This is a genomic window from Streptomyces sp. NPDC050997 (assembly GCF_040660135.1).
Lineage (GTDB): Bacteria > Actinomycetota > Actinomycetes > Streptomycetales > Streptomycetaceae > Streptomyces.
Genome location: NZ_JBFAGK010000006.1, coordinates 323,617 through 423,516, shown reverse-complemented (window position 1 = coordinate 423,516; position 99,900 = coordinate 323,617). Strand labels below are relative to the sequence as shown.

At 70.9% G+C, this 99,900-nt stretch carries 89 protein-coding genes, 1 tRNA gene and 1 pseudogene; 29 read left to right on the top strand and 62 right to left on the bottom strand.

Annotation, left to right across the window (positions count from 1 at the left end; translation table 11 throughout):
* Window positions 1-233 precede the first annotated feature (233 nt).
* The 3 genes from AB0H86_RS17155 to AB0H86_RS17145 form a co-directional block, all read right to left on the bottom strand.
* A complete protein-coding gene (locus tag AB0H86_RS17155) occupies window positions 234-2,045 on the bottom strand; it encodes a tetratricopeptide repeat protein (protein WP_362438291.1) in 1,812 nt (603 codons plus the stop codon).
* Between the two features lie 229 nt (window positions 2,046-2,274).
* Window positions 2,275-2,348 (bottom strand) — tRNA-Met (locus AB0H86_RS17150).
* Window positions 2,349-2,389: 41 nt separating this feature from the next.
* A complete protein-coding gene (locus tag AB0H86_RS17145; protein ID WP_362438578.1) occupies window positions 2,390-5,332 on the bottom strand; it encodes a UPF0182 family protein in 2,943 nt (980 codons plus the stop codon).
* Window positions 5,333-5,495: 163 nt separating this feature from the next.
* Between AB0H86_RS17145 and AB0H86_RS17140 the strand changes: the two genes are divergently transcribed.
* On the top strand, window positions 5,496-6,038 hold the full coding sequence (locus tag AB0H86_RS17140) for a PPA1309 family protein (protein WP_362438288.1): 543 nt from the start codon (window positions 5,496-5,498) through the stop codon (window positions 6,036-6,038).
* Between the two features lie 8 nt (window positions 6,039-6,046).
* On the opposite strand, the gene AB0H86_RS17135 is transcribed toward AB0H86_RS17140, so the two are convergent.
* The 4 genes from AB0H86_RS17135 to AB0H86_RS17120 form a co-directional block, all read right to left on the bottom strand.
* On the bottom strand, window positions 6,047-7,141 hold the full coding sequence (locus AB0H86_RS17135; protein WP_362438286.1) for a PDZ domain-containing protein: 1,095 nt from the start codon (window positions 7,139-7,141) through the stop codon (window positions 6,047-6,049).
* A 52-nt stretch (window positions 7,142-7,193) separates the two neighbouring features.
* Window positions 7,194-7,376, bottom strand: a complete 183-nt coding sequence (locus AB0H86_RS17130) for a hypothetical protein (RefSeq protein ID WP_362438596.1) — start codon at window positions 7,374-7,376, stop codon at window positions 7,194-7,196.
* A gap of 148 nt (window positions 7,377-7,524) precedes the next feature.
* Entirely contained in the window at window positions 7,525-7,986 is a 462-nt protein-coding gene (locus tag AB0H86_RS17125) for a molybdenum cofactor biosynthesis protein MoaE (protein WP_362438283.1), read from the bottom strand.
* Window positions 7,987-8,189: 203 nt separating this feature from the next.
* On the bottom strand, window positions 8,190-9,302 hold the full coding sequence (locus AB0H86_RS17120; RefSeq protein ID WP_362438281.1) for an SDR family oxidoreductase: 1,113 nt from the start codon (window positions 9,300-9,302) through the stop codon (window positions 8,190-8,192).
* A 192-nt stretch (window positions 9,303-9,494) separates the two neighbouring features.
* Between AB0H86_RS17120 and AB0H86_RS17115 the strand changes: the two genes are divergently transcribed.
* Both AB0H86_RS17115 and AB0H86_RS17110 read left to right on the top strand, forming a co-directional pair.
* A complete protein-coding gene (locus AB0H86_RS17115) occupies window positions 9,495-10,964 on the top strand; it encodes a zinc-dependent metalloprotease (protein ID WP_362438278.1) in 1,470 nt (489 codons plus the stop codon).
* Window positions 10,961-11,476: an NUDIX domain-containing protein gene (locus tag AB0H86_RS17110; RefSeq protein ID WP_362438275.1), complete on the top strand. Its 516-nt coding sequence runs from the start codon at window positions 10,961-10,963 to the stop codon at window positions 11,474-11,476. The genes AB0H86_RS17115 and AB0H86_RS17110 overlap by 4 nt, the downstream gene beginning before the upstream one ends.
* A gap of 104 nt (window positions 11,477-11,580) precedes the next feature.
* Here AB0H86_RS17110 and AB0H86_RS17105 read toward each other — a convergent pair whose 3' ends face one another.
* The 4 genes from AB0H86_RS17105 to AB0H86_RS17090 form a co-directional block, all read right to left on the bottom strand.
* The gene (locus AB0H86_RS17105; RefSeq protein WP_362438273.1) at window positions 11,581-12,333 is read right to left on the bottom strand and encodes an AIM24 family protein; all 753 of its coding nucleotides are present in this window, start codon (window positions 12,331-12,333) and stop codon (window positions 11,581-11,583) included.
* Window positions 12,334-12,352: 19 nt separating this feature from the next.
* Window positions 12,353-13,030: an AIM24 family protein gene (locus tag AB0H86_RS17100; protein WP_362438270.1), complete on the bottom strand. Its 678-nt coding sequence runs from the start codon at window positions 13,028-13,030 to the stop codon at window positions 12,353-12,355.
* A 5-nt stretch (window positions 13,031-13,035) separates the two neighbouring features.
* Entirely contained in the window at window positions 13,036-14,616 is a 1,581-nt protein-coding gene (locus tag AB0H86_RS17095) for a TerD family protein (protein ID WP_362438267.1), read from the bottom strand.
* Window positions 14,617-14,767: 151 nt separating this feature from the next.
* Window positions 14,768-15,364 (bottom strand): M48 family metallopeptidase, encoded by a 597-nt coding sequence (locus AB0H86_RS17090; protein ID WP_362438264.1) that lies wholly within the window; start codon window positions 15,362-15,364, stop codon window positions 14,768-14,770.
* Between the two features lie 302 nt (window positions 15,365-15,666).
* On the opposite strand from AB0H86_RS17090, the gene AB0H86_RS17085 reads away from it, so the two are divergent.
* A complete protein-coding gene (locus AB0H86_RS17085) occupies window positions 15,667-16,905 on the top strand; it encodes a TOMM precursor leader peptide-binding protein (RefSeq protein WP_362438574.1) in 1,239 nt (412 codons plus the stop codon).
* Complete coding sequence (locus tag AB0H86_RS17080) at window positions 16,898-18,310, top strand: AarF/ABC1/UbiB kinase family protein (protein ID WP_362438261.1); 1,413 nt, start codon at window positions 16,898-16,900, stop codon at window positions 18,308-18,310. The genes AB0H86_RS17085 and AB0H86_RS17080 overlap by 8 nt, the downstream gene beginning before the upstream one ends.
* Window positions 18,311-18,325: 15 nt before the next feature.
* Here AB0H86_RS17080 and AB0H86_RS17075 read toward each other — a convergent pair whose 3' ends face one another.
* The 5 genes from AB0H86_RS17075 to AB0H86_RS17055 form a co-directional block, all read right to left on the bottom strand.
* Window positions 18,326-18,538, bottom strand: a complete 213-nt coding sequence (locus AB0H86_RS17075; protein ID WP_362438258.1) for a hypothetical protein — start codon at window positions 18,536-18,538, stop codon at window positions 18,326-18,328.
* A 138-nt stretch (window positions 18,539-18,676) separates the two neighbouring features.
* Window positions 18,677-19,000: a hypothetical protein gene (locus AB0H86_RS17070; RefSeq protein WP_362438255.1), complete on the bottom strand. Its 324-nt coding sequence runs from the start codon at window positions 18,998-19,000 to the stop codon at window positions 18,677-18,679.
* A complete protein-coding gene (locus AB0H86_RS17065; protein ID WP_356763496.1) occupies window positions 18,997-19,368 on the bottom strand; it encodes a WhiB family transcriptional regulator in 372 nt (123 codons plus the stop codon). The genes AB0H86_RS17070 and AB0H86_RS17065 overlap by 4 nt, the downstream gene beginning before the upstream one ends.
* 176 nt (window positions 19,369-19,544) lie before the next feature.
* On the bottom strand, window positions 19,545-19,862 hold the full coding sequence (locus tag AB0H86_RS17060) for a hypothetical protein (RefSeq protein WP_362438252.1): 318 nt from the start codon (window positions 19,860-19,862) through the stop codon (window positions 19,545-19,547).
* A gap of 165 nt (window positions 19,863-20,027) precedes the next feature.
* Window positions 20,028-22,283, bottom strand: coding sequence for an ATP-dependent DNA helicase UvrD2 (locus AB0H86_RS17055; protein ID WP_362438250.1), 2,256 nt, complete (start codon window positions 22,281-22,283; stop codon window positions 20,028-20,030).
* Between the two features lie 151 nt (window positions 22,284-22,434).
* Between AB0H86_RS17055 and AB0H86_RS17050 the strand changes: the two genes are divergently transcribed.
* The gene (locus tag AB0H86_RS17050; protein ID WP_362438247.1) at window positions 22,435-22,677 is read left to right on the top strand and encodes a mycoredoxin; all 243 of its coding nucleotides are present in this window, start codon (window positions 22,435-22,437) and stop codon (window positions 22,675-22,677) included.
* 91 nt (window positions 22,678-22,768) lie between these two features.
* Here the strand turns inward: AB0H86_RS17050 and nudC are convergent, their stop codons facing one another.
* From nudC to AB0H86_RS17025, 5 genes are all read right to left on the bottom strand, one after another.
* Window positions 22,769-23,713 carry an NAD(+) diphosphatase gene (nudC, locus tag AB0H86_RS17045; protein WP_362438244.1) on the bottom strand — a complete coding sequence of 315 codons (945 nt, stop codon included), beginning with the start codon at window positions 23,711-23,713 and terminating at the stop codon, window positions 22,769-22,771.
* A gap of 154 nt (window positions 23,714-23,867) precedes the next feature.
* Entirely contained in the window at window positions 23,868-25,280 is a 1,413-nt protein-coding gene (locus tag AB0H86_RS17040; protein WP_362438241.1) for a dipeptidase, read from the bottom strand.
* A gap of 10 nt (window positions 25,281-25,290) precedes the next feature.
* On the bottom strand, window positions 25,291-28,908 hold the full coding sequence (locus AB0H86_RS17035) for a UvrD-helicase domain-containing protein (protein ID WP_362438238.1): 3,618 nt from the start codon (window positions 28,906-28,908) through the stop codon (window positions 25,291-25,293).
* Window positions 28,909-29,027: 119 nt separating this feature from the next.
* Entirely contained in the window at window positions 29,028-32,384 is a 3,357-nt protein-coding gene (locus AB0H86_RS17030) for an ATP-dependent DNA helicase (RefSeq protein WP_362438236.1), read from the bottom strand.
* A 276-nt stretch (window positions 32,385-32,660) separates the two neighbouring features.
* The gene (locus AB0H86_RS17025) at window positions 32,661-33,047 is read right to left on the bottom strand and encodes an MGMT family protein (protein WP_362438233.1); all 387 of its coding nucleotides are present in this window, start codon (window positions 33,045-33,047) and stop codon (window positions 32,661-32,663) included.
* Window positions 33,048-33,233: 186 nt separating this feature from the next.
* Between AB0H86_RS17025 and AB0H86_RS17020 the strand changes: the two genes are divergently transcribed.
* The 3 genes from AB0H86_RS17020 to AB0H86_RS17010 all read left to right on the top strand — a co-directional run bounded on the left by AB0H86_RS17020 (window position 33,234) and on the right by AB0H86_RS17010 (window position 39,274).
* Window positions 33,234-35,975 (top strand): lysylphosphatidylglycerol synthase transmembrane domain-containing protein, encoded by a 2,742-nt coding sequence (locus AB0H86_RS17020; protein ID WP_362438230.1) that lies wholly within the window; start codon window positions 33,234-33,236, stop codon window positions 35,973-35,975.
* 69 nt (window positions 35,976-36,044) lie between these two features.
* Window positions 36,045-37,589 carry an alpha/beta hydrolase gene (locus tag AB0H86_RS17015; protein ID WP_362438227.1) on the top strand — a complete coding sequence of 515 codons (1,545 nt, stop codon included), beginning with the start codon at window positions 36,045-36,047 and terminating at the stop codon, window positions 37,587-37,589.
* A gap of 140 nt (window positions 37,590-37,729) precedes the next feature.
* Window positions 37,730-39,274, top strand: coding sequence for an alpha/beta hydrolase (locus tag AB0H86_RS17010; protein WP_362438224.1), 1,545 nt, complete (start codon window positions 37,730-37,732; stop codon window positions 39,272-39,274).
* A 71-nt stretch (window positions 39,275-39,345) separates the two neighbouring features.
* Here AB0H86_RS17010 and moeZ read toward each other — a convergent pair whose 3' ends face one another.
* The 12 genes from moeZ to AB0H86_RS16950 all read right to left on the bottom strand — a co-directional run bounded on the left by moeZ (window position 39,346) and on the right by AB0H86_RS16950 (window position 54,033).
* Window positions 39,346-40,524, bottom strand: coding sequence for an adenylyltransferase/sulfurtransferase MoeZ (gene moeZ / locus AB0H86_RS17005; RefSeq protein ID WP_362438221.1), 1,179 nt, complete (start codon window positions 40,522-40,524; stop codon window positions 39,346-39,348).
* A gap of 63 nt (window positions 40,525-40,587) precedes the next feature.
* The gene (locus tag AB0H86_RS17000; protein WP_362438218.1) at window positions 40,588-41,340 is read right to left on the bottom strand and encodes a spherulation-specific family 4 protein; all 753 of its coding nucleotides are present in this window, start codon (window positions 41,338-41,340) and stop codon (window positions 40,588-40,590) included.
* On the bottom strand, window positions 41,328-42,290 hold the full coding sequence (locus AB0H86_RS16995; RefSeq protein ID WP_362438215.1) for an NAD-dependent epimerase/dehydratase family protein: 963 nt from the start codon (window positions 42,288-42,290) through the stop codon (window positions 41,328-41,330). The genes AB0H86_RS17000 and AB0H86_RS16995 overlap by 13 nt, the downstream gene beginning before the upstream one ends.
* A 259-nt stretch (window positions 42,291-42,549) precedes the next feature.
* Window positions 42,550-43,884, bottom strand: a complete 1,335-nt coding sequence (locus tag AB0H86_RS16990) for a hypothetical protein (RefSeq protein ID WP_362438212.1) — start codon at window positions 43,882-43,884, stop codon at window positions 42,550-42,552.
* Window positions 43,884-45,584 carry a DUF3492 domain-containing protein gene (locus tag AB0H86_RS16985; protein WP_362438209.1) on the bottom strand — a complete coding sequence of 567 codons (1,701 nt, stop codon included), beginning with the start codon at window positions 45,582-45,584 and terminating at the stop codon, window positions 43,884-43,886. The genes AB0H86_RS16990 and AB0H86_RS16985 overlap by 1 nt, the downstream gene beginning before the upstream one ends.
* A gap of 234 nt (window positions 45,585-45,818) precedes the next feature.
* On the bottom strand, window positions 45,819-47,474 hold the full coding sequence (locus AB0H86_RS16980; protein ID WP_362438206.1) for an ABC transporter ATP-binding protein: 1,656 nt from the start codon (window positions 47,472-47,474) through the stop codon (window positions 45,819-45,821).
* On the bottom strand, window positions 47,471-48,469 hold the full coding sequence (locus AB0H86_RS16975) for an ABC transporter permease (RefSeq protein WP_362438203.1): 999 nt from the start codon (window positions 48,467-48,469) through the stop codon (window positions 47,471-47,473). Before AB0H86_RS16975 ends, AB0H86_RS16980 begins: the two co-directional genes overlap by 4 nt.
* A complete protein-coding gene (locus tag AB0H86_RS16970; RefSeq protein ID WP_362438200.1) occupies window positions 48,466-49,476 on the bottom strand; it encodes an ABC transporter permease in 1,011 nt (336 codons plus the stop codon). The genes AB0H86_RS16975 and AB0H86_RS16970 overlap by 4 nt, the downstream gene beginning before the upstream one ends.
* 4 nt (window positions 49,477-49,480) lie before the next feature.
* Complete coding sequence (locus AB0H86_RS16965) at window positions 49,481-51,199, bottom strand: ABC transporter substrate-binding protein (protein ID WP_362438197.1); 1,719 nt, start codon at window positions 51,197-51,199, stop codon at window positions 49,481-49,483.
* A 163-nt stretch (window positions 51,200-51,362) separates the two neighbouring features.
* Window positions 51,363-51,455: an Ms4533A family Cys-rich leader peptide gene (locus tag AB0H86_RS16960; RefSeq protein ID WP_362438194.1), complete on the bottom strand. Its 93-nt coding sequence runs from the start codon at window positions 51,453-51,455 to the stop codon at window positions 51,363-51,365.
* Window positions 51,456-51,511: 56 nt separating this feature from the next.
* Window positions 51,512-52,882 carry a DUF3152 domain-containing protein gene (locus AB0H86_RS16955; protein ID WP_362438192.1) on the bottom strand — a complete coding sequence of 457 codons (1,371 nt, stop codon included), beginning with the start codon at window positions 52,880-52,882 and terminating at the stop codon, window positions 51,512-51,514.
* A gap of 119 nt (window positions 52,883-53,001) precedes the next feature.
* Complete coding sequence (locus tag AB0H86_RS16950; protein ID WP_362438189.1) at window positions 53,002-54,033, bottom strand: alpha/beta hydrolase; 1,032 nt, start codon at window positions 54,031-54,033, stop codon at window positions 53,002-53,004.
* A 213-nt stretch (window positions 54,034-54,246) separates the two neighbouring features.
* Here AB0H86_RS16950 and AB0H86_RS16945 point away from each other — a divergent pair, with 213 nt between their 5' ends.
* From AB0H86_RS16945 to AB0H86_RS16930, 4 genes are all read left to right on the top strand, one after another.
* Window positions 54,247-54,480: a hypothetical protein gene (locus tag AB0H86_RS16945; RefSeq protein WP_362438186.1), complete on the top strand. Its 234-nt coding sequence runs from the start codon at window positions 54,247-54,249 to the stop codon at window positions 54,478-54,480.
* Window positions 54,481-54,674: 194 nt separating this feature from the next.
* Window positions 54,675-55,316: a TetR/AcrR family transcriptional regulator gene (locus AB0H86_RS16940; protein ID WP_362438183.1), complete on the top strand. Its 642-nt coding sequence runs from the start codon at window positions 54,675-54,677 to the stop codon at window positions 55,314-55,316.
* 164 nt (window positions 55,317-55,480) lie between these two features.
* On the top strand, window positions 55,481-55,708 hold the full coding sequence (locus AB0H86_RS16935) for a DUF3107 domain-containing protein (protein WP_266559804.1): 228 nt from the start codon (window positions 55,481-55,483) through the stop codon (window positions 55,706-55,708).
* Between the two features lie 191 nt (window positions 55,709-55,899).
* Window positions 55,900-56,169 (top strand): hypothetical protein, encoded by a 270-nt coding sequence (locus tag AB0H86_RS16930; protein WP_362438571.1) that lies wholly within the window; start codon window positions 55,900-55,902, stop codon window positions 56,167-56,169.
* A 91-nt stretch (window positions 56,170-56,260) separates the two neighbouring features.
* Here the strand turns inward: AB0H86_RS16930 and AB0H86_RS16925 are convergent, their stop codons facing one another.
* Window positions 56,261-57,010: a ferritin-like fold-containing protein gene (locus AB0H86_RS16925; RefSeq protein ID WP_362438180.1), complete on the bottom strand. Its 750-nt coding sequence runs from the start codon at window positions 57,008-57,010 to the stop codon at window positions 56,261-56,263.
* Window positions 57,011-57,490: 480 nt separating this feature from the next.
* Here AB0H86_RS16925 and AB0H86_RS16920 point away from each other — a divergent pair, with 480 nt between their 5' ends.
* A complete protein-coding gene (locus AB0H86_RS16920; RefSeq protein ID WP_362438177.1) occupies window positions 57,491-60,106 on the top strand; it encodes a DEAD/DEAH box helicase in 2,616 nt (871 codons plus the stop codon).
* Between the two features lie 128 nt (window positions 60,107-60,234).
* The gene (locus tag AB0H86_RS16915; protein ID WP_362438174.1) at window positions 60,235-61,122 is read left to right on the top strand and encodes an alpha/beta hydrolase; all 888 of its coding nucleotides are present in this window, start codon (window positions 60,235-60,237) and stop codon (window positions 61,120-61,122) included.
* A 48-nt stretch (window positions 61,123-61,170) separates the two neighbouring features.
* Here the strand turns inward: AB0H86_RS16915 and AB0H86_RS16910 are convergent, their stop codons facing one another.
* Window positions 61,171-62,064, bottom strand: coding sequence for an NYN domain-containing protein (locus tag AB0H86_RS16910; protein WP_362438171.1), 894 nt, complete (start codon window positions 62,062-62,064; stop codon window positions 61,171-61,173).
* Window positions 62,065-62,300: 236 nt separating this feature from the next.
* Between AB0H86_RS16910 and AB0H86_RS16905 the strand changes: the two genes are divergently transcribed.
* Complete coding sequence (locus AB0H86_RS16905) at window positions 62,301-62,453, top strand: hypothetical protein (RefSeq protein ID WP_362438168.1); 153 nt, start codon at window positions 62,301-62,303, stop codon at window positions 62,451-62,453.
* Window positions 62,454-62,542: 89 nt separating this feature from the next.
* On the opposite strand, the gene AB0H86_RS16900 is transcribed toward AB0H86_RS16905, so the two are convergent.
* The 3 genes from AB0H86_RS16900 to AB0H86_RS16890 all read right to left on the bottom strand — a co-directional run bounded on the left by AB0H86_RS16900 (window position 62,543) and on the right by AB0H86_RS16890 (window position 64,966).
* Window positions 62,543-63,148 (bottom strand): MarC family protein, encoded by a 606-nt coding sequence (locus tag AB0H86_RS16900; protein WP_362438165.1) that lies wholly within the window; start codon window positions 63,146-63,148, stop codon window positions 62,543-62,545.
* Between the two features lie 68 nt (window positions 63,149-63,216).
* Complete coding sequence (locus AB0H86_RS16895) at window positions 63,217-64,074, bottom strand: PHP domain-containing protein (protein WP_362438162.1); 858 nt, start codon at window positions 64,072-64,074, stop codon at window positions 63,217-63,219.
* Window positions 64,075-64,324: 250 nt separating this feature from the next.
* Window positions 64,325-64,966, bottom strand: coding sequence for a DUF6758 family protein (locus AB0H86_RS16890; protein ID WP_362438159.1), 642 nt, complete (start codon window positions 64,964-64,966; stop codon window positions 64,325-64,327).
* Window positions 64,967-65,128: 162 nt separating this feature from the next.
* Here AB0H86_RS16890 and AB0H86_RS16885 point away from each other — a divergent pair, with 162 nt between their 5' ends.
* Window positions 65,129-66,415, top strand: a complete 1,287-nt coding sequence (locus AB0H86_RS16885) for an MFS transporter (RefSeq protein ID WP_362438156.1) — start codon at window positions 65,129-65,131, stop codon at window positions 66,413-66,415.
* Window positions 66,416-66,457: 42 nt separating this feature from the next.
* Here AB0H86_RS16885 and AB0H86_RS16880 read toward each other — a convergent pair whose 3' ends face one another.
* Window positions 66,458-67,054: a suppressor of fused domain protein gene (locus AB0H86_RS16880; RefSeq protein WP_362438153.1), complete on the bottom strand. Its 597-nt coding sequence runs from the start codon at window positions 67,052-67,054 to the stop codon at window positions 66,458-66,460.
* Between the two features lie 499 nt (window positions 67,055-67,553).
* On the opposite strand from AB0H86_RS16880, the gene AB0H86_RS16875 reads away from it, so the two are divergent.
* Both AB0H86_RS16875 and AB0H86_RS16870 read left to right on the top strand, forming a co-directional pair.
* Window positions 67,554-68,672, top strand: coding sequence for a magnesium and cobalt transport protein CorA (locus AB0H86_RS16875; RefSeq protein ID WP_362438150.1), 1,119 nt, complete (start codon window positions 67,554-67,556; stop codon window positions 68,670-68,672).
* 23 nt (window positions 68,673-68,695) lie between these two features.
* Window positions 68,696-69,208: a hypothetical protein gene (locus AB0H86_RS16870; RefSeq protein ID WP_362438147.1), complete on the top strand. Its 513-nt coding sequence runs from the start codon at window positions 68,696-68,698 to the stop codon at window positions 69,206-69,208.
* Window positions 69,209-69,357: 149 nt separating this feature from the next.
* Here the strand turns inward: AB0H86_RS16870 and AB0H86_RS16865 are convergent, their stop codons facing one another.
* Entirely contained in the window at window positions 69,358-70,062 is a 705-nt protein-coding gene (locus tag AB0H86_RS16865) for a hypothetical protein (RefSeq protein ID WP_362438144.1), read from the bottom strand.
* A 274-nt stretch (window positions 70,063-70,336) separates the two neighbouring features.
* On the opposite strand from AB0H86_RS16865, the gene AB0H86_RS16860 reads away from it, so the two are divergent.
* Genes AB0H86_RS16860 through AB0H86_RS16850 form a run of 3 tightly spaced genes read left to right on the top strand, consistent with a single transcriptional unit; the run spans window position 70,337 to window position 73,461 of the window.
* A complete protein-coding gene (locus AB0H86_RS16860; RefSeq protein ID WP_362438141.1) occupies window positions 70,337-71,686 on the top strand; it encodes a CBS domain-containing protein in 1,350 nt (449 codons plus the stop codon).
* Window positions 71,676-72,284, top strand: coding sequence for a DUF1003 domain-containing protein (locus AB0H86_RS16855; protein WP_362438138.1), 609 nt, complete (start codon window positions 71,676-71,678; stop codon window positions 72,282-72,284). Before AB0H86_RS16860 ends, AB0H86_RS16855 begins: the two co-directional genes overlap by 11 nt.
* 43 nt (window positions 72,285-72,327) lie before the next feature.
* On the top strand, window positions 72,328-73,461 hold the full coding sequence (locus tag AB0H86_RS16850; protein ID WP_362438135.1) for an Mrp/NBP35 family ATP-binding protein: 1,134 nt from the start codon (window positions 72,328-72,330) through the stop codon (window positions 73,459-73,461).
* Between the two features lie 80 nt (window positions 73,462-73,541).
* Here AB0H86_RS16850 and AB0H86_RS16845 read toward each other — a convergent pair whose 3' ends face one another.
* The 5 genes from AB0H86_RS16845 to sigE all read right to left on the bottom strand — a co-directional run bounded on the left by AB0H86_RS16845 (window position 73,542) and on the right by sigE (window position 78,837).
* Complete coding sequence (locus AB0H86_RS16845) at window positions 73,542-74,198, bottom strand: hypothetical protein (protein WP_362438131.1); 657 nt, start codon at window positions 74,196-74,198, stop codon at window positions 73,542-73,544.
* Between the two features lie 230 nt (window positions 74,199-74,428).
* Window positions 74,429-74,881 carry a sec-independent translocase gene (locus tag AB0H86_RS16840; protein WP_362438128.1) on the bottom strand — a complete coding sequence of 151 codons (453 nt, stop codon included), beginning with the start codon at window positions 74,879-74,881 and terminating at the stop codon, window positions 74,429-74,431.
* A gap of 199 nt (window positions 74,882-75,080) precedes the next feature.
* On the bottom strand, window positions 75,081-76,868 hold the full coding sequence (locus tag AB0H86_RS16835; RefSeq protein ID WP_362438125.1) for a trypsin-like peptidase domain-containing protein: 1,788 nt from the start codon (window positions 76,866-76,868) through the stop codon (window positions 75,081-75,083).
* A gap of 209 nt (window positions 76,869-77,077) precedes the next feature.
* Complete coding sequence (locus tag AB0H86_RS16830; protein ID WP_362438122.1) at window positions 77,078-78,067, bottom strand: zf-HC2 domain-containing protein; 990 nt, start codon at window positions 78,065-78,067, stop codon at window positions 77,078-77,080.
* On the bottom strand, window positions 78,064-78,837 hold the full coding sequence (gene sigE, locus AB0H86_RS16825; RefSeq protein WP_362438568.1) for an RNA polymerase sigma factor SigE: 774 nt from the start codon (window positions 78,835-78,837) through the stop codon (window positions 78,064-78,066). Before sigE ends, AB0H86_RS16830 begins: the two co-directional genes overlap by 4 nt.
* Window positions 78,838-79,000: 163 nt before the next feature.
* On the opposite strand from sigE, the gene AB0H86_RS16820 reads away from it, so the two are divergent.
* Window positions 79,001-79,699 (top strand): O-methyltransferase, encoded by a 699-nt coding sequence (locus tag AB0H86_RS16820; protein ID WP_362438565.1) that lies wholly within the window; start codon window positions 79,001-79,003, stop codon window positions 79,697-79,699.
* 120 nt (window positions 79,700-79,819) lie between these two features.
* Here the strand turns inward: AB0H86_RS16820 and AB0H86_RS16815 are convergent, their stop codons facing one another.
* Window positions 79,820-79,987 (bottom strand): DUF3117 domain-containing protein, encoded by a 168-nt coding sequence (locus AB0H86_RS16815; RefSeq protein WP_069086806.1) that lies wholly within the window; start codon window positions 79,985-79,987, stop codon window positions 79,820-79,822.
* A gap of 377 nt (window positions 79,988-80,364) precedes the next feature.
* Between AB0H86_RS16815 and AB0H86_RS16810 the strand changes: the two genes are divergently transcribed.
* Window positions 80,365-81,168 (top strand): enoyl-CoA hydratase-related protein, encoded by an 804-nt coding sequence (locus AB0H86_RS16810; protein ID WP_362438119.1) that lies wholly within the window; start codon window positions 80,365-80,367, stop codon window positions 81,166-81,168.
* Window positions 81,169-81,235: 67 nt separating this feature from the next.
* Here the strand turns inward: AB0H86_RS16810 and AB0H86_RS16805 are convergent, their stop codons facing one another.
* Both AB0H86_RS16805 and AB0H86_RS16800 read right to left on the bottom strand, forming a co-directional pair.
* Window positions 81,236-81,823 carry a DNA-3-methyladenine glycosylase I gene (locus AB0H86_RS16805; RefSeq protein ID WP_362438116.1) on the bottom strand — a complete coding sequence of 196 codons (588 nt, stop codon included), beginning with the start codon at window positions 81,821-81,823 and terminating at the stop codon, window positions 81,236-81,238.
* The gene (locus tag AB0H86_RS16800; protein ID WP_362438562.1) at window positions 81,820-82,173 is read right to left on the bottom strand and encodes a DivIVA domain-containing protein; all 354 of its coding nucleotides are present in this window, start codon (window positions 82,171-82,173) and stop codon (window positions 81,820-81,822) included. The genes AB0H86_RS16805 and AB0H86_RS16800 overlap by 4 nt, the downstream gene beginning before the upstream one ends.
* A gap of 130 nt (window positions 82,174-82,303) precedes the next feature.
* Here AB0H86_RS16800 and folP point away from each other — a divergent pair, with 130 nt between their 5' ends.
* Window positions 82,304-83,164: a dihydropteroate synthase gene (folP, locus tag AB0H86_RS16795; protein WP_362438113.1), complete on the top strand. Its 861-nt coding sequence runs from the start codon at window positions 82,304-82,306 to the stop codon at window positions 83,162-83,164.
* A gap of 77 nt (window positions 83,165-83,241) precedes the next feature.
* Here folP and AB0H86_RS16790 read toward each other — a convergent pair whose 3' ends face one another.
* Together AB0H86_RS16790 and dapE are read right to left on the bottom strand one after the other, a co-directional pair.
* Window positions 83,242-84,000: a TIGR00730 family Rossman fold protein gene (locus AB0H86_RS16790; protein ID WP_362438110.1), complete on the bottom strand. Its 759-nt coding sequence runs from the start codon at window positions 83,998-84,000 to the stop codon at window positions 83,242-83,244.
* A 110-nt stretch (window positions 84,001-84,110) separates the two neighbouring features.
* Window positions 84,111-85,190: a succinyl-diaminopimelate desuccinylase gene (gene dapE, locus AB0H86_RS16785; RefSeq protein ID WP_362438107.1), complete on the bottom strand. Its 1,080-nt coding sequence runs from the start codon at window positions 85,188-85,190 to the stop codon at window positions 84,111-84,113.
* An 84-nt stretch (window positions 85,191-85,274) separates the two neighbouring features.
* On the opposite strand from dapE, the gene AB0H86_RS16780 reads away from it, so the two are divergent.
* Both AB0H86_RS16780 and AB0H86_RS16775 read left to right on the top strand, forming a co-directional pair.
* Window positions 85,275-86,255, top strand: a complete 981-nt coding sequence (locus AB0H86_RS16780) for a heavy metal transporter (RefSeq protein ID WP_362438104.1) — start codon at window positions 85,275-85,277, stop codon at window positions 86,253-86,255.
* Window positions 86,256-86,528: 273 nt separating this feature from the next.
* Window positions 86,529-86,909 carry an ATP-binding protein gene (locus tag AB0H86_RS16775; protein WP_362438101.1) on the top strand — a complete coding sequence of 127 codons (381 nt, stop codon included), beginning with the start codon at window positions 86,529-86,531 and terminating at the stop codon, window positions 86,907-86,909.
* Between the two features lie 123 nt (window positions 86,910-87,032).
* Here AB0H86_RS16775 and AB0H86_RS16770 read toward each other — a convergent pair whose 3' ends face one another.
* On the bottom strand, window positions 87,033-88,127 hold the full coding sequence (locus AB0H86_RS16770; RefSeq protein ID WP_362438098.1) for a bifunctional succinyldiaminopimelate transaminase/glutamate-prephenate aminotransferase: 1,095 nt from the start codon (window positions 88,125-88,127) through the stop codon (window positions 87,033-87,035).
* Window positions 88,128-88,229: 102 nt separating this feature from the next.
* Window positions 88,230-88,550, bottom strand: coding sequence for a ferredoxin (fdxA, locus tag AB0H86_RS16765; protein WP_019058397.1), 321 nt, complete (start codon window positions 88,548-88,550; stop codon window positions 88,230-88,232).
* 141 nt (window positions 88,551-88,691) lie between these two features.
* Here fdxA and AB0H86_RS16760 point away from each other — a divergent pair, with 141 nt between their 5' ends.
* Entirely contained in the window at window positions 88,692-89,747 is a 1,056-nt protein-coding gene (locus AB0H86_RS16760; protein WP_362438095.1) for a GNAT family N-acetyltransferase, read from the top strand.
* A gap of 26 nt (window positions 89,748-89,773) precedes the next feature.
* Window positions 89,774-90,676: a transglutaminase-like domain-containing protein gene (locus AB0H86_RS16755; RefSeq protein ID WP_362438092.1), complete on the top strand. Its 903-nt coding sequence runs from the start codon at window positions 89,774-89,776 to the stop codon at window positions 90,674-90,676.
* Window positions 90,677-90,713: 37 nt separating this feature from the next.
* Here AB0H86_RS16755 and AB0H86_RS16750 read toward each other — a convergent pair whose 3' ends face one another.
* The 10 genes and pseudogenes from AB0H86_RS16750 to AB0H86_RS16705 form a co-directional block, all read right to left on the bottom strand.
* Window positions 90,714-91,328, bottom strand: a complete 615-nt coding sequence (locus tag AB0H86_RS16750; RefSeq protein WP_362438089.1) for a response regulator transcription factor — start codon at window positions 91,326-91,328, stop codon at window positions 90,714-90,716.
* A complete protein-coding gene (locus AB0H86_RS16745; protein ID WP_362438559.1) occupies window positions 91,325-92,518 on the bottom strand; it encodes a sensor histidine kinase in 1,194 nt (397 codons plus the stop codon). The genes AB0H86_RS16750 and AB0H86_RS16745 overlap by 4 nt, the downstream gene beginning before the upstream one ends.
* A 5-nt stretch (window positions 92,519-92,523) precedes the next feature.
* Window positions 92,524-93,264 carry an ABC transporter permease gene (locus tag AB0H86_RS16740; protein ID WP_362438086.1) on the bottom strand — a complete coding sequence of 247 codons (741 nt, stop codon included), beginning with the start codon at window positions 93,262-93,264 and terminating at the stop codon, window positions 92,524-92,526.
* Entirely contained in the window at window positions 93,261-94,172 is a 912-nt protein-coding gene (locus AB0H86_RS16735) for an ABC transporter ATP-binding protein (protein WP_362438083.1), read from the bottom strand. Before AB0H86_RS16735 ends, AB0H86_RS16740 begins: the two co-directional genes overlap by 4 nt.
* A gap of 160 nt (window positions 94,173-94,332) precedes the next feature.
* Window positions 94,333-96,807 (bottom strand): hypothetical protein, encoded by a 2,475-nt coding sequence (locus tag AB0H86_RS16730; protein ID WP_362438080.1) that lies wholly within the window; start codon window positions 96,805-96,807, stop codon window positions 94,333-94,335.
* Between the two features lie 168 nt (window positions 96,808-96,975).
* On the bottom strand, window positions 96,976-97,392 hold the full coding sequence (locus tag AB0H86_RS16725; RefSeq protein WP_362438077.1) for a DUF6113 family protein: 417 nt from the start codon (window positions 97,390-97,392) through the stop codon (window positions 96,976-96,978).
* A complete protein-coding gene (gene mshB, locus AB0H86_RS16720; RefSeq protein WP_362438074.1) occupies window positions 97,389-98,291 on the bottom strand; it encodes an N-acetyl-1-D-myo-inositol-2-amino-2-deoxy-alpha-D-glucopyranoside deacetylase in 903 nt (300 codons plus the stop codon). Before mshB ends, AB0H86_RS16725 begins: the two co-directional genes overlap by 4 nt.
* 53 nt (window positions 98,292-98,344) lie before the next feature.
* Complete coding sequence (locus tag AB0H86_RS16715; protein ID WP_362438071.1) at window positions 98,345-98,506, bottom strand: hypothetical protein; 162 nt, start codon at window positions 98,504-98,506, stop codon at window positions 98,345-98,347.
* A gap of 389 nt (window positions 98,507-98,895) precedes the next feature.
* Window positions 98,896-99,243, bottom strand: coding sequence for a hypothetical protein (locus AB0H86_RS16710; protein WP_362438068.1), 348 nt, complete (start codon window positions 99,241-99,243; stop codon window positions 98,896-98,898).
* A 115-nt stretch (window positions 99,244-99,358) separates the two neighbouring features.
* Window positions 99,359-99,745: pseudogene (locus tag AB0H86_RS16705) on the bottom strand (helix-turn-helix domain-containing protein); the annotation flags it as partial.
* Window positions 99,746-99,900: the final 155 nt, after the last annotated feature.

Below are 99,900 nucleotides of genomic sequence, written 5' to 3'. Positions count from 1 at the left end.
AGTCCCCGCCAGGGGTGCAGGGGACGCAGTCCCCGCCAGGGGTGCAGGGGACGCAGTCCCCGCCAGGGGTGCAGGGGACGCAGTCCCCGCCAGGGGTGCAGGGGACGCAGTCCCCGCCAGGGGTCCAGGGGCCGTGCCCCTGGGATGGGACGGGTAAGGGCGGCGGGGGCGAAACAACCCGGCGGCAACGACAGCACATGCCGAACCAGACCCCGCCCCAGCTCAACGCAGCGTCACGCCGACAGCTCCTGCCGCAACGCGTCCCGCAACCGAGCCGCCCGCTCCGCGACCTCCCCCGGCCCGAGCGACACCGCCCGATCGGCCCACCGCTGCCCCTCCGCCAGCTCCCCCCGACGCGCGTAGACAAGCGCGAGCCGCAAAGCCGCCCGCCCATGCCCGGCGTCAGCCGCCCGAGTCCACCACACCGCCGCCTCCGGCTCACTCCCCTCCCGAGCAAGCAGCAGCCCCAGATTGAACGCCCCGTTGCGCGACCCGGCCTCCGCCGCCTCCCGGTACCACCGCGCCGCCTCGACCACGTCCCCCCGAGCCGCCGCCAGCATCCCGACCCGCACCTGCGCCCGCCGATGCCCCTGCGACGCCGCCCGCTCGTACCACTCCTCGCACTCGCTCTTCTCGTGCACCGACTCACCCAGCTCATGCGCGGGCTCCGGCGGGCGCCGCGCGTCCAGCACGGTGGCCAGCCGATACGCGGCCTCCGCACTCCCCCGCCCCGCCGCACACCGCAGATGCCGTTCGGCCTCCCGCTCGTCCCCGTCCCGCAGTCGCGCGATCCCGACCTGCAGCGCCGCCTCGGTGTGCCCGGCCGCCGCCGCCCGCTCGTACCACCGCAGCGCGACCGACTCCTCGGCCCGCCCGGCGAACAGGATCCCCAGGTTGAACGCGGCGTCCACGCTCCCCGCCTCCGCGGCCTTGGAGAACCACGGCTCCGCCCCGGCCGTGTCCCCGCCCTGCAACAGGAGGATCGCCAGCGCGTTGGCCGCCTCCCGGTGCCCGGCGTACGCGGCCCGCCGGTACCACTGCTCGGCCTGCGCGGTCCGCCCCTGCTCGGCACAGAGCAGCCCCAGGTTGTACGCCCCGTTGTCGTCCCCGGCATCCATCGCGGCCCGGTACCACCGCTCGGCGGTCTGCGGCTCACCTCGCTCGGCGTGCAGCGCGCCCAGCGCGTTCGCCGCGTTCCCGTCGCCGTCCTGCGCGGCCCGCAGCCACCACACGGCGGCGCTCTCGGTGTCCCCGGCGTCCCGCAACAGGAACCCGAGCGCGCAGGCGGCCCGCGCCTCACCGTCCTTTGCGGACGTCAGATACCAGCGCCCGGCCTCCTTGAGCTCGCCCCGCTTCTCCAGGATCGCCCCGAGGTGGAGCGCGGCCCGCCGGTGTCCGCGCGCGGCGGACTGCCGGTACCACTGCTCGGCCTCCTCCGTCGCGACGACACCGTCGTCGGCCCCGGTTCCCCCCTCGGGCATGGCCTTGCGATCGAGCGCGCGAGCCAGCCGGTACGCCGCCTCCCGGTGTCCCCGCTCGGCCGCCGCCCGCATCCACCGCTCGGCGCCTGCCTCCCCGCGATGCTCCAGCAGATCGGCGAGGGCGTACGCGCCGAGCGCGTGGCCCTGCTCGGCGGCCTGGCGCAGCCAGTACTCCGCGGCGGGCTCGTCGCCCCGCTCGCGGTGGTGCCGGCCCAGCGCGTGCGCGGCCGCCGCGGATCCGGCGACGGCGGCGATCCGCCACCACCCGGCGGCCTCGTCGGCGTACCCGCGCTGATGAAGAAGGACTCCCAGGTTGTTGGCGGCGGCCCGGTCACCGGCCGCGGTGGCGGCACGCAGATGGGGTTCGGCAGCGTCGAGATCACCGCGGCGCAGCAACATGGCGCCGAGGACACTCATCGCCTCGGCGTCGCCGGATTCGGCGGCGAGTCGCTGACGGACCTCCTCGGCAGCATCGTCAGCCGCCTCCCCGGCCTCGTCCGGCCCGGAAGGTTGCACAAAACGCCCTGTCTCGAACAGAGTTGCCTTGTCCCCCATAACGTCCATCGTCGCACCACCTGCAACCTGGGTACACCTGGTATACCGCAGCCATTGAGGTCACTACAGCGTTTTGTCGACTTGCCCACAGAGAGACAAGTCAAACACAAAATCCCCAACTCCCCTCCACGGCATGGCCGTGCTCCTTCCCGGCACATGCGTTCGCACACGACGAAGGCCCGGATCCTCTTCAGGATCCGGGCCTTCGTCGGCATACGACTCACGTCGTCTACTTCAGTAGCGGGGACAGGATTTGAACCTGCGACCTCTGGGTTATGAGCCCAGCGAGCTACCGAGCTGCTCCACCCCGCGCCGTTGTTCTGTAACCGTACCACGGCGCGGGGTGGCTTTGATCAACCGCTGGGACTGCTGCTCGGACTCGGGCTGCTACTGGCCTTGTCGCCGCTGCCACTGCCCTTGTCGGCCGCCGCCTGCGCCTCCTCGGCCCGCTTCAGCGCGGCCTCAAGGTCCTTCTGCGCCTTGCCGTACGCCTCCCAGTCGATCGGCTGCTTGTTCAGCGCCTCCTGGCCGGCGTCGAAGGCCTTCTGGGCGTCGTTCAACGCCGCCTGGACCGTGGGGTTGGTGGAGGACGGTGGTGGCTTTGTCGTGTCGCCCTGGTCCGGTGGTGGCTGGGTGGTCGAACCGTCCGCTCCGAAGATCTTGTTGAGGGCCTCGCCGAGGGTGTCCTCGAAGGCGGTGTTGCCTCCGTAGGTCACCAACACCTTTCGCAGCAGCGGGTACTTCAGGCCGCCACCACGAACGTAGACCGGTTCCACGTACAGGAGTTCGCCGTCGAGTGGCACCGCGAGCAGATTGCCGTACTCCACGGTGGAATCACCGCGGTTGAGCAGGCTGATGGTCTCGGCGATGTCCTGTTCGGAGTTGAACTGGCTCTGCACCTGTTTAGGCCCGTTGACCGTGGTGTTCGTCGGCAGTTTCAACACTCTGATCTTGCCGTAGTCGCCGGTGCCCGCCTCCGCGTCGACCGTCATGAACGCACTGAGGTTGTCCCGGCCGTTGGGTGTGAACGTCGTCGTCAGCGAGAACACCTGCGACGACTGGTCGGGCATCTTCATACTCAGGTAGTACGGCGGCACCGCGTTGCCCGACTTGTTGGTCGGGTCGTCCGGCACCTGCCACACCTCGCTGCCACTGAGGAACGTCTGCGCGTCCTCGACGTGGTAGCGGCTGAGCAGCTCGCGCTGGACCTTGAACAGGTCCTGCGGGTACCGCAGATGGGCCATCAGCGCGTCGGAGATGTCCTTCTTGGACTCGACCGTGCCCGGGAACGCCTTCATCCAGGTCTTCAGGACCGGGTCCTTGGTGTCCCACTGGTAGAGCTTGACCTCGCCGGTGTACGCGTCGACGGTCGCCTTCACCGAGTTGCGGATGTAGTTGACCTGGTTCTGCTGGGCCACCACCGCACGCGAGTTGTTGGTCGCGGTCAGCGAGTCGGCCGTCGTGTCACCCAGGGTCGTACGGGAGGCGTACGGATAGCCGTTCGTGGTCGTGTACGCGTCGACGATCCACTGGATCTTGCCGCCCACAACCGCCGGATAGGCGTCACCGTCGATGGTCAGCCACGGGGCGACCGCCTCGACGCGCTCCTTCGGAGTGCGGTTGTACAGGATCCGCGAACCCTCGCCGATGGCACCCGAGTAGAGGATCTGCGGCTCGTTGAACGCCACCGCGTACGCGGCCCGGTTGATCGGGTTGGAGAGGTTGACCCCGCTCTTGCCCGTGTAGCTGAAGGTCTTCTCGCCGGTGTCGTCGGAGTAGTCGATCTCCTTCTGGGGACCACCGACGATCGAGTACGAGTTGGTCTTCTCGCCGTAGTAGATCCGCTGCTGGTACGTCCCCAGGTCACCCTTGGACGGCAGGTCGTACTCGGTGAAGACCGGACGGCCCTGCGAGTCGGCCTCGGTACCCTTCGCGGCGACCGCGCCGTACCCGTGGGTGTAGCGGAAGTGGTCGTTGATCCAGTTGTTCTTCGGAATGCCGTTGAGGTTCAGCTCACGCAGTCCGATGACCGTGTCTTGATCCCCCGCGTTCTTGCCGTCCTTGCTGTAACGGTCTACGTCCAGGTTGGTCGGGAACGCGTAGTAGTTCCGCATCTGCTGGAGCTGCTGGAACGTCGGCGAGACGATGTTCGGGTCCATGATGCGGATGCTGGCCGCGTCGGCGGCGTCGTCACGCAGCTTCGTCTTGTCCGTGGTGCTGGACTTGCCCTCGTACTCGGTGACCTTGGCGTCGTCGATGCCGTACGCCTCACGTGTCGCCTTGAGGTTCTTCTCGACGTACGGCGCTTCCTTGGCCTGCTCGTTCGGCTGCACCTGGAACTTCTGGACGATCGCGGGGTACAGCCCGCCGATGAGGATCGCCGAGAGCACCATCAGCCCGAAGCCGATGACGGGCAGCTGCCAGGTGCGCCGCCACAAGGTGGCGAAGAACAGCAACGCGCAGATGACGGCGATGCAGAACAGGATCGTCTTGGCCGGCAGATAGGCGTTGGCGTCGACGTACCTGAGGCCCGTCCAGTTGCCGGTGGCCTTGAAGTCGCTGGACTTCACCGCCAGGCCGTACCGGTCGAGCCAGTACGCGACCGCCTTCAGGGCGACGAAGATGCCCAGCAGCACCGACAGGTGTCCGGTCGCGGCGGCCGTGGCACGCGCGCCCGGAGAGGTGACCCTCAGCCCGCCGTACAGATAGTGGGTGAGCGCGGCTGCGATCACGGAGAGGATCGCGGCCGCGAAGCCGAAGCCGAGCAGGAACCGGTACCAGGGCAGGTCGAAGGCGTAGAAGGAGACGTCCAGGTGGAACTGCGGGTCCTTCTGGTGGAAGGGCACGCCGTTGACCCACATCAGCCAGGTCCGCCACTGGCCGGAGGCGGAGGCACCCGCGATCAGACCCACCAGGGAAGTGATCCCGAGCAGCAGCCACTTCTTGTACGGCGCGATACCCATCCGGTAGCGGTCGAGGCTCTGCTGCTCCATCGACATGGCGCTCAGCGGCGGACGCAGCCGGTGCGCCAGCCAGATGTTGAAGCCGACCGCGAGAGCCATCAGCAGGCCGAAGACGAAGAACAGCCCGATCTTGGTCCACAGGGTTGTCGTGAACACGGACGAGTAGTTCACCGACCGATACCAGAGCCAGTCCGTCCAGAACCCCGCGAACATGGTGAACGCCATACCGAGAACGGCAAGGACGCCCAGCGTCATGAGCAGGGTCCGGACGCGCCGGGACGGGCGTCCCACTCTGATCCGTGGCCCCGTCGGGCCTCCGCCGCGGTCCGGCATCTGGAAAGCCAAGGTGCGCACCTCGAAGTTCGCTGTTGGTCCGTCAGACCCGCGTCATCACGGGCCGTCCATGGGCCACGTGATCGTAGGCCCTCATCTATGCAACTTACTCACGCTTTACTCGGTTCCCGATTCGGGCCGGGAACGAGGCAGGATTGTGACCATGTCCAACACTCCCATGGCGGCGAGCCCGCTTACCCGGGCGGTACTCGAGATCGACGAGTACGCCTCCGGCCTCGGCTGGGACCAGCCCGCCCGCCTCTTCGCCCTCGTAGACACCGCCCGGCTGCGGACCCAGGAACCCGCACTCGCGGCCCAGCTCGGCCTTGAGGCGGAGCAGAAGATCACCGGCCTCACCCCGATCGAGCAGGACGAAATTCCAACGGGCAAGCCGCTCGACGAGTTCCTCGGCACCATCGCCTGGCCCGACGCCGTGGTCGGCTGCGCGCTGACCGTGGAACGTCTGATGCTGCCGCCCTCCGCCGAGGCGTCCGTCCCGGAGGGGCTCGGCGAGAAGAAGCTCGCTCAGTGGGTGGCCGAGCACCCGGACCGCCAGGAGGTCCGTATGACCGTCGCCGTCCTGCGGGACGGCGCCCGCGAGTCCGCCCTGCGGCTGCGCGAGAAGGACTCCCCGACGGAGGTCCTCACGGGCTCCGAACTGGTACCGGGGCTGGCGGAGGCACTGAAGGCGACGTTCGAGGAGTAGCCCCCGGGCTACTTCGTCGTGCACTTCGGCAGGTCGGCGGTGTCGCCGGAGCGAATGTCCTTGAGGGCGCCCAGGGCGTCGTCGATGGTGTTCACCTTGACGAGCGTGAGGCCCTTGGGGGTGTCGCTCGCGGCGGCCGCGCAGTTGTCGGCGGGCGTGAGGAAGTACTGGGCGCCCTTCTCGCGCGCGCCGACGGTCTTCATCTCGATGCCGCCGATCGGGCCGACCTTGCCTGCGTCGTCGATGGTCCCGGTGCCGGCGACGAACTTCCCGCCGGTGAGGTCGCCGGGCGTGAGCTTGTCGTAGATGCCGAGCGCGAACATCAGACCGGCGCTCGGACCGCCGACGTCGGCGAGCTTGATGTCGATGGTGAAGGGGAACGTGTGGTCGGTTCCGGCGGAGATCCCGACGATCGCGCGCTTCTTACCGCTGTCGGCGGAGGCCCTGGTCGTGATGGTCACGTCCTGCGTCTTCGTCGGCGTCCGGTTCTCCTTCTCGGCGGCGGCCTGCTCCTTGGCGGGCACGATCGTGAAGACGACCTTGTCGCCCGGCTTGTGCTTGGTCACCAGTTCGGCGACGTCGTTCGGCGCCTTCACCGCCGTACCGTCGACGGCCTTGATCACGTCACCGGCGTGCAGCCTGCCCTCGGCCGGGGAGTCCTTGACGACGGTCGAGACGATCACCCAGGACCGCACCGGAACGTCCAGTTCCTTCAGGGCGGCGACCTTGGCGCTCTCCTGGGACTGGCTGAATTCCTCGGCGTTCTCCTGGGTGGACTGCTCCTCGGTCTTGCCGTCGGGGTAGAGGGTGTCGTGCGGCACGACCCTGTTGTCGTGCGCGAGCCATCCGTAGACGGCCTCGACCAGGTTCATCTTGTAGTCGGCGCTGGTGACCCGCACGGTGGTCATGTTCAGATGCCCGCTCGTCGCGTATGTCTTGCGCCCCGAGATCTGCAGCACCGGCTCGCCGTCGTGGTCCCCGAGCGTGTTCACCGTCGGCCCGGGTGACATCTCCGAATACGGCACGTTGATGAAGACTCCAGCGCACAAAAGCGTGATCAGCATCAGGGTGGAGGCGAGCATCGTCGCGGTGCGGCGTGGCATGGCATGACAGTACGGGACGGTCCTGTCAGCGCACCGTCAGGGCCGCATCCGGTCACGTGCCGGAGTGGGGCTTCTCCATGGCCGCGCGGAACCGGGCATATCCGTCAAGTTCGGGACCGTCACCACGGGACTTGCGGGTCCGGTTGGCCCAACTGCCCCACAGGCCGGCGCCGATCGCGGCCAACAGCGGAATCAGCAACCAGACGAGCGCCCCCATGCCGACCTCCAACCCCACCTGAACGATCACAACTGACTGATCAACAGATTAACCATCCGCGCTGACAACGCTCACGTCAGGGGTGGGGTTACGCGACCGGACGGGTGAATGAAGGGTTCACCAGCTCCCCAGGCCCCTGAGGGGCGGGGTTGCCGAATCGTCGGGGTCAACAGGCCCCGACCCACTCCTCGGTCCCGTCGGAGAACGTCTGGTGCTTCCAGATGGGCACTTCGTGCTTGAGATCGTCGATCAGCTTCCGACAGGCCTCGAAGGCCTCGCCCCGGTGCGGACAGGAAACGGCGACGACTACGGCGAGGTCCCCGACCCGGAGGTCCCCCACCCGGTGCACGGCGGCAAGCGCCCGCACCGGATACTCCGCGACCACCTTCTCGGCGATCCGCCGCATCTCGGCCTCGGCACTGGGATGACACGAATACCCGAGCGCCTCGACATCGGCGCCCCCGTCATGGTTCCGCACGGTCCCCACGAACAAGGCGGTGCCCCCGGCTGCGTCGTCCCCGACGGCCCGGAACACCTCGTCCAGGGAGAGGTCCGTCTCCCGCACGGCAAGCAGCCTGATCGGATCCTGGGCCGTCTGCTCACCGGGGTGGTCGTGTGTGGGTGCCATAGCCCCTATCGTGCCGCACGCTCGGGACCACGGGGAACAGCGTCATCGCCCGGCACTCGCGCGTGGTCGCTCGGAGCCCCACAGACCCGGTTCGGGGCTGATCAGCACCGGTCGCCGTTCCCATCCCGTTGGGCACGGCCCACTGCCCACGGCGCCAAGCGAGGACACGCCCTCTCTGCGCCCGCGAGGACGTCTCCTTCGGATCAGATCCGCCGACGCGCCTTGCGAGCCCGCCGCACCACCGCCGCCGCTCCCAACAGCGCCACCGTCGCCCCCGCGGCCCCCGCGGCCGTCGCGTCCTTCCGCCCAAGCCGCCGCCCGGCCACCGTATGTCTCCCGGAAACCTCCTCGAGAAGCTCCGCGAGCACCTCCTCGTTGGTCCACTGCGGCCGCCACCCCGCGTCATGCAGCCGGCTCCCGCTCACCACCCAGGGGTACATCGTGTACGCCAGATCCCCCGCCGGAGACGGCGTGAGCCCGATCCGATGCAGCCGAGCCGCCGCCCCCAGCGCGACAGCCGAGGGCAGCTCCATCCGCCGGATCCCGCTCAGCTCCTCGACCTCCTCCTGCTCCAGCCACCCGTCGCACCCGACGGCCAGCTCCCCCTCGACCTTCTCCAGGACGGCGTACTCCAGAGCACTGCACAGATCCTCGACGTGACAGAACTGCCAGGCAGGCCGGGACCCTGCCACAACGAGCAGTCGAGGCGACTCGAAATACCTGGTCAGCGCGGTGTCGGTACCGCCGACGAGCACAGCCGGCCGCACTACGGTGACATTGAGTCCCGGATGCGCCCGAGGTGCCCTGCGAGCCAGTCGCTCGATCTCCAGCAGGTCCCCGACCCCGGTCGCCTCCGCCGTGGCCCGCAGCTCCGCGTCCTCCGACAAGGGCAGCTCGTTGTCCGGCAGGGCCCCGTAGACCATGGAGGACGTGCACAGCACGGCCCGATGGACCCCGGCCGCGGCGGCCGCGGTCAGTACGGTCTGCGTCCCCCGCACGTTGTACGCCGTCCGGGCGGCGGCATCGGTCTCCAGGTCGAGGTCGAGAGCCAGATGCACCACGACATCCGCCCCGCGCAGCTTCTCCGCGATGGCCGGATCCCGCACGTCCAGGATGTGCCACTGCGCGCCGACGCACTCGCCCCGACGCTCGTCGAGGCCGATGACCTGCTTGATCTCCTCAGAAGCGGCGAGCCGCTCGGTGAGCAGCGCCCCGATTCCGGACGCTGCGCCGGTGACCGCGACGACGGGCCCGCGCTTGGCGGAACTGGTTGACTGGTTTCGCGCTGCGCGAACCTGTGGATCTGGGGAACTCACCGGGCGTCTCCAGCGGTTGTCTTCAGTACGAGCGCGCGTGAAGCGCACGTACCAGGTGGCATCCATCCTGCCGCAGGCCGCGAGTCGGCGAAGCACCGAGGCCCGAACCGCCCATGGTGTCTACGCTGGGTGGTGTTGTCGGGCAGCCGCGCCGCCGGAAAGAACCGGTGGCCTTACCAGCCGAGGAATCCCGTGAGTGACACCCCATTCGGATTCGGCCTTCCGCCGGAGGAGCCGGACGACGGCGACGAGGGCAAGAAGAAGGACCCGCAGAGCGGCGGTGGTCAGGGACCGGCCAACCCGTTCGGTTTCGGCGAGATGCCCGGAGGCTTTGGCGGCCCGGGCGCGGACAATCCGCTCGCTGCCATGTTCGGTTCACTGAACCCCACCGACCTGGGCGCCGCCTTCCAGCAGCTGGGCCAGATGCTCTCGTACGAGGGCGGCCCGGTGAACTGGGACATGGCCAAACAGATCGCCCGCCAGACGGTCTCGCAGGGCACGGCGGACGGCACCAAGGACACGAGCGTCGGCCCCGCCGACCGCACCGCCGTGCAGGAGGCCGTCCGCCTGGCGGACCTGTGGCTGGACGACGCCACGTCCCTGCCGTCCGGCGCGGCCTCCGCGGTGGCGTGGAGCCGAGCGGAGTGGGTGGAGGCGACCCTGCCCGCGTGGAAGGAGTTGGTGGACCCGGTCGCCGAGCGTGTCGGCGCCGCCATGGGTGACGTCCTGCCGGAGGAGATGCAGGCCATGGCCGGCCCGCTGATCGGCATGATGCGCTCGATGGGCGGCGCCATGTTCGGCACGCAGATCGGTCAGGCCGTCGGTGTGCTCGCGGGCGAGGTCGTCGGTTCCACCGACATCGGCCTGCCGCTCGGCCCGGCCGGCAAGGCAGCGCTGCTGCCCGTGAACATGGACGCGTTCGGCAGGGACCTCGGCGTGTCGAAGGAGGAGGTGCGGCTGTACCTCGCCCTGCGCGAGGCCGCCCACCAGCGCCTCTTCGCGCATGTGCCGTGGCTGCGCTCGCATCTGTTCGGCGCGGTCGAGGGCTACGCGCGCGGGATCAAGGTCGACACCGCGAAGCTGGAGGACGTGGTCGGCCAGTTCGATCCGCAGAATCCGGAACAGCTGCAGGACGCCCTTCAGCAGGGCATGTTCCAGCCGGAGGACACGCCGGAGCAGAAGGCGGCCCTGGCTCGTCTGGAGACGGCTCTGGCGCTCGTCGAGGGTTGGGTCGACGCGGTGGTGCACGCGGCCGCGAAGCCCCGTCTGGCGGCCGCTGACGCGCTGCGCGAGACCCTGCGCCGCCGTCGCGCCTCCGGCGGCCCGGCCGAGCAGACGTTCGCCACGCTGATCGGCCTGGAGCTGCGCCCGCGCCGCCTGCGGGACGCCTCCCGTCTGTGGGCCTCGCTCACGGACGCGCGCGGTGTCGACGGCCGGGACGCCCTGTGGGCCCACCCTGACATGCTGCCGACCGCCTCCGACCTGGACGACCCGGACGGCTTCGTGCACCGCGAGCAGCTGGACTTCTCCGAGCTGGACAAGATGCTCGGCGAGGCGGCGGACAAGCCCGACCTCAAGAAGAAGGACAAGGGCTCCGGGCACGACGGCTCCACGGACGAGGGGAGCCCTCAGGACGAGGCCAAGGGCGACGACACCGAGTGAGCCTGTACGACGACGCGGTCCTCGTCCTGAAGAACTACGAGGACCAGGCAGAGCTCCGCCAGGCCTACCTGGACCACCTCGCGGAGCATCCGGACGGCATGTGGAAAGCCTGCGAGGACGGGCACATCACGGCGAGCGCCATGGTGATCGACCCGGAACACGGACGGGTGCTGCTGACCCTGCACAGGAAGCTCCGCATATGGCTGCAGATGGGCGGCCACTGCGAACCGGCCGACGACACCCTGGCGGCGGCCGCCCTGCGCGAGGGCACCGAGGAGTCGGGCATCGCGGGGCTGCGCCTGCTGCCCGGCGGCCCGGTGCGCCTGGACCGCCATCACACGCCCTGCGCCTGGCACCTCGACGTCCAGTACGCGGCGCTCGCTCCGTCCGGTGCCGTCGAAGCGATCAGCGACGAGTCCCTGGACCTGCGCTGGTTCGCGTACGACGAGGTCACCGATGTCGCCGACGAGTCGGTCGTACGTCTGGTGGAGGCGGCCCGCGCGAGGCTCTGAGGCATACGAGGCTCGCAGGCACGGGGGCACGGAGGGCAGAGGTAAGGGGCGCACACCCTGGCGGTCGCCCCTTACGTCTGGTTTCCGGACGATGCCGGACGGCGTCAGCTGTTGCTGCCCCCGAGGTTGTTCCCGCGCAGGCCGCCGCTGCCCATGCCGAACTGGCCGAGCACGCCCGATGTCCGCAGATGCTGCGGTGGCAGCAGCTCACTGGGCTGCACCAGGACATGGCCCGTCCCCGAGAACTGCATCTCCCAGCCCTCACCGGAGGAGCCACGGCGGCGCCACACTGCGGACGTGGAGGTGGGAGCCTGGAGCTGGGTCCGCAGCGACGTCGACCAGGCGACCACGGCGTCCGCGTCGCAGCAGACGTTCTTCTCCGGAGTGACCTCCAGCACCAGTGGCTCGCCCGAGGTCATGAGGACGATCTGCCCCGATCCGGACAACTCCAGGTTGTAGGCACCCGCCGAGGCCACCTCCACGGCACTGTCCACCGCGACGATGCCGACCCCCAGGGAGCCGTCGAAGGCGAGCACGTAGGAGCTGTCGACGGTGAGACCGCGGCCGACCTCCATGATGTGCAGATGCTGAGCCAGATTGGCGAGATAGACGACGCCGTTGCCCTTGCAGCGCATGAGCTCCAGACGCTCGCCGGTCATCCGCTCGACGTTGCGCCAGCTGCGGTTGCGGTACTGGCTGTCGAACTCCACCTGCCCCTCGAAGGCCACCATGGCCCCCTGGCGCGCGAGTACGGGGCTGCTGCCCTGGGTGACGTCGGTCTTGAGGAGCTGTGGGTTCTGCAGGGTGTAACGGCCGGTGGACTCCACCGGAATGTGTGCGAAGAGTGTGCTGTGCATGATGTGCCTGGTGCTCCCCTCAGCCCCGGACCTTGAATCGGTCGCCGGTGTCCTCGCTCGGCTGGACCACCACGAAGCCCTGGCCCTTGAAACCGATCTGGAATGCCTCGCCACTGCCCCGGCCGATCAGGGCGCTCGCCTTGACGGTGCGGCGGGCCTTCATGTCCATCCCGGCCGTCCACGCGATGAGCGCGTCCGGGTCGACGTACGTCTCACGCTCGGCGCAGTCCAGGGCCATCGGGATGCCCCGGCTGACCAGCGACACCCAGCCCGTGCCGCGTACGACGAGGTTGGTCAGTCCGGAGCCGGACAGCTTGGCGAGACCCTTGACCGGTTCGATCGTCAGCTCCAGCGAGGCGTCGCACGCGAGCAGCGTGGCACCGTTGACCGACAGGGCCTCGTTGTCGAGGTGCAGGACGAGGACGTCGCCGCCGTAGTCGGCGAGGTACAGGTCGCCGTCACCCCGGCAGAGCATCAGCTTGCCGCCCTCGCCGGTGACCATCTCCTCCGCCGAACGACGCAGGTTGGCGGGCGCCCCGTCGAACTGCACATAGCCCTCGTACGCGATCATGGAGCCGGCCTTGGCCAGCAGGTCGTGCCCGGTGGCCATGGTGACCTTGAGCGTCTTGGAGCTGTGCACAGTCATCCGGACGCCGGTCGAAGCGGCGCGGTGCGCGCTGAGAGTCTGGGTGTCCATGGGCCTCACACCTCGAAGGGCTGTACGACGACGAAGTTGCCGGGGGCGCCGCGGAACTGGAGGTTCACGGCCTCGGAGGTCTGCCGGGCGTATCCGGACCGGCGCAGCCTGAGCGCGGTCGTGGTGACGGCCTGCGCGCCGGCGGACCAGGCGATGACGGCGTTCCCGTCGACGTAGGTGGCCGGGCCGACCGGGATGACGACCGGTACACCGCGCGTCTTCACCGCGACCGCACCCGTACCCGAGAACAGCATGCTGAACAGGCCCCCGCCGGGCAGTCCCGCGCCCTCGATCCGGCGGACCTCGGTGTCCAGTGCCTCGTCGAACGCGAGCACACCCTGTGCGCTGGTGTAGAGCTGCTCGCCCTGGAGACGGATGACGAACACGCGGCTCGCCTCGTCGGCGAGGAAGACCTCCCCGTCGCCGGAACAGCGCATCAGGGACATGCCCTGCCCGGTGAGCGCTCCGGTGAGCTTGCCGAGCAGGCCGGAGCCCTTGTGGGCGAAGTCGATGTCGCCCTGGTAGGCGACCATGCTGCCCTGCTTGGCGAGGATCGGGGCACCCTTGGTGAGCGTCGCGCGCACGAGCTGCGGGTTCTGCTCCGTCCAGCGGTCGCCGACCGGGGCTTCCGCGTACTTCGTCAGGACGACGCGGACGTTGGCCTCGGGCGGCACGGGCGCGAGCGCCGTGGCTCCGCCGAAGGGCTGCCCCTGGCCAGGAATGGCCGAGGGAGCGCCCGGGGGCGTGAACGTCTGCGGGCCCGCTCCGGGAGGCGTGAACATCTGAGGGCTCGTCGGCGCGGTGGGCGCCTGCGGCGGGACGCCGGGAGGCGCGACGGGCGGGGTGCCGGGCGGGGTGCCGACTCCGCCGGCCGGCGTGGTCCCGACGATCGTCGGGGCCGTGTGGACGGACGGGGCCGGGGCGTGCGGGGCGGGCGGGGGAGCCGGAGCGCCGAAGGTGGGCGCGGGGGCGGGCGCCTGCGGCGCGGGGGCCTGCTGCGGCGGCGGTGCGAAGGCCGGCGCCTGGGTCGGTGCCGGGGCGTCTGGCGCGGGCTCCTCCTCGGCGACCTCTCCACCGAAGTTCTTCAACAGCGCGTCCAGACCCCCGTCGAACCCTTGTCCGACAGCGGCGAAACGCCACACGTCCTTCAGGTAGAAGTCCCCCAGCATCACGGCGCGCTCGGTGGAGAACTCGGCGCCGTCGAAGGAGTACCGGGCGACCTCCTCCCCGCCGGCGACGATTCGGACGTATCCGGGGGCGATCTGTGACATCTGACCGGCGCCGTCGAGCGTCGCGGTGAACGACAGCTTCTGGATCTGCGGCGGGATCTGATCGAGCGTGACCCGGAAGGACTCGGTGTCGCCCGCTTGCGCGCCCAGGAGCTGGACCGAGTCCTCGGGTGACTTCGGCTGGTTGAAGAAGATGAAGTACCGGTCGTCCGAGAGCCGTTCGTCGGCGTCGAGACCGAAGCAGCTGATGTCGAAGGTCAGTCCGGGGCCGGAGATCTGTACACCCACGTACAGATCCGTACCCGCGGTCAGGTCACTGATCTTGGCCTTGTGGCCTCGTTGGAATTCCCTGGCCATGCGTAACGACCGTCCCCCATCCCGAATAACAGTGCGTCGCGACAGGCTAACGGCAAACTCGGACACCGGCGGAAGTCGGTACAGACCCAGTACAAAATCCCGCTCGGGAAGCCGGGAACCGGAGCCGCGGTCGCCGCTTGCCGCGGGCGCGTCACTCTCCGGGGGCGGCCGGCAGATGCGGCAACCGCTCGGCGGCGACCACGCCTTCGAGATAGCCCTTGGCCCGCTCCGTGCGCGGGTACGCCTCCAACAGCCGCCAGAAGCGCGGCCCGTGTCCGGGCACGAGCAGATGCGCGAGCTCATGGAGGAGGACGTAGTCGACGACGTACTCGGGCATGCCCTGAAGGCGGTGCGACAGACGGATGCTGCCCTCGGCGGGGGTGCACGAGCCCCAGCGTGTGTTCTGGTTGGTGACCCAGCGCACCGAGTTGGGCCTGGCCCGGCCGTCGAAGTACTGGGCGGACAGCCGCTCGGCACGTTCGGTCAACTCGGCGTCGCCCAGGACCCGCTTGCTCTCCTGGGCGGCCAGCTTGTCGAGCATGACACTCACCCAGCGCTGCTCCTCCGCCTCGGACATCCGGGCAGGGATGAGCACGATGGTGCGATCGCCCTCGCGGTACGCGGAGACCGTCCGGCGACGCCGGGCACTCCTGCGCACCTCGATCGCGCTCGCCCCCGAGCCGCTCGGCGGCTGGCTCATCTTGCTGCGCTGTGGCGTTCCGGTGCGGTGCAGGGGATCGGCGGGCACGCCCCGACGTTACCCGCTGCACACGGGGGAAGTCCCGACTCCGGGACGGTTGGGCTCCGATCCCCCACATGCGTTTGATTCATACGACTGACTTGTACGACGAATGCCCCCGCCTGTGGACAACTTTCGGCGCCCGTCGCCCGGCCCGGGGCATGCTGGCACTCGCCGGCGGAGGTGCGACGGGTGTCCTGACCGAATACCTGACGTCCGACCGAATCCGCCGGCCTGACGGGGATGTTCTACGAGGGCAACGGGGGTCTGTCATGCAGCCGACGGTTTCGCAGGCGAAGAAGTCGCAGTCGATGGTTCCGATCGTGAAGCCCGCGCTCAGGCGCGGCTGGCGCGACCTCAACACCGTGCAATTCGGGATGACTCCGGCGCACGCGATGACAGTGGGCCCGATGGACACGGCGACGGGTAGCTTCCTCGATCTACTCAACGGCACGCGTGGGCTTCCGCTCCTGCGGGAGGAGGCCCGTCGGATGGATCTGCCCGACGGGCATGTCGACGCCCTGGTGGAGAGGCTGGCGCGGGCCGGACTCGTCGACGACGCGAGAGGAGGCGGGCCGGGCGCCGAGGCCCTACGGGCGAAGAAGGAGGTCCTCGACCGGTTGCGACCTGATCTGGCTTCTTTGTCGCTGACCGCGTCCGAGCCGGGTGAGGCGATCGGCCTGCTGGCCGCGCGCCGTTCATTGCGTGTCCAGGTGAGAGGTGCGGGCCGGGTGGGCGCGGTCCTGGCCTCGCTGCTGTCGGGCGCGGGTATCGGCGAGGTCGAGGTGCGCGACGTCGGCTGTGTCGAGCCGGGGGATGTCGCGCCAGGCGGACTCTCCGCGGAGTCCGTCGGAGACCGCAGGGACGAGGCTGCTCGGCGGGCCGTGCGCCGAGCCGCCCCGGACAGCCCACCACGCCGCGGCCCCGGCACACCGGTCGAAGGCGACAACGCCGGCCTGTCCCTGGTGATCCTCGCCCCGCGGGACGACGTGGACGTGCACGCCCCCGACCGCTCCGCCGCCGATCCCCTGATCACCTCCGGTACTCCCCATCTGTACGCCGGGGTCGTGGAAGGTACCGGGGTGGTGGGTCCACTCGTCCTGCCCGGCGAGACGGGCTGCGCCGGATGTCTGCACGAGGCGCGCGTCGACCGTGACGGGACCTGGCCCCGACTGGTCGCCCAGTGGCGCTCCGGCACGCCACGCCAGGCGCGGCAGGCGCGCCCCTGCGATCTGACGCTGGCCACGACGGTAGCGGGTCTGGCGGCAGCGCACGCCCTCGCCTTCCTGGACGGCCGGGCCCCGTCGAGTGCCGGCGCGCGCTGGGAGGTCGCCCTGCCCGCCCTCAACTGGCATGCTCGGCCGGTCTGGGCGCACTCCGCCTGTCCGTGTGGGGCAGCGGAGAAAGGTGCAGTGGAGAAAGGTAAGGAGGAACACACCTCCAAGAGCGGGGAGTGGCACGAGACAATGGCGGAGCAACAACCGTCGAAGGAGTTTCGCCGTAGGGCTGACGCGGCGCGGCTGGCTGGCACCTGGAGGGCGCATGTCTGATCTTCCCCGCAAGGCGGTCACCCGTACCGCCAAGCTTGCCGCGCTCCCGCTCGGTTTCGCCGGACGGGCGACCTGGGGGCTCGGTAAGCGGATCGTGGGCGAGTCCGCCGAGTTGGTCGGCCGTGAGTTGCAACAGCGCACGGCGGAGCAGCTGTTCAAGGTGCTCGGCGAACTCAAGGGCGGCGCGATGAAGTTCGGCCAGGCCCTGTCGGTGTTCGAGTCGGCGCTCCCCGAGGAGGTCGCCGGTCCTTACCGGGCGGCCCTGACGAAGCTCCAGGAGGCGGCACCCCCGATGCCGACCCGCACCGTGCACACGGTGTTGACGGAGCGCCTCGGCGAGGACTGGAAGGGTCTGTTCCTGGAGTTCGAGGACAAGCCCTCGGCGGCAGCCTCGATCGGCCAGGTGCACCGCGGGGTGTGGCACGACGGCCGCGAGGTGGCGGTCAAGGTGCAGTACCCGGGCGCCGGCGAGGCCCTGCTGTCCGACCTGACCCAGCTGAGCCGGTTCGCCCGCCTGTTGGGCCCTCTCATCCCCGGTGTGGACATCAAGCCGCTGATCACGGAGCTCAGGGACCGGGTCTCCGAGGAACTGGACTACGGCCTGGAAGCGCAGGCCCAGCGCGCCCACGCCGAGGAGTTCGCGGACGATCCGGATGTGGCGGTGCCCGGTGTGGTCCATCAGTGCGAACAGGTTCTGGTAACGGAGTGGATGGACGGCGTCCCGCTGTCGGAGGTGATCGCCGACGGCACCCAGGAGCAGCGCGACCGCGCAGGCCAGCTCCTGGCCCGCTTCCTCTTCTCCGGCCCCGCTCGCACCGGCCTGCTGCACGCCGATCCGCACCCGGGCAACTTCCGGCTCCTGCCCGGTGGCCCGGACGGCGAGGAGGACTGGCGCCTGGGCGTCCTGGACTTCGGCACGGTCGACCGCCTCCCGGGCGGTCTGCCCACCACGATCGGTACCTCCCTGCGCATGACGATCGACGGCGAGGCGGAGGCCGTCTACGAGCTCCTGTGTGCCGAGGGCTTCGTCAAGGAGTCCATAGAGCTCGACCCCGACGCGGTCCTCGACTACCTCCTGCCGATCATCGAACCGGCGCAGGCCGACGAGTTCACCTTCACCCGCACCTGGATACGCAGCCAGGCGGCCCGCATCGCCGACCCCCGCTCCCCCGCCCATCAGCTGGGCAAGCAGCTCAACCTGCCCCCGGCCTACCTCCTGATCCACCGCGTGACCCTGAGCACCATCGGCGTGCTGTGCCAGCTGGGTTCGACGGTGCGTCTGCGCGAGGAACTGGAGGAGTGGCTGCCGGGATTCGTCCCGGCAGCGATCTTGGAGAAGGGCGACGACACCTTGTCGGAGGACGAGGACGAGGAGGAGGAGGAGGAGTGGGTGGCGGAGGTGTGAGGGCGTCGGCCCGGCTTACCACCAGGCCGAGTCCAACCGCCCCTCGATCGCCCTGAGGCTCTCCCGGGAGCAGCGGTCGCAGAAGTAGTACCGGGTGCCGTTCTCCACGGAGCAGGCCCAGGTGGGCTGCGGTGCCTCGGCGCGGGTGCCGCAGCGGGCGCACACGAGGGGCTCGGGCTCCCTGGCGGAGCCGCTGCTGTGGTCACTGTCTCCGGGAAGACTCGTCACCCGGTGACGATATCGCCGCGGCCTGCGGTTGGTCGGCACAACGCACCACGGGGGCCGGTCCGTTCGGCCGGACCGGCCCCCGCGCTGAGAGCTCCGCCTCCCCAGGCCGGGAGGCCACCGCTTCAGGTGTGTTCGGGATTACTGCATGACGGCCATGGCGAGCGCGCGGCGGGCGCGCAGCGAGGCGCGCTCGGCCCGGCGCTGCATCCGGCGGGCGGCCGCCAGGCGCACGGCCTGACGGTCTCGCTCGGCCTCATGCAGGAGCTCGTGCATATGCGCACGGGCCAGGGCTTCTGGGATGAGTTGCATCTCTCGGGTCCTGTTCTGGCGCGAGTCCATCGCGCCACTCTTGGTGAAGTCTTCAGGCGTCGCGCCTGCGTGCTCGTTGGTGGACGGCTTCATCGGGGCCTGCTTCTTGGGGTCGTGCGTGAAAGGACGGTCGATCGTTCCTGCGGTGTTCATGCCGTGACCGGGTTCTTGCGCGGGCGACCACGCGGCCGCTTCCGGGCGACGACGACACCCTGCACGAACAGCTCGCCACCCCAGACGCCCCAGGGCTCACGCCGCTCCTTGGCGCCGGCGAGGCAGGCCTCGACCAGCGGGCAGGTGCGGCAGAGGGACTTGGCGTACTCGACGTCGGCCGGCGACTCGGCGAAGAAGACCTCCGGGTCGTAGGAGCGGCAGGGGACGGGTACGCCGAGGTTCTCGATGGCGTCGTCGAGCGCGGTGAGCGCGGTGAGCGGGGTCAACAAGGTGGAGTCCTCCGTGAGGCCGGGCGGGGGGATCGTTTCGGAAGGCGGTACGGACGGGGCGTGCGCTTCGAGTTGCACGGTTCGTCTTCCTCGTCTGGTCGTTCCGGCCCTGTTGGACCGGTTGTCGGCTGGTACCGGGTTCTTTTCTTGTCCCGAGGCCCCTTCGTTCCGTCATCCCCGTTCGAGGACAAACAGAAGGGCCGCGGATCCCGGGTGGGGTTCCGCGGCCCTGAAGGCGCCGGCCTGATCGACGATCAGGCTGGATCACTCCAGGGTTCTGGCCCACGGAAGGCCCACATCAGGTGGTGCTGCGTCTGCTTCCGGCTACCGGCACCGGCTGCCGCAAAGGCATAGGCCTGCGCCTGTGCCCCTACTGCTTCCAGTGCCTTGATCGGTCGCTCATTGCGCTCTCGGACGGGAAGACCCGCCAGAGACACGGAGGACGCCGGACGCGCGGCATGAATGCCGGACAGACCGGTGCCCGGGGCAGAGGAGCCGAGCATGCACGTGGAGACGACCGAGCGATCGGTCATTTTGGCGGTGCTGATGGAGCTGTTGTTGATGCTGATCACTGGAATCGCCTCCTCTCGGCGTCTCTGGGGACTGGGATGAACCAGTCCGACGGGTATGCAAGTACAGCACGGAATCGGGGCCCCCGAGAAGGCCTCCGTCCCCGTGGCTAAGAACCTATGGGGATCGCTGGGGCATGCGCAAACTATTTTTTCGACGAGTTCGCATCAATCCCCGTCTTCCTCTCCCCCAGGCTCCTGGCCTGCACAGAGGGCGAGGACATCGGCTCCGTAGCGGTTGAGTTTGCGCATGCCGACCCCGGGGATTCGGGCCAACTCCCCGTCGTCGTCGGGGGCGGCCTCGGCGATCGCCATCAGCGTCTTGTCGGTGAAGACGCAAAAGGCCGGCTGTCCGCTGCGCTGCGCCTGGACCGCGCGCCACTCGCGCAGTCGCTCGTAGAGACCCTCGTCCATGTCGGACGGACAGTCCTCACAACGCATCAGTTTCAACTCCCCCGCGTCGGTGAGCGTGCGCCCGCACACTCGGCAGCGCGCCACAGTGCGCTGCCTGCGTCGCGGGGCGGCGCCCGGCCTGCTGGTGAAGCCACGCTCGACGCCTCCGGGGCCACCTGTCGCGGCCCTGCCCCCCGCGGCGGCGGCCGAACCGGGGCGCAGCCCGTCGAGGAAGCGGCTGGGGCGGCGGCTCGGGCGGCCGCCGGGCGAGCGGGAGAGCGCCCAGGAGACGTGAAGGTGTTCCCGGGCGCGGGTGACGCCGACGTAGAGGAGTCGGCGCTCCTCCTCGATCTGCTCGTCGGTCTTTGCGTAGGTGATCGGCATCATGCCTTCGGCGACGCCGACCAGGAAGACGACGTCCCACTCCAGGCCCTTGGCGGAGTGCAGGGAGGCGAGGGTGACGCCTTCCACGGTCGGGGCGTGCTGGGCGCCCGCCCGCTCGTCGAGTTCGGCCACGAGGTCGCCGAGGGTGGCGCCGGGTCTGGCGGCGGCGAAGTCCTGCGCGAGGTTCACGAGAGCCGCGAGGGACTCCCAGCGTTCTCTGACGGCTCCGGAGCCGGCCGGCGGCTCGGTGGTCCAGCCCTCTCCGGAGAGCACCGCACGCACCTGGGAGGGCAGGTCGATGACATCGTCGAGGAGGGAGTCGTTGCCGCCGAAGCGGGCCGCGCCGCGCAGGGCGATGCCGGCCTTGCGGACCTCGGGGCGGTCGAAGAAGCGCTCTGCGCCCCGCAACTGGTAGGGGACTCCGGCGTCGGCGAGGGCCTGTTCGTAGGTCTCGGACTGGGAGTTGGTGCGGAACAGGATGGCGATCTCGCTGGCGCGGACGCCCGCGTCCATGAGCTCGCGGATCCGTCGGGCGGCGCCCTCGGCCTCGGCGGGCTCGTCGGGGTAGTCGCTGTAGACGGGCTCGGGGCCCGCGGCGCGCTGGGAGACCAGCTCCAGGCGATGGTCGGCGGCCCGGCCGCGGGCCTGGGCGAGGAGGCCGTTGGCGAGGTGGACGACCTGGGGCGTGGAACGGTAGTCGCGGATCAGCTTGACGACCGTGGCCCCGGGGTGGCGGGTGCGGAAGTCGAGCAGGTGGTCGGGGGTTGCTCCGGTGAACGAGTAGATCGTCTGGCTGGCGTCACCGACCACACAGAGGTTGTCCCGGTCGCCCAGCCACAGTTCCAGCAGGCGCTGCTGGAGGGGACTGACGTCCTGGTACTCGTCGACCACGAAGTGCTGGTACTGGGAACGGACCTGGTCGGCGACATCGTGCCGGTCCTGGAGGACGGCCACGGTCAGCAGCAGGACGTCCTCGAAGTCGATGAGGGCCCGGTCGCGCTTGAGGTCCTCGTACGCGGAGTAGAGCTGGGCGATCTCGGCAGGGGCGCGGGGGGCCTCACGTCCTGCCTTGGCGGCGGCGAGCGGGTAGTCGGCGGGGACGGTCTGGGTGACCTTGGACCACTCGATCTCGCCGGTGACGTCCCGCAGTTCGCCCCGGTCGAGGCGGATGCGGCAGGCGGCGGCCGCGTCGGCGACGAGCTGGACCTTGCGGTCGACGAGCCTGGGGATGGAGCCACCGATGGCTTTCGGCCAGAAGTACTGGAGCTGACGCAGGGCGGCGGAGTGGAAGGTGCGGGCTTGGACGCCGCCCGCGCCGAGCTGCCGGAGTCGGCCGCGCATCTCGCCGGCGGCGCGGTTGGTGAAGGTGACGGCCAGCACGCTGGACGGCTGGAGGATGCCCGCGCGCACGCCGTAGGCGATGCGGTGGGTGATCGCCCGCGTCTTGCCCGTGCCGGCGCCCGCCAGCACGCACACCGGACCGTGCAGGGCGGTGGCGACCTCGCGCTGCTCGGGGTCGAGCCCTTCGAGTACCGCGTCGGCCGAGTCCGGTGTCCGCGGGAAGAGGGGGGAGTGCGTTGCTGCTGTCACACGGCCATGCTGCCAGGTCGCCGGAGACGGATGAGCCGGTTGTCCACAGGCGGGCACCCGCAGTCGTACTAATGCGGCAGGCGTCCCGTCCGGGTGGTGCGGCGGGAATCACTTCGGTTTGACCACGCCGACGGGAATGGTGGCCCTTTCAAGTACGTTCCCTCACTGCGAGCACGCATCCCCGAGCCGCCGAAGGAGCGCGAGAGACATGCCGGGCACTGTGACGATGTACAGCACCACGTGGTGCGGCTACTGCCGCCGGCTGAAGGGCCAGATGGACCGCGAGGGCATCGCGTACAACGAGATCAACATCGAGCAGGACCCGGAATCCGCCGCGTTCGTCGAGAAGGCGAATGGCGGAAACCAGACGGTTCCCACCGTGCTGTTCCCGGACGGCTCGACGCTCACCAACCCTTCGCTGGCCCAGGTCAAGCAGAAGGTCGGCGCGTAACCGCTCACGTGGTGTGGAAAGGGCGGTCCCGGAGGAATTTCTCGGGGACCGCCCTTGCGCTGTCGTGGCTACACCAGCGAGTGGCCGTGGCTCACACGAAGCTCCTTGTCGGCAGCGGCTTGCCGTACCAGAGCTCGATCAGACGGGCCGCGATCGAGATGCCGTAGGGCGGCAGGACCTCGCCGGAGTCGAAGGCGGCACGCAGCTCGTCGCGGGAGAACCAGCGGGCCTCGTGGATCTCGTCGCCGTCGACGTCGATGTCGGTCGAGGTGGCGTGGGCCATGAAGCCAAGCATCAGGCTGGACGGGAACGGCCAGGGCTGGCTGGCGACGTACTCGACCTGGCCGACGGTGATGCCGGCCTCCTCGAAGACCTCGCGGCGCACCGTCTGTTCGATGGACTCGCCGGGCTCGACGAAGCCGGCGAGCGTCGAGAAGCGGCCCTCGGGCCAGTGGACCTGGCGGCCCAGGAGAATGCGGTCGTCCTCGTCGGTGACCGCCATGATCACGGCGGGGTCGGTGCGCGGGTAGTGCTCGGCGCCGCAGGCCTGGCAGCGGCGGACGTGACCGGCCGCGGCGATGACCGTGCGCTCGCCGCAGCGTGAGCAGAAGCGGTGCGTGCGCTGCCAGTTCTCCAGGCCGACCGCGTGCACCATCAGGCCGACGTCACGGGACGAGAGGAGCAGACCGGCCTCGCGCAGGCCCGCCGGGCGCGCGGACTGGTCGATACGGCCGGGGAGCGCGTCCTTCTGGAGGGCGAAGTAGCGCACGCCGTCCTCGTCGATGCCGAGGAAGTAGCGGTGCGCCTCGGTGAGGGGCGCCTCGAAGGACGGGGTCATCACGAGTTCGGTACGGCCGTCCGCCGTCTCGTCGACGAGGACCTGGCCGCCGGAGACCACGAAGCAACGGGTCGTGGGGTGGCTCCACGCCGCCGCGAGCCAGGCCTCGTCGAGCCGGTGGTGGGCGGCGCGGTCGATGCCGCTCGGGGCGGTGAGCGAGATGGGGCGGTCGGCGGTCTGGTCGGTCCAGGTGGTCACGGGTGCTTCCAACTCCCCCGGTGGAAAGGGTGTTTCGCGGGCGGTTCAGCGGGACGTACGGCGGGAGGTGACCGGGTCCGGCAAGGCGTGGCAGTACGGGACAGCTCTTCCAGTGTGCCGCGTCCGTTCTGCCGACCGGGCGGGCTCGGGGCGGTCAGGGCGCATGGCTCCAGTGCTCCGCGAGGTCGCCCCACAGGTACGCGGCGGTTTCGACGCCCTTGAGGAGCAGGTCCAGCTCGACCTTCTCGTTCGGTGCGTGCCAGCCGTCGGACGGGACGGAGATGCCGAGGAAGAGCACGGGGGCTCCCAGCACCTCCTGGAGGTCGGCGGCCGGTCCCGAACCGCCTTCGCGGGTGAAGCGGACGGGCTGTTCGAAGGCGCGGCCCATGGCGCGGACGACGGACTGGAGAGCCGGGTGGTCGAGCGGCGTCAGGCACGGGCGCGTGGCGGCGAGGAACGTGATCTCGCTGCGGATCCCGGTCGGCACCTGCTCTTCGGCCCAGGCGCGGACGATCTTCTCGATGTGGTCGGGGTTCTGTCCCGCGACCAGCCGGAAGGAGAGTTTCACCATGGCGGAGGACGGGATGATCGTCTTGCTGCCGGGGCCCTGGTAGCCGCCGCCGATGCCGTTGACCTCGGCGGTGGGGCGGGTCCAGACGCGCTCCAGGGTGGTGTGCCCGGCCTCGCCGTGGGTGGCGTACGACTTGGCGGTGCGCAGCCACTGCGGCTCGTCGAAGGGCAGTTCGGCGAGGAGTTCGCGCTCGCGGTCGGTGAGCTCGACGATGCCGTCGTAGAACCCGGGGACCGTCACGCGCGCGTGCTCGTCGTGCAGCGCGGCGACGAGGCGGGCTACGGCGGTGGCCGGGTTGGGGACGGCGCCGCCGAATGCGCCGGAGTGGATGTCCTGGTCGGGGCCGTGCAGCCGGATCTCGCACTCGGCGAGGCCGCGCATGCCGGTGCACACCGTGGGGGTGTCCTCGGACCACATGCCGGTGTCGGAGACGATCACGACGTCGGCGGCCAGCCCGTCCACGTGCTGCTCGACGAGTGCGCGGAAGTGCGGGGAACCGGACTCCTCCTCGCCCTCGATCAGCAGCTTGAGATGGACGGCGGGAGCGGTGCGGCCGGTGGCGGCGAGGTGGGCGCGGACGCCGAGTGTGTGGAAGAACACCTGGCCCTTGTCGTCGGCCGCCCCGCGCGCGTAGAGGCGGTTGTCGCGGACGACGGGCTCGAAGGGCTCGCTGTCCCAGCCGTCCTCGCGGGCGGCGGGCTGTACGTCGTGGTGGCCGTAGACCAGGACCGTGGGCGCTTCGGGATCGGCGGAGGGCCATTCGGCGAAGACGGCCGGTGCACCCGGTGTCTCCCAGACCTCGGTGGTCGGGAAGCCGGTCTCCCGGAGTTTGGCGGCGAGCCAGTCGGCGCTGCGTCGTACATCGGGCGCGTGGTCGGGCTGGGCCGACACGGACGGGATGCGCAGCCACTCGGCCAGGTCGTCGAGGAAGGCGGCACGGTGTTGCTCGATGTACATACGGACGGCGCTGACGGCACTGTCAACGGGCTGGCTCATGGTCACGAGCCTATCGGCCCGCAGTGACATCCTCGTCGTGCGGTTCCTCACCCCCGGGCTCCTCCAGAAGGAGCCGCTCCAGTGCCGCGCGGTCCGGCAGCCCGTCCGGTCGTACGACCTCGCCGCTTCGCACGTACAGGAAAGCCGCCGTGACCGACTCCAGGGGGATGCCCTGCTGCTCGGCCCAGGCGAGCCGGTACACCGCGAGCTGCAGCGGGTCGGCCGTGCGACCGCGGTTGGTCTTCCAGTCGACGATGTCGTACGTCGTTTCGTCGCCGTCGCCTTCCTGGTAGACGGCGTCGATCCGGCCCCGGACCACGCGGCCGGCGAGCGCGAGCTGGAAGGGGGCCTCCACACGGTAGGGCGTGCGCTGGGCGTAGTCGGTGCGTTCGAAGGCGTCCTTGAGGGTTTCCAGGTCGTGCTCGTCGGCGATCTCGGCCTCGCTTCCGGGTAGCTCCTCCGGTTCCAGCATGGGCAGCGTGAGCGCCTCGAAGCGGGACTCGACCCAGGCGTGGAAGCGGGTGCCGCGGCGGGCGGCGGGCTGCGGCGGGCGGGGCATGGGGCGGGCCAGCTCCTGTGCGAGGCCGTCCGGATCGGCGGCCAGGCGCAGCAGCTGGGACGCGGTGAGCGACGCGGGCAGGGGGACCTCGGTGACGCTGTGCCGGGCACGCAGGAGTTCGCCGGTGAGGGCGTCGAGGTCGCGGTCCCAGGAGGCGATGGTGCGGGCCTCGTCCGAAGTGAGGCGTGGGTGATCGGTCTCCGGTTCCGTGGGGTGGGGGCGCGCGGACTCGGAGTGGGGGCGCGCGGATCGGGGGTGGGGGCGCGCGGGTCCCTGGCGGGGGTGCTGCGGGGCGTCCGGGGCTGCCGCCTGGTGCGGGACGGTCGGGCGGTCGGTGGTCCAGGAGCCCCATTCGGTCGGGTCCTCCTCACCGAACGAGCCCTCCTCGGCGTAGGAATCCCCTTCGGCGTAGGGGCCGTCTTCGTAGTGGCCGTCTTCGTAGTGGTCGTCTTCGTAGTGGTCGTCCTCGGGAGCGGTCTCGTCGTCCGGTGGGGCGGGCCAGTCCGGGTCGTCGTAGGTGTCCGGGTCGTGCGTGGCCGCCGGGTGGCCGTCCGGGTGGGAGGCGAGGTACTCCAGGTGGGCCAGTACCGTCTCGGCGGCGGCCCGACGCCTGGTCAGGGCCGCCTCGTCCAGGGGCAGGGGCCACACCTGGTCGGCGGACACCTGGTGCAGGACGGGGTTCTCCTCGTCCTCGGCGGGCTCCTCCGCCCAGATCTCGATCTCGCCGTGCCCGTCCGCGCAGTGCTCGTACAGGGCCCGCAGGAAGTCGGAGGGGCCGCGCGGCTTCTTCTGGGTCGGGCCCCACCAGTGGCCGGAGCCCAGGAGGAGGGAGCGGGGACGGGTGAAGGTGACGTAGCCGAGGCGGAGTTCCTCGGTGTGCTGGTGTTCCTTCATGGCCTCCTGGAAGGCCTTCAGCCCCCGCGAGTCCCAGGACGCGATGTCGGGGAGGGTATCGGCGTCGCCGCGCAGTTCATGTGGCAGCACCTTGCCCTGGGAGGTCCACTTCTCACGGCCCTGGCTGCTGGGGAAGGTGCCGGTGACCAGGCCGGGGACGGCGACGACGTCCCACTCCAGGCCCTTGGACTTGTGCGCGGTGAGCACCTTGACGGTGTTCTCGCCGCCGGGCAGCGCGTTGTCGAGGCCCTTCTCGTACTGGGCGGCGGTCCGCAGGAAGCCGAGAAAGGCCAGCAGGGTCGCCTCGCCGTCGCCGGCGGCGAACGAGGCGGCGACGTCCAGGAAGTTCGACAGCGTCTCGCGTCGGCGGGCCGCCAGGGCGTGCGGGGACGCCGACAGTTCCACCTCCAGGCCGGTGACGGCCAGGACGCGGTGCAGGACGTCCATGAGGGGGTCGGCCAGGGAGCGGCGCAGGTCGCGCAGCTCGGTGGCCAGGCGCGCGAACCGCACGCGCGCGTCCGGGGAGAAGGGCAGGCCGTCGTCGTCCCTGTCCCCGTCCCTGTCGAACGGGGTCTCCAGGAACGTGTCGAGGGCATCCGCGAGCGAAATCACCTCGGACGGGTCCACCCCCTCGACGGCTTCGGCGAGTCGGCGGTCCGGGTCGTCGTCGCCGTCCACGCGCGCGTGGGACACGAGGAGCCGGGCGCGTCGCCCCAGGAGGGCCAGGTCGCGCGGGCCGATCCGCCAGCGCGGGCCGGTCAGCAGCCGCACGAGGGAGGCGTTGGCGCCGGGGTCCTGGAGGACCTCGCAGACGGCGACCAGGTCGGCGACCTCGGGCAGGTGCAGCAGCCCGGACAGGCCGACGACCTCGACGGGGACGTCCCGGGCGACGAGCGCGCCCTGGATCTCGGCGAAGTCGGTGGCCGTACGGCACAGGACGGCGATCTCTCCGGGCGCCTTGCCGGTGTTCACCAGGTGCGTGATCGAGTCGGCGATCCAGTCGATCTCCTCGGCGTGCGTGGGCAGCAGTGCGCAGCGGACGATGCCGTCACGTTCGGCGCCGGGGGCCGGGCGGAGTGCCTCCACGCCCGCGTGCATGGCGCGCAGGGGCTCCGCGAGGCCGTTGGCGAGGTCCAGGAGGCGCCCGCCGCTGCGGCGGTTCTCGCTGAGCGCCTGCCGGGCGGCCGAGCGGCCGTCGGCGTGGGCGAAGTGCTCGGGAAAGTCGTCGAGGTTGGCGACGGAGGCCCCGCGCCAGCCGTAGATGGCCTGGCAGGGGTCGCCGACCGCGGTGACGGGGTGGCCGGTGCCGCCGCCGAACAGGCCTGCGAGCAGGATCCGCTGGGCCACGGAGGTGTCCTGGTACTCGTCGAGGAGCACCACCCGGAACTCGTCGCGCAGGACGCGGCCCACTTCGGGGTTCCGGGCGAGCCGGGCGGACAGGGCGATCTGGTCGCCGAAGTCCAGCAGGTCGCGTTCCCGCTTGGCGGCGCGGTAGCGGACCACGAGGTCGGCGAGTTCACGGCGGGCGGCGGCCGTCTCGGGCACCTTGCGCAGATCGGCGTTGGTGAGCTTGGCGCCCTCCAATGTCCGCAGCAGGTCGGCGTCGTACGCACGCAGGTCCTCGGGTCGTACGAGGTGCTCCGCGAGTTCGGCGTCCAGTGCGAGGAGGTCGCTGACCAGGTCGGCGAAGGAGCGGGTGAGCGCCGGATAGGGGCCCGGGGCCTCGCGCAGCACGCGCGCGGCGAGTTGGTAGCGGGTGGCGTCGGCGAGCAGGCGGGAGGTGGGTTCCAGCCCTATGCGCAAGCCGTGGTCGGTCAGCAGGCGGCCCGCGAAGGCGTGATACGTCGAGATCACCGGCTCGCCCGGCGGGTTGTCCGGGTCGATGACGTCGGGATCGGTGACGCCGGCCCTGACCAGTGCCTTGCGGACCCGCTCGGCGAGTTCACCGGCGGCCTTGTTGGTGAAGGTGAGGCCGAGGACCTGCTCGGGGGCCACCTGGCCGGTTCCGACCAGCCACACCACGCGCGCCGCCATCACGGTGGTCTTGCCCGAGCCGGCACCGGCCACGATCACCTGCGGGGCGGGCGGCGCGATGATGCAGGCCGTCTGCTCCGGGGTGAACGGGATGCCGAGGAGCTCCTTGAGCTGATCGGGATCGGTGATACGGGCAGGCATGACGGAGAGGCTATCGGCGGGCACTGACAGTGGAGACCAGATCTCCGTCCGGGGCGGCAGAGGCCCAGGTCAGCACGTGTGGTGCGGTCGATCACAATCAACTCGTGCCCGCACCCGCGTCACTCGACCACGTGGCGTCCCTCGGGCCGCGCGCTGCACGATGCCCGGAACGCGCAGTGTGTGCAGTGCTGGCCCGCGCTCGGCGTGAACCGTTCGTCGAGGACCTTGCCGGCTGCCGTGGCCAGCAGGTCGCCGACCCACTCCCCCGCCGCCCCTTCGAGGGGTTCCTGGGCCTGCACCTTGGGCAGGGCTTCTCCGCCGTCCCGTTTGGCGGCGGCCTGGCGCAGCTGGACGAGTTCGGCGCCGCCCGATTCGGGGCGCAGGCCGTTGAAGGCCTCGTCCACGGCGCCCTCGCGGACGGCGAGTTGGTAGACGGCGAGCTGGGGGTGGCGCTCCACTTCCTTGGCGCTGGGCGTGTGCTTGCCGGTCTTGAAGTCGACGACGTAGGCGCGGCCGTCGCCGTCGGCCTCCACGCGGTCCAGCTGGCCGCGGATACGGACCTCGTAGTCGCCCGCTTCGAGGGTGACGTCGAAGTCGTGCTCGCTCGCCACCGGCGTCCGCCCGGTGCGGTCCATGACGTGCCATTGCAGGAAGCGTTCGAGCGCCACGCGCGCGTTGCCCTTCTCCTGGGCCGACTTCCACGGCGCGTCGAAGGCGAGCGCGTTCCACACGGAGTCGAGGCGCTCCATGAGGACGGAGAGGTCGGCAGGGGTGCGCCCGGAGGCGACCTCGTCGGCGAGGACGTGCACCACGTTGCCGAAACCCTGGGCGACCGTCGCGGGCGCGTCGGCCTTCACCTCGCGGCCCAGGAACCACTGCAGGGCACAGGTGTTGGCGAGCTGGTCCAGGGCGCTGCCGGAGAGCACCACGGGTTGGTCGCGGTTGCGCAGCGGCACCTTGCTCTCGGTCGGCTCGAACATGCCCCACCAGCGGTAGGGATGGGCGGACGGCACCAACGGGCGGCCGTCCTCGTCGGACAGCGCGGCGAGCCGGGCCAGTCGGCGGGCGGCGGCCTCCCTGAGGGTGTCGGTCACCCGCGGGTCGACCGTGGTGGCGCGCAGTTCGGCGACGAGCGCGGCGACGGACAGCGGGCGACGCGGGCGACCCGTGACGTCCTTGGGTTCGACGCCGAGTTCGGCCAGGAAGCGGGAGGGCTGGTCGCCGTCGTCCGCGGGCGCCTTCACCGCGGTGACGACGAGACACTCACGCGCGCGCGTGGCGGCCACGTAGAACAGGCGTCGCTCCTCGGCGAGCAGTGCTCCCGGGGTGAGTGGTTCGGCGAGGCCGTCGCGGCCGATGCGGTCGGCCTCCAGGAGGGAGCCGCGGCGGCGCAGGTCCGGCCACAGGCCCTCCTGGACGCCCGCGACGACCACCAGGCGCCACTCCAGGCCCTTGGAGCGGTGCGCGGTCATCAGGCGGACGGCATCGGGGCGTACGGCACGCCGCGTGAGGGTGTCGGCGGCGATGTCCTCGGCGTCGATCTCCTCGAGGAAGTTCAGGGCTCCCCGGCCGCCGGTGCGTTCCTCCGCGCGGGCCGCGGTCGCGAACAGCGCGCACACGGCGTCCAGGTCCCGGTCGGCGTTGCGTCCGGCGGCGCCGCCGCGGCGGGCGGTCCGCTCCAGGCGGGTGGGCCACGGCGTGCCCTCCCACAGGTCCCACAGCGCCTCCTCGGCCGTACCGCCACCCGCGAGGCGCTCGCGTGCCTTCCTCAGCAGCGCGCCGAGCCGCTGGGCACCGCGCGCGTACGCGGGGTCGTGCACGGCCAGTCGCTCCGGTTCGGCCAGTGCCCGCGCGAGCAGTTCGTCCGAGGGCGGCGGCAGGGCGTTTCCCGCGGCCCGCTCCTCGTCGCGCAGGGCGCGCCCTAGGCGGCGCAGATCGGCGGCGTCCATGCTCGCGAGAGGGGATGCGAGCAGCGTCAGGGCGGTCTCGGTGGCGAGCCAGCAGTCGTCCGCCGCCGGTTCGGCGGAAGGCGGCGCCCCGCTGCTCTCCACCGTGGCCTCCTCCGTGGCCACCGTCTCCGCCGCCTCCACTGTGGCCACCGCCCGCAGTGCCGTCAGCAGTGGTGCCACCGCCGGTTCGTGCCGCAGCGGAAGGTCGTCACCGTCGATGTCCAGGGGAACGCCGGCCGCGGTAAGGGCGCGGCGGACCGTGGGGAGGTTGCGGGCTCCGGCGCGCACCAGGACGGCCATCTCGCTCCACGGGACCTCGTCCTCCAAGTGTGCCCTCCGGAGGATGTCGGCGACGTTGTCCAGCTCCGTGCCGGGCGTCGGGTACGTGTGGACCTCGACGCTGCCGCCTTCCCGTACCGGAGTGAGCTCCCTGTGGGCGCGCACCTTGTCGGCCGGAAGCCGGGTCAGCGGCATGCGCTGCGTCAGCCGCCGGGTCGCGGTCAGCAGGTCTGCGCCCGAGCGGCGGGAGGTGCGCAGCACTTCCACCGGCGCGGGGCGGCCGTCCGCGCGCGGGAAGTCCCGGGGGAACTCCAGGATGCCGTTCACGTCCGCGCCCCTGAAGGCGTAGATCGACTGGTCGGGGTCGCCGAAGGCGACCAGGGTGCGGCCGCCGCCGGCGAGGGCGTGCAGCAGCCGTACCTGCGCCGGGTCGGTGTCCTGGTACTCGTCGACGAAGACGGCGTCGTACTGTGCGGCGAGCCGTACGGCGACCTCGGGGCGGCGGGCGAGAAGGACCGCGCGGTGGACCAGTTCGGCGTAGTCGAGCACCCCCTGGAGGTCGAGCACGTCGAGGTACTCGGCGAGGAAGGCGGCCGCGGCGCTCCAGTCGGGGCGGCCGATACGGCGGGCGAAGGCGTCCAGAGCACCGGGGTCCAGGCCCAGTTCGCGGCTGCGGGCGAGGACAGCGCGGACCTCGTCGGCGAAGCCTCGGGTGGTCAGACAGGCGCGCAGTTCGTCCGGCCAGCGCACGTGCGCGAGGCCGAGCCGCTCCAGGTCGGGCTGGCCGGCCAGCAGTTCCCGGACGGCGACGTCCTGCTCGGGGCCGGACAGAAGCCGCAGGGGCTCGACGAACAGGTCGGTATCCTGGTGGGCACGGACCAGGGCGTAGCAGAACGAGTGGAACGTGGTCGCCTGGGGCGCGCGGGCGGCCCCGATGCGCAGCGCCATGCGGTCGCGCAGTTCGACGGCCGCCTTACGACTGAACGTCAGCACCAGGACGCGGGCGGGGTCCCCTCCCCGGGCGATCCGCGCCGCCACCGACTCGACGAGCGTGGTGGTCTTGCCGGTGCCCGGACCTGCGAGGACGAGAAGCGGGCCGGTCCGATGGTCAACCACGGAGCGCTGTGCGGCGTCAAGACGAGGGGGATCGACCCGGGCCGGCGGGGTACGGACCAGTCGGTAAGCACCACGGTTCCCCTGTCGCACCTGGGTGTGCGACAGGCGCCTGGTGGAGGAAGAGGAGCTCACGTGGTTCGCCGGTCCTGGTGGGTGTGCTGTGGGAAAGACCGCCGCGCGCGGCGGTCGGTAGGCCCGCGGCGGGCGGTAGGCCTAGGGGTGAGGGGTGCGCGCGCAGCCGACGCTACGCCGACGAGCGGTGCGGAAGCAGGGCCTCCCCTTCTCCCCTCGGGGAACTCGCGACACGTACGCCCCTCGCCCCACGAACGTACGGCATGCCACGCACGTGCCCCTTTTCCCCCGTACGGACCTCGGGGTGCCCCTGGGCCGGTCCGATGGCGGAAGCTGTCAGGTGTGACCCTCCGCGCGTTCACCGCCGTCCCATCGCGCCTGTCTCATGTCGACCCGCGGCAGATGGCCCTCGGCGGCTTGGCTCGCCTGCTTCAGGGGGGTGCCCTCCTCGCGATACCGGCCGAGCGCCTCCACTTCGTGACCCGGGAGCAGGACACCGTCCGCGCGGACCACACGCCACCAGGGAACGGCTCCTCCGTAGAGGGACATGACGCGGCCGACCTGGCGGGGGCCGCCCACCTCCAGCCACTCGGCGACGTCGCCGTAGGTCATCACATGCCCGGGCGGGATCCGTTCGGCGACGTCGAGGACCCGCTCGGCGTACTCCGGCAGCGCGTCCGCGTGTTCCGCGCGGATGTCGGGCGGAAGGCTCTCCTCGCTCATCCACCCCATATTGCCCCACCCCACCGACAATGTGACGGCCTCGTGACCGTGCGTATCCCTCGCTCCGGGGCAGTCCTTCGGGCAGACTGTGCGCCCCCGCATGTGCACCCTGACGCCCCTGACTGTCGGTGGGGCATGCCACCATCGTGCAGGCGGTGACTGGTGATACGAGACCAAGAAGAGGCGATGAAGCAGCAGGGCGTGCATCCCGACGGCGCGGAGAGCACCTCTGACGCCTCGTCGCGCCCGGACACCGGCGAGGCGGCCACGAAGAACACCGGAAAGAAGGCGGCCGGGGAGTCCGAGCCCGACGTCGAGGAGCCGGACGAAGTGCGCGCCGACGAGGTCGAGGGCGACGAACCGCTGCTCCCCGCGCGCGTGCACCGACCCTCCGACCTCATGCGGCTCCTGATCGGCGTGCTGGCCGTCGTCCTGCTGCTGGCGATCGCCGCGTTCGCGCACGGCACCACCTCGGGTCTCGAACAGGACATCAACAAGGGCACCGGACAGGCGCCCGACCTGCTCATCAAGATCGCGGGACTCGCCTCCAGCATCGCGATCCTCCTGGTGCCGGTCGCGTTCGCGATCGAGCGGCTGATCAAGCGCGACGGGCTGCGGATCGCCGACGGCGTGCTCGCGGCGGTCCTGGCACACGGGGTGACCCTCGCCACGGACCTGTGGGTCGCCAAAGCCGCCCCCGACTCCATCCAGGAAGCGCTCACCCAGCCCTCCCCCGGCGACATCCACGCCCTCACCGACCCGGTGCACGGCTATCTGGCCCCCGTCATCGCCTACATGACGGCGGTCGGCATGTCGCGCAGACCGCGCTGGCGGGCCGTGCTGTGGATCGTGCTGATGCTCGACGCGTTCTCGATGCTCGTCACCGGCTACACCACACCGTTCTCGATCATCCTGACGGTGCTGATCGGCTGGACCGTGGCCTACGGAACGCTGTACGCGGTCGGCTCCCCCAACGTCCGCCCGACGGGACGGACCCTGATGGCGGGTCTCAGGACCGTCGGCTTCCACCCGGTGAGCGCGGCCCGCGAGGAGTCCTCGGACACCGTGGAGGCCGGCGACCGGGGGCGGCGCTACTTCGTCACCCTTGAGGACGGTCCACCGCTGGACGTGACGGTGGTCGACCGGGAACAGCAGGCCCAGGGCTTCTTCTACCGCGCCTGGCGCAACCTGACACTGCGCGGCTTCGCCACCCGCAGCAGCCTGCCGTCGCTGCGGCAGGCACTGGAGCAGGAGGCGTTGCTCGCGTACGCGGCCATCGCGGCCGGGGCCAACGCGCCCAAGCTGATCGCCACCTCCGAGCTCGGCCCCGACGCCGTGATACTCGTCTACGAGCACACCGGCGGGCGCACCCTCGACTCGCTTGCGGACGAGGAGATCACCGACGACCTGCTACGCGACACCTGGCTCCAGGTGCAGGCGCTGCAGTCCCGGCGCATCGCACACCGCAGGCTGGTGGGTGACGCGATCCTGGTGGATCGTTCCGGCACGGTGATCCTTACGGACCTGCGCGTCGGCGAGATCGCGGCGGGCGAGCTGCTGCTGCGTATGGACGTCTCCCAGCTGCTGGTGACGCTCGGCCTGCGGGTCGGCGCCGAGCGCGCGGTGGCCGCGGCGCTGAGTGTGCTCGGGCCCGACGCCGTGGCCGACTGTCTGCCGATGCTGCAGCCCATCGCACTGAGCCGCTCCACGCGCGCGACGCTGCGAAGAATGGCCCGGGAGCGGGCCGAACGCGAACGCGAGGCGGTCCTCGACGCGTCCCGGCATGCCAAGCAGGCCCGTCTGGAGTCAACGACGGACGACACCACACCCGTGCTGGAGAAGCCCGACAAGAAGGCCGTGCGTGCGGAGGCCAGGGCCGAGAAACGGGCCATCGACGAGGCCGTGGAAGAGGCACGGGAGGAGGATCTGCTCACCCAGATCCGCCACCAGGTACTGCTGATCCGGCCGCAGGCACCGGTCGAACCGGCCCGACTGGAGCGGGTGCGACCGCGCACCCTGATCAGTTTCATCGCCGGCGCCATCGGCGCGTACTTCCTGCTGACGCAGCTCACCCACATCGAGCTCGGCCCGCTGGTGGCCAACGCCGAGTGGGGCTGGGTCGCCGCGGCCGTACTGTTCTCCGCGGCGAGCTACTTCGCTGCGGCGATGGCCCTGCTGGGCTTCGTGCCGGAGCGGGTGCCGTTCATGCGGACCGTCGCGGCGCAGGTCGCGGGGTCGTTCGTGAAGATCGTCGCGCCTGCCGCAGTGGGCGGTGTCGCCCTGAACACGCGCTTCCTGCAGCGCGCGGGAGTGCGTCCGGGGCTCGCGGTGGCGAGTGTCGGCGCGTCGCAGCTTTTCGGGCTCGGCTGCCACATCCTGATGCTGCTGTCCTTCGGCTATCTGACCGGCACCGAGAAGACGCCGTCGCTGTCACCGTCCCGTACGGTCATCGCGGGTCTGCTGACGGTCGCGGTGCTCGTGCTGGTCGTGACCTCGGTTCCGTTCCTGCGGAAGTTCGTCGCCACGCGCGTGAGGTCACTGTTCGCGGGTGTGGTGCCGCGCATGCTCGACGTGCTCCAGCGGCCGCAGAAGCTGATCACCGGCATCGGCGGCATGCTGCTGCTGACGGCCTGCTTCGTGATGTGCCTGGACGCCTCGATCCGCGCGTTCGGCGACCAGACGACCTCGCTGAGCATCGCCAGCGTCGCCGTCGTCTTCCTCGCGGGCAACGCGCTGGGATCCGCCGCGCCGACCCCGGGCGGTGTGGGTGCGGTGGAGGCGACCCTGACGGTCGGTCTGATCGCCATCGGTCTCCCCAAGGAGGTCGCCGCGCCGGCGGTACTGCTGTTCCGGCTGTTGACCCTGTGGCTGCCGGTGCTGCCGGGCTGGCTCGCCTTCAACCATCTGACACGCAAGGGCTCGCTGTAGGGAGCACCGCGATACCTCTTACGGCCCGTGCCCCGAGCGTTCGCCCGGCGACGACGCCAAAATGGGACCATGCCCACCGCCTCCCGGATGCGCGCCACCGTCCTGACCGCCACAGCCCTGCTGCTGGCCTCCGTGCTGGCCGGCTGCGGCGACGACTCCCAGGACGAGGACGTCTGGGCGCAGAAGCTGAGCTGGGAGGACTGCCCGCCGCCGTCCGCGGCGGAGGGTGGCGGTGACGCCCCGTCCCCCCTGCCGGACGGCGACCCATGGCAGTGCGCCACCCTCAAGGCCCCCCTCGACTGGGACAAGCCCAAGGGCGACACGATCGACCTCGCGCTGATCCGGGCGAAGGCGAGCGGCTCCGCGGGCGAGCGGATCGGCTCGCTCATCTTCAATTTCGGCGGCCCCGGCGGCTCGGGCGTGACCACCCTGCCCGCCTTCGGCGAGGACTACACGAGGCTGCGCACCCGCTACGACCTGGTGAGCTTCGACCCGCGCGGCGTCGGCCGCAGTGCCCCCGTGGAGTGCGAGAACGACGCCCAGCTCGACGCGTACTTCCAGCAGGACGCCACCCCCGACGACGCCGCCGAGCGCACCGAGCTGCTGGACAACACCAAGGAGTTCAACGCGGCCTGCGAGGGGAACTCCAAGAAGGTGCTGCCGCATGTGCGCACCACCGACGCGGCCCGCGACATGAACCTCATGCGGCAGGTCCTCGGCGACGACAAGCTGTACTACTTCGGCATCTCGTACGGCACCGAACTCGGCGGCGTCTACGCGCACCTGTTCCCCAGGAACGTCGGCCGTGCGGTGTTCGACGCGGTCGTCGACCCCACCCAGAGCTCCGAACAGGGCTCGCTCGGGCAGGCCAAGGGCTTCCAGCTCGCCCTCGACAACTTCGCCGAGGACTGCACGTCGAAGATCGAGGACTGCCCGATCGGCGACAGCGCACAGAACGTCAAGGACCGCATCGCCCAGCTGCTCAAGAACCTCGACAGGAAGCCGATCCCCGGCATCCCCCCGCGTGAACTGACCCAGACGGACGCGACGAACGGCATCGCGCAGGCGTTGTACTCGAAGGATTTCTGGGAGTACCTCACCGAAGGGCTTGAACAGGCGTACGACGGGAACGGCGGAACCCTGATGGCGCTGTCCGACTCGATGAACGGCCGCAGCCAGAACGGCGAGTACAGCAACCTCGTCGCCGCCAACATCTCCATCAACTGCGCGGACGACAAAGCGCGCTACACCACGGACTACGTCGAGCAGAAGCTGCCCGAGTTCCGGGCCGCCTCGGCGCTGTTCGGCGACTTCCTCGCCTGGGGCATGGTCAGCTGCACCGACTGGGCCGTGCCGGGCGCCGCCGACCATCCCGACGTGAGCGCGCCCGGGTCCGCGCCGATCCTCGTCGTGGGCAACACGGGCGACCCGGCCACGCCGTACGAAGGTGCGCGGAAGATGGTGACGGCCCTCGGCAAGGGCGTCGGCGTCGAGCTGACGTACAAGGGGCAGGGACACGGCTCGTACGACAGCGGGAACAAGTGCGTGCAGGACGCGGTGAACGGCTACCTGCTGGACGGGAAGGTGCCGGCGTCGGGAACCGTCTGCTCCTGACGCACTGGACAGCCGAATTCGGAGAGAACTCGCAGGTCAGAACGTTATCCACAGGCCCCGGCGGTCCTCTCGTGATCCGCCTACCATGGCGGGACAGCCATTCGCGGCACAGAGCGGAAGGCCTGCGAGGGGGGACCGCGATGAGGAGTTTCGCACGGTGGACGGCCCTGGGCGCCGCTGCCGCACTGCTGGTGACGGGGTGCGGCGGTTCATCGGGGAACGGCAGGGACGGCGGGAAGACCGACCAAGCGCAGCCGACAGCCGGCCCGTCCGCCTCGTCCGGCCCGCTGCCCTCCACACTGACCTCGCAGAGACTCGACTGGGGACGCTGCAAGGCCACCGCGGACTCCTCCCCGCCGGGCAGCGACTGGCAGTGCGCGACGCTCAAGGCGCCGCTGGACTGGTCGAAGCCGGACGGCGACACGATCGGGCTCGCACTCATCCGCACCAAGGCCCGCGGTGAGAACCGCATCGGCTCGCTGCTGTTCAACTTCGGCGGCCCCGGCAGCTCCGGCGTGTCCACGATGCCGGCGTACGCCGCCGCCGTCTCCCCTCTCCGAGAGCGTTACGACCTGGTCAGCTGGGATCCGCGCGGGGTGGCGGCCAGCGAGGGTGTCCGTTGCCGGGACGACCAGCAGATCCAGGCGGCCGAGTCAGTGGACATCACCCCGGACACCCCCGCCGAGGAGAAGGCGTACCTCCAGGACTCCACCGCCTTCGGGAAAGGCTGCGAGAACGACGCCGACGCGCTGATGGCCCACGTCTCGACCACCGACACCGCCCGCGACATGGACCTGATGAGGCAGGTCCTCGGCGACAGGAAGACGCACTACTTCGGCATCTCCTACGGCACCGCACTCGGCGGGGTGTACGCGCACCTCTTCCCGCAGAAGGTGGGCCGACTGGTCCTCGATGCCGTCGCCGACCCGAGCGCCGACATGGTGGGCCACAGGAAGAACCAGGCCCGCGGCTTCCAACGGGCACTGAACGCCTACCTCAAGTCCACCGACCAGGACCCCGGCCAGGGCTCGCGGAGGATCGCGGACCTGTTGAAGCGGCTCGACGCGAACCCGCTGCCGACGTCGACGGGGCGCAAGCTGACACAGGCGCTCGCCTACATCGGCATCATTCTGCCGCTGTACAGCGAGGACAGCTGGCCGACCCTGACCAGCGCGCTTGACACGGCACGGCGGGGAGACGGTTCGGAGCTCTTGGCGCTCGCCGACGAATACAACGAGCGTGACCCGTCCGGCCGTTACGGCACGGGGGCCCATTCGCAACGAGTCATATCGTGCTTGGACGACAAGCAGCGGCTGACAGTCGACGAGACGCGGAAGCTGCTGCCGGAGTTCGAGAGGATCTCTCCCGTTTTCGGGCCCTTCCTGGGCTGGGACACGACCGGCTGGTGCCACGACTGGCCGGTGGCCGGGCAGTTCGAAACGCCGGAGGTGAGCGCGCGCGGTGCGGCACCGATCCTGGTGGTCGGCAACACCGGCGACCCGGCGACACCGTACGAGGGCACCGGGAAGATGGCCGCCGAACTGGGCAAGGGCGTGGGCGTGGTGCTCACCTGGAAGGGCGAGGGCCACGGGTCCTACGGCAGCGGGAGCGACTGCGTGGACTCCGCGGTGAACGCGTATCTGCTGGACGGCACCGTACCGAGGGACGGCAAGGTCTGTTCATGACGGCGGCGGGGGCTCCGGGCACTCGCGGCACCCGAAGCCCCCGCCGCCATCCGACCGGGACGAGCCGAAGCTCAGTACACCGGCTTGTCCGGCTCGATCTGGTGGACCCAGCCGATCACGCCGCCGCCGACGTGTACGGCGTCGGAGAAGCCCGCGGACTTCAGGACCGCGAGGACCTCCGCACTGCGGACACCCGTCTTGCAGTGCAGGACGATCTTCTTGTCCTGCGGGAGGGTCTCCAGGGCGGTGCCCATGAGGAACTCGTTCTTCGGGATCAGCTTGGCGCCGGGGATGGAGACGATCTCGTACTCGTTGATCTCGCGGACGTCGATGATCTCGATGTTCTCGCCGTCGTCGATCCACTCCTTGAGCTGCTTGGGAGTGATCGTCGAGCCGGCGGCCGCCTCCTGGGCCTCCTCGGAGACGACGCCGCAGAAGGCCTCGTAGTCGATGAGTTCGGTGACGGTCGGGTTCTCGCCGCACACCGCGCAGTCCGGGTCCTTACGGACCTTGACCTGGCGGTACTGCATCTCCAGGGCGTCGTAGATCATCAGGCGGCCGACCAGCGGTTCGCCGATGCCGGCGAGGAGCTTGATGGCCTCGTTGACCTGGATGGAGCCGATGGACGCGCAGAGCACGCCCAGGACGCCGCCCTCGGCGCAGGAGGGGACCATGCCCGGCGGCGGGGGCTCGGGGTAGAGGCAGCGGTAGCAGGGGCCGTGCTCGGACCAGAAGACGGAGGCCTGGCCGTCGAAGCGGTAGATCGAGCCCCACACGTACGGCTTGTTGAGCAGCACACAGGCGTCGTTGACCAGGTAGCGGGTCGCGAAGTTGTCCGTGCCGTCGACGATCAGGTCGTACTGGCTGAAGATGTCCATCACGTTCTCGGCCTCAAGCCGCTCTTCGTGAAGGACCACGTTCACGTAGGGGTTGATGCCGAGGACGGAGTCGCGCGCGGACTCGGCCTTGGAGCGGCCGATGTCGGCCTGGCTGTGGATGATCTGGCGCTGCAGGTTCGACTCGTCGACCTCGTCGAACTCCACGATGCCGAGCGTGCCCACGCCTGCGGCGGCCAGGTACATCAGCGCCGGCGAGCCCAGGCCGCCGGCGCCCACACAGAGCACCTTGGCGTTCTTCAGCCGCTTCTGCCCGTCCATCCCTACGTCGGGGATGATCAGGTGGCGGGAGTACCTGCGGACCTCGTCTACGGTGAGCTCGGAAGCGGGCTCGACCAGGGGTGGCAGCGACACGGGGACTCCGTTGGTCGGTCAATCACTACAGTTGTTCTCCCCGTAACACTGCCATGGGCTTCTTCATTCCGAGACACCCGTTCCGATCCGCGAGACGACGTCGTCCCAGTAGCCGGGCATGGTCTCCCAGGGGTCACTGCGGCCGAAGCGATCGGTGCGGTCCGTGAAGTAGATGGTCGCCGCGCCCTGCCAGCGGGCGATGCGCAGCGCCTCGTCGAGATGGCCGCGAGGGACACCGTGCACGAAGTGGCAGAAGCGCTCGGGCGAGTGGTCGGCGGTCCACTCGGCGACCTGCGACCAGCGGTAGTCGCTCCACGGGCCGGAGAACGTGACCAGTTGGTCGGCGTGCTCGGCGTAACCGGGGTACGGGTGGGTGCCGTGGCCGAGGACGATGTGGGCGTCGTCACGGATCGCGCGGAGCGTGGTGACCGTCCGACGGACCTCGGGAAGAGCCTCACGTTCGGTCGGGCAGCGGCCCAGCAGGAAGCCGTCGACCCGGTACCAGTCGATATAGCGATGCGCGTCGGAGATCATCTCCCCGAAGGCACGGGCCCCGTACGTGGCGTCGAGGTGGCCGAGGACCCGGATTCCCGCGTTGCGCAGACGACCGACCGCCTCCAGGCAGTGCTGGTCGGGGCGAGTGCCGGGGCCGTTGCCCGTGATGTTCAGGACGACCCAGTGCAGCGGGGCGCCGGGGCGGGCGAGTTCGGCCCATTCGGCCGGGGCGACAAGGGGGTGGGCGAAGCCCGGGATGCCCACGCCGGTGCGCAGGTCGGTGCCGGCCGTGCTGGAGGTGGCGCTGGTCAGATGCGACATGCCGCCTCCATCCAGATGTCGGCCAGGGATTCCTCCAGGTTGATCCGCGGACGCCAGCCGAGCCGATCGCGTGCGGTGCGCACGTCGGCCTGCTGCCAGTTGCCGCAGCCGTCCGGGTACGGGTACGCGACCGGGGCCGCGTGGTCCGACTCGGTGCGGGGGTGTCCGATGGTCGGCCTGAGGTGGGTGCCGGGAGGGCCGTCGAGTTCGTGGAGGGAGCCGCCGTATCCGGCGACGCGCGCGAGGATCGCGGCGGCGTCACGGAGCCGGACGGCGCGGCCGGAGCCGATGTTGATGACGCCCTGTGCCGCGGAGAGCGAGGCGGCGTGCACGGCGCGGGCGACGTCGCGTACGTCGACGAAGTCCCGCTGGGCGCCCAGGCCACCGAGTTTGAGCTCGCCGTCGCCGGACTGCATGGCGCGTCGCATGGCCTCGGCGAGGCGGCCGAGCGGGGAGCCGGCGGGAGTACCGGGGCCGGCCGGGGAGAACACACGCAGGACCACGGCGTCCAGGCCCGAGCCGAGGACGAGTTCGGTGGCGGCGAGCTTGCTGACGCCGTACGGCCCGCCGGGGCGCGGGACGGCGTCCTCGGCCGTGGACGAACCGGGCTGGCTGGGGCCGTACTCGGCGCCGCAGCCGATCTGCACGAGACGGGCGCCACAGCCGCTGCGCCGCAGCGCCTCGCAGACGGTGGCGACGGCGACGGTGTTGTGGCGGGTGAGGTCGCGCGCGCCGCCCCGGGTGGCACCGGCGCAGTTGATGACGACCCCCGGGTGAACCGCGTCGAGGAATCGGGTGAGGGCGCCGGGACTGCCGGACGCGAGGTCGAAGCGGACGTCGGCGTCGTCACCACGTCCGAGGGCGGTGAGCTGGACGGCCGGGTCGGCGAGCAGGCGGTCGGCGACGAAGCGGCCGAGGTAACCGTTGGCTCCGATCAGCAGGACTCTCATCGGGCTGCTCCCGGGGCCGAGGCGTCGGGTCGGGAGGTGATCATTTGGGGGTCTCCTTCGGGAAGAGGTGGTGCGGGTACCTGCGGTTCCGGGGGCGGGTGCCTGCGGCGGCGAGCGCACTCGGGCGCGGTCGCGGGTGCTTGTGGCGCCGGGCCGGGGGTTCCTGTGGCGTGCTGTGTGTGTGAGCGCTGGTGCGGGTTCTCCCGGGCGGGAGTGCGGGGCGGCGGCAGCCCGCAGGCGGTGCCTTGCGATACGGCGGTCATGGCTGCTCACCGGGGCGGGCGTGAGCCGAGGCTCGGGTCAGCGTGCGCATCGCGTGGGCCAGAAGGGTCAGGGCACCCAGACCGCAGGTGAGGGTCGGGATGCCGCCCGGGCCCCAGGCGTCGCTGATCGTCTGGACGGGAGCGGCCAGGAGGTCCCAGCCGGGGAGGCGGGCCGCGAAGACGGTGGCCAGGGCCACCGCCTGAGAGGTAGCCGTGACCGCGAGGACGGCCTTCGGAGCGTGGGTGAGGCCGTGGACGGCGAGGAGGCGGGCGAGGAACAGGAGGGCGCCCAGGGTGAGGGTCTGGGCGTAGGGGGGCGATTCGTCGAGGGCCGGGCCGGATGCGGCCAGGAGGGCGGTGAGAGCGACGAGGAACAGGACGAACGTGCCCAGCAGGAGCGGGCGTACGGAGGCGGCGAAGTCCTCCAGGCCTCGGCTGGCGGTCAGTCTGCGGCCGGCGCGGACGGCGAACAGCCGGGAGCTCCAGGCGGCGGGTGCGCAGGCCCAGGCGAGGGCCAGGGCGGGGGCCGCGGTGAGGGGCCAGGGGGCGTCGACGGTGCCGTCGGGGAGGCCGTCGGGGCCGCCGGCCAGGGCCGCGCCGAGCAGTCCGTCGCCGAGGAGGGCGTAGGCCAGGAGCCAGTACGTCCAGGTGCCGATGACGTTCGGGTGAGTGCGGGTCCTGCCGCGCGGGTCGTGGCCGAGCACCGCGCGCACGCCGAGGGCCACGGCGAGAACGCCCACGGCGGCGACGGTCAGGCGGACCTGTCCGTGGGTGAGGTGCAGGCCGACCACCGTGCCCGTGCACAGGGCGCCGGGCAGCAGGCTGAGCAGGACCCGGCCGACGCCGGCCCGCTGGGCCTCCCGCGGGGTGGAGTTCGGGGGCGTTTCGCCGTCGCGGGGAAAGCGGGCGTACATCTCCTCGGCGAGGGAGAAGACGTCACGGTGGCGGAAGCGGGCCGCGGTGCGGTCCGTGACGCCGTGGGCCTCCAGGCCCGCCGCGATCTCCAAGGGGTCCACGGCACGTTCGCACAGTTCGCGGTGACGGTGCATCAGGGCTTTCACCGGGTCCGCGCCGGTGCGGCGGGCGGTGGGGACGGTCGGGCGTGCCTCGCCACCCACGGTGTCGCCGTTGGCCCCGGTGTCGCCGTTGGCCCCGGCCCCGGCGTCAGACTCGGCGTCGGCCCCGGCGTCGGTGTCCGCCGACTCGTGTATGGCCGGCTCGGCCGGCTCCCCCGAGTCCGTCTCCGCCGTGAGCCACTCCTGCGACCGTGGGTCCCACCGCCCGGCGCCACCAGGACCCCCGGGGCGGTCCAGCTCGCCCAGTCCGCTCATCACGCTCCCTCCGCCGCGGCGATCGGTGCCGTGGCCCCTACCGGTGGCCCCGCCGCCCAGCCGGGTCCGCCGCGAGCCACGACACGCACGCCGCGCTCGGTCCAGCTCCCGGGTACGTGGGACTCGGCGGGCGCGGCGAACGGCAGGGGCTCCCCGGTGCCGTCGAGGACGACCCGTCGGACCGGGTTGCGCGAGACAATATCCAGGTAAATGCCGTGAAATGCCGTGATGTTCTGCTCGGCAGTGAAGAGTTCGAGTGCACGAGCGCGTGCGGCAGCGCCCAGCCGCGCACGGCGCTCGGGGTCGCGCAACAACGCCAGGCACGCATCGGCGAGCGCCCGCGGATTGCGCGGGGGCACGACCAGGCCGGTACCGCCGATGACCTCCACGACCGCGCCGACATCGGTGGAGACCGTCGCGCGACCGCAGAACATGGCCTCGATCAGGCCGATGGGGAAACCCTCGACCACACTGGACAGGACGGTCACGGCGCCCGCGGCGTACGCGTCGGCGAGGGTCGGCAGTTCCGGTCCGCCTCGCTCCTCGAAGGACACCGGGTTCTCGCCGACGGCGTGCGGCCCTTCGGCCTCATCCGGGAAGAGCTGCGCGGCCAGCGCCTTGCAGTGCCCGAGATAGGCGGCACCCTCGGGGCCCGCGGGTGCGCCGACGATCCGCAGCCGGGTCTTGGGCTCCTCCTTGCGGATCTCGGCGAAGGCGTGCAGCAGCGACACCAGGTCCTTGGCCGGTTCCACCCGGCCCACCCAGACGAGGGTGTCGGGGTCCGCGCACTCCGGCGACTCTCCGACCTCCGTGAAGGCCGAGGCGTCCATGCCCGGGTGGACCGTGCGGAGCGTGGCGTGGTCCGCGCCGCAGCGCTCCTGCCAGCGGCGGGCGTGCGCGTTGCCGGACGTGACGATCGCGGCCCGCCCGTAGGTCTCGGCGGCGAGCCTGCCGTGGAACGCGGCGAGCAGGGCCCGTACGGCGGGCGCGGCCTGCGTCGCGGTCAGATAGTGGGTGCGCAGCCGCACTCCGTACTCGGTCACCAGCAGGGGCACACCGGCGAAGTGGCGCGCGAGCAGCCCGGGCAGGGCCGCGAGGCCGCCGGAGGCCGCGTGGCACAGGTCGACGGAGCCGAGACCTTCGTCCTCGTACCAGTCGAGCGAAAGGGGGCGCAGGGCGCGCTCCAGATGCCCGGCGACCGCGAGCAGTTCGGGGACGCGCGCCTCCCGCGCCGCGCCAGGGGCGCCGGGCGCACGACAGGCGCGTTCGAGGGCGCGTATGGCAGCCTCGGAACGGAGCGCTCCCGCCAGGCCGCCTTCGTCGCGGGCGAGTTCGGCGAGCCCGTACAGTGCGCTGGCGAAACGGTCCGCCTCCGTGGCGGGCGGCCCCCCGGAAGCCTCTGGCGGGCCCCCGTGACACAACGAGGTCGCCAATTCGCCGTAGCACTCGGCGAACCGCCGGCGTGCGCGCCGTCCGTACACCACCCCGTCGTCCTCCGCGGTCCACAGCGGTGCCGTACGCACCCTGCTGACCTGCGGCGGCAGCGGGCCCCAGCCCTCGTCCTCCTGGCTTTCGCTGCCACTGAGCGCGTAGATGTCGAACTCGTGCTGCTCAAGCCCGCGCACGAGCCGGTCGCACCAGAGCCTGGCGTCACCGCTCACATACGGATAGCCACCCTCCGTAAGCAGTCCGATGCGCACGAGCGCACCCCCGATCTCCCGTATGGAGAGCCGCCGTTGGCCCGGCGGCTCGCAGCGGGACGAACGTATGCGGACAAGGCGGTGGCGCGACGGACGGTTGTCCGTCGCGCCACCAAAAGGGGTGAACGGTCGTAACTTTCCCGTGCGGGTCACGTTCGGTCGCGCTAGGAGATCATTCACGTACGTATCGTCACAGGCGATCGGTCACCTCAAGTCACGTCACGTCACGTCACGTCACGTCACGGCCGGCTCGCGCCGGGTCGCCCTGCGCCGCGCCGCGACCTCCGGGTCGAGTGCGGGCACGGCGGCCAGGAGCTGCTTGGTGTACGGGTCCTGCGGGTTGTCGTACACCTCGTCGGACGGACCGGACTCGACGAGCCGGCCGCGACGCATCACCGCGATCCGGTCGCTGACCTGACGCACCACGGCGAGGTCGTGCGCGACGAACACGAGGGCCAGCCCGAGTTCCCGCTGCAACTCGCCGAGCAGGGCGACCACCTGCGCCTGGGTGGTGACGTCCAGCGCGGATACGGGCTCGTCGCAGACGATGACGCGCGGGTCGGCCGCGAGCGCCCGCGCGATGCCCACGCGCTGGCGCTGTCCGCCGCTGAACTCGTGCGGGTAGCGGTCGTAGTGCGCGGCTTCGAGCCCCACGCGCTCCAGCAGTTCCGTCACACGCCCCCGGATGCGCCCCTCGTCGCTCCCCCGCTCCCGGCTTCGCTCGAGCGGCGGGACCCCCCGTCCGCGTGCCCGCAAGGGGTCGGCGATCGACTCGCCCACGCTGCGGCGCGGGTTGAGGGAGGAGACCGGGTCCTGGAAGACCATCTGTACGGAGGGACGCACTCCCACGCGCGCGTGCCCCTCGTACCGCACCTCCCCCGCGGTCGGTTCCAGGAGCCCGACGAGCATCCGGCCCAGGGTCGTCTTGCCGCTGCCGCTCTCGCCCACGATGCCGAGGGTCTCGCCGCGGCGGACCGTCACGGACACGTCGTCCACGGCGGCGAACGCCCGCTTCCCGCGCCCGAATTCGCGCCGCAGGCCAGTCGCCTCCAGAACGACCTCGCCGGACGTGAGGGAGGGTGCGCGGGGCGCGTCCACGCGCGGGACCGCGGCCAGCAGTTCGCGGGTGTACGTCCGCGCGGGCTCCCTCAGCACGGCTCCGACAGGCCCGTGCTCGACGACCCGCCCGTGCCGCATCACGAGGACCTCGTCGACGCTCTCGGCGGCGACGCCCACGTCGTGCGTGACGAGCAGCAGCCCCATGCCGGTCTCCTCGCGCAGCGTGTGCAGCAGGTCGAGGATCTGGGCCTGCACGGTGACGTCGAGCGCGGTCGTCGGCTCGTCGGCGATCAGCAGCTCGGGTTCGCAGGCCAGCGCCATGGCGATGAGGGCACGCTGTCGCATGCCGCCGCTGAACTCGTGCGGACGGGAACGGGACCGCCTCGCCGCGTCCGGGATTCCCACCCGGTGCAGTACGTCCACCGCACGCGCGCGTGCCGCCCGGCGCGACGCCCGTGTGTGCACGCGGTACACCTCGGCGATCTGGTCCCCGATCGCGTAGTACGGGTCGAGGGACGACAGCGGGTCCTGGAAGACCATCGCGGCCTTCGCGCCCCGCAGCCGCCGCAACGCGTCGTCCGAGGCCTGCCGTACGTCGACACCGGCGACCGTGACCGAGCCGCCGACGCGCGCGCCGGTGCCGCGGTGCAGGCCCAGCAGGGCCGAGGCGACCGTGGACTTGCCGGAGCCGGACTCACCGACCAGGGCGAGGGCGGCGCCCCGCTCCAGCCGGAAGGAGAGCCCGTCGACGGCACGCAGCTCGCCGAACTCGACGGACAGGTCCCGCACATCGACGAGGCTGCGGGAAGGAGCCTTCTGGGAGTCGCTCACGTCAGTACCACCCGTCGGTCGGCCACCGCGTACAGCACGTCCGCGACGGCGTTGGCGACGACCACGAAGAAGCCGATGACCAGGACCATGCCGACGACCACCGGCAGGTCGACCACCTTGACGGCATGGACCATTTCCTGTCCGATACCGGGCAGGCCGAACAGCGTCTCGGTGAGCACCGCGCCGCCGACCGCGCTACCGAAGTTGTTGGCGTTCAGCGCGATGACGGGGGCGAACGCCCCGCGCAGCGCGTGCCGCCCGATGATCGACCGCTCGCCGACGCCGTACGCCCGGAAGGTGCGGATGTGGTCCTCGGCCAGCGTCTCCAGCATCGACGCCCTGGTCAGCCGGGCGAACGCGGCGGCCTCGATGAGGGCGAGCGAGAGCCAGGGCAGCAGCAGGTTCCACGCCCATTGTTCGGGGTCGTCGGTGAAGGCGACGTACTGCGGGAAGGGCAGCAGCTCCAGTTCGCCGCAGACGACGATCATCAGGACCAGGCCGATGACGAACACGGGCGTGGCCACGCCCACGAGCGTGACGCCGGTCAGCAACCGCTCGGACAGCCGGCCCCGCCGCCACGCCGACAGCACGCCGGTGCCGACGCCGAGGATCAGCCACAGCACCATGGCGCCGAACACGAGCGACAGGCTGACCGGCAGCTTCGCCAGGATGAGCCGGGTGACCTGCTGGTCGCTCTGGTACGACAGCCCGAGGCAGGGCGCCGAGCAGTGCTGGACCGAGGTGCCCGTGGAGTAGTCCTGGCCGACGACGATGCCCTGCAGGAAGTGCCAGTAGCGCACGTACAGCGGGTCGCTGAGATGCAGTTGCTCCGCCACCTGCTGCACCTGGGCGGGCGAGCAGCGCGGGCCGCAGGTGATCTGGGCGACGTTGCCGGGGGTGACGTAGAAGACGACGTAGATGATCACCGAGATGGCGAACAGGGTGACGACGGCGCCGAGGACCCGGCGCAGGAGGAAACCGCCGAAGCCGTTCACTGTGCGCCTCCCTGGTCCGCCTTGGCCTCCTGCTTGCGGCCCGCGCCGACCCGCAGGCGCGAGGCCGCGCGGGGGTCCAGGGCGGTGCGGACACCGTCACCGAGGACGGTCAGCGCGAGGACGGTCACGAAGAGGGCGCCCGCGGGCAGCAGCAGGTACTGCGGGGCGGCCTGGTACCAGACGTCGGCGGCGGTGAGCATCTGCCCCCAGGACGGCGTCGGCGGCTTCACACCGACGCCGAGGAAGGACAGTGACGCCTCGACGGTGATGTTGATCGGCACGAGGAGCGCGGCGTACGTGATGACCGGCGCGGCAAGGCCCGGCAGCAGTTCACGCCGGGCGATCCGCCAGGTGCCCCAGCCGCTGAGCCGGGCCGCGGAGACGTAGTCGAGTTCCTTGAGGGTGAGCGTCTGCGCGCGCACGATCTTCGCGGTGTTGCCCCAGGCGACCAGGCCGATGACGAGGGCGACCAGTACGGGTCGCGGGAAGCTCGACGGGACGATCGCGAGCAGCGCCAAGGCCATGATCATCAAGGGCAGGGCGACGATGATGTCGGTGATCCGGCTCAACAGTTGATCAACCCATCGGTTCCCGAGCGCGGCGGCGACACCCACGAGGACACCGATGGCGACCTGCACCAGGGTCGCCGCGAGCGCGACCCCCAGGGAGACCCGCGCGCCGTAGATCAGGCGCGCGAACAGGTCGCGGCCGGTCTGCGGTTCGATGCCGAGCCAGTGGTCGGCGCCTATGCCCCCGAAGGATCCGACGGGCACGCCGCCGCGCGCCGAATCCACCAAGGACGGGTGGTAGGTGGTCGGGTCCTGACCCTCGATCGCCGTGAGCAGCGGCGCGGCGAGCGCGACCAGGACGAGCAGCGCGACGACGACCGCCGCGACGAGGGCGGCTCGCTGCGCGCGCAGCCGCCGCCAGAACTGACGAGCCCCGGAGGCCCCCGGGACGACGATGACCGTCCCGGGGGCCCGGGAGGCGACAAGTGCCTCACTCATGGCGCTACTTGACCGCGACCTGCGAGATGTCCAGAACACCGGTCCAGTCGCTGATCACGATGTTCTTGACGTTCTCGCCGTACAGCCGCTTGTACACGGGGTGGAACAGCGGCACGGTCAGCGCCTGTTCGCCGATCTTCTTGTCCAGTGCGCCCCACCGCTTGGCGGCAGCGTCGAGATCGGTCAACTTGTTGATCGCGTCGATCTCGGCGTTGACCGACTTGTCGTCGAGGAAGCCCGCGTTGAAGTTGGAGCCGTCCCTGACGATCTGCCGACCGTCGAAGATCGGGGCGAGGAAGGGACCGCCCGAGGGCCAGTCCGCACCCCAGTGGGCGAGGAAGAAGCCCGGCTCGGTCTTCACGTTGTGGATCTTGTCGGAGTAGTCGTTCTCCTCCAGGCCCTGCAGCTTGACGGTGATGCCGGCGTTCTTCAGCGCGTCCTGGACCGCGGTCGCGATCTCGGGGCTGGTCTCGAAGTCCTTGCTGTTGGAGTGGGTCAGGGTGACGGTGAGCCCGTTCGGGTGACCGGCCTCCTTCAGCAACCCCTTCGCCTTCGCCGCGTCGCCGGTCTTCCCCGCCGGGAACAGGTCGTAGGGCATGTAACCGAAGGACTTCTGGTCCGGCAGGAAGGTGGTGGCGGGCTCGGCCAGCGCGGAACCGCCGGCCGCGTTGATCACGGACGAGCGGTCGATGGCGTACGAGATCGCCTGCCGCACCTTGACGTTGTCGAACGGCTTCACGTTCGGGTTGAACGCGATGTAGTTCGTGTAGCCGAAGTGGCCAGTGCCGACGCGCGCCGCCAGCTTCTTGTCACCCGTCACCTTCGCGAGTTCGGCCGGGCCGAGGTTGGTGTCCGTGGTCACCGCGGCCGCGTCCGCCCCCTGGGACGACGACAACCGCTGGTTGATCACGGACGAGTCCAGCCCGGACCGTACGTCGATCTTGTCCGGGTACGCCTTGCGCTCGGCGTCCGTCGAGGCGGACCACTGCGTGTTGCGCGCCAGGACGACGTGCTCGCCGTCGTTCTGGTTCGTGACGACCTTGTACGGGCCGGACGAGATCGGGTGCTCCTCGTACTTCGTTCCCGTGTCCTTGCTCTTCGGCACGGGCGTGAACTGCGTCTGTGTGGCCAGGTAGGGGAACTCGCCCTCGGGCTTGTTCAGATGGAAGACGATGGTCCGCTCATCCGGCGTCTCGATCGCCGAGAGCCCCCTCTTGTCCTTGTAGGGGCCCTGGTAGTCGGCCGCGCCGACCAGCCAGTCCCTCAGGTAGGGGGCGCCACCGGAGAGTTCGGGGGCGAAGGAGCGCTCGATGCCGTACTTGATGTCGGCCGAGGTGATGGCAGTGCCGTCCTCGTACGTCAGCCCCTTCTTCAAGGTGTACGTCCATACGGTCGCGTCCTTGTTGGGGCGCCCGGTGTCGGTGGCGAGGTCCGGGACGACCTCGGCGCCGGCCGCGCCGTTCTCGCGGTTGCGGGTGGTGAGCGTACGGAACACCAGGGACGGGACGTTGCCGCCGCCGGAGGTGTACAGGCGGGCCGGGTCGAAGTCCTGCTGCGGGTTGGAGTTCAGGACCGTGAGCGTGCCGCCCTTGTGGGGCGCGGAGTCCCCGCCGGACGCCTTGGCATCGTTGTCCTCGGGCCCGCAGGCGGCGGCGCCCGCTGCCATAACCAGGCTTACGGATACCGCGGCCACACGGCGCGCTGTGGGGGACGGTGGACGCATCGGAGACGACCTCTCGAAAGGACGAGTCTCGGATTTCGAGACGGATTGACGAGGAGTGAGACAGAAGTGAACAGACGTCTGCCCCGGCGTCAGGCCGTCGAAGAAACCGTGACAAAGCCACGGCAGGAAGGAGAGTTCGCGACGCGCACGCCTGGGGCGGGTGTCAGCGACAGAGAATGTCGGCCACGCAGAGCGGGGTCACGCCGATCAGCGCCAGCTCTATGGCGACGCGGGCGGACACGTGACGATGCGACATGCGCAGAAATATGTACGACTTTTCTGCGCATGTCAACGTGACGTCAGAGGCGCCTGTCAACTCCCGGGAAACGGCCAGGGATTGGCCTTGCAGCGGATTCCGTCGTGGTCGAGGAACTTGGTCTGCTGCTGCATGACCGGCGCGAGCTCCCCGTCCTTGTCGCAGCTGACGTGGCCGTAGCCGAGCCGGTGGCCGACTTCATGGTTGATCAACATCTGCCGGTACGCATGGATCCGATCACCGTATGTCGTTGATCCCTGCGCCCATCGATAAGCGTTGATCATCACGCGCTCGGTGGCGGCCGAGTCACACGACACGTTGTCCACGGTGGTGTCCAGACCGGACTTGGCACACCACTCGGCGGTCGTGCCGGGGCTGGCGAGCGTGATCACGAAGTCGGGCTTGCCGGAGTAGACCCGCTCGAAGGTACGGGCGCCGTTGTGGGCCCAGCTCCGCTCGTCGTTGAGCGTCTTCTGGACGGCCTCAGCGAAGAGGTCGCCGTCGAGCCCGAGCCCCTGCTCCACATCCACCCGGTAGGTGTACTTCTGCCCATTGCCGGGAGCCTTGTCGACACCGGGCATCGCGTCGAACTTCCCCAAGGCCTTGAGGGTGGCGCCGAGCGCGTACGTCCTGCCCATCTGCTGCTCGTATGTCAGCGGCGCCGCCCCGGCCGACGGCTGCTCGTCGCCCTGCGAGGCCGAGTCGCGGTCGTCTCGCGCCTGGTCGGTCGCGGTCTGGGTGCGCACGTCGCCGTCGTCCCGCCCGTCCGCGACCTGGCCGGCCACGACGATGGCCAGCACGGTGGTGATCGCGGCGGCCGCGATGCCGGTGAACGTCCGCCCCTTGGCCCCCTTGACCGTGGTCGGCTCACCCGTCGACGGCGCGTCGTCGTCCTCGCCCGCCTCGACAGCCGCCTCGACGCCCGGCTCGTCGGGCCACGCGGTGACCGAGCCGTAGGGCTCGGAGGCGTGCACGGCGGTCCGTACGGCGGACGCGGAGGCCGTACGGGGCCCGGAGGCGTCAGTACGGGGGGCGAAGGCGTCCTCGCCCGCCTCGAAGGCGTCGAGGTAGTCCTGACGTGGTCCCGGCCCCTTCCGCCGTCCCGACCCCGCCCGCGGCGTCGGCCGCTGACGCGGTATCACCGGCCCGGGCCCGCCCTGCCCGGCACCGGCCCGCCCGCTCGATCCGCCCCAGCCGCCGCCGGTTTCCCGCTGCTCGGGATGTCCACCGCGAACCTGGGGCACGCCAAGGGCCGGGGTGCCCTCCGCAAGCCTGGGGACGCCGTGCGCGGGCGTGCCGTCCGGCAGACGCGGCCTCCCGCGCGCGGGCGCCCCCTCGGCGAACCTCGGGGCCCCCTGCGCGGGAGCCCCGTACGCGGGCGGCGGAAAAGCGGCCCGGTTCGCGGTCCGGTCCCGGCCGCCCGTCACATCGGCGTCATTGTCACCACTATTACTGTTCTCACCGTTATTGCCGTTGTCACCGTTGTCGCCCCTGGGGGCATCCTTCGGGACAGATCCACGTCGACTGTGGCGTCCCACGCCGCGCCTCAGCTCCCCGCGCCAGTAGTGCTCGACATCCCGGCGTCCTTGTCGGGAACTCCCACTCTTCCGTCTCCCATGCCGGCGGCCTCCGAGTCCGTGAGAAGGTCACGGAACGCGCCCGCCACCGTTTCCGGATACTCCATCATGGCCACGTGCCCCGCCTCGGGCAGGGTGAACAAACGGGAGTCGCGGAATGCGCGGGCCGCTTTCTGGGCCATGCGGAAGCCCACGAGTTGGTCCCGGCCACCGTAGACGAGGAGCGTCGGGGCGAGGACGCGTTCGGCCTGGCGCCACAGCGCGTGCTGGCCGCCCAGGGTGTACGCGTTCACCAGACCGCGCGCGGAGCGCGTCATCGCGTCCCAGAAGTACGGCAGTCGCAGCCGCCGTTCCATCTCCTCCACCGCGTACCGCAATCCCTCGGGCGTCACCCGCCCCGGGTCGCCGTAGCACAGGGCCGTGACCCCGCGGACCCGCTGCTCAGCCGTCCACTCCCTGGTGTACCGGGTGAAGAGTCCGGCCACGCCGGGCACCGCGAGCAGTGCCGTCGGCACCGCGGTGCGCTGGACGCGGATCTCCGGCAGCGCCGGCGAGACGAGCGTGAGCGTGCGGACGAGATCGGGGCGCACCGCGGCCACGCGCGTGGAGACCGCGCCGCCGAGCGAGTTGCCGAGGAGGTGCACGGGACCGCGCCCGGACGCGTCGAGGTAGCGGATGACCGCGCGCGCGTGACCGCTGATCGAGTAGTCGCCGTAGTCCGGCGGCGGGGAGTCGCCGAAGCCCGGCAGATCGACGGCCTCGCTGTCGACGGTGGCGTCCAGCTGCTCCATCAACGCGGACCAGTTCTGCGAGGACCCACCCAGTCCGTGGACGCACAGGGCGGGCGGCAGACCCGCACGCGCCGGCGGTCTCGACCGGATCGTCAGGGTGATCCCCGGCAGCCCGACCGACCTCAGGCGCTCACCTTCCGCCACCCGGACGGGCGCCACCTTGGGGAGCACGTTGGCGGGCGGCACGAACGGCAGCTCGGTCGAAGACATGCGGCAATGTTACGAGACGATCACGCAGTGGCTCACGTGTTCGCCGTCACAACCTGACATGTCCACCGACAATCGCTCGAATCAATCCGGATCAATTACGGATCATCCCGGATCAATGGCGTACAGATCGCGTGTCTCCTACGCTCGTATCCAGGGCACCCGCATGTCGCCCCCTGTTGCACATCAGGGGTGTTCCAGGAAGGGGAGCCCCACATGACCGTCGACCCCACCGACCCCACCGACCCCGAGAAGCTCGCGGCCGAGGAGATCGAGTACGACGAGGAAATCGACGTCGAGACCCCGGAGGGCGACGCGGCCGAGCAGCACACCGCCGTCCAGCCGGACCGCGACGACCCGCTGAGCGACTTGGACCCGACCCGCGCCGCCGAGGCCGATGTCATCGAACAGGCCCGGGTCGTCTCCCTCGACGAGGACGACTATCGGTGACGCACGGGACGGATCACCGCTGAACGGGATTGGTGCGCCCTGTTGCCCGTTAAATCACGTCTTGAAACCTTCTGCACGGCTTTCGCCACCGTCCGGTCCGTGAAATTCTGCGCTCGCACCGCGCACACCACGGTTACCGAAAAGTACGATGGCCGCGCGGCGCACACCGCGAGTGGACGACTTTGGGAGGCGGCGTGACAGCCATCGAGCAGACAGAGGCAGCGCGCCCGCGAGGCACGCGCCTGCCGCGCCGTGCCCGACGGAACCAACTGCTGGGCGCCGCCCAGGAGGTCTTCGTGGCGCAGGGCTACCACGCCGCCGCGATGGATGACATCGCCGAGCGCGCCGGCGTCAGCAAGCCGGTGCTCTACCAGCACTTCCCGGGCAAGCTCGACCTCTACCTCGCACTGCTGGACCAGCACTGCGAGTCCCTGATCCAGGCAGTACGGAACGCGCTGGCGTCGACGACCGACAACAAGCAGCGCGTCCGGGCGACCATGGACGCCTATTTCGCCTACATCGAGGACGACGGCGGCGCCTTCCGCCTGGTCTTCGAGTCGGACTTGACGAACGAGCCCGCGGTGCGTGCGCGCGTCGACAAGGTCACGACCGAGTGCGCCGAGGCGATCTGCGACGTCATCGCAGAGGACACCGGCCTCTCGCGCGCGGAGTCGATGCTGCTCGCGTCCGGCCTGGGCGGTCTCGCGCAGGTGGTGGCCCGTTCCTGGCTGCACAGCGACCGCAGCGTCCCGCGCGACCAAGCGGTCCAGCTGCTGGCGTCCCTGGCCTGGCGGGGCATCGCGGGCTTCCCGCTGCACGGCATCGACCACCACTGAGTCGTACGCGTGAGTCGCACGCGCGGGTGCGGGCTGTTTGTTCCCGCCCGATGTTCGCTCCTGGCGTTCATGGGCGGGAACATGCGCGTCCCCTCACCGGGCTAATGTGTGCTGGTACGGCGCGGAAGGTCGCGCACTTCACTGACCGTCGGAGGGACATAGCCGTGGAGGTCAAGATCGGCGTGCAGCACGCACCCCGCGAGATCGTTCTGGAGAGCGGTCAGAGTGCCGAAGACGTCGAGCGAGCGGTGGCCGAGGCACTGTCGGGCAAGTCTCAGCTGCTGAGCCTCGTGGACGAGCACGGCCGCAAGGTCCTCGTTCCGGCCGACCGTCTCGCCTACGTCGAACTCGGCGAGCCGGCCCCCCGCAAGGTGGGCTTCGGCGCGCTGTAGTCACACGCGAGATCACTCGCGCGTCCGCGCGACGGGAGGGGCCCGGCGACCATGTGTCGCCGGGCCCCTCCCGAATTTTCTCCTCCACATATGGAGCACAGACCGCGCACAGAGGAGGATTGCATTTCGCAGGTCACGGGTATGACGGGCTACGAACGTGACGCGCAGTGCGGCGTGGGAGGGACCCCATGATGTTGTTGGAAGCGCTCGGCTCCGCTCTGCTCGGGCTGCTGCTGGCGGGGGCGGCGATCCACCGGCTGTCCCACCGCTTGCCGACCCGCTCCCTGGTCCTCTCGACCGGTGTCGCCGGAGCCCTGTTCGGCGCCTTTGTCACGCACAGCGCGCTGGACGCCGGAGGTGTTCTGCTGCCCCTCGTCGGCGCGGCGGTCGTCTCCGCGGCCTCGCTCTCGCTGCTGCTGCGCCCCGCGGGAAGACTCCGCCGCCGATCGGCGACCGCCTGACCCCTCGCCGATCGCGGCGTCCTTTCCGGTCCCGGCACCGCACAGCGCGCCACCGGGCAGGTTCCAGGAAAACCCGCGGCGAGGACAGAACCTAGGCCGCCAGCCCCAGCGCCGCCATCCGCTTGGTGTGGGCCTCGGTGATGCGGGAGAACATCCGGCCCACCTCGGCGAGGTCGAAGCCGTCCGCGACACCGCCCACGAGCATCGTCGACAGGGCGTCCCGGTCGGCCACCACCCGCTGGGACTGCGACAGCGCCTCTCCCATCAGCCGCCGCGCCCACAGCGCGAGCCGTCCCCCGACGCGCGGCTCCGCGTCGATCGCGGCGCGCACCTTCTCCACGGCGAAGCCGGCGTGCCCGGTGTCGTCGAGGACGGCCAGGACGAGCTCCCGGCTGTCCGCGTCGAGGCGAGCGGCGACCTCTCGGTAGAAGTCGCTGGCGATCGAGTCGCCGACGTACGCCTTGACCAGGCCCTCCAGCCAGTCGGACGGTGCCGTCTGCTTGTGGAAGCCGTCGAGCGCGGCGACGAACGGCTCCATCGCCAGGGTCGGCTCCTCGCCGATCTCCGTGAGCCGGTCGCGCAGCTTCTCGTAGTGGTGGAACTCGGCCGACGCCATCTTCGCGAGCTCCGCCTTGTCCGCCAGCGTCGGCGCCAGCTTGGCGTCCTCCGCGAGCCGCTCGAAGGCCGCGAGTTCCCCGTACGCGAGAGCGCCGAGCAGGTCCACGACCGCCGCACGGTACTGCGGATCGGAGCTGGCCCGGGACCAGTCCTGGGCAGCGACTCCGGTGACCTCGGGGGAAACGTCTGCGGGCGCGTCGGAGGTGTTGTCAGGCGTCGTCATGAAGCGCACAATAGCTCGCCCGTCGCACGACGGAAGTCCCTGGTCAATCAGTGTGACGACGGCTACGTGACCAAACCGGCCATCGCATGTGCGCGATTCCGGGGTATGGTGGTAATGCGCCCGCTGAGGACTTCGACGTATCTCGACGGGCCGCACGAATGAGGATGCCCGGTCGGAGGCCCGATCGGCTCCGACCCGACAGCCCTCCTCGTCCGTACGGCGCTCTGCGTACGGAATCCGGAGGGGGACCCTCAGCGGTACGAGCGCTAGAGCGTCGGCAGTGGTCCCGTGCCATACGGCTTGCCCGTAAGGCAGTCGACGTCCCCAGCACGGTCTTAGACGACCCCCGAGCTCGCCTCGCACCGCCCACACAGAAGAGGCAGCACCCTGACTACGACCTTCCGGGAGCTCGGGATTCTTCCCGAGACCGCCGAGGCCCTCGAAGCCGTCGGCATCATCACCCCCTTCCCCATCCAGGAGATGACCCTCCCCGTCGCCCTCTCGGGCGCGGACGTCATCGGCCAGGCCAAGACCGGCACCGGCAAGACGCTGGGCTTCGGCCTCCCGCTCCTCGAGCGTGTCACCGTCCCCGCCGACGTGGAGGCCGGGCGCGCCCAGCCCGAGGCCCTCACCGACGCCCCGCAGGCGCTCGTCGTCGTCCCCACCCGCGAGCTGTGCACGCAGGTCACCAACGACCTGCTGACCGCGGGCAAGGTGCGCAACGTGCGCGTTCTCGCGATCTACGGCGGCCGTGCCTACGAGCCCCAGGTCGAGGCCCTCAAGCGGGGCGTCGACGTCGTCGTCGGTACCCCGGGCCGTCTGCTGGACCTCGCGGGCCAGAAGAAGCTCAACCTCAAGCACATCAAGTCGCTCGTCCTCGACGAGGCCGACGAGATGCTCGACCTGGGCTTCCTGCCCGACGTCGAGAAGATCATCAACATGCTTCCGGCCAAGCGCCAGACCATGCTGTTCTCGGCGACCATGCCGGGCGCGGTCATCGGACTCGCCCGCCGCTACATGTCGCAGCCCACGCACATCAGCGCCACGGCGCCGGACGACGCGGGCAAGACGGTCGCCAACACCAAGCAGCACATCTACCGCGCGCACAACATGGACAAGCCCGAGATGGTGGCGCGCATACTGCAGGCCGACGGCCGGGGACTGGTCATGGTCTTCTGCCGTACGAAGCGGACCGCGGCCGACCTCGCCGACCAGCTCCAGCAGCGCGGCTTCGCCGCCGGCGCGGTCCACGGCGACCTCGGCCAGGGCGCCCGCGAGCAGGCCCTTCGCGCCTTCCGCAACGGCAAGGTCGACGTGCTCGTCTGCACCGACGTCGCCGCCCGCGGCATCGACGTCGAGGGCGTGACGCACGTCATCAACTATCAGTCGCCGGAAGACGAGAAGACGTACCTGCACCGCATCGGCCGCACCGGCCGCGCGGGCGCCAAGGGCATCGCGATCACGCTGGTCGACTGGGACGACATCCCGCGCTGGCAGCTCATCAACAAGGCGCTGGAGCTCAACTTCAGCGACCCGCCGGAGACGTACTCCACCTCCCCGCACTTCTACGAGGAACTCGGCATTCCCGCGGGCACCAAGGGCGTCCTGCCGCGCACCGAGCGCACGCGCGCCGGGCTCAACGCGGAGGAGCTGGAGGACCTGGGCGAGCCGGGCGGGCGCGGTCCGCGCGGTCGCGGCGACCGCAACGGTCGTGGTGGCCCGAGCGGTCGCGGTGGCCCGGACGGTCGCGGTGGCCCGGGCGGTCGTGGTGGCCGCGGCGAGCGGAGCGACCGGGACGAGTCCCGGTCCGCCGACAGCGAGCGCGCGGCCCGTACGCCGCGACGCCGCCGCCGTACCCGCGGTGGTACGCCGCTGGACGCCACGGCGTCCTCCGGGGCGGCCGAGGCGATCGCACCGGAGGAGAACGCCACGGCGGTCTCGGCCGGAACGGCCGTTCCCACGGAGGACGCGAACGCGACGGCTCGTACCCCGCGCCGTCGCCGCCGTGGCCGTAATGGCGCCCAGGGCGATGCCGTACCGGCGGCCACGGCCGTCGAGGCACCGGCGCCCGAGGCGGCCGCGGAGGCGGCTGTCGCGACGGCCGAGGGCACGGTTGCCCCGGACTCCGCCGAGGCCCCGGCGAAGTCGCGTCGCCGCCGGACCCGCAAGTCCGCGGAGACGGCGCCCACTTCGGCCGAGCCGACGACGCCCGCGACGCCCGAGCCGACCGCACCGGTGACCCCGGATGCCGTCACGGACGCGGCGCAGGTGTCCGAGGCGACGACGGTGTCGGAGCCCGAGGCTCCCGCCGCCCAGCCTCGCCGCCGCACCCGCAAGGCGGCGACGACATCGACGACGGCCGAGGCCGCGGTCGACACCGCGGAAGGCGTCACCGAGGCGGCTGTGGAGGCCGTGGAGGCCAAGCCCCGCCGTCGTACCCGCAAGGCCGCCGCGGCTCCCGCCGAGGCCGCACTCGACACCGTCGAGGCCACGGAGGCCACGCCGCGTCGCCGTACCCGCAAGGCCGCCGAGCCCGTAGCGGCCGTCACCGCCGAGATCCCGGCCCAGACGGCCCAGGAGCCGGAGCCCGCCGAGGCCAAGCCGCGCCGTACGCGCAAGGCCGCGGCGCCGGCCGAGGCCGCCGTGGACACGGCCGAGGGCGCGGAGACCAAGCCCCGTCGCACCCGCAAGACCGCAGCCGCCGCAGAAGCGGCCGTGGACACCGCGGAGGGCGCCGAGGCGGCACCCCGTCGCCGGACGCGTAAGGCGGCCGAGCCCACCGTGAGCGCGGAGACGGTCGACGCCGCGGAGGCCAAGCCGCGCCGTACGCGCAAGGCCACCGCGGCCAAGGCGGAGGACACGGCCGAGCCGACCGTGGCGAAGCCGCGTCGTACGCGCAAGACCGCGGCGTCGGCCGAGGCTGCCGTGGACACGGCGGAAGGCGCCGAGGCGAAGCCCACGGTGCGCCGGACCCGCAAGGCCACGGCCGCCGCGTCCGCCCCCTCCGCCGACATCCCGGCCCAGGCCGCCGAGGCCACGCCGAGGGTACGGCGGACCCGTAAGGCGGCGGTCGCCACGGAGCCCGCGGAGAGCTGATCCCGCGCTCGACGGCCCGGTTCACCTCACGTGAACCGGGCCGTCGGCGTTCCCACCCCGGACCACCGACCCGTGCGCTCCCGCCTCCCGGCCCGGTCGGCGGAGAACCCACCCGATAGCCTCCCTCCGTGAGCCGTCGCGTCTCCTTCACCCCGCCCCCCGGCGCCCGCGCCTACCCTCTGCGCACCGCACGCGGTGCATTCGCCGTCGTGGACAGCCCGGTGGCCGGCGTCGAGGCGAGGGGCACCGTGCTGATGCTGCCCGGCTTCACCGGCAGCAAGGAGGACTTCACGCTGCTGCACGAGCCGCTCACGGCGCGCGGGTACCGGATCGTGGCCGTGGACGGGCGGGGCCAGTTCGAGTCGGACGGGTCCGAGGACGACGAGTCCGACTACGCGCGGGAACGGCTGGCCCGGGACGTGCTCGCGCAGGCCGAGGCCGTCGGGGCGCCCGTGCATCTGCTGGGGCACTCCCTCGGCGGGCAGATCGCCCGGGCGGCCGTCCTGCTCGACCACTCCCCTTTCCGTTCGCTCACCCTCATGTCCTCCGGCCCGGCGCGGATCTCCGACTCCCAGCAGGAGCGCGTGAAGCTGCTGCGGGACGCGCTCGCCGTGATGGGCATGGCCGAGGTGTGGGAGGCCATGCAGGCCATGGGGCCACCGGAGGAGGTCGGCGGGCCGGCCGTCGGCATCGGTGACCAGGATCAGCTGCGCCGCCGCTGGTTGGGCACCACGCGTGCCCAACTCCTCGCCACGGGACGTCAGTTGTGCACCGAGCCGGACCGGGTCGCCGAACTCGCCGCCACCCCACTGCCGTTCCACGTGCTGTCGGGCGCCCACGACGACACCTGGCCGGTGACGCTCCTCGACGACATGGCCGTACGCCTGCGGGCGCACCGGACGGTCATCCCCGGCGCCGAGCACTCCCCGAACGCGGACCAGCCCCTGCCGACCGCACGCGCCCTTGCCGACTTCTGGGACGGCATCCCCGCACCGGACGAGCCGGTGAAGAGCTAGCCCGAAGAGCTGGTGCGAAGAGCTGCTACGAAGAGCTGGTACGAGGGGTTAGTACAACGTCTGCAGGTGCTCCCAGAAGCCGTCCCTCAGGGACCGACGCAAGTCCGACTGGCCGCGCAGCGAGTACTGGAGCAGCCCTTCCGCCTCCACCAGGAGGTCCTGGTCCACGGAGCCGGGGAGATAGGGGTGGCCCGGCAGGAGCTCGACGAGTGACTCGCGACCCCGCGCGGCCAGCCACTTCGCCGCGATCTGCGCGCCCACGAAACGGACGTCCTCGCGGGTGGGGCGGGACGCCGTCGCCTCGTAGGCGGGGGCCACGCGCCGGGACACGTACGGTTTGAAGAAGTCGAGGTCGAAGGTGCGCTGGCTGTCGACCTCCCAGAGCAGCGGCTCGGCCTGGTTGCGGCCCTCGGGTGCCTCGATGCCCCAGAGGTGGACGCGGGCGCCGTACCCCTGCGCCGCCTCCACCGCCGAGACCAGGTCCTCGTCGCCGCCGAGCAGCGCCGCGTCGCTGATGGCGCGATGCCGGGCGAGGGACTCCAGGTCGGAGCGGATGAGCGAGTCGACGCCCTTCTGCTGGTTGTTCGCGTTCAGGTTGCCCAACCGGACCTTGACGTCCGGGAGTTCGGCGATGGACTGCTGCTCCGCCGTGTGGATGCGGCGTCTCGCGCCGTCGTACCAGTAGACCCTCAGCAGCCGGCTGTCCGCGAAGATCGTGCGGGCCCGGTCGATGAGCGCCTCGATGAGCCCCTCGGTGTCGAGGTCGAAGGAGCGGCGGTCCTCCGTGCCGGCGACGAGTCGTCCCGCGGCCGCGTAGAGGTATCCCGCGTCGACGAAGATGGCGTGCGTCGAGGGCGTCTTCGCCACCTCGGCGAGCATGCGCTGGAGCAGCTCGTTGGTGCGGTCGATGCGGGCGCTGAGGGCCTCGAGGTCGTCGTTCATCGCCTCCATTGTCCCGGCGGTCACGCTGCGAACACAACCGGTCCCGGTCAGTCTCCTTCGACTCTTGCACAATGCTTACCGGTCAGTAATTAGCCGTTCGAAAAATTTCTTTAGCGTAGGGAATGTTTGTAACACGCATCCCGTTGACTAGATACGGAACAGGGAGCACCGATGCTTCCTGCGCCGTCCGCCAAGTAGTTCTCCTCAGGAGGATGACCAGACGAAGGGAGAAGCCCTTGCGCTTCGAAATCATGCGACTCGACGATGTCGACGGCACAGCCGTGGACAGCACCGTTGTGGACGCCGCCTCCGTCAACCGTATCGTTCAGCAGGCTGCCTCGATCGGGCAGCGGCTGTGGATCCGGCCGGCCGAAACCTCGGCCTCATAACCCCGGATCCCTCCACAGTTTCAGAGCCCCCGTTCGGCAGCGACGTCGAACGGGGGCTCTGCTCTTGCCCACAGACCCGGGACAGCCGGCTAGCTCGCCCGGACCACCTGAGTGACCCCGTTGATGATCTGCTGGACGGCGATCGCGGAGAGCATCATGCCCGCGAGGCGCGTCACCAGGACCACACCGCCGTCCTTGATGACCCGGATGATCAGCAGCGAGTACCGCATCACCAGCCACAGGACGACATGGATGGCGAGGATCGCCGTCCACACCGACACCTGCGACACGGCACCGTCGGTCTTCTGGACCGCCAGGATCACCGACACGATCGCGCCCGGCCCGGCCAGCAGCGGCATGCCCAGCGGTACGAGGGCCACGTTGACGTCCTTGGTCTGCTTCGGCTCGTCCGTCTTGCCGGTGAGCAGGTCCAGCGCGATCAACAGGAGCAGCAACCCGCCCGCGATCATCAGCGCGGGCACGGAGACATGCAGGTAGTCGAGGATCTGGTGCCCGAGGACCCCGAAGACGGTGATCACGCCACCGGCCACACAGACGGCCTGGAAGGCCATCCGCTTCTGCACCTTGGCCGGGCGGCCGGCGGTCAGCGCGAGGAAGATCGGGGTGATCCCGGGGGGATCCATGATGACGAAGAGGGTCAGGAAGAGGGAGCCGAAGACGGCGACGTCGAACATGAGGGCCTTGCAGAGCGGGGGAGGGAGGTGGGCGTGCGGAGGCTGAGCCTCAGTGCGGAGGCTGAGCCTCAGGCCCCGCCGGTCCCCGGCACCGGGAACGCGCCCGTCGCGCGTCGCGTGATCTCCCCGTACACCTCGGGGTCGGTCGTGTACTCGCCGAGCGAGACGGTCTTGCGGCTGCCGTGGTAGTCGGAGGAGCCCGTGACCAGCAGCCCCAGTTCCTTGGCCAGCCCCCGCAGTCGCGCCCGCGCGTCCACGTCGTGGTCCATGTGGTCGACCTCGATGCCGTCCAGGCCGGCCGCGGCCATCTCGGCGATCGCGGAGTCCGGCACCGTGCGGCCCCGTTTGGCGGCGGCCGGATGTGCGAACACGGTGACCCCGCCCGCGCTCTTGACCAGCCGGATCGCCTCGAAGGGGTCCGTCTCGTGCTTCGCCACGTAGGCCCGGCCGCCGTCGGCCAGCCAGTCCTCGGTGAAGGCGTCGCTCACGGTCGGTACGACCCCGAGCTCGACCAGCGCGGTCGCCACATGCGGGCGCCCCACCGAGCCGTCGCCCGCGATCCGCGCCACCTGCTCCCAGGTGACGGGCACGCCCAGTTCCCTGAGCCGGGCGACCATGCCGCGGGCCCGCGGCACCCGGTCGTCGCGCACCAGCTCCCGCTCGGCGAGCAGCGCCGGCTCCTCGGGGTCGAAGAGGTAGGCCAGCATGTGCATGGAGACGCCGTCGATACGACAGGACAGCTCGGCGCCCGTGACGAGCGTGAGCCCCTCCGGCAGCGCGGTGATGGCCTCCGCGTGCCCCCGGGTCGTGTCATGGTCGGTCAACGCGACGACGTCCAGACCGGCCGCGGCGGCGTTACGCACCAGCTCGGCAGGGCTGTCCGTACCGTCGGAGGCCGTGGAGTGGGTGTGCAGATCGACGCGCACGACGCGGACTCCAAACGATGACGGGGCGGCCTGGACGGACCGGACTGACGGGAACGCTCAAGGATAACCAGATATTCGAGCTCCCCTGTCACACCCGCACACCTCGAGCACCCCCTACACACACCCACCCAGGGGCGCGGGGCTGTATCGATGTGCGACTCCGCCGCGTGGGCGCGACCAGCCCCGGACAACCCGCAGACGGCCGCGAGCCCGAGCACTCAAGACCCAACTCGGCCAACCCAGCGGAGCGCTACGGCTTGAGCAGGCGCGGCGACAGCGCCCCGCACGGCACCAACTCCAACTCCGCCCCCGCGTCCCGCAGATCCGTCAGCACCAGCTCGTCGTACATCAGCAGCCCGGACTGCTCGGGCCACACCACCGCCCACACCCACAGCCCCAGCGCCTCGCCCGCGAAGACGGCGCGGTCGTCCGGGGCGCCGGCGACATGCCAGAGCGGGGTCGGGCGTCCGGCGGCCAGCACCTTGGCCTGGGGCGGTTTCTCGACGCTCATGTACGGACCGGGGTCCGGGCCGTCGATGCCCGCGTACCGGGCGCCGAGGCCCACACCGAGTTCCTCGGCCACCAGGATCAGTTCCCCCATGCCGCCGAGCGGTCCGGGCCCGGAGCAGGCCACCGCCGTGGCCCGGCCGCCACTGCGGTCGTCGCCCGCGCAGGCCACACCCGTGAACAGCCAACCGACCGGTAGCGGCCACGGCATCCACACCGGCACCTGGGTGCGGTGCACCACGACTCCGAGGGCCTCGACGCTGGGCGGGATCACGGGCTGCACCGGATGCACGGTGCCGTGCGCATCGCACTGCCAGGTATCGGCGAAGAGTCCGGGAGCCCTGACCCGGCCACCGCACTTCGGGCAACTGGGTTCGCCCCTCATAGCGCCCCACGGTCCTACCCCCGCCCCGCCACGTCAAGGGACGATCACCCGTCCGGACGGAAGCCGCCCACCGGGGGAAATTAGATGTAGCTTGCATTAATTAGCAGACCTAACCTACTGTGTGCATATACCAACTACCTTCACTCGGGATGGGAGCACACGATGGGAGCACGCCAGGACCCCGCAAGCCAGGATCCCTTCGACGCGGGAGCCGGCGGCATCCTTCGCCAGCCCAAGGCGGTGTGGGCCACCGCCGGCGCGTCCGTCGTCGCCTTCATGGGCATCGGACTCGTCGACCCGATCCTGCCGTCCATCGCATCGGGCCTGAACGCCACCGCCAGCCAGGTCTCCCTGCTCTTCACCTCCTATTTCCTCATCACCGCGATCGCGATGCTGGTCACCGGCTTCGTCTCCAGCCGGATCGGCGGCAAGAAGACCCTGCTGCTCGGCCTCACGCTGGTCGTGGTCTTCGCGGGCCTCGCGGGCACCTCGGGCTCCGTCGACGAACTCGTCGGCTTCCGGGCCGGCTGGGGCCTCGGCAACGCACTGTTCGTCTCGACCGCCCTCGCGGTCATCGTCGGCGCCGCGGCGGGAGGAAGCGCGGCCGCGATCCTGCTGTACGAGTCCGCCCTCGGCCTCGGCATGGCGTGCGGGCCCCTGCTGGGCGCGCTGCTCGGTGACGCCAGCTGGCGCTACCCCTTCTTCGGCACCGCGTTCCTGATGGCCATCGGCTTCCTGTGCATCACCGTGTTCCTGAAGGAACAGCCGAAGCCGGCCAGGAAGACCTCACTGCTGGACCCGATCAGGGCACTCGGCCACGGCGGGCTCGCCTCGGCCGCGGGCTCGGCGTTCTTCTACAACTACACGTTCTTCACCGTGCTGGCCTTCACACCGTTCGTGCTCGACATGACCCCGTACAAGTCGGGGGCCGTGTTCTTCGCCTGGGGTGTGCTGCTCGCCGTCTTCTCGGTGATCGTGGCCCCGCGCCTGCAGGCACGGTTCGGCTCGCTGAAGGTGCTCGGCGGCTCACTGGTGCTGCTCGCGGCCGACGTGCTCGTCCTCGGATACGGCAACCACACCGCGGCCGTCGTCTGCACGATCCTGTCCGGTGCCTTCATCGGCGTGAACAACACCGTGTACACGGAGCTGGCCCTGGGCGTCTCGGACGCGCCGCGTCCCGTGGCCAGCGCGGGCTACAACTTCGTGCGCTGGTTCGCCGCGGCCGCCGCGCCCTACTTCGCGCCGAAGATCGAGGAGTGGACCGACATCCACATCCCGTTCGTGGTCGCGGCGGTGACGGCGCTCCTGGGTGCGCTCGTGGTCGTCGTACGTCGGAAGGCACTCACCCTCCCCCACTCTCGGCTGCGCTCGAGCGGGGGGACCCCCATGGCCGAGGAGCTGGAGCCGCGGCACGCGACCGGGGACAGTGTCGCCGTCTTCGTCAACTGACGCTTTTCGACCACCAGTTGGTGACCTTCCTCACCCGGAGGGTCATGCCAGCGAGACGGACTTACGGGACGGGTCCCTCAGGTCCGTCCCGTTCGTCAGCCAGCGCTCCTGGAGGGCCCCGGCGCCGTGCACGCGCTTCCAGGCGGCCTCGTTCGGGGTCATCGGGAGCAGCGGCAGGAACCGTACGGGGTCAAGGGGCTCATCGAGCTCCAGGTCCTCCACCAGACCGCCGGGCTCGGCGACCAGCACCGAGGTGAACGGGGCGTCGGGCCACAGCGGCCCCCCGACGTCGAGGGAGGCGCCGGGAGCCACGACCAGGCCCTCGACCTGCGGGGACGCGGCGAGAACGGCGAGCGGACGGAGCACCTTGTCGGTGTCGGCGAGACCGGAACGGACCGACAGGACCAGCTCGGCGCGCGGCCCCTTGAGCGGGTCGGCGAGCGCCGCCGTGGGGTCGGTCATGGGGTGCGCGGACATGCCGAGCGTGGCGTAGCGGACCACTCCGCCCTCCTGGCCGGTGTCCTGGAAACGCAGCACCTCGACGCGGTCCGTGCCGAGGAAGGTGACCGCCGCGCGGGCGTCCGGCGTGCCGAGCGCGGTGCGCAACCGGGCCTCGACCAGTGGAAGAACATCAGCCATGCGGCGAGCATAGAACTCGTCAGTAGCGGGCAAAGCAGCGCCTTGACAGTTCGCTCGACTGCTACTCTTGCCCGGTGGTTCGGGGCAGCACGCATTAGCGTCGCGGCCAGCCCCGACGCCGACGAGACTCCCTTACGAGGGACCGGCCGGAGGAGGTGGGGCTGCAATGGACCGAAGTCGACCGTGCAGTAGCACCCGCTCTTCCCGCCGCTGATGTAGCTGCTCCGGCTCTGGCTGACTGCCACCTCTCGCACTCACTGCACCGCGGAAGAGCGCTTCGTTTCGTTTTACCTGATCTGTCTGATCTGCCTGCCTGAATCAGTACCTGTATCAGTAGCGAAGCTCGCCACCGCGACGGTGCGGTGCTCCCCGCTTTGTGGACGTGCCAAACATCCCCCTGCTTCGAAGGGCGGGGAGACCCCACGCCAGGACGTCCCCATTCCGGGTAGTTCCACCCGTCGCCGGCGGCCTTTCGTTGCCTGTCACGAAGGAGCCAGCCATGTCGATGATCCGCGACCTGCGTGCCGTGGTCCGTCCGTCCCGCGTCTCCCTGCGCAAGGACACCGGCCTCTACGACACCACCCGCGACCCCTCGACGCCCTCCGCCGTCGTCGACTGCGCCGTCTACCGCGACGGCGCCCGCGTCGCGCAGGACAAGCCGCTGACCCCGCACGAGGCGATGCGCGTGGTGCGCCGCGACGGCGGCTTCGTGTGGATCGGACTGCACGAGCCGACCGAGGCCGAATTCGCCGGTATCGCCAGGGAGTTCGGGCTGCACCCACTGGCCGTGGAGGACGCCGTGCAGGCCCACCAGCGGCCCAAGCTGGAGCGGTACGACGACTCCCTGTTCACCGTCTTCAAGACCATCCACTACGTCGAGCACGACCGGCTCACCGCGAACAGCGAGGTCGTCGAGACCGGCGAGGTCATGTGCTTCACCGGACGGGACTTCTTCATCACCGTCCGGCACGGCGGCCAGGGCTCACTGCGGGCACTGCGCCACCGCCTCCAGGACGACCCCGAGCTGCTCGCGAAGGGCCCCTCGGCGGTCCTGCACGCGATCGCCGACCACGTCGTCGACGGCTACATCGCGGTCGCCGACGCGGTGCAGGACGACATCGACGAGGTGGAGACCGAGGTCTTCTCGCCGGGCCGGCGAGGCGGGGTCTCGCGTGGTGTGGACTCGGCGCGGATCTACCAACTCAAGCGTGAGGTCCTGGAGTTCAAGCGGGCGGTGTCGCCACTGCTGCGGCCCATGCAGCTGCTCAGCGAGCGGCCGATGCGGCTGGTCGACCCGGACATCCAGAAGTACTTCCGGGACGTCGCCGACCACCTCGCCCGCGTCCAGGAGCAGGTCATCGGCTTCGACGAGCTGCTCAACTCGATCCTCCAGGCCAACCTCGCGCAGGCCTCCGTCGCGCAGAACGAGGACATGCGGAAGATCACCTCGTGGGCCGCGATCATCGCCGTACCGACGATGGTGTGCGGGGTCTACGGGATGAACTTCGACTACATGCCGGAGACGCACTGGAAGTACGGATACCCGGTGATCATGTCCGTCACGGTGGCCCTGTGCCTGGTCATCCACCGCACGCTGAAGCGCAACGGCTGGCTGTGAGAGCACCTGGTTAGGGTGGGCGCATGACTACCGAGCTGCTCGACCGGGCCCTCGTCGAGGAGGCCACGAAGAAGTCCGGCCTCATCTGGGCCCAGGGCCCCGGTTCCCCGGCCCGTGCCCTGTGGCACGTGTGGCACGAGGGCGCGGCCTGTCTGGTCGGCGACGGGCCCGGTGAGCAGCCGTTGCCGGGGCTGGCCGACGGGGCCGACGCCGAGGTCACGGTCCGCAGCAAGGACAAGGGGGGCCGGCTGGTCTCCTGGACGGCGAAGGTCGCGGAGCTGGCGCCCGGGTCCCCCGAGTGGGAGGCGACGGTCGCCGAACTCAAGGGCAAGCGCCTGAACGCGCCCGATGGTGAGGCGATGACGGAGCGCTGGGCCCGCGAGTGCCGGGTCCTGCGCCTGGAGCCGACCGGTGCGAGAGCACCGCTGCCCGACGGTGACCTGGCCGAGGCTCCGCTGCCGACACCGGCGACCACCCGTCAGCCGATGCCGGAGGGTCTGCCTCGGCTGCTCGTGAAGAAACGCAAGCGGAAGTAGCCGCGGGCACCGGGCGCGGTTCAGCACCGCAGGGCTCCGCCGCCGGCGCAGGAAGGATTCGACGCAGAAAGGATTCTGCGCGAGAAGGGTTCGGCACGCGAAGGGCCGGGCTTCGACAACAGAAGGGCAGCTTCCCGCACCGGCGAGGCTTACGACGTCGGCAACTGCTTGCCGTAGTCCACCGTTTCGTCCTTCTCCGGTTCGGCCAGGGTGAAGTCCTTGCCCCAGGCCGAGAAGGTCAGGGTGCCCGCGCCTCCCGCCCGGACCAGGCGCAGGGGGTAGGGCCTGCCCTCCAGGGACACGTCGAGGGTGCCGCCGGAGCCGTCGTCACCGGTGATGCGGACGGTGCGCAGGCCAGCCTGCTCATGGCGGCCGTCCGTCGCCAGCGTGCCGTGCAGGGTCAGCAGACCGTCGAGGAGGACGTCCATGTCCGTGAAGCCGCTGAACTTCTTGTACGAGGGGTCGCCCTGCGGCACCTTCACGTACTTGCCGTCGAGCTTGTCGCCCGCCGCCGTGTCCGCGCCGGAACCCTCGCCCTTGCCGCCCGCTCCGATCCAGAAGCCCGCGTCGGCCTTCAGGAAGAGCGCCTCGCCCACCCGCAGCAGCTGGAAGGTCGCCCCCTCCGCGGTCACCGCCCCGGAGGCACCGTCCCCCTTCAGACGCATGTCGAGCTTGTACGTACGGCCGCCGGCGACCACGTTCCCGGCCAGACGCACGGTGTCGGCGGACTCGGCGGCGGTAACGGACCGGGCCTGGATCTGGTCGGCGGGCAGCTTGCCGACCCCGTTGGTGCCCTCGTCCGGGTCCTCACCGCATCCCGTCAGGACCGTCCCCGTCGCGGCCAAGGCGCACATCGCGCCCACCAGTGAGGCCCTGGGGGCACGGCGTCGGGGAATAGCAGTCACAGGTGGGGCTGCCTTTCTGACGAAGGTCCTTCAGCGGCGTACGGCAGCGTACCGGGGCTCGGCGGCCTCGGCGGAGCCGGACCGCGAGGACCGCTCACCAGGGCGTATCCGATGCGGACGGGCTAGCCTGAAGCCCACCCGAGCGGGCAATTCGGATAACGGACCCACCAGGCGACCCAGGACGCGACTACTCACGAACCCCGCACGAAAAGGAAACACAGCCATGGCAGCGGGCCCCCGGATCTTCGTCTCGCACCTCGCCGGCGTAGCCGTCTTCGATCCCACCGGCGACCAGGTCGGCCGCGTGCGCGACCTGGTCGCCATGCTGCGCGTCGGACGGCGTCCGCCGCGTCTGCTCGGGCTGGTCGTCGAACTGGCCACGCGCCGCCGTATCTTCCTGCCCATCACGAGAGTCACCGGCATCCAGTCCGGCCAGGTCATCACCACCGGCGTGGTCAACGTCCGCCGCTTCGAGCAGCGGCCCACCGAGCGGCTGGTGCTCGGGGAACTCCTCGACCGGCGGGTCACGCTCGTCGAGACCGGCGAGGAGGTCACGGTCCTGGACGTAGCGGTGCAGCAACTGCCTGCCCGCCGCGACTGGGAGATCGACAAGGTGTTCGTCCGCAAGGGCGGCAAGGGCGGCGCCTTCCGGCGCAAGGGCGAGGCGCTGACGGTCGAGTGGTCCGCCGTCACCGGCTTCGCCCTGGAGGAGCACGGACAGGGCGCCGAGAGCCTCCTGGCCACCTTCGAGCAGCTGCGCCCGGCCGACCTCGCCAACGTGCTGCACCATCTCTCCCCCAAGCGGCGCGTCGAGGTCGCCGCCGCCCTCGACGACGACCGCCTCGCCGACGTCCTGGAGGAACTCCCGGAGGACGACCAGATCGAGATCCTCGGCAAGCTGAAGGAGGAGCGCGCCGCCGACGTCCTGGAGGCCATGGACCCGGACGACGCGGCCGACCTGCTCGGCGAGCTGCCCACGAACGACCAGGAGCGGCTGCTGAGCCTGATGAAGCCCGCCGACGCGGCCGACATGCGACGCCTGATGTCGTACGAGGAGCACACCGCGGGCGGGCTGATGACGACCGAGCCGATCGTGCTGCGGCCCGACGCCACCGTCGCCGACGCGCTCGCCCGGGTCCGCAACGCCGACCTCTCCCCCGCCCTCGCCGCGCAGGTCTACGTCTGCCGGCCGCCCGACGAGACCCCGACCGGCAAGTACCTGGGCACGGTCCACTTCCAGCGGCTGCTGCGCGACCCGCCGTACACCCTGGTCAGCTCGATCATCGTCGACGACCTGCAACCCCTCGACCCGGACGCGGCGCTGCCGCTCGTCGCCGGGTTCTTCGCGACGTACGACATGGTCGCGGCGCCCGTCGTGGACGAGGCCGGGTCGCTGCTGGGCGCGGTGACCGTGGACGACGTCCTGGACCACATGCTGCCGGACGACTGGCGGGAGACCGAGTTCCACCTCGACGAGGACAACGAGGGCAACGGAGACAGCGGGGACAACGGGGACAGCGAAGAAGACCGCAAGGACGACAAGGACGAGGAGGTGGCCCCGCATGACTCCTGAGCGTGACCCCGGCACCCGCGAGCGCACGCCGGCGGGCGCCACCGCCACCACACGCCCCCGTACGCCCCGCCTGGACCAGCCACGGCCGACCCGGCGCCGGATCCTGCCCGAGTGGGACCCGGAGGCCTTCGGACGGCTCTCGGAGCGCATCGCGCGCTTCCTGGGCACCGGACGGTTCATCGTCTGGATGACGGTCGTCATCATCGCGTGGGTGCTGTGGAACATCTTCGCGCCCCGAGACCTGCGCTTCGACAACTACCCGTTCATCTTCCTGACCCTGATGCTGTCCCTCCAGGCCTCCTACGCGGCCCCGTTGATCCTGCTCGCGCAGAACAGGCAGGACGACCGCGACCGGGTCAACCTCGAACAGGACCGCGCGCAGGGAGAGCGGTCCATCGCGGACACCGAGTACCTGACCCGGGAAATCGCCTCCCTGCGTATCGGCCTGGGCGAGGTCGCGACCCGTGACTGGATCCGCTCCGAGCTGCAGGACATGGTGAAGGAGCTGGAGGGGCGGCGCAACGGCCACCACGAGCACAGCGCATTCCACGCGGTTCCGGCAGAACGGCCGCGGGGACGTGACGCAGGCGACCGGTGACGGGCTTTCCGGGGCCGGTGTCCGGCGCCGTACCATCGTGGTTATGGCTACGGAAGACGCGGTGCGTGAAGCACTGGCGACGGTGAACGACCCCGAGATCAACCGCCCCATCACCGAGCTCGGGATGGTCAAGTCGGTGGACATCGGTGCGGACGGAGCGGTCGCGGTCACCGTGTACCTGACCGTCTCCGGTTGCCCGATGCGCGAGACGATCACACAGCGGGTGACGGACGCGGTCTCCGCGGTCGAGGGCGTGACCCGGGTGGACGTCACGCTGGACGTGATGAGCGACGAGCAGCGCAAGGGGCTGGCGACCGCCCTGCGCGGCGGCCAGACCGAGCGCGAGGTCCCGTTCGCCCAGCCCGGCTCACTCACGCGTGTGTACGCGGTCGCCTCCGGCAAGGGCGGCGTCGGCAAGTCGTCGGTCACCGTGAACCTGGCGGTGGCGATGGCCGCGGACGGCCTGAAGGTGGGCGTGGTCGACGCCGACATCTACGGCCACTCCGTGCCGCGCATGCTGGGCGCCGACGGCACTCCCACCCAGGTCGAGAACATGATCATGCCGCCGTCCGCGAACGGCGTGAAGGTCATCTCGATCGGCATGTTCACCCCGGGCAACTCCGCGGTCGTCTGGCGCGGCCCGATGCTCCACCGCGCCCTCCAGCAGTTCCTGTCGGACGTGTACTGGGGCGACCTGGACGTCCTCCTGCTCGACCTGCCGCCGGGCACCGGCGACATCGCGATCTCCGTGGCCCAGCTGGTCCCGAACGCCGAGATCCTGGTCGTGACGACGCCTCAGCAGGCGGCGGCCGAGGTGGCCGAGCGGGCGGGTTCCATCGCCGTGCAGACCCACCAGAAGATCGTCGGCGTGATCGAGAACATGTCGGGCATGCCGTGCCCGCACTGCGACGAGATGGTCGACATCTTCGGCACCGGTGGCGGCCAGTCGGTCGCGGACGGCCTGACCCGCACGACCGGCGCCACCGTCCCGGTCCTCGGCTCGATCCCCATCGACGTCCGCCTCCGCGAGGGCGGCGACGAGGGCAAGCCGGTCGTCCTGGCCGACCCGGACTCCCCGGCGGGCTCCGCGCTGCGCGCGATCGCGGGGAAGCTGGGGGGCCGCCAGCGCGGCCTTTCCGGACTGTCGCTGGGGATCACTCCCCGGAACAAGTTCTAGGCCACCGACCTCGAAGGGGCGCCGCGTACTGACGGCGCCCCTTTGTCATGTGTCATGCCTCATGCGTCGTGCCTCATGCGTCATGCGTAGGCGTTGATGTCCTTGATCATGGCGAAGCCGAGACCGTACGCGCTCATGCCCCTCCCGTACGCGCCCACGTGCACGCCGTTCTGGGTCGGCCCGGCCAGAACCCAGCCGAACTCGGACTCCCGGTAGTGGAACGGCGTGGGCACCCCGTCCACCGGCAGGGACAACGTCGACCAGTCCGAGCTGTCCAGGTCGTCGGCCAGTGCCCACGCCGTCTCGGTCTGCTGCTCCAGCCAGTCGTCCCGCAGCGTGTGGTCCATATGCCCGGGCCAGGTGAAGGACAGCAGCCCCACCCCCGCGAGCCAGGCCGCCGAGGACACCGACGTGGCCTCCAGAAGTCCCGTACCGTCGGCGCTCCTCCGGGACGGATTCGCCGCGACGGTCACCACCACCGCGAACTTCTCCTTGTCCTCCGACGCCTCGTTCCGTACGGAGGGCTCGTCGCCGTGTCCGATCGAACCGTGCTCGACGGCCCCGTCGGCCGCCGTCCCGACCTGCATCAGCCAGCGCTGCCCCGTGAAGGCCTCATCGAGGCCGTACCACGGGAAGGGCGCCAGCAGGTAGCCGTCGACCGTACGCCGGGCGGAGGGGGCCTGTTGCCCGCCCTCCGCGGCCGGCGTCTGCGCGACTGCCCGACTCGTCGTCTCCATCTGCCCGGACGCCTCCTCGTTCTCGTCGGACCGAACGGCCCGCCCCCCTGCGGGCGGCGTTGCTGGTTCGCGTACGGCCCGCACAACAACTCGGCAGCATAGCCACACCGCTCCGAGCTGCTGAGAAAGCGCCCGCCGCGTGGGTCGTTCAGAGGGCCCGTTCAGGCCGTACAGCGGCGGGGCGGAGTATGAAACGCGTCACGTACGGCCGTGTGGGAGGCGGCTGCGGCTCAGGTGGCGTCCGCGTCGTAGGGCGGGCGGTCGTCCGGCTTCTCGGGCTTCTTCGTCATGTCGATGGTGCCGCCGGAGGGTTCGGACGAGGACGAGGACGAGGACGATCCGGACGAGGAGGAGTCCGACTCGCGGCTGTGGACCGCGTCCGTGACCTCGGCCATCTCCTTCTTCAGGTCGAAGCCGTTACGGATCTCCTTGAGCCCCAGGTCCTCGTTGTCCAGCTGCTTGCGGATGAAGGTCTTGGGGTTGAGGTCCTCGAACTCGAAGTCCTTGAACTCCGGGCCCAGTTCGCTGCGGATGTCGTCCTTGGCGCTCTCCGAGAACTCCCGGATCTTGCGCACGGTCCGCATCACGTCCTGGATGACCTTCGGGAGCTTGTCCGGACCGAAGACGAGCACGGCGAGGACGACGAGCGTCACCACCTCGAGCGGTCCTATGTCATTGAACACCTGAAGCTCCTTGCGATGTCCTCGGTCCTCGGCCCTCGGTGGTCTGTGCGGGTCTCGTGGTCCGGGCCGGGTCCACGGTACCCGGCGATCCTGTACGACCGGTACTGTCCCGGCGGTTCCGACTGCGACCGGACGGGCGGTTTTCCGGGTTGTTTGCCTAGTGGGAGGGGGCGTGAGCCCGTCACCTGTGGGGTTTATGTCAATCGGCGGCGGAGCCGAGGACCAGCGACAGGGTCCTCTCCTTGCCGGCCCGCTCCAGGGTGAGTTCCAGCCGGTCACCCGGACGGTGGGCGCGGGTCTTGACGATGAGCTCCTCGCCGGAGTGGACGGGCCGGCCGTCGACCTCGGTGATGACGTCGCCTGCCTTGATCCCGGCCCGGGCGCCGGGGCCGCCGACGGTGACCGCGGGGCCGCCGTCGGCGCTCCTGGTGTCGACGCGGGCGCCGTCGCCGGTGTAGTCCATGTCGAGGGTGACTCCGATGACCGGGTGGGTCGCCCGGCCGGTGTTGATCAGCTCCTCTGCGACCCGCTTGCCCTGGTTGATCGGTATGGCGAAACCGAGGCCGATGGAGCCGGCCTGGCCGCCGTCGAGGTCGGCACCGCTGTCGGCGGAGCGGATGGCGGAGTTGATGCCGATGACACGGGCCCGGGCGTCGAGGAGGGGGCCGCCGGAGTTGCCGGGGTTGATCGGCGCGTCGGTCTGCAGGGCGTCCACGTAGGACACGTCGCTCCCGTCACTGCCCTCGCCGTCTTCACCGCCGGCGGTGATGGGCCGTTCCTTCGCGCTGATGATGCCGGAGGTGACGGTGCCCTCCAGGTCGAAGGGGGCGCCGATGGCGACGACGGGGTCGCCGACCTGGACGTTGTCGGAGTTGCCCAGGGGCACCGGCTGGAGACCGCTGACACCTCGGACCTTGACGACGGCGAGGTCGTAGCCGCTGTCCCGGCCGACGACGGTGGCCTCGGCGGTGTCCCCGCTGCTGAAGGTCACGGATATCTCGCCGTCGGACCCGGCAGGCTCCACGACGTGGTTGTTGGTGAGGATGTGGCCGCGGGCGTCGAGCACGAACCCGGTGCCGGTGCCCTGTTCCGCGGAGCCGTTCACATGCAGCGTCACCACGCCGGGCAGGGCCCGCGCGGCGATCCCGGCCACACTGTCCGGAGCCCGTCCGGCGGGCTCCGCGGCCGCCTGCGGCAGCTCCACCTCCCCGATCCCACCGTTGCGCTCCAGATACGTCCCTACGACACCGCCCACGCCCCCGGACACGACAGCGAGCAGCACGGCGGCCCCGAGGAGCGTCCTCCTGACCCGCTTGCGCCGCTGGTCCCTACTGGCGACAGCGGCACCGGTCTGCTGGAGCGGACCGGTCGCGGGGGCCCAGGGGTCGTAGTTCTGCCAGGGGGTGGGCGAGGGTGGGGCCTCTCCGGAGGGGGCGGGGGCGAGCGCCGGGGTCGCTACGGCTGGGGCCGGGGTGGGCTCGGGGGCCGGGGATGTCGGGTGCTGCACGGGCGGAGCGGGCGCCCAGGGGCCCGGGCCACCGTACGGCGGGGTGCTGTAGGGGTCGGGGTCGTGAAGGGGCCTGGGACGCTCGGCAGGGCGGCCAGGAGCGTCCTTCACGACGGGTTCCGGGGCAGGCTCGGGGGCGGGTTCCGGGACGGGCTCCGGGGCGGGCTCGGGGGCGGGTTCCGGGACGGGCTCCGGGGCCCTGAGTTCGTAGTCGCCCTCCGGCTCCGCCAGAGGGATGTGCGGTGACCTCAGCGCGAAGTCACCGTCGGAATCGGCGACTTCGACGGAACCGGCGGCACCGACGCGATCCGCGGCGCGGGCGCCTGGCCCCGCGTCGGCCGGTGCCCCCGTCGGCATCGGCATCGGCATCGGCGAAGGTTCCGCCGCAGCCGCCCCGCCCCTCGCTGCCCCGCTCGCGTCGGTCACCTCGTCCGGCGTCAGTGCCGGACCGTCCGCCTTCGCGGGCTTCCCCTCGTTCATGCTCTCCCCCACAGTCACGGCCCGCCGGAGCCGGTCCGGCGGACGGCGGGCCACGCCGCGGACGCGGGCCCTGCCGCTCACCTGGGGGGCGCCGGCCGCGACCTGATCGGCCGGACCGGCCCCGGTCCCGCACGGATCGCCGGCGGTGGCCGAAGTTCGTCCACTCCCCTGGATTCAACCAGGTTCGCGGGCGACCACGCAGAGGCCGGTCAGCGGGGGGATTCGGCGGAGGGGGAGGGAGCGGAGGTCGTGTCGGGGACGATCGCGGCGAGCAGACCGGCCGAGGCGAGCTCCGGGGCGGTGGACCACGCGGTCAGGGCGACCGGCGGGGTGGCGCTGAGCGGCCGTATCAGCGGCGACATGGCGGCCGCGCCGGCCACCACGGGCGCCGCCAGATCATGCACGGCCTCCTCGTATCCGCCCGCGGCGGGCCTCGGCATCCCGGGCAGGAGCGGCGCGGACACCTCGGTCGGGGCGACCTGGGTGCCGCCGAGCGGGCCCTGGCTCTGCGCGAGCAGCGGACCCGCCCCACGGCGGCGCTGGCTCTCGGGCGGCGTGGCGGCTCCGGTGCCCTGTGTGCGCGCCGGAGTGACGTTGCTGCCGGTGCCGGTACCGGCGCGCGCGTCCGCGGAGAGGTCGCCCGGTGTCACCGTGGAGACGCCGCCCAGCGCGATCGCGGCCAGGGACACCGCCCCGGCGGCGGCGAACGCGAACCGCATGCCGCGGCCTGACCGCTCGCCGTCGTGACGGCTGACGTCGTGGATGCGGAAGCCGCGGTTCACGGAGGAGTGCGGCAGCACGGAGGCGTGCGCACGAGCCGGTACGTAGCCGAACTCGAACCGCTCGCCGCGCTTCAGGCCGAAGACCCCGGTGGACCCGGGACGTCCGCCCAGTGGGCCGGTGATGCCCGACCCGCCGAACGGTGTGTCGTCGTCCGCCGGATCACCCCCGGCCGGTAGCCCCTGGAGGCGGGCCAGGAAACTCTCGGAGGGCGGTGGCGGGGCGGCCTCCGCGAAGACGTTCTTCAGTCGGCGCTGCGCGTCGGCCTCGGCCTTGCACTTGGCGCAGGTGGCCAGGTGCGCGAGCACGCGGTCGCGCGACTCATGACCGAGCTCGCCATCCACCAGGGCGGCGAGTCGGTCTCCCAGATGCTGTTCCGCGAGGCGTGCCTCGCCGGGTTCGGGCCGTGATCCACTCACGCGGTCGCGCCCCCTCCCCCCAGCGCGGGAACACGGGCCATGAAGGAGCGGCGCTCGGCCCGGGCCTCCGGCGAGCGGTGCGCGAGGGCCTTGCGCAGCTGCGAGCGGCCACGATGGATCCGGGACCGGACCGTGCCGAGCTTGACGCCCAGGGTCGCGGCGATCTCCTCGTACGACAGTCCTTCGATGTCGCACAGGACGACCGCGGCGCGGAACTCCGGGGCGAGCGTGTCGAGGGCCTGCTGGACGTCCGCGTCGAAGTGCGCGTCGTTGAAGACCTGCTGGGGCGATGGCTCGCGGCTGGGCAGGCGCTCCGCCGCGTCCTCACCGAGGGCGTCGAAACGGATGCGCTGCTTGCGGCGGACCATGTCCAGGAAGAGGTTGGTGGTGATGCGGTGCAGCCAGCCCTCGAAAGTCCCGGGCGTGTACGTCGAAAGAGAGCGGAAGACGCGGACGAAGACCTCTTGGGTGAGATCCTCGGCGTCGTGCTGGTTGCCCGTCAGCCGGTACGCCAGCCGGTAGACCCGGCCGCTGTGCGTGCTGACGATCTCCTCCCAGGTGGGCGGAGTCCACGCCTGCCCGTCCGCGTCGGTGGAGAAGGTCGCGGTCTGGGTGTACTCAGCGGCGTGGCTGTGGTCAGCAGCGGTGTCGTTCACGGATTTCGGCCTGCCCGCCGACCCGAGAAAGCGCCGCAGCACTCCTCCCCGATCCACAGGTACGGCCGCACCTCCCCTGTCGGCTCTGGTGGTGTCCAGTGGAGCCCCTACCATAGCCACCTCGCCCGTTAGCTCCGGATAAGCGGTTTTACGAGAATTTGATCTGGGCTGATACAGCTCATACTGCTGCGTCAGCACTTGCTCGAGCTCTCGCTCGTCACCGTGATCCAACTGTGTCCCCCCGCTCTGTCTCCCACCCCTCTAAACGCCTGGTCCCATCTGCGGGTTCCCGACACCAACGGATACAGTCACGCCCAGGCAACCACGGGGACAGGAGAGGCTCATTACCGGCAACCGGCAGACGAGCTGGGCGTTCGCCGACGCCTATGTCGCCGAGGGCGAAACCCTGCACTGGGCCCGTGACCGGGCCCGGGAGGCGGGGTTGCGCTCGGTGTCGCCCGGCACGGGTGCGGCGCTGCGGTTGCTCGCTGCCACCGTGGACGCCAAGGCGGTCGCCGAGATCGGCACCGGAACCGGCGTGTCGGGGATCCATCTGCTGCACGGCATGCGCCCGGACGGCGTCCTCACCACGGTGGACCCCGAGCCGGAACACCAGCAGTTCGCCCGCCAGGCCTTCCGCGCCTGTGGCTTCGCCAGCAACCGGGCCCGTTTCATCCCCGGCCGCGCCCTGGAAGTGCTGCCCCGGCTCGCCGACGCAGGCTATGACCTGGTCTTTTGCGATGGTGACCGGCAGGAGTTCCTGGACTATCTCGCTGAATCGTTGCGGCTGCTGCGTCCGGGGGGCCTCGTCGTGTTCGAGGGGGTTTTCGCGAACGGCCGGACGGTGGACTCGGGCCCGCAGCCCACAGAGGTCCTGCGGCTGCGGGAGCTGCTGCGCGCGGTGCGCGAGAGCCAGGACCTGTTGCCGTCGCTGCTCCCCGTCGGTGACGGGCTGCTGTGCGCCGTCAAACGGTGACCTGCCCGACCAGGCGAAAAAATCCGTCCAAGAGTGCCCCGTAAGCGGTCCGAGCCCTGAAAAAGCTGCCCCGGCACCGCATGCGATGCCGGGGCAGCCGAAAGGGTATGGTCGCTCCGCTCAGCCGACGACCTTCTTGAGGGCGTCACCAAGTGCGCCGGCCTCGTCAGGGGTCAGCTCGACGACGAGTCGACCGCCGCCTTCGAGCGGAACGCGCATGACAATGCCCCGCCCCTCCTTGGTCACCTCGAGCGGGCCATCGCCCGTCCGCGGCTTCATGGCCGCCATGCTCGTTCCCCTTCCTGAAACCAGCTCATAGTCAAAGCCGACAGCCCTGGAGGGCACGCGCATTCCTGGAACGGGACACGCGACACCGGCATCGAACACATTGCTTCCCAGCCATTATCCCGCATCTCAGGACCCGATGACCAACATCAGTCGGCATCGCTTGGGCAACGCGCGCGAGCAAAACCACTCAATTCGGCGATGTGACTGCGATACTGCGCCACCTTGCGGACCTCCGCCGACCGGAGACGGACCAGAATTCTTTGACGCAGGTCACACGTCCGCTCCGCTCCCCGGGCGGTGATCTCCGCCATGCTGTCCCTCGGACACCGGGACGTACTGACCAGTACGTTCGATCCCGACACCAGAGGGGACACGCCATGGCCGACACCGTGCTGTACGAGGTGAGCGACGGACTCGCGACGATCACGCTGAACCGCCCCGAGGCGATGAACGCGCTGAACATCGCGACCAAGGTCGCCCTCCGGGACGCGGTGCGGTCCGCGGCGGACGACGATGCCGTACGTGCGGTGCTGCTGACCGCCGCCGGTGACCGGGCGTTCTGCGTGGGTCAGGACCTCAAGGAGCACATCGGGCTGCTGGCCGCCGACCGCGAGGCGGGCACCGGACAGACCATGAGCACGGTCCGGGAGCACTACAACCCGATCGTGCGGGCCCTGACGGAGATGCCCAAGCCCGTGGTGGCGGGGGTGAACGGGGTCGCGGCCGGCGCCGGGTTCGGTTTCGCGCTCGCCGCGGACTACCGGGTGGTGGCGGACACGGCGGCCTTCAACACGTCCTTCGCGGGCGTGGCGCTGACCGCCGACTCGGGTGTCTCCTGGACGCTGCCGCGGGTCGTCGGCCCCGGGCGCGCCGCCGACCTGCTGCTCTTCCCACGGAGCATCAAGGCGCAGGAGGCGTACGAGCTGGGTATCGCGGGCCGGGTCGTGCCGACGGGGTCACTGCGCGACGAGGCGGAGCAGGTGGCGCGGGCGTTGGCGCAGGGGCCCACGGTGGCGTACGGCGCGATCAAGGAGGCCGTCGCGTACGGGCTGTCCCACTCGCTGGCCGAGACGCTGGACAAGGAGGACGAGCTGCAGACGCGGGCGGGTTCGTCGGAGGATCACGCGATCGCTGTGCAGGCCTTCGTCAACAAGGAGCAGCCGAAGTACTCGGGCCGGTGAGCCGGGGGCGGGTGGGGCCGCACATCGATACGGCCCCTCGCCCCTGGACGTCTGGACGGCTGGACGGCTAGAGGGCGCTTCTCACCGCGCAGGCTTCCAAGTGGTCGTTGACCAGTCCGCACGCCTGCATCAGCGCGTACGCCGTGGTCGGGCCGATGAAGCGCAGGCCCCGCTTCTTCAGAGCCTTCGACAGAGCCGTCGATTCCGGAGTGACCGCCGGTACGTCTCCCACCGTCCTGGGGGCCGGCCGGCCGGTCGGGTCCGGGGCGTGGGACCAGATGAGGTCGTCGAGCTCGCCCGGCGCCCACTCGGCCAGTACGCGCGCGTTGGCGAGTGTCGCGTCGATCTTGGCGCGGTTGCGGATGATGCCCTCGTCGGCGAGGAGCCGCTCGCGGTCCTCGTCGGTGAAGCCGGCCACCTTGGCGATCTCGAAGCCCGCGAAGGCCGCGCGGAAGCCCTCGCGGCGGCGCAGGATCGTGATCCAGGACAGCCCGGACTGGAACGCCTCCAGGCTGAGGCGTTCGTACAGGGCGGCGTCGCCGTGGACCGGGCGGCCCCACTCCTCGTCGTGATACGTCACGTAGTCCGCGGTGGACAGGGCCCAGGGGCAGCGCGGCGCGCCGTCCGGTCCGGCGAGGGCCGCTCCGTCGCTCACTGCTGGTCCTCCCGCCGGGCGGGCTTGTGCATGGACAGGTGGCTCGCGGCGGCCTGGGCACCGGCCAGGGCGGACTCCAGGTCGGCGATACGCGCGTCCCGCTCGGCGAGTTCGGCGCCGAGGCGGCCGAGCGCGTCGTCCACGTCCGCCATGCGGTAGCCGCGGGCGGCGAGCGGGAAGCGCAGGCTCTCGACGTCCGCGCGGTTGACCGGGCGGTCCGGGGGCAGCGGGTCCTGAAGCCGCTCGGGGGCGGCCTCCGGCAGCGGACCGTCGCCCTCACCGCCGCCCACGACGGCGAGCGTCACCGCGGCGACCACCACGGCCAGCGCGATGACCAGGAACAAGAACATAACCATCGGTGGCGTCCCCACGGTCTGAGCTCAGTGTCGAATGTGTCAGGGTCCGATCGTGCCATGCGAGTCTGACAGTTAGGGTCGCAGGCGGTCGGTTGCCAGGACGAACTAGGAGAGGTCACAGGGGATGCTCAGGCTGGGCAGGCGGGAATTCGAGCCGCACGAACCGGTGATCATGGCGATCGTGAACCGGACCCCGGACTCCTTCTACGACCAGGGGGCCACCTTCCGCGACGAACCCGCCCTCGCGCGCGTGGAGCAGGCGGTGGCTCAGGGCGCGGCCATCGTCGACATCGGCGGGGTGAAGGCCGGCCCGGGCGAGGAGGTGACCGCCGAGGAGGAGACGCGGCGGACCGTCGGTTTCGTGGCCGAGGTGCGCAGGCGCTTCCCGGACGTCGTGATCAGCGTGGACACCTGGCGGGCTGAGGTCGGCGAGGCGGTCTGCGAGGCCGGGGCGGATCTGCTGAACGACGCGTGGGGCGGCGTGGACCCCGGGCTGGCGGAGGTCGCGGCACGGTACGGCGTGGGGCTGGTGTGCACCCACGCGGGCGGTGCGGAGCCTCGGACGCGACCGCACCGGGTGGCGTACGACGACGTCATGGCCGACATCCTGAGGGTGACCTTGGGGCTCGCCGAACGGGCCGTGTCCCTGGGGGTGCCCCGGGAGTCCGTGCTGATCGACCCCGGGCACGACTTCGGGAAGAACACGCGGCACAGTCTGGAGGCGACCAGGCGGCTCGGCGAGATGGTCGCCACACGGTGGCCGGTGCTGGTGTCGCTGTCCAACAAGGACTTCGTGGGCGAGACCTTGGACAGGCCGGTGAAGGAGCGGGTGGTCGGGACGCTGGCCACGACGGCGGTGTCGGCGTGGCTCGGAGCGCAGGTGTACCGGGTGCACGAAGTGGCGGAGACACGGCAGGTACTGGACATGGTGGCGTCGATCGCGGGTCACCGGGATCCCGCGGTGGCCCGGCGGGGACTGGCGTAGGACAGGGCCCGCCCCACCCGCCCCGGTGGGGCGGGAGGTACCCCCTCCCGACCCACCGATCCCAAGGGAGCCTCGCCCTAGCGGCCCGCCTCCTTGGACACCAGCGCCACCGCCTCGTCCACGTCGTCCGTCAGGTGGAACAGCATCAGGTCCTTCTCGGACGCCTTGCCCTGGGCGATCAGGGTGTTCTTCAGCCAGTCCACCAGGCCGCTCCAGTACGCCGTGCCGAAGAGGACGATCGGGAAGCGGGTGACCTTCTGGGTCTGGACGAGGGTCAGGGCCTCGAAGAGTTCGTCCAGTGTGCCGAGGCCGCCCGGCAGGACGACGAAGCCCTGCGCGTACTTCACGAACATCATCTTGCGGACGAAGAAGTAGCGGAAGTTGAGGCCGATGTCGACGTAGGGGTTCAGCCCCTGTTCGAAGGGCAGCTCGATGCCCAGCCCGACGGAGATGCCCTTCGCTTCCAGGGCGCCCTTGTTGGCGGCCTCCATGGCGCCGGGTCCGCCGCCCGTGATGACCGCGAAACCGGCCTCCACCAGGCCACGGCCGAGCCGCACGCCCGCCTCGTACTCCGGCGAGTCCGCGGCGGTCCGGGCCGAGCCGAACACGCTGATCGCGGGCGGGAGTTCGGCGAGCGTGCCGAAGCCCTCGATGAACTCCGACTGGATGCGCAGCACCCGCCAGGGGTCGGTGTGGACCCAGTCCGAGGGGCCGCCCGCGTCCAGCAGCCGCTGGTCGGTCGTGCTCGCCTGGACCTGTTCGCGCCTGCGGAGGACCGGTCCCAGGCGCTGCTCCTCCGGTGGCCGCTTCTTGCCCTCGGGGTTGCCAGTAGCCATGTGCGCTCCCTCCGCTTGCAGGTTTTTCCACCTCAGCGTAGATCCACGTGGGTTACGGAGGGGGGACGTGAGCGTGTCCGCCATGAAGCGCCACCGGGCACACTGTGCCGTCAGGACGTCAGCCAGGACCTCAGGCGCTCCTCGGTGCGCGGGATCAGCGACACCTTCACCCGCTCGTCCACCTTGTGGGCGAGGAGCGGGTCGCCCGGGCTGTAGTTCACCGCGGGCACCCCCAGCGAGCTGAAGCGGGCCACGTCCGTCCAGCCGAACTTGGGGCGGGCCACGCCGCCGACCGCCGCCATGAAGGCCTGCGCGGCCGGGTGGGTCAGGCCGGGGCGGGCGCCGCCGGTGTGGTCGTCGACGACGAACTCGTCCACCCCGCAGTCCGCGAAGTACTCGCGGACGAAGTCCTCCGCCTCCTGCTCGCTACGGTCGGGCGCGTAGCGGAAGTTGACGACGAGCGTGCAGGCGTCGGGGATGACGTTGGTGGCGACGCCCCCTTCGATCCCTACGGCGTTGAGGCCCTCGTGGAACTGGAGGCCGTCCACGACCGGCTTGCGCGGCTCATACGCGGCGAGCTTGGCGAGTGCCGGGGCGGCCGCGTGGATCGCGTTGGAGCCCATCCACGCGCGCGCGGAGTGTGCCCGCTCCCCGGTGAACTTCAGGAACATCCTGAGCGTGCCCTGGCAGCCGCCCTCCACCTGGCCGTCCGTCGGCTCCAGCAGGACCGCGAAGTCGCCCTCCAGCCACTGCGGGTGGGCCTCGGCCACATGCCCGAGGCCGTTCAGATGGGCGGCGACCTCCTCGTTGTCGTAGAAGACGAAGGTGAGGTCCCGGTTGGGCTCCGGGAGCGTCGCCGCGATGCGCAGTTGCACCGCCACCCCCGACTTCATGTCGCAGGTGCCGCAGCCCCACAGGTACCCCTCGTCGTCCAGCCGGGAGGGGACGTTGTCCGCGATGGGGACGGTGTCGATGTGGCCGGCGAGGATGACGCGTTCTGATCGGCCCAGGTTCGTGCGGGCGACGACGTTGTTGCCGTACCGGTCGACCGCCAGGTGCGGCAGAGCGCGCAGCGCGGTCTCGATCGCGTCCGCGAGTGGCTTCTCGGTGCCGCTCTCGGAGGGGAAGTCGACGAGCTGCGCGGTGAGCTGCGCGGCGTCCAGCGTGAGGTCAAGTGGGGTGTCGGCCATGTTGTCGACCCTAACGTCCGAGGCCCTCGATCAACTGTCCACATCCGGCACCGCGGTCACAGTACTCTCCAGTATCTTGTCCGGATGCCAGAGCTGTCCCCTACTCCCAAGCGTCGCGGCCGCCTCTTCCGTCTCGGGGCGTCCTTCGTCGTCCTGTGCGCCGTCGCCGGTTATCTCGTGGTGCAGTACGTCACCGGAGGCGCGGGCGCACCGGGATGCAAGGTCGTCTCGGGCAAGGGCGACGGGGCAACGTACGAGTTCACTCCCGAGCAGGCGGTGAACGCGGCGACGATCACGGCCGTCGGCACCGGGCGCGGAATGCCCGAGCAAGCCGTGACGATCGCGTTGGCGACCGCGCTCCAGGAGTCCGGGCTGCGCAACATCGAACACGGCGACCGGGATTCGCTCGGCCTGTTCCAGCAGCGGCCCTCGCAGGGCTGGGGGACGCCGAAGGAGATCCTGGACCCGACGTACGCGGCGGACATCTTCTACGAACACCTGTCCAAGGTGCCGGACTATTTGGACCTCCCGTTGACCGTCGCCGCGCAGCGGGTGCAGCGCAGCGGTTTTCCGTCGGCGTACGCGAAGCACGAGCAGGACGCCAAGATCCTCGCCGCCGCCCTCACCGGGCAGTCGGCGGCCACGCTCACCTGCGAGGGGCGCCAGGCCGCCACCCGCACCGCCGGTCCGGACTCGGTGCGCTCCGCCCTCGCGAGGGACTTCGGGCGGGACGCGTTAGAGCCGGCCGGCGCCGTGGTGGGCGGCGCGGCGACAGCCACGCCGGTGCCCTCCGCGAGCGCCGGGAGCGTCGACGGGCGGACCGTGAAGCTGTCGGTGTCCGAGGAGACGGACCCGGGCGACGACCGGAGCCTGCGGGAGCGGGGCTGGCAGCTGGCGCACTGGGCGGTCGCCAACGCCTCCGCCCTGCACATCGAGCGCGTGTCGTACGCCGGGCGGCAGTGGATCGCCGGGAACACGGACAGCCAGTGGCGTGCGGCCGGCGCGGCGAGCGGTGCCGGCGCGACGAAGGACACGGGCTCGGTGCGGGTCCTGACTGCGCAGTAGTACGGGGGCTCACTCGGAAGGGTTACGCCCGCCTCGTTCGGGGCTCGGTGTGCGCAGGTTTTCGGCCCGTCACTCCCCTGTCGGCCAAAGCCCTTGGGAGCAAAGGGCCGTAAGGATTCAGCGAACTTCCGGACCGGGCACTGTTTGCCCGATTTATCCGCAGCCGATAATGCGACGCATTGCCAACTCTTTACGTTGGCTCGCCGCAACCTTCCCGGGCTTCGAGCGGTAGTCACTGCGTCCGAGATCGTTTCCTCCCGTCAAAGGAGCAACATGTCCCTCCCCCTGACCCGACGGATCGCCCGTGCCGCGCTGCTCGTCGCTGCGGGAGCGGCGGCCGGGGTCGGCGCGGCCGGCTCCGCCAGCGCGGCCCCCGAGCTGCCCGCCGCCCCGAACCTCGGTGGGCTGACCGCCCTGGACGGGGCGAACGTCGACAACACCGTCGACAGTGCGGCGAAGGCGGTGCCGGCGGCCGGCAAGACCAGCGACAAGGCCGTGAAGAAGGTGTCGAGCGACCCGGTGGGCTCCGCCCAGGGCGTCGTCGGTGACACGACGAAGTCCGCGGCCAAGGGCGGCCTGCCGACGGACCCGCTGGCCAAGGGCGGGCTCCAGGCGCCCGACAGGCTGCCGGTCAAGAGTCTTCGCCTCGGCTGACATCAGCCGGCATCGGCCGGACGCCTGGTGGTACGGCGGCGGGGCCCGGGGTTTCTCCCCGGGCCCCGCCGCTTCGCGTGTGCCTGCGCCGGCTCGCGTGTGCCTGCGCCGGCTCGCGTGTGCCTACGTCAGCCGCTCCACGGCCGCCCGCACCCGCTCGTCCGTCGCCGTCAGGGCCACGCGGACGAACCGCTCGCCCGCCTCGCCGTAGAAGTCGCCGGGGGCCACCAGGATGCCCAGCTCGGCCAGGTGGCCGACGGTGGCCCAGCAGGACTCGTCCCTGGTCGCCCACAGGTAGAGGCTGGCCTCGCTGTGCTCGATGCGGAAGCCGTGGGCGAGCAGGGCCTCGCGCAGGGCGCCGCGGCGGGCGGCGTAGCGTTCGCGCTGCTCGCGGACGTGGGTGTCGTCGCCGAGGGCCGCCACTACGGCCGCCTGGGTCGGGGCCGCCGTCATCATGCCGCCGTGCTTGCGGATCTGCAGCAGGGGCGCGAGGACCGCCGGGTCGCCGGCCAGGAAGGCCGCGCGGTAGCCCGCCAGGTTCGAGCGCTTGGAGAGCGAGTGGACCGCGACGATGCCCTCGTACGAGCCGCCGTTCACGTCCGGGTGCAGTACCGAGACCGGGTCGGCCTCCCAGCCCAGCTCCAGGTAGCACTCGTCGGAGAACAGCAGGACGCCGTGCTCGCGGGCCCAGGCGACGATCCGGGTCAGTTCGTCCTTCGACAGCACCTTGCCCGTCGGGTTGGACGGTGTGTTGAGCCACAGGAGCTTGAGGTTCGTCGGGTCCAGCTCGGTCGGGTCGTCGTAGACCTCGTGGTCCGCGCGGGCGAGGCGGGCACCGACCTCGTAGGTCGGGTAGGCCAGCCGCGGGTAGGCCACCTTGTCGCCGGGGCCGAGGCCCAGCTGGGTGGGGAGCCAGGCCACGAGCTCCTTGGAACCGACGATCGGCAGGACGTGCCGGTGGGTGACCTCGCGGGCGCCCAGGCGGCGCTCCAGCCAGCCGGTGATCGCGTCACGCAGCGCGGGGGTGCCCCAGACCGTCGGATAGCCCGGAGAGTCCGCCGCGTCGATGAGCGCCTTCTGGATCAGCTCGGGGACCGGGTCGACCGGGGTGCCGACGGACAGGTCGACGATGCCGTCCGGATGCGCGGCGGCCGTCTTCTTGTACGGCTCCAGCTTGTCCCAGGGGAAGGCGGGGAGACGGTCGGAGACTGCGGACACGGGTCTGGCTCACTTTCTCGTACGGCAAACGCCTCGGCCCCGTACGGCGATCAAGGGTGATCGGGCCGTACGGGACCGAGGCGGCACGGATGCGGGCCGCTCTTACTGGTTCTGCGGCGGCAGCGCGGCGACGAAGGGGTGATCGCGCTCGATCAGACCCAGCTTGCTGGCGCCGCCGGGCGAGCCGAGCTCGTCGAAGAACTCGACGTTCGCCTTGTAGTAGTCCTTCCACTCCTCGGGAGTGTCGTCTTCGTAGAAGATCGCCTCGACCGGGCAGACCGGCTCACAGGCACCACAGTCGACGCATTCGTCCGGGTGGATGTACAAGGACCGTGAGCCCTCGTAGATGCAGTCGACCGGGCACTCCTCGATGCACGCCTTGTCCTTGACGTCGACACAAGGCTGCGCGATGACGTAGGTCACGCTGTCGTTCCTCCTCGATAGGGCGCTGGCGAGCCGTCTTCAGGCTCCGCCACCTGGCGCGCGGGAGCGCGGCGTCGTCGATGCCCGCCTCTAGTATCTCCGTTCTTGGGCATGATCCGAACAGGAGGGGTGAACTGACCTGTGGAAATCTCTGCGACAGGACGCCTCGTCGTCCGTATCTCCGCAGCTGACGTGGGTAAACGTGTGTCCGTCCGGCGCCTCGACGAGCCCGGAGTCACGCACGAGAAGTTCACCGACACGGTGGGTGTTCTCACATCATGGGACGAGGGTGTGCTGCTGATCACGCGCCGGGACGGCCGGAGTGTCCGGATCCCGGAATCCGCGCTGGTGGCGGGCAAGGTCGTACCGCCCGCCCCGGCCCGGCGGCGCGGCCCCGCCGCGTCCTACGAGGAGCTGGCCCGCGTCGCCGCGCGGTCCTGGCGTCCGGTGGAGAGCGAGCGGCTGGGCGACTGGGAGCTGCGGGCTGCCGCCGGGTTCACCAGGCGGGCCAACTCGGTGCTGCCGCTCGGCGACCCCGGACTCCCGCTCGACGCGGCCCTGACCGCCGTACGACGCTGGTACGAGGACCGTGGGCTGCCCGCCTATGTGCAGACCGCGACCGGGGCCGAGGGCACGCAGGAGCTGCTGTGCGCGGAACTGGAGCGGCGGGGCTGGACGCGGGAGGTGACCGCCGAGCTGTGGATCGGGGCGCTGGCGCCGGTCGCCGACCGGGCGCAGGCCTGTGAGGTGGAGCTGTCCCGGGAGGCTGACGAGGCGTGGCTCGCGCGCTATCAGCGCAAGGGGGTGAGCGAGGTGGCCCTGAAGGTGCTGGGATCGGGGTCCCCCCGCTCGAGCGAAGCCGAGAGTGGGGGAGGGCCGTCGGTGTGGTTCGCCACGGTTCCCGGCTCGTCGCCGGGCGCCGCTCCCGCGGCTGTCGGGCGGTGTGTGGTCGACGGGCGGTGGGCCGGCTTCGCCGCCGTGGAGGTGGACCCGGAGCAGCGACGGCGGGGGCTGGCGACCACGGTGATGGCCGCGCTCGCCCGGCGGGCGCTCGACGAGGGCGCCTCGGCCGCGTGGCTCCACGTCGAGGCCGACAACGAGGGGGCGCGGGCGCTGTACGCCGGGACGGGGTTCTCGGCGCATCACGCGTACCACCACTACCGGGTCCCCGGAAGTGTCGACAACGGGCGGTACTGATCGCCGTGAGAGGGCACGAGCCTGCTATGCGTCCCCCCTACCCGCCACCGCCCGAACGCTCCGCGGAGCTGCGGCTGCGGTTCGCCCGAGAGGCCCGCTCCGAGCGGCCCGATCTGTCCCTGCTGTGTCTGCTGGTCGGCGCGGAGGCGGACGGGACGCTGGACGATGCCGGTATGGACGCCGCGCAGATCGAGCTGGACCGGCTGGCGGGGGAGCTGCCGTTCCGGCCCGGCGGGCCGCGGTCCTGGGCGGTCGCGCTGTGCGAGCTGCTCGGCGACCGGCACGGGTTTCGCGGGTCCGCCGCGGACTATCAGCGGCTGGAGTCGTCGTTGCTGCACCGGGTGCTGGCGCGGCGGCACGGGCTGCCGATCCTGCTGTCGGTGGTGTGGATGGAGGTGGCCCGGAGGGCGGGGGCGCCGGTGTACGGGGTGGCGCTGCCGGGGCACTTCGTGGTCGGGTTCGGTCCGCCCACCCGTCACCCGACCACCGCCCCTCAAGGAGCTTCGCTCAGTGATTTTCTCCAGGAGCAGGTGCTGGCCGACCCCTTCGACGGCGGGCGGGTGCTGACCGGGCCCGACGCCGAGGTGCTGGTCGTGGGGGCGACGGGGGCCTCCCTTGAGCCGTCGATGCTGAGTCCCGCGGAGCCGTTGGATGTGGTCCTGCGGATCCTGAACAACGTGCGGGCGTGGGCCGCCACCCGGCCGGAGCGGTCGGATGTCTCGTTGTGGGCCGTCGAGCTGTCGCTGCTGCTGCCTTCGCATCCGGCGCGATTGCGGTACGAGCGCGCGCAGTTGCTGGTCCAGCGGGGGGATTTCCTCGCAGGGGCGGCGGAGTTGGAGACGTACGCGGAGGTGGTGGGCGCGGTGGATGAGCCGGGCGCCGCCCGGGTGCGGAAACAGGCCCACGCCGCGCGGGCGATGCTCAACTGACTGTCGCCGTGCGGGTGCCGGTCGTGGTGGCTCTGGGCTACAGCCAGCCCTTTTCCCTGGCGATCCGTACTGCCTCCGCCCGGTTGCGTACCGCCAGTTTCTGGATCGCCGTGGACAGGTAGTTGCGGACCGTTCCCTGGGACAGGTGCAGGGTCGCCGCCAGTTCGGCGTTGGTGGAGCCGTCCGCCGCCGCGCGCAGCACCTCCCGCTCCCTGTCCGTCAGCGGGTTGGCGCCCTCCGCCAGGGCCGCCGCCGCCAGCGTGGGATCGATGACCCGCTCCCCCGCCAGCACCTTGCGGACCGCTTCGGCGAGTTGGGCGGCCGGGGCGTCCTTGACGAGGAAGGCGTCGGCGCCGGCCTCCATGGCGCTGCGGAGATAGCCGGGGCGGCCGAAGGTGGTGAGGACGACCAGCTTCAACGACGGGAGTTCCCGGTGGAGTTGGGCGGCGGCCTCGATGCCCGTGGCGCCTGGCATCTCGATGTCCAGCAGGGCCACGTCCACGGCGTGCTCGCGGGCGGCGGCCAGGACCTCGTCGCCGCGGGCCACCTGGGCGACGACCTCGATGTCGTCCTCCAGGCCGAGCAGGGCGGCCAGCGCCTCGCGGACCATCGACTGGTCCTCGGCGAGCAGGACCTTGATCGTGCGGGTCATGCGCCGGATCCTACGTCGGCCGGTGAGCCGGCCGGCACCTGGGCGACCAGGCGGAAGCCGTGCCGGGTCCGGCCCGCGTCCAGGGAGCCGCCCGCCTTCTCCAGGCGTTCGGTGAGGCCGGTCAGGCCGTTGCCTGCGGGGGTGTTCGGGCCGCCGGAGCCGTTGTCCTCGACGGAGAGTTCGAGGACCGGGCCGTCGAGGGTCTGGCGGCGCACCAGGTCCACCGTGCAGCGGCGGGCGCCGCTGTGCCGTACGACGTTGGTGACGGCCTCGCGCAGCGCCCAGGCGAGGACGGACTCACTGTCCTCGCCGATGCCCTCCAGGTCCGGTTCGGCGGGGGTCTCCACGGTGATGCCGGCCGCCGTCAACGCGACCCGGGTGCCTGCGAGTTCGTCGGCCAGGCGCGGGCGCCGGTAGCCGGAGACGGCCTCGCGGACATCGACCAGGGCCTGGCGGCTGACCTGTTCGATGTCGGCGACCTGCTGGGCGGCCTTGTCGGGGTGGCCGGGGAGCATCCGGCCCGCGAGCTCGCTCTTGAGGGTGATCAGGGACAAGGAGTGGCCGAGCAGGTCGTGCAGGTCCCGGGCCAGGCGCAACCGCTCCTCGTTCGCCGCGAGTTGGGCGACGGTGGCGCGGGCCTCGCGCAACTCGATAGTCGTACGGACGAGTTGGCCGATCCCGATCATCGCGAATCCGATGAGGAGGACCAGCAGCAACAGGTTGGCCGCCGTCTCCAGGCCCACGTGCAGCCCGATCAGCATCACCACCACGCCCGTCGCCGGGATCGCCCAGTACGCGGCCCGTAGCGGCAGGGAGGTTCCGCAACCCACGGAGACGTACACGAACAAGCCGAGCCAGTGCTCGCCGAGCGAGAAGCACAGCACGGAGGCGAGCACGCCCTGGGCGACGAGGAGGACCACGACGGTCTTGAGGGCGAACTGCCGGCCCATGTTCCGGAAGACCAATGACAGATAGAGCCCGACGAAGGCCACGAGGCCCAGCCAGCCGGCGACGGTGGCGCCGGTGGTGTGGTCGCCGGACACCAGGTCCTGAACCGGTGAGCTCAGGAAGACCAGCCAGACGCCGATCCACAGCATCTTGCGCTGCAGTTCGCGGCTGTTGCGCGGCGGCCGACCTACGCTCATCAGCCGCGCGGCCCGGCTCTCGTCAATTCGCGGGTCGTCCCCCATGACGCTCACGCCTTCAACGCGTCCTTCCGGTACAGCCAGGCCGCGCCGCCCGCGAACAGGACGAAGGAGACGACGAGGATGGCGAGGTCCTGCATGTGCGGGGCGCGACTCTCTTCGATGGCCTGCCCGAGGGCAGCGTACGCGTGGGTGGGCAGCCACTCGGCGATGTCCTGGAGCCAGCTCGGGAACGTCGTCGTCGGCATCCACAGCCCGCCCAGCATCGACAGGCCGAAGTAGGTCAGCATCGTGATCGGGCGGACCGCGTCCCCGCCGGCGAGGTAGCCGATGGCGACGCCGAGCGCGGCGAAGACCAGGCTGCCGGCCCAGACCACGCCGGTCAGCGCGAACCACTGCCAGGCGTCCAGCCGTACGTCCTTCGCGGCCGCGGCGACGACGAACACGATCACGACGGACGGGAGGCTGACGACCGCGGCGCTCGCGGTCTTCGCGAGGACATAGCCCCGGCCCGGCAGCGCGGTCAGCCGCAGCTGCCGTACCCAGCCGGCCTCCCGTTCCTTGGCGATGCGCTCGCTGTTGCCCATCAGGACGGCGGTCAGGGCGCCGAAGGAGGCCATCGAGACCATCATGTACGTCGGGACGGTCAGGCCGGTGCCGTCGACCTTCGTGGTGCTGTCGGCGTTGCCCGCGATGATCAGGAACAGGACCGACGGGTAGATCACGGAGAAGAACAGGAACTTGCGGCTGCGCAGGGCGCGGGTGAGCTCCAGCTTGATGAGGCCGTTCACTTCGACTTCGCCTCCTCGGCGGCGGTGATGGCGACGAATGCCTGCTCCAGGCCGAGGCCGGCGACTTCGAGGTTGCGGGGGCAGAGGCCGAGGCCGTAGAGGGCGTGGACGGTCGCGTCGGCGTCGGAGGACTGGATGCGGACGGTGTGGCCGCTCGTGTCGAGGGCGGTGAGGAAGGGCAGCGCCCGTAGCGAGGCGTCGTCGGTCTCGGCGTCCAGGTCGAAGGAGATCCGGCGCGCGCCCGCCTTCGCCTTGATCTCGGCGGCCGTGCCGTCGGCCAGCAGGCGGCCCCGGTGCAGGACGAGCACCCGGTCGGCGATCGCGTCGGCCTCTTCGAGGTAGTGGGTGGCGAACAGGACCGTACGCCCCTGGTCGGCCTGTTCGCGCATGGTGGCCCAGAAGGCCTGGCGGGTGGTGACGTCCATGCCGGTGGTCGGCTCGTCCAGGACGATCAGGTCGCTGTAGCCCGCGGTGGCCAGGGCGAAGCGGACACGCTGGGCCTGACCGCCGGAGAGCTTGTCGACCTTGCGGTCGGCGATCCGCGCGACGCCCGCGCGGGCGAGCACGTCACCGACCCGGTACGGCCTCGGGTGCAGGGCGCAGGCCAGCCCCACCAGCTCCGCGACAGTGACCTCGTCCATCAGCCCGCCGCTCTGCAGCATGGCGCCCACGCGTCCGGCGACGATCGCCTCACGCGGGGTGGCGCCGAAGAGGCGGACGGTGCCGCTGTCGGCGTGCTTGAGGCCGAGCAGCAGGTCGAGGGTGGTCGACTTGCCGGCGCCGTTGGGACCCAGCAGCGCCACGGTCTCTCCTGGGCGCAGGGTCAGGGTCAGGCCGTCCACCGCACGGACGGCGCCGTATGTCTTGCTCACCTGGTCGAACGCGACCACCGAGGCTGTCTTGGTCATACGGCCATGGTGGCTTCGGGGGTGCGGGCGCGGGCAGTGTCGGGCGTCCGGAGTGCCGCATGACAGATGTCATGCCGTACGGCACCCCGGGTGGGCCGCACTGACGACGGAGCCCCTGCCCGGTGCGGGCAGGGGCTCCGTTCAGCCGGACGACCAGAGGTCAGTTCGGGTTGGTGTCGATGACTCCGGTGCGCTCCGCCGTCGTCTTGCCGCGCAGTGCCTTGCCCAGCGCGGAGGCGACGTCCTGCGGCAGGATGTCGCGCTTTCCGCTCGCGCCGTCGATCTGCACGCCGGCGAAGGTGGTGCCGTACGCCTCCTTGAGCGCCTTGAGGTCGTACGTCTCCACGAGCTTGCCGTCGACGGCCTTGAAGCCGAGGATCTTCGGCAGTGACACGGGGCCGAACTTGAGGCTGTGCGCCGCGTCGGTCTGAACGGTGGCGAGAGCGGACATCGCCGGCTCGGCGAACTCCTTCATCACCCGGTCGACCTCGGCGTTCGAGACCGTCGGCTGCCTGGTGGTCGTCGGGAGCGCCACCGCGGGGGCCGTGCCGGTCTCCACCTGGGTGCGGTACGCCTCCTCGACCGCCTCGGTCGACCGGTCCACGTCGATGCCCTTGCCCGTCTTGCCGTACACGGCGACGGCCTTGCCGGACTTGAACTCGATGGTGCCGTCGCTCGCCGAGCCGGAACCGCCTGCGGCGTCCTGGAGTTCGGCGTGCAGCTTCTCCTCGTCGACCGGCATGACCGGATCGACGACCCGGTGGTTGCCGAACAGCGAGCCGATCACGGAGACGGGGTTGTAGTCGCTGTTCGCGGCCGTGGCCACCGTGGCCTGCATGTCGAACTGGAGCCCGGCCTGGTCCGGCTTCAGCGTGACGGTCTCGCCGCCCACCGAGAGCTTCAGATCCTTTTTCACCCGGGAGTCGAAGGCGCCGTTCAGTTTCTCGACGGCGTCGTCGCGGGTGCCCCCGCCGATGTCGATGCCGAGCACGGTGGTGCCCTTGGGCACGTCGGAGTGGTTCATGAGCAGTCCGGCGCCGTAGGCGACACCGCCGATCACGATCACACCGCCGACGAGCAGGCCCAGCTTGCTGCGGCCCTTCTTCTTCTTGGCCGCGGCCGCGGCGGGCTTCTTCTGCGTGCCCGTCTCGGACGGCTTCGGGGCCGGGTGCGAGGCCGGTCCGTCGGTGTGCGCACCGGGCGGGAACGTCGCCTTGCGGTCGGCCGGCACCACAGGGATACCGCTGGTGACGGTGTGCCCGGAGACGTTGTCCGAGGCGCCGCCGAAGTGGGGGCCACCCGGTTCGGGGGCCGGCTTCTGCGGGGTGAGGATCGCGGTGTCGTCACTCAGGCCGCCGGGGCCGCCGGCAGGGCCTGCGCCGGGGCCGCGACCGGCGTGGGGGCCGGGGCCAGGGGAGGTGCCCGGGCCGCCGAGACCTGAGGGGGCGCCGGGTCCGCCGGGGCCGGAAGGGGCACCGGGGCGCCCTGGACCACGGGGGCCGCCGGGTCCGCCGGGTCCGCCGGGACCGAGCGGTGCACCAGGTCCACCGGGACCGCCGGGACCGCCGGGACCGCGGAGTCCATCGGGACCGGAGGGGCCTCCCGGGCCGCCGGGCCCACCGAAGCCGTCCGGGGCGTTGAAGTCACGGGATGCGCCGAAGCTGTCGGCTCCCGGGCCGGCGGGCGACACCCTCGGTCCGTCACCGGTGACCGGGCCGCCGGTCGGACCCGCGGGACCCTGGCCACGCGGACCGGGCCCGCCGGGCCCGCCGTACGCACCCTGGCCGTTCTGTCCGTTCTGGCCGCCGTAGCTGCTCAGATCCTGGTCGTAGGCGCTCAAGGCGCTCTGACCGTTCTGACCCGCAGGGGCGCCGTGGCCGTCCTGAGCGACGCTCTGACCGCCGTCCTGGCCGCCGTTCTCCGAGAAGTACGGCAGTTCGCCGCGGCGTGGTTCGCCGGGGCGGGAGCCGTTGCCCAGCGGGCCCACGGCGAGCGCCTCGGTGACATCGAAGGAACCGGTGCCGCCGCCGTGGCCGGGAGCCACCGGGCCGCCGGTCGCACCGGTGAGCCCGGCACCGTTCGTACCGCCAGGACGGGGGCCGCCCGGCGCGCTCATGGAACCGACCACCCCACCGGGACGCGCGCCGGCGGACGAACCCGCACCCGCGCCGCCGGACGCACCCGGGCCGCCCGAACCGACCGGCAGACCGGCCCCGTTGGTGGAGCCGCTGCCCTGACCGCCCTTGGCCGGCCCGGACTTGCGGGGCGCGAACCAGTCGCTGGGCTTCTCATCGCCGGCCGGCGAGGGCTCGGCGGACGGTTCGGCGGTGCCCGTGGACATGGAGGTGCCGGGGGCCGGCGTCTCGGTGTCCACGCTGTCGTCGGAGACCTTGGCCTCAGCGACGGTTTTACGTACGACGACCGGCGGAATGGGCCGCGATCCGGGGATGTTGATCCGGATCCGGGTCGTCAGCGTGGTCTCGGTCTTGCGTTCCTCCGGCCGCGTGGCCGAACGACCCGCGTCCGGACCGCCGTCGGAAGCCATGGGCGTCCCGTACGGCGGGGTTCCCGAAGGGTAAGCGGCTCCGCCGCGCCCGTTGGGCCCGGAGGACGGACTGTCAGTTTCACGACTCAAGGCAGGTTCTCCCGGTTGGCTCCGCCGCCCGCGTTACGACCTCTCTCGGGCGGCTCGGCGGCGCGCACCACCATACTGGCCACTTCCGGCGTGTATCCCACGACCGCTGGGGAAACCATCACGGGACTCCCACGGAGTCCCATGGACCGCGTATGGCGAAGTGGTACGTCACTTGCCAAGTCGGACGGCATCGCCGTCCGGTTGCCGCCCCGGAGCAAGGGTGGCGCAGATCACAGCCACAGCCATACCGCCGAGCAGGAAGAGGTAGGAGCCGCCTCCCGCGGCGAAGACGAAGTCCCCTTCCGGGCGGCTGGCGGTGAGCAGGATCACCGCGAGCATCCAGCCGACAGCCGGCGCGACGGCCCCGCCCCGGCTGCCGGCGGCGCGCGCCCCGCCCAGACAGAGCCCCGCCTCACCGGCGAGCGCGAGCAGCAGGCCACCCGGGAACCAGCCGGACTGCACCAGCGACCCGGCCACTCCGACGACCGCGCCGAGCACGAAGAGCCCCAGGTAGGCGGCGACCCGTCCGACGGAGGGGCGTCCCAGCGGCTGGGCGAGCGTCGAAGGACGACCTGCCGACCTCATGACGCCTCCTCGACACCAGTGGTCTCGAATCCGGCGGTCTCGACACCGGCGATCTCGAGCCCGGCGAACAGGTCGGTCTCCCGCCCGGATGCCGGATTCCCGCGCACCAACTCGTAGTACTCGGTGGTGAAGACGGGCTGGGCGAGCTCGTTGGAGAGGACGAAGTACGGCTCGGCCACGGTGACCTGCGTGGCGTGCGCGCGCATCGCGGCGGTCTTCGCGGCGGCGTGCCCGGCGGCGTCGATCTCGGTGGTGATCCGCTCGTCGTCGACCACACCTGGTACGTCGTCGATGACGGCCGACTCGGCGAAGGGGAGGCCTGGCAGCTCCCGTCTCAGCCGTGCGAAGGCGTCCTCGGCGACGGAGCGGGGCACCCGGTTCCAGTAGACCTTGGCGATCTCGTATCCCGACTCCGCGGCCAGCTCGACGGCCCGCATGGCCACCCGGTGCGCCTGGATGTGGTCGGGGTGGCCGTAGCCGCCGTTCTCGTCGTACGTGACGAGGACCTGCGGACGGACCTCGCGGATCACGTCGACGAGGTACCCGGCGGCCTCGTCGACGTCCGCCTGCCAGAAGCATTCGGGATCGTCGTTGTCGGCGAGGCCCATCATCCCGGAGTCCTGGTAGCGTCCGTCACCGCCGAGCCGGCGGAAGTCGTCGACGCCGAGTTCGCGCATCGCCGCCGTGAGCTCACGCGACCGATGCTCGCCCAGGGCGGCGCCGGTCAGGTGCGCGAGCTCGGGCGGGATGACCTCGCCACGCTCACCGAGCGTGCAGGTGACCAGGGTCACCCGGGCACCCTCGGCCGCGTAGCGGGCCATGGTCGCGCCGTTGTTGATCGACTCGTCGTCCGGGTGCGCGTGCACCAGCAGCAGACGCCGGGCGGGCAGTTCCGTCATACGCCCACCCTACGAGGCGCCCACCTGCCCCCGGCCACCTGCCCGGCAGTCCTTCACCACTCGTCGTCGAGCACGTGGGCGATGGCGAGCACGATGCGTTCGATCCAGTCGATGGCGTCGTTCACACCGGCCTCGTCGATGGGGCGGCGTTGCTTGAGTTCACGTACCAGGTCGTTGTTCGCAGCGAGCGTGTCTACATCGTTCAGGTCACCCATCTAGGTTTCTGAACAGGGGGCCGGAACCAGCCACCTTCGTCTGAGCTGGGCCGATGGTGTGCCATTGCGGATGGCTTCGCTGGGTGGATGAACACGTCGTTCTTCCAAGGTCGCACCTCGCTGACGAGAAGACGCTTCGCAGTTGCTACTTGGAGATCACTCAGCGACGCAACAAGATCGCGCACGATGCCGACCTGATCGACGTATGCCACCCGGCACGATGATGTCGCCGCCCTTCGGATCGATCCCTTCGTGGGCCCTGCCGTGAATGTGGACGGCTTCGGCGGCCTTGACCAGCTCGTCCGCCTTCCTCGCCACCTCGGTGAGAAAGCTGGCGGGTGCCGTACGCGCGGCTACCTCAGCGCCGAAGGCGTATTCCCACTTCCAGCTCACCCGCGGACCGCTCTCATCGCTTCGTCCAGGACTGCGCTCAGCTCCCGCAAGGCTTCCTGGGCGATGGCAGGGTCCTCGTTCTCCAGGTTGCTCTTCGCACGGGCACAGCGGGCGGACAGGTCGGGGCGACGGGCGATTTCGATGTCCCGGGCCCAGGTCAGGACCCAGCTCTGCACGGGACTGAGCGACTGCCACTCGACCGCCTTCGTGAAGGCCTCGTCCTTCCTCGTCTGCATCTCGTCCAGACGACCGGGATCGACGACGGCGAGGGCCGCGCGCAAGGCGTCCGGGGTCTGCTCGGGGCGGGGGATCAGCTCGCGTCCACTGTCAGGCTGAATGCTCATCGTGTCCTCCTGGGGGCGCCCCGGCCAGAGTATCGGGCCAGGGCGCCAATAGGGCTGGGCTGCGAGTTCGACAGCAGACGGTTCGCGGGCCGTGGTCGGCAGCTGCCGGCTGGTGGCCGGGCTGGTTGCAGGGGATCGTGCGGGCGATGATGCGTCCGCCGGGGATCCGTCGGCTCTCGCGGCGCAGGTAGCCGTGGGTCTCCAGTTCACGCAGGGCAGCGGCGATCCGGGTCGCGCCCTCGGGGAAGCGGGCGGTGAGGGTCTTGATGTCGACGCGGGCACCCTTGGGCAGGGACTGGATGTGTGCGCCCAGTCCGATCGCGAGGAGCGAGAGCTCGGGGTGCTGGGCGAGGTGGTTGCCGATCACCGTGAAGCGGGTGGTGTGGCGGGTGTGCTCGTGGTCGAGACCGGCGTGGCCGGTGCCTTCGGAGTCGCCGGTGCGGGGGTGCCGCCGGTTCGGGTGTTTGTCGGCAGCATGCCCTGACTGGGGGTGCGGGGGCACGCCAGGGTTCTGCGTGGTGGTCAGGCCCTCGCACTGGGATTGCGGTCCCGGTGGGGGGTCGGGGACGGGACGGGGGTGTCCGTCCTCGGTCTGGCGCGGAATCGGTTTCTCACCTAGTGGGCGGTGTTGACGCGCCAGACGCTGCGGGCGGACAC

Coding starts and splice junctions, on each gene's coding strand:
- AB0H86_RS17085 (WP_362438574.1), top strand. CDS start 15,667: ATGGTTCCGATCGTGAAGCCCGCGCTCAGGCGCGGCTGGCGCGACCTC.
- AB0H86_RS17010 (WP_362438224.1), top strand. CDS start 37,730: ATGAGGAGTTTCGCACGGTGGACGGCCCTGGGCGCCGCTGCCGCACTG.
- AB0H86_RS17040 (WP_362438241.1), bottom strand. CDS start 25,280: ATGAGCCAGCCCGTTGACAGTGCCGTCAGCGCCGTCCGTATGTACATC.
- AB0H86_RS16755 (WP_362438092.1), top strand. CDS start 89,774: ATGCGTCCCCCCTACCCGCCACCGCCCGAACGCTCCGCGGAGCTGCGG.
- AB0H86_RS17050 (WP_362438247.1), top strand. CDS start 22,435: ATGCCGGGCACTGTGACGATGTACAGCACCACGTGGTGCGGCTACTGC.
- AB0H86_RS16860 (WP_362438141.1), top strand. CDS start 70,337: ATGGCAGCGGGCCCCCGGATCTTCGTCTCGCACCTCGCCGGCGTAGCC.
- AB0H86_RS16810 (WP_362438119.1), top strand. CDS start 80,365: ATGGCCGACACCGTGCTGTACGAGGTGAGCGACGGACTCGCGACGATC.
- AB0H86_RS17070 (WP_362438255.1), bottom strand. CDS start 19,000: ATGAACACCGCAGGAACGATCGACCGTCCTTTCACGCACGACCCCAAG.
- AB0H86_RS17105 (WP_362438273.1), bottom strand. CDS start 12,333: ATGCACAGCACACTCTTCGCACACATTCCGGTGGAGTCCACCGGCCGT.
- AB0H86_RS16950 (WP_362438189.1), bottom strand. CDS start 54,033: ATGTCTTCGACCGAGCTGCCGTTCGTGCCGCCCGCCAACGTGCTCCCC.
- AB0H86_RS17100 (WP_362438270.1), bottom strand. CDS start 13,030: ATGGACACCCAGACTCTCAGCGCGCACCGCGCCGCTTCGACCGGCGTC.
- AB0H86_RS17125 (WP_362438283.1), bottom strand. CDS start 7,986: ATGGCACCCACACACGACCACCCCGGTGAGCAGACGGCCCAGGATCCG.
- AB0H86_RS16925 (WP_362438180.1), bottom strand. CDS start 57,010: ATGACGACGCCTGACAACACCTCCGACGCGCCCGCAGACGTTTCCCCC.
- AB0H86_RS17020 (WP_362438230.1), top strand. CDS start 33,234: ATGAAGCAGCAGGGCGTGCATCCCGACGGCGCGGAGAGCACCTCTGAC.
- AB0H86_RS16960 (WP_362438194.1), bottom strand. CDS start 51,455: ATGTCGCATCGTCACGTGTCCGCCCGCGTCGCCATAGAGCTGGCGCTG.
- AB0H86_RS16835 (WP_362438125.1), bottom strand. CDS start 76,868: ATGAACGAGGGGAAGCCCGCGAAGGCGGACGGTCCGGCACTGACGCCG.
- AB0H86_RS16800 (WP_362438562.1), bottom strand. CDS start 82,173: ATGTTCTTGTTCCTGGTCATCGCGCTGGCCGTGGTGGTCGCCGCGGTG.
- folP (WP_362438113.1), top strand. CDS start 82,304: ATGCTCAGGCTGGGCAGGCGGGAATTCGAGCCGCACGAACCGGTGATC.
- mshB (WP_362438074.1), bottom strand. CDS start 98,291: ATGACGGAACTGCCCGCCCGGCGTCTGCTGCTGGTGCACGCGCACCCG.
- AB0H86_RS16995 (WP_362438215.1), bottom strand. CDS start 42,290: ATGAGAGTCCTGCTGATCGGAGCCAACGGTTACCTCGGCCGCTTCGTC.
- AB0H86_RS17155 (WP_362438291.1), bottom strand. CDS start 2,045: ATGGACGTTATGGGGGACAAGGCAACTCTGTTCGAGACAGGGCGTTTT.
- AB0H86_RS16890 (WP_362438159.1), bottom strand. CDS start 64,966: ATGAGGGGCGAACCCAGTTGCCCGAAGTGCGGTGGCCGGGTCAGGGCT.
- AB0H86_RS16945 (WP_362438186.1), top strand. CDS start 54,247: ATGACCGTCGACCCCACCGACCCCACCGACCCCGAGAAGCTCGCGGCC.
- AB0H86_RS17145 (WP_362438578.1), bottom strand. CDS start 5,332: ATGCCGGACCGCGGCGGAGGCCCGACGGGGCCACGGATCAGAGTGGGA.
- AB0H86_RS16745 (WP_362438559.1), bottom strand. CDS start 92,518: ATGGGGGACGACCCGCGAATTGACGAGAGCCGGGCCGCGCGGCTGATG.
- AB0H86_RS17025 (WP_362438233.1), bottom strand. CDS start 33,047: ATGAGCGAGGAGAGCCTTCCGCCCGACATCCGCGCGGAACACGCGGAC.
- AB0H86_RS16990 (WP_362438212.1), bottom strand. CDS start 43,884: ATGAGCGGACTGGGCGAGCTGGACCGCCCCGGGGGTCCTGGTGGCGCC.
- AB0H86_RS16725 (WP_362438077.1), bottom strand. CDS start 97,392: ATGAGGTCGGCAGGTCGTCCTTCGACGCTCGCCCAGCCGCTGGGACGC.
- AB0H86_RS17140 (WP_362438288.1), top strand. CDS start 5,496: ATGTCCAACACTCCCATGGCGGCGAGCCCGCTTACCCGGGCGGTACTC.
- AB0H86_RS16875 (WP_362438150.1), top strand. CDS start 67,554: ATGTCGATGATCCGCGACCTGCGTGCCGTGGTCCGTCCGTCCCGCGTC.
- AB0H86_RS16870 (WP_362438147.1), top strand. CDS start 68,696: ATGACTACCGAGCTGCTCGACCGGGCCCTCGTCGAGGAGGCCACGAAG.
- AB0H86_RS16750 (WP_362438089.1), bottom strand. CDS start 91,328: ATGACCCGCACGATCAAGGTCCTGCTCGCCGAGGACCAGTCGATGGTC.
- AB0H86_RS16865 (WP_362438144.1), bottom strand. CDS start 70,062: ATGTGCGCCTTGGCCGCGACGGGGACGGTCCTGACGGGATGCGGTGAG.
- AB0H86_RS17080 (WP_362438261.1), top strand. CDS start 16,898: ATGTCTGATCTTCCCCGCAAGGCGGTCACCCGTACCGCCAAGCTTGCC.
- AB0H86_RS16790 (WP_362438110.1), bottom strand. CDS start 84,000: ATGGCTACTGGCAACCCCGAGGGCAAGAAGCGGCCACCGGAGGAGCAG.
- AB0H86_RS16900 (WP_362438165.1), bottom strand. CDS start 63,148: ATGTTCGACGTCGCCGTCTTCGGCTCCCTCTTCCTGACCCTCTTCGTC.
- AB0H86_RS16815 (WP_069086806.1), bottom strand. CDS start 79,987: ATGGCGGCCATGAAGCCGCGGACGGGCGATGGCCCGCTCGAGGTGACC.
- dapE (WP_362438107.1), bottom strand. CDS start 85,190: ATGGCCGACACCCCACTTGACCTCACGCTGGACGCCGCGCAGCTCACC.
- AB0H86_RS16780 (WP_362438104.1), top strand. CDS start 85,275: ATGCCAGAGCTGTCCCCTACTCCCAAGCGTCGCGGCCGCCTCTTCCGT.
- AB0H86_RS16710 (WP_362438068.1), bottom strand. CDS start 99,243: ATGAGCATTCAGCCTGACAGTGGACGCGAGCTGATCCCCCGCCCCGAG.
- AB0H86_RS16850 (WP_362438135.1), top strand. CDS start 72,328: ATGGCTACGGAAGACGCGGTGCGTGAAGCACTGGCGACGGTGAACGAC.
- AB0H86_RS16775 (WP_362438101.1), top strand. CDS start 86,529: ATGTCCCTCCCCCTGACCCGACGGATCGCCCGTGCCGCGCTGCTCGTC.
- AB0H86_RS17015 (WP_362438227.1), top strand. CDS start 36,045: ATGCCCACCGCCTCCCGGATGCGCGCCACCGTCCTGACCGCCACAGCC.
- sigE (WP_362438568.1), bottom strand. CDS start 78,837: ATGGTAGGGGCTCCACTGGACACCACCAGAGCCGACAGGGGAGGTGCG.
- AB0H86_RS17095 (WP_362438267.1), bottom strand. CDS start 14,616: ATGGCCAGGGAATTCCAACGAGGCCACAAGGCCAAGATCAGTGACCTG.
- AB0H86_RS16910 (WP_362438171.1), bottom strand. CDS start 62,064: ATGAACGACGACCTCGAGGCCCTCAGCGCCCGCATCGACCGCACCAAC.
- AB0H86_RS16715 (WP_362438071.1), bottom strand. CDS start 98,506: ATGGGTGACCTGAACGATGTAGACACGCTCGCTGCGAACAACGACCTG.
- AB0H86_RS17035 (WP_362438238.1), bottom strand. CDS start 28,908: ATGCCTGCCCGTATCACCGATCCCGATCAGCTCAAGGAGCTCCTCGGC.
- AB0H86_RS17135 (WP_362438286.1), bottom strand. CDS start 7,141: ATGCCACGCCGCACCGCGACGATGCTCGCCTCCACCCTGATGCTGATC.
- AB0H86_RS16920 (WP_362438177.1), top strand. CDS start 57,491: ATGACCCTCCCCGTCGCCCTCTCGGGCGCGGACGTCATCGGCCAGGCC.
- AB0H86_RS16885 (WP_362438156.1), top strand. CDS start 65,129: ATGGGAGCACGCCAGGACCCCGCAAGCCAGGATCCCTTCGACGCGGGA.
- AB0H86_RS16880 (WP_362438153.1), bottom strand. CDS start 67,054: ATGGCTGATGTTCTTCCACTGGTCGAGGCCCGGTTGCGCACCGCGCTC.
- AB0H86_RS16845 (WP_362438131.1), bottom strand. CDS start 74,198: ATGGAGACGACGAGTCGGGCAGTCGCGCAGACGCCGGCCGCGGAGGGC.
- AB0H86_RS16855 (WP_362438138.1), top strand. CDS start 71,676: ATGACTCCTGAGCGTGACCCCGGCACCCGCGAGCGCACGCCGGCGGGC.
- AB0H86_RS17000 (WP_362438218.1), bottom strand. CDS start 41,340: ATGTCGCATCTGACCAGCGCCACCTCCAGCACGGCCGGCACCGACCTG.
- AB0H86_RS16930 (WP_362438571.1), top strand. CDS start 55,900: ATGTTGTTGGAAGCGCTCGGCTCCGCTCTGCTCGGGCTGCTGCTGGCG.
- AB0H86_RS16965 (WP_362438197.1), bottom strand. CDS start 51,199: ATGCGTCCACCGTCCCCCACAGCGCGCCGTGTGGCCGCGGTATCCGTA.
- AB0H86_RS16970 (WP_362438200.1), bottom strand. CDS start 49,476: ATGAGTGAGGCACTTGTCGCCTCCCGGGCCCCCGGGACGGTCATCGTC.
- AB0H86_RS16735 (WP_362438083.1), bottom strand. CDS start 94,172: ATGACCAAGACAGCCTCGGTGGTCGCGTTCGACCAGGTGAGCAAGACA.